At 70.8% G+C, this 110,672-nt stretch carries 96 protein-coding genes and 2 pseudogenes (1 of these 98 only partly in view); 60 read left to right on the top strand and 38 right to left on the bottom strand.

The window, feature by feature from the left end; translation table 11 throughout:
• From ACZ7L1_RS05960 to rfbD, 3 genes and pseudogenes are all read left to right on the top strand, one after another.
• A pseudogene (locus tag ACZ7L1_RS05960) lies at positions 1–1,468 on the top strand (collagen-like protein); the annotation flags it as partial.
• A 219-nt stretch (positions 1,469–1,687) separates the two neighbouring features.
• A complete protein-coding gene (gene rfbB, locus ACZ7L1_RS05955; RefSeq protein WP_471434561.1) occupies positions 1,688–2,662 on the top strand; it encodes a dTDP-glucose 4,6-dehydratase in 975 nt (324 codons plus the stop codon).
• Complete coding sequence (gene rfbD, locus ACZ7L1_RS05950; RefSeq protein ID WP_471434560.1) at positions 2,659–3,576, top strand: dTDP-4-dehydrorhamnose reductase; 918 nt, start codon at positions 2,659–2,661, stop codon at positions 3,574–3,576. The genes rfbB and rfbD overlap by 4 nt, the downstream gene beginning before the upstream one ends.
• Positions 3,577–3,647: 71 nt before the next feature.
• On the opposite strand, the gene ACZ7L1_RS05945 is transcribed toward rfbD, so the two are convergent.
• The 4 genes from ACZ7L1_RS05945 to ACZ7L1_RS05930 all read right to left on the bottom strand — a co-directional run bounded on the left by ACZ7L1_RS05945 (position 3,648) and on the right by ACZ7L1_RS05930 (position 7,568).
• Positions 3,648–4,922, bottom strand: coding sequence for a glycosyltransferase (locus ACZ7L1_RS05945; protein ID WP_471434558.1), 1,275 nt, complete (start codon positions 4,920–4,922; stop codon positions 3,648–3,650).
• A complete protein-coding gene (locus tag ACZ7L1_RS05940; RefSeq protein ID WP_471434557.1) occupies positions 4,919–5,539 on the bottom strand; it encodes a tetratricopeptide repeat protein in 621 nt (206 codons plus the stop codon). The genes ACZ7L1_RS05945 and ACZ7L1_RS05940 overlap by 4 nt, the downstream gene beginning before the upstream one ends.
• A gap of 288 nt (positions 5,540–5,827) precedes the next feature.
• Entirely contained in the window at positions 5,828–6,256 is a 429-nt protein-coding gene (locus tag ACZ7L1_RS05935; RefSeq protein ID WP_471434555.1) for an SCO4983 family protein, read from the bottom strand.
• 100 nt (positions 6,257–6,356) lie between these two features.
• Positions 6,357–7,568, bottom strand: a complete 1,212-nt coding sequence (locus ACZ7L1_RS05930; RefSeq protein WP_471434554.1) for a pyridoxal phosphate-dependent aminotransferase — start codon at positions 7,566–7,568, stop codon at positions 6,357–6,359.
• Between the two features lie 125 nt (positions 7,569–7,693).
• Between ACZ7L1_RS05930 and ACZ7L1_RS05925 the strand changes: the two genes are divergently transcribed.
• Together ACZ7L1_RS05925 and ACZ7L1_RS05920 are read left to right on the top strand one after the other, a co-directional pair.
• On the top strand, positions 7,694–8,446 hold the full coding sequence (locus ACZ7L1_RS05925) for a hypothetical protein (protein ID WP_471434552.1): 753 nt from the start codon (positions 7,694–7,696) through the stop codon (positions 8,444–8,446).
• Positions 8,447–8,591: 145 nt separating this feature from the next.
• Complete coding sequence (locus ACZ7L1_RS05920) at positions 8,592–9,494, top strand: S1 family peptidase (RefSeq protein ID WP_471434550.1); 903 nt, start codon at positions 8,592–8,594, stop codon at positions 9,492–9,494.
• A gap of 22 nt (positions 9,495–9,516) precedes the next feature.
• Here the strand turns inward: ACZ7L1_RS05920 and ACZ7L1_RS05915 are convergent, their stop codons facing one another.
• The gene (locus tag ACZ7L1_RS05915) at positions 9,517–11,151 is read right to left on the bottom strand and encodes an N-acyl-D-amino-acid deacylase family protein (RefSeq protein ID WP_471434873.1); all 1,635 of its coding nucleotides are present in this window, start codon (positions 11,149–11,151) and stop codon (positions 9,517–9,519) included.
• A 67-nt stretch (positions 11,152–11,218) separates the two neighbouring features.
• Entirely contained in the window at positions 11,219–12,484 is a 1,266-nt protein-coding gene (locus ACZ7L1_RS05910) for an amino acid deaminase (protein WP_471434549.1), read from the bottom strand.
• Between the two features lie 137 nt (positions 12,485–12,621).
• Here ACZ7L1_RS05910 and ACZ7L1_RS05905 point away from each other — a divergent pair, with 137 nt between their 5' ends.
• The 5 genes from ACZ7L1_RS05905 to ACZ7L1_RS05885 all read left to right on the top strand — a co-directional run bounded on the left by ACZ7L1_RS05905 (position 12,622) and on the right by ACZ7L1_RS05885 (position 16,094).
• A complete protein-coding gene (locus ACZ7L1_RS05905; RefSeq protein WP_471434547.1) occupies positions 12,622–13,695 on the top strand; it encodes a sugar kinase in 1,074 nt (357 codons plus the stop codon).
• The gene (locus ACZ7L1_RS05900) at positions 13,692–14,453 is read left to right on the top strand and encodes an IclR family transcriptional regulator (RefSeq protein ID WP_471434545.1); all 762 of its coding nucleotides are present in this window, start codon (positions 13,692–13,694) and stop codon (positions 14,451–14,453) included. The genes ACZ7L1_RS05905 and ACZ7L1_RS05900 overlap by 4 nt, the downstream gene beginning before the upstream one ends.
• Positions 14,450–14,860, top strand: coding sequence for a RidA family protein (locus ACZ7L1_RS05895; RefSeq protein ID WP_471434544.1), 411 nt, complete (start codon positions 14,450–14,452; stop codon positions 14,858–14,860). The genes ACZ7L1_RS05900 and ACZ7L1_RS05895 overlap by 4 nt, the downstream gene beginning before the upstream one ends.
• Before the next feature lie 173 nt (positions 14,861–15,033).
• Positions 15,034–15,597 carry a hypothetical protein gene (locus ACZ7L1_RS05890; protein ID WP_471434542.1) on the top strand — a complete coding sequence of 188 codons (564 nt, stop codon included), beginning with the start codon at positions 15,034–15,036 and terminating at the stop codon, positions 15,595–15,597.
• A gap of 110 nt (positions 15,598–15,707) precedes the next feature.
• Entirely contained in the window at positions 15,708–16,094 is a 387-nt protein-coding gene (locus ACZ7L1_RS05885) for a hypothetical protein (RefSeq protein WP_471434540.1), read from the top strand.
• Positions 16,095–16,152: 58 nt separating this feature from the next.
• Here the strand turns inward: ACZ7L1_RS05885 and ACZ7L1_RS05880 are convergent, their stop codons facing one another.
• Positions 16,153–17,022, bottom strand: coding sequence for a LysR family transcriptional regulator (locus tag ACZ7L1_RS05880; protein WP_471434538.1), 870 nt, complete (start codon positions 17,020–17,022; stop codon positions 16,153–16,155).
• 94 nt (positions 17,023–17,116) lie between these two features.
• Here ACZ7L1_RS05880 and ACZ7L1_RS05875 point away from each other — a divergent pair, with 94 nt between their 5' ends.
• Together ACZ7L1_RS05875 and argG are read left to right on the top strand one after the other, a co-directional pair.
• Positions 17,117–18,031: an EamA family transporter gene (locus ACZ7L1_RS05875; protein WP_471434872.1), complete on the top strand. Its 915-nt coding sequence runs from the start codon at positions 17,117–17,119 to the stop codon at positions 18,029–18,031.
• Positions 18,032–18,111: 80 nt separating this feature from the next.
• Positions 18,112–19,566: an argininosuccinate synthase gene (gene argG / locus ACZ7L1_RS05870; RefSeq protein WP_471434537.1), complete on the top strand. Its 1,455-nt coding sequence runs from the start codon at positions 18,112–18,114 to the stop codon at positions 19,564–19,566.
• 131 nt (positions 19,567–19,697) lie between these two features.
• Here argG and ACZ7L1_RS05865 read toward each other — a convergent pair whose 3' ends face one another.
• Positions 19,698–21,398 (bottom strand): chitinase, encoded by a 1,701-nt coding sequence (locus ACZ7L1_RS05865; RefSeq protein WP_471434536.1) that lies wholly within the window; start codon positions 21,396–21,398, stop codon positions 19,698–19,700.
• 340 nt (positions 21,399–21,738) lie between these two features.
• On the opposite strand from ACZ7L1_RS05865, the gene ACZ7L1_RS05860 reads away from it, so the two are divergent.
• From ACZ7L1_RS05860 to ACZ7L1_RS05785, 16 genes are all read left to right on the top strand, one after another.
• Entirely contained in the window at positions 21,739–22,602 is an 864-nt protein-coding gene (locus tag ACZ7L1_RS05860; protein WP_471434534.1) for a hypothetical protein, read from the top strand.
• A 113-nt stretch (positions 22,603–22,715) separates the two neighbouring features.
• Entirely contained in the window at positions 22,716–23,429 is a 714-nt protein-coding gene (gene cpaB, locus ACZ7L1_RS05855; protein WP_471434532.1) for a Flp pilus assembly protein CpaB, read from the top strand.
• Between the two features lie 75 nt (positions 23,430–23,504).
• Positions 23,505–25,115, top strand: a complete 1,611-nt coding sequence (locus ACZ7L1_RS05850) for an AAA family ATPase (protein ID WP_471434531.1) — start codon at positions 23,505–23,507, stop codon at positions 25,113–25,115.
• A 74-nt stretch (positions 25,116–25,189) separates the two neighbouring features.
• Complete coding sequence (locus ACZ7L1_RS05845; protein WP_471434529.1) at positions 25,190–25,525, top strand: TadE/TadG family type IV pilus assembly protein; 336 nt, start codon at positions 25,190–25,192, stop codon at positions 25,523–25,525.
• Between the two features lie 7 nt (positions 25,526–25,532).
• Positions 25,533–26,873: a CpaF family protein gene (locus ACZ7L1_RS05840; protein WP_471434527.1), complete on the top strand. Its 1,341-nt coding sequence runs from the start codon at positions 25,533–25,535 to the stop codon at positions 26,871–26,873.
• 57 nt (positions 26,874–26,930) lie between these two features.
• A complete protein-coding gene (locus ACZ7L1_RS05835; protein ID WP_471434525.1) occupies positions 26,931–27,878 on the top strand; it encodes a type II secretion system F family protein in 948 nt (315 codons plus the stop codon).
• Positions 27,879–27,891: 13 nt separating this feature from the next.
• On the top strand, positions 27,892–28,782 hold the full coding sequence (locus ACZ7L1_RS05830) for a DUF5936 domain-containing protein (protein ID WP_471434523.1): 891 nt from the start codon (positions 27,892–27,894) through the stop codon (positions 28,780–28,782).
• The gene (locus ACZ7L1_RS05825) at positions 28,779–30,083 is read left to right on the top strand and encodes a sensor histidine kinase (protein WP_471434521.1); all 1,305 of its coding nucleotides are present in this window, start codon (positions 28,779–28,781) and stop codon (positions 30,081–30,083) included. The genes ACZ7L1_RS05830 and ACZ7L1_RS05825 overlap by 4 nt, the downstream gene beginning before the upstream one ends.
• A complete protein-coding gene (locus ACZ7L1_RS05820; protein WP_471434519.1) occupies positions 30,076–30,831 on the top strand; it encodes a response regulator in 756 nt (251 codons plus the stop codon). Before ACZ7L1_RS05825 ends, ACZ7L1_RS05820 begins: the two co-directional genes overlap by 8 nt.
• Positions 30,832–30,942: 111 nt before the next feature.
• A complete protein-coding gene (locus tag ACZ7L1_RS05815; protein ID WP_471434871.1) occupies positions 30,943–31,155 on the top strand; it encodes a hypothetical protein in 213 nt (70 codons plus the stop codon).
• On the top strand, positions 31,152–31,763 hold the full coding sequence (locus ACZ7L1_RS05810; protein ID WP_471434869.1) for a pilus assembly protein TadG-related protein: 612 nt from the start codon (positions 31,152–31,154) through the stop codon (positions 31,761–31,763). The genes ACZ7L1_RS05815 and ACZ7L1_RS05810 overlap by 4 nt, the downstream gene beginning before the upstream one ends.
• 15 nt (positions 31,764–31,778) lie before the next feature.
• Positions 31,779–32,372 (top strand): hypothetical protein, encoded by a 594-nt coding sequence (locus ACZ7L1_RS05805; protein WP_471434517.1) that lies wholly within the window; start codon positions 31,779–31,781, stop codon positions 32,370–32,372.
• Positions 32,373–32,430: 58 nt separating this feature from the next.
• Positions 32,431–33,042 (top strand): OmpA family protein, encoded by a 612-nt coding sequence (locus ACZ7L1_RS05800; protein WP_471434515.1) that lies wholly within the window; start codon positions 32,431–32,433, stop codon positions 33,040–33,042.
• Between the two features lie 81 nt (positions 33,043–33,123).
• Entirely contained in the window at positions 33,124–33,699 is a 576-nt protein-coding gene (locus ACZ7L1_RS05795; protein WP_471434513.1) for a dihydrofolate reductase family protein, read from the top strand.
• A gap of 40 nt (positions 33,700–33,739) precedes the next feature.
• Positions 33,740–34,603, top strand: coding sequence for an LLM class flavin-dependent oxidoreductase (locus tag ACZ7L1_RS05790; RefSeq protein ID WP_471434511.1), 864 nt, complete (start codon positions 33,740–33,742; stop codon positions 34,601–34,603).
• Between the two features lie 109 nt (positions 34,604–34,712).
• Positions 34,713–35,483, top strand: coding sequence for a class I SAM-dependent methyltransferase (locus ACZ7L1_RS05785; RefSeq protein ID WP_471434509.1), 771 nt, complete (start codon positions 34,713–34,715; stop codon positions 35,481–35,483).
• A gap of 162 nt (positions 35,484–35,645) precedes the next feature.
• Here the strand turns inward: ACZ7L1_RS05785 and ACZ7L1_RS05780 are convergent, their stop codons facing one another.
• Positions 35,646–35,981: a DUF192 domain-containing protein gene (locus ACZ7L1_RS05780; protein WP_471434508.1), complete on the bottom strand. Its 336-nt coding sequence runs from the start codon at positions 35,979–35,981 to the stop codon at positions 35,646–35,648.
• A 686-nt stretch (positions 35,982–36,667) separates the two neighbouring features.
• Here ACZ7L1_RS05780 and ACZ7L1_RS05775 point away from each other — a divergent pair.
• The 4 genes from ACZ7L1_RS05775 (at position 36,668) to ACZ7L1_RS05760 (ending at position 41,785) form a co-directional block, all read left to right on the top strand.
• Positions 36,668–37,441, top strand: coding sequence for an isoprenyl transferase (locus ACZ7L1_RS05775; protein ID WP_471434506.1), 774 nt, complete (start codon positions 36,668–36,670; stop codon positions 37,439–37,441).
• 348 nt (positions 37,442–37,789) lie between these two features.
• Positions 37,790–39,115, top strand: a complete 1,326-nt coding sequence (locus ACZ7L1_RS05770) for a PhoH family protein (RefSeq protein WP_471434504.1) — start codon at positions 37,790–37,792, stop codon at positions 39,113–39,115.
• Between the two features lie 412 nt (positions 39,116–39,527).
• Entirely contained in the window at positions 39,528–40,220 is a 693-nt protein-coding gene (locus ACZ7L1_RS05765; protein ID WP_471434502.1) for an aggregation-promoting factor C-terminal-like domain-containing protein, read from the top strand.
• 173 nt (positions 40,221–40,393) lie between these two features.
• Positions 40,394–41,785 carry an AI-2E family transporter gene (locus ACZ7L1_RS05760; RefSeq protein ID WP_471434501.1) on the top strand — a complete coding sequence of 464 codons (1,392 nt, stop codon included), beginning with the start codon at positions 40,394–40,396 and terminating at the stop codon, positions 41,783–41,785.
• 21 nt (positions 41,786–41,806) lie between these two features.
• Here ACZ7L1_RS05760 and ACZ7L1_RS05755 read toward each other — a convergent pair whose 3' ends face one another.
• Both ACZ7L1_RS05755 and ACZ7L1_RS05750 read right to left on the bottom strand, forming a co-directional pair.
• Entirely contained in the window at positions 41,807–42,340 is a 534-nt protein-coding gene (locus tag ACZ7L1_RS05755) for an alkyl hydroperoxide reductase (protein ID WP_471434499.1), read from the bottom strand.
• A gap of 3 nt (positions 42,341–42,343) precedes the next feature.
• Positions 42,344–42,898 (bottom strand): peroxiredoxin, encoded by a 555-nt coding sequence (locus ACZ7L1_RS05750; RefSeq protein ID WP_103838369.1) that lies wholly within the window; start codon positions 42,896–42,898, stop codon positions 42,344–42,346.
• A gap of 152 nt (positions 42,899–43,050) precedes the next feature.
• On the opposite strand from ACZ7L1_RS05750, the gene ACZ7L1_RS05745 reads away from it, so the two are divergent.
• Entirely contained in the window at positions 43,051–44,013 is a 963-nt protein-coding gene (locus ACZ7L1_RS05745; RefSeq protein ID WP_471434497.1) for a LysR substrate-binding domain-containing protein, read from the top strand.
• 16 nt (positions 44,014–44,029) lie between these two features.
• On the opposite strand, the gene ACZ7L1_RS05740 is transcribed toward ACZ7L1_RS05745, so the two are convergent.
• The 5 genes from ACZ7L1_RS05740 to ACZ7L1_RS05720 all read right to left on the bottom strand — a co-directional run bounded on the left by ACZ7L1_RS05740 (position 44,030) and on the right by ACZ7L1_RS05720 (position 48,973).
• The gene (locus ACZ7L1_RS05740) at positions 44,030–46,363 is read right to left on the bottom strand and encodes an ABC transporter permease (RefSeq protein WP_471434495.1); all 2,334 of its coding nucleotides are present in this window, start codon (positions 46,361–46,363) and stop codon (positions 44,030–44,032) included.
• The gene (locus tag ACZ7L1_RS05735) at positions 46,360–47,049 is read right to left on the bottom strand and encodes an ABC transporter ATP-binding protein (protein ID WP_471434493.1); all 690 of its coding nucleotides are present in this window, start codon (positions 47,047–47,049) and stop codon (positions 46,360–46,362) included. The genes ACZ7L1_RS05740 and ACZ7L1_RS05735 overlap by 4 nt, the downstream gene beginning before the upstream one ends.
• Positions 47,046–47,570 (bottom strand): PadR family transcriptional regulator, encoded by a 525-nt coding sequence (locus ACZ7L1_RS05730; RefSeq protein WP_471434491.1) that lies wholly within the window; start codon positions 47,568–47,570, stop codon positions 47,046–47,048. The genes ACZ7L1_RS05735 and ACZ7L1_RS05730 overlap by 4 nt, the downstream gene beginning before the upstream one ends.
• 222 nt (positions 47,571–47,792) lie before the next feature.
• Positions 47,793–48,041: a type II toxin-antitoxin system antitoxin gene (locus ACZ7L1_RS05725; RefSeq protein ID WP_471434489.1), complete on the bottom strand. Its 249-nt coding sequence runs from the start codon at positions 48,039–48,041 to the stop codon at positions 47,793–47,795.
• Positions 48,038–48,973, bottom strand: a complete 936-nt coding sequence (locus tag ACZ7L1_RS05720) for an SPFH domain-containing protein (RefSeq protein ID WP_471434487.1) — start codon at positions 48,971–48,973, stop codon at positions 48,038–48,040. Before ACZ7L1_RS05720 ends, ACZ7L1_RS05725 begins: the two co-directional genes overlap by 4 nt.
• Before the next feature lie 238 nt (positions 48,974–49,211).
• Here ACZ7L1_RS05720 and ACZ7L1_RS05715 point away from each other — a divergent pair, with 238 nt between their 5' ends.
• A complete protein-coding gene (locus ACZ7L1_RS05715; protein WP_471434486.1) occupies positions 49,212–51,614 on the top strand; it encodes a transglycosylase domain-containing protein in 2,403 nt (800 codons plus the stop codon).
• A 115-nt stretch (positions 51,615–51,729) separates the two neighbouring features.
• Here ACZ7L1_RS05715 and ACZ7L1_RS05710 read toward each other — a convergent pair whose 3' ends face one another.
• The 4 genes from ACZ7L1_RS05710 to ACZ7L1_RS05695 all read right to left on the bottom strand — a co-directional run bounded on the left by ACZ7L1_RS05710 (position 51,730) and on the right by ACZ7L1_RS05695 (position 58,231).
• On the bottom strand, positions 51,730–53,838 hold the full coding sequence (locus ACZ7L1_RS05710) for a SpoIIE family protein phosphatase (protein ID WP_471434484.1): 2,109 nt from the start codon (positions 53,836–53,838) through the stop codon (positions 51,730–51,732).
• 274 nt (positions 53,839–54,112) lie between these two features.
• On the bottom strand, positions 54,113–54,814 hold the full coding sequence (gene fomD, locus ACZ7L1_RS05705; protein ID WP_471434482.1) for a cytidylyl-2-hydroxypropylphosphonate hydrolase: 702 nt from the start codon (positions 54,812–54,814) through the stop codon (positions 54,113–54,115).
• Positions 54,815–54,908: 94 nt separating this feature from the next.
• The gene (locus ACZ7L1_RS05700; protein WP_471434480.1) at positions 54,909–56,294 is read right to left on the bottom strand and encodes a class II fumarate hydratase; all 1,386 of its coding nucleotides are present in this window, start codon (positions 56,292–56,294) and stop codon (positions 54,909–54,911) included.
• Positions 56,295–56,560: 266 nt separating this feature from the next.
• Entirely contained in the window at positions 56,561–58,231 is a 1,671-nt protein-coding gene (locus ACZ7L1_RS05695) for a fumarate hydratase (RefSeq protein WP_471434478.1), read from the bottom strand.
• Positions 58,232–58,487: 256 nt separating this feature from the next.
• On the opposite strand from ACZ7L1_RS05695, the gene ACZ7L1_RS05690 reads away from it, so the two are divergent.
• Together ACZ7L1_RS05690 and ACZ7L1_RS05685 are read left to right on the top strand one after the other, a co-directional pair.
• Complete coding sequence (locus ACZ7L1_RS05690) at positions 58,488–59,192, top strand: DUF1707 SHOCT-like domain-containing protein (RefSeq protein ID WP_471434476.1); 705 nt, start codon at positions 58,488–58,490, stop codon at positions 59,190–59,192.
• 163 nt (positions 59,193–59,355) lie between these two features.
• Positions 59,356–59,727, top strand: coding sequence for a WhiB family transcriptional regulator (locus ACZ7L1_RS05685; RefSeq protein ID WP_103838382.1), 372 nt, complete (start codon positions 59,356–59,358; stop codon positions 59,725–59,727).
• A gap of 107 nt (positions 59,728–59,834) precedes the next feature.
• Here the strand turns inward: ACZ7L1_RS05685 and glpX are convergent, their stop codons facing one another.
• Positions 59,835–60,869 (bottom strand): class II fructose-bisphosphatase, encoded by a 1,035-nt coding sequence (glpX, locus tag ACZ7L1_RS05680; protein ID WP_103838383.1) that lies wholly within the window; start codon positions 60,867–60,869, stop codon positions 59,835–59,837.
• A 126-nt stretch (positions 60,870–60,995) separates the two neighbouring features.
• On the opposite strand from glpX, the gene ACZ7L1_RS05675 reads away from it, so the two are divergent.
• Positions 60,996–61,514 (top strand): DUF4245 domain-containing protein, encoded by a 519-nt coding sequence (locus ACZ7L1_RS05675; protein WP_388991234.1) that lies wholly within the window; start codon positions 60,996–60,998, stop codon positions 61,512–61,514.
• Positions 61,515–61,544: 30 nt separating this feature from the next.
• On the opposite strand, the gene ACZ7L1_RS05670 is transcribed toward ACZ7L1_RS05675, so the two are convergent.
• Both ACZ7L1_RS05670 and xseA read right to left on the bottom strand, forming a co-directional pair.
• Positions 61,545–61,787: an exodeoxyribonuclease VII small subunit gene (locus ACZ7L1_RS05670; RefSeq protein ID WP_471434473.1), complete on the bottom strand. Its 243-nt coding sequence runs from the start codon at positions 61,785–61,787 to the stop codon at positions 61,545–61,547.
• A 9-nt stretch (positions 61,788–61,796) separates the two neighbouring features.
• On the bottom strand, positions 61,797–63,032 hold the full coding sequence (gene xseA / locus ACZ7L1_RS05665; RefSeq protein ID WP_471434471.1) for an exodeoxyribonuclease VII large subunit: 1,236 nt from the start codon (positions 63,030–63,032) through the stop codon (positions 61,797–61,799).
• Positions 63,033–63,122: 90 nt separating this feature from the next.
• On the opposite strand from xseA, the gene ACZ7L1_RS05660 reads away from it, so the two are divergent.
• The gene (locus tag ACZ7L1_RS05660; protein ID WP_471434470.1) at positions 63,123–64,127 is read left to right on the top strand and encodes a 4-hydroxy-3-methylbut-2-enyl diphosphate reductase; all 1,005 of its coding nucleotides are present in this window, start codon (positions 63,123–63,125) and stop codon (positions 64,125–64,127) included.
• A gap of 85 nt (positions 64,128–64,212) precedes the next feature.
• Positions 64,213–64,959, top strand: a complete 747-nt coding sequence (gene ppgK / locus ACZ7L1_RS05655; RefSeq protein ID WP_471434468.1) for a polyphosphate--glucose phosphotransferase — start codon at positions 64,213–64,215, stop codon at positions 64,957–64,959.
• Between the two features lie 48 nt (positions 64,960–65,007).
• On the opposite strand, the gene ACZ7L1_RS05650 is transcribed toward ppgK, so the two are convergent.
• The gene (locus ACZ7L1_RS05650; protein ID WP_471434467.1) at positions 65,008–65,439 is read right to left on the bottom strand and encodes a DUF6542 domain-containing protein; all 432 of its coding nucleotides are present in this window, start codon (positions 65,437–65,439) and stop codon (positions 65,008–65,010) included.
• Between the two features lie 420 nt (positions 65,440–65,859).
• Here ACZ7L1_RS05650 and ychF point away from each other — a divergent pair, with 420 nt between their 5' ends.
• Positions 65,860–66,948 (top strand): redox-regulated ATPase YchF, encoded by a 1,089-nt coding sequence (gene ychF / locus ACZ7L1_RS05645; protein WP_471434466.1) that lies wholly within the window; start codon positions 65,860–65,862, stop codon positions 66,946–66,948.
• 196 nt (positions 66,949–67,144) lie between these two features.
• On the opposite strand, the gene ACZ7L1_RS05640 is transcribed toward ychF, so the two are convergent.
• From ACZ7L1_RS05640 to ACZ7L1_RS05625, 4 genes are all read right to left on the bottom strand, one after another.
• Entirely contained in the window at positions 67,145–69,427 is a 2,283-nt protein-coding gene (locus ACZ7L1_RS05640) for a M48 family metallopeptidase (RefSeq protein WP_471434465.1), read from the bottom strand.
• A complete protein-coding gene (locus ACZ7L1_RS05635) occupies positions 69,424–70,041 on the bottom strand; it encodes a hypothetical protein (RefSeq protein ID WP_471434463.1) in 618 nt (205 codons plus the stop codon). Before ACZ7L1_RS05635 ends, ACZ7L1_RS05640 begins: the two co-directional genes overlap by 4 nt.
• 211 nt (positions 70,042–70,252) lie before the next feature.
• Positions 70,253–71,035: a VOC family protein gene (locus ACZ7L1_RS05630; protein WP_471434461.1), complete on the bottom strand. Its 783-nt coding sequence runs from the start codon at positions 71,033–71,035 to the stop codon at positions 70,253–70,255.
• A gap of 189 nt (positions 71,036–71,224) precedes the next feature.
• Entirely contained in the window at positions 71,225–71,956 is a 732-nt protein-coding gene (locus ACZ7L1_RS05625) for a hypothetical protein (RefSeq protein WP_471434459.1), read from the bottom strand.
• A 271-nt stretch (positions 71,957–72,227) separates the two neighbouring features.
• Between ACZ7L1_RS05625 and ACZ7L1_RS05620 the strand changes: the two genes are divergently transcribed.
• Complete coding sequence (locus ACZ7L1_RS05620) at positions 72,228–74,615, top strand: peptidoglycan recognition protein family protein (RefSeq protein WP_471434867.1); 2,388 nt, start codon at positions 72,228–72,230, stop codon at positions 74,613–74,615.
• A gap of 133 nt (positions 74,616–74,748) precedes the next feature.
• Here ACZ7L1_RS05620 and ACZ7L1_RS05615 read toward each other — a convergent pair whose 3' ends face one another.
• Positions 74,749–76,092 carry a serine hydrolase domain-containing protein gene (locus ACZ7L1_RS05615; protein WP_471434457.1) on the bottom strand — a complete coding sequence of 448 codons (1,344 nt, stop codon included), beginning with the start codon at positions 76,090–76,092 and terminating at the stop codon, positions 74,749–74,751.
• 235 nt (positions 76,093–76,327) lie between these two features.
• Here ACZ7L1_RS05615 and ACZ7L1_RS05610 point away from each other — a divergent pair, with 235 nt between their 5' ends.
• Both ACZ7L1_RS05610 and ACZ7L1_RS05605 read left to right on the top strand, forming a co-directional pair.
• Positions 76,328–79,069 (top strand): SpoIIE family protein phosphatase, encoded by a 2,742-nt coding sequence (locus ACZ7L1_RS05610; RefSeq protein ID WP_471434455.1) that lies wholly within the window; start codon positions 76,328–76,330, stop codon positions 79,067–79,069.
• A 155-nt stretch (positions 79,070–79,224) separates the two neighbouring features.
• Positions 79,225–80,364, top strand: a complete 1,140-nt coding sequence (locus ACZ7L1_RS05605) for an ABC transporter substrate-binding protein (protein ID WP_471434453.1) — start codon at positions 79,225–79,227, stop codon at positions 80,362–80,364.
• Between the two features lie 10 nt (positions 80,365–80,374).
• Here ACZ7L1_RS05605 and ACZ7L1_RS05600 read toward each other — a convergent pair whose 3' ends face one another.
• Both ACZ7L1_RS05600 and ACZ7L1_RS05595 read right to left on the bottom strand, forming a co-directional pair.
• Positions 80,375–83,038: a SpoIIE family protein phosphatase gene (locus ACZ7L1_RS05600; RefSeq protein ID WP_471434452.1), complete on the bottom strand. Its 2,664-nt coding sequence runs from the start codon at positions 83,036–83,038 to the stop codon at positions 80,375–80,377.
• 89 nt (positions 83,039–83,127) lie between these two features.
• Positions 83,128–84,234 carry a pyridoxal-phosphate dependent enzyme gene (locus tag ACZ7L1_RS05595; protein WP_471434450.1) on the bottom strand — a complete coding sequence of 369 codons (1,107 nt, stop codon included), beginning with the start codon at positions 84,232–84,234 and terminating at the stop codon, positions 83,128–83,130.
• A gap of 224 nt (positions 84,235–84,458) precedes the next feature.
• On the opposite strand from ACZ7L1_RS05595, the gene ACZ7L1_RS05590 reads away from it, so the two are divergent.
• The 7 genes and pseudogenes from ACZ7L1_RS05590 (at position 84,459) to ACZ7L1_RS05560 (ending at position 91,004) form a co-directional block, all read left to right on the top strand.
• On the top strand, positions 84,459–85,211 hold the full coding sequence (locus tag ACZ7L1_RS05590) for a GntR family transcriptional regulator (RefSeq protein ID WP_471434448.1): 753 nt from the start codon (positions 84,459–84,461) through the stop codon (positions 85,209–85,211).
• Positions 85,212–85,656: 445 nt separating this feature from the next.
• Positions 85,657–85,839, top strand: coding sequence for an SPOR domain-containing protein (locus ACZ7L1_RS05585; RefSeq protein ID WP_471434446.1), 183 nt, complete (start codon positions 85,657–85,659; stop codon positions 85,837–85,839).
• A 91-nt stretch (positions 85,840–85,930) separates the two neighbouring features.
• Positions 85,931–86,028: pseudogene (locus ACZ7L1_RS05580) on the top strand (DNA mismatch repair protein MutT); the annotation flags it as partial.
• Positions 86,029–86,296: 268 nt separating this feature from the next.
• On the top strand, positions 86,297–86,821 hold the full coding sequence (locus ACZ7L1_RS05575) for a PadR family transcriptional regulator (protein ID WP_471434444.1): 525 nt from the start codon (positions 86,297–86,299) through the stop codon (positions 86,819–86,821).
• A gap of 70 nt (positions 86,822–86,891) precedes the next feature.
• Positions 86,892–87,293 carry an NUDIX hydrolase gene (locus tag ACZ7L1_RS05570; protein WP_471434442.1) on the top strand — a complete coding sequence of 134 codons (402 nt, stop codon included), beginning with the start codon at positions 86,892–86,894 and terminating at the stop codon, positions 87,291–87,293.
• A gap of 363 nt (positions 87,294–87,656) precedes the next feature.
• Complete coding sequence (locus tag ACZ7L1_RS05565; protein WP_471434440.1) at positions 87,657–88,088, top strand: ATP-binding protein; 432 nt, start codon at positions 87,657–87,659, stop codon at positions 88,086–88,088.
• Positions 88,089–88,364: 276 nt separating this feature from the next.
• The gene (locus tag ACZ7L1_RS05560) at positions 88,365–91,004 is read left to right on the top strand and encodes a SpoIIE family protein phosphatase (RefSeq protein ID WP_471434438.1); all 2,640 of its coding nucleotides are present in this window, start codon (positions 88,365–88,367) and stop codon (positions 91,002–91,004) included.
• On the opposite strand, the gene ACZ7L1_RS05555 is transcribed toward ACZ7L1_RS05560, so the two are convergent.
• Positions 90,967–92,493 (bottom strand): TPM domain-containing protein, encoded by a 1,527-nt coding sequence (locus ACZ7L1_RS05555; RefSeq protein WP_471434436.1) that lies wholly within the window; start codon positions 92,491–92,493, stop codon positions 90,967–90,969. The two genes, ACZ7L1_RS05560 and ACZ7L1_RS05555, sit on opposite strands and share 38 nt — an antisense overlap.
• 198 nt (positions 92,494–92,691) lie before the next feature.
• On the opposite strand from ACZ7L1_RS05555, the gene ACZ7L1_RS05550 reads away from it, so the two are divergent.
• From ACZ7L1_RS05550 to ACZ7L1_RS05540, 3 genes are read left to right on the top strand one after another with little or no spacing between them, the layout of a single operon-like run.
• Positions 92,692–92,991 carry a hypothetical protein gene (locus tag ACZ7L1_RS05550; protein ID WP_471434434.1) on the top strand — a complete coding sequence of 100 codons (300 nt, stop codon included), beginning with the start codon at positions 92,692–92,694 and terminating at the stop codon, positions 92,989–92,991.
• On the top strand, positions 92,988–93,977 hold the full coding sequence (locus ACZ7L1_RS05545; protein ID WP_471434433.1) for a phosphotransferase family protein: 990 nt from the start codon (positions 92,988–92,990) through the stop codon (positions 93,975–93,977). Before ACZ7L1_RS05550 ends, ACZ7L1_RS05545 begins: the two co-directional genes overlap by 4 nt.
• A gap of 5 nt (positions 93,978–93,982) precedes the next feature.
• Complete coding sequence (locus ACZ7L1_RS05540) at positions 93,983–94,138, top strand: hypothetical protein (protein WP_471434432.1); 156 nt, start codon at positions 93,983–93,985, stop codon at positions 94,136–94,138.
• Here ACZ7L1_RS05540 and ACZ7L1_RS05535 read toward each other — a convergent pair.
• Genes ACZ7L1_RS05535 through ACZ7L1_RS05520 form a run of 4 tightly spaced genes read right to left on the bottom strand, consistent with a single transcriptional unit; the run spans position 94,119 to position 98,022 of the window.
• Positions 94,119–94,889: a succinate dehydrogenase/fumarate reductase iron-sulfur subunit gene (locus ACZ7L1_RS05535; RefSeq protein WP_471434430.1), complete on the bottom strand. Its 771-nt coding sequence runs from the start codon at positions 94,887–94,889 to the stop codon at positions 94,119–94,121. The two genes, ACZ7L1_RS05540 and ACZ7L1_RS05535, sit on opposite strands and share 20 nt — an antisense overlap.
• On the bottom strand, positions 94,886–96,859 hold the full coding sequence (locus tag ACZ7L1_RS05530) for a fumarate reductase/succinate dehydrogenase flavoprotein subunit (protein WP_471434429.1): 1,974 nt from the start codon (positions 96,857–96,859) through the stop codon (positions 94,886–94,888). Before ACZ7L1_RS05530 ends, ACZ7L1_RS05535 begins: the two co-directional genes overlap by 4 nt.
• A gap of 18 nt (positions 96,860–96,877) precedes the next feature.
• The gene (locus ACZ7L1_RS05525) at positions 96,878–97,711 is read right to left on the bottom strand and encodes a hypothetical protein (RefSeq protein WP_471434427.1); all 834 of its coding nucleotides are present in this window, start codon (positions 97,709–97,711) and stop codon (positions 96,878–96,880) included.
• A 20-nt stretch (positions 97,712–97,731) separates the two neighbouring features.
• Positions 97,732–98,022 (bottom strand): hypothetical protein, encoded by a 291-nt coding sequence (locus tag ACZ7L1_RS05520; protein ID WP_471434425.1) that lies wholly within the window; start codon positions 98,020–98,022, stop codon positions 97,732–97,734.
• Between the two features lie 372 nt (positions 98,023–98,394).
• On the opposite strand from ACZ7L1_RS05520, the gene ACZ7L1_RS05515 reads away from it, so the two are divergent.
• The 7 genes from ACZ7L1_RS05515 (at position 98,395) to ACZ7L1_RS05485 (ending at position 109,129) form a co-directional block, all read left to right on the top strand.
• The gene (locus ACZ7L1_RS05515; RefSeq protein ID WP_471434423.1) at positions 98,395–100,506 is read left to right on the top strand and encodes an ABC transporter family substrate-binding protein; all 2,112 of its coding nucleotides are present in this window, start codon (positions 98,395–98,397) and stop codon (positions 100,504–100,506) included.
• Positions 100,507–100,753: 247 nt separating this feature from the next.
• Positions 100,754–102,670 (top strand): translational GTPase TypA, encoded by a 1,917-nt coding sequence (gene typA / locus ACZ7L1_RS05510; RefSeq protein WP_471434421.1) that lies wholly within the window; start codon positions 100,754–100,756, stop codon positions 102,668–102,670.
• Positions 102,671–103,287: 617 nt separating this feature from the next.
• Complete coding sequence (locus ACZ7L1_RS05505) at positions 103,288–104,907, top strand: peptide ABC transporter substrate-binding protein (RefSeq protein WP_471434419.1); 1,620 nt, start codon at positions 103,288–103,290, stop codon at positions 104,905–104,907.
• Between the two features lie 150 nt (positions 104,908–105,057).
• A complete protein-coding gene (locus tag ACZ7L1_RS05500; protein ID WP_388991129.1) occupies positions 105,058–105,984 on the top strand; it encodes an ABC transporter permease in 927 nt (308 codons plus the stop codon).
• Entirely contained in the window at positions 105,977–106,915 is a 939-nt protein-coding gene (locus tag ACZ7L1_RS05495; RefSeq protein WP_471434417.1) for an ABC transporter permease, read from the top strand. Before ACZ7L1_RS05500 ends, ACZ7L1_RS05495 begins: the two co-directional genes overlap by 8 nt.
• A gap of 11 nt (positions 106,916–106,926) precedes the next feature.
• Entirely contained in the window at positions 106,927–107,988 is a 1,062-nt protein-coding gene (locus ACZ7L1_RS05490; protein WP_471434415.1) for an ABC transporter ATP-binding protein, read from the top strand.
• Entirely contained in the window at positions 107,981–109,129 is a 1,149-nt protein-coding gene (locus tag ACZ7L1_RS05485; RefSeq protein WP_471434414.1) for an ABC transporter ATP-binding protein, read from the top strand. Before ACZ7L1_RS05490 ends, ACZ7L1_RS05485 begins: the two co-directional genes overlap by 8 nt.
• A gap of 87 nt (positions 109,130–109,216) precedes the next feature.
• Here ACZ7L1_RS05485 and ACZ7L1_RS05480 read toward each other — a convergent pair whose 3' ends face one another.
• Positions 109,217–110,215 (bottom strand): ABC transporter ATP-binding protein, encoded by a 999-nt coding sequence (locus ACZ7L1_RS05480; protein WP_471434412.1) that lies wholly within the window; start codon positions 110,213–110,215, stop codon positions 109,217–109,219.
• Positions 110,212–110,672 carry the final stretch of an ABC transporter ATP-binding protein gene (locus ACZ7L1_RS05475; RefSeq protein WP_471434410.1) on the bottom strand. The gene runs 541 nt beyond the window's last position, so only the last 461 of its 1,002 coding nucleotides appear in the window; its start codon lies off the right edge, out of view — the gene reads right to left on this strand; the stop codon is at positions 110,212–110,214. Before ACZ7L1_RS05475 ends, ACZ7L1_RS05480 begins: the two co-directional genes overlap by 4 nt.

Genomic DNA, 110,672 nt, shown 5'->3' with positions numbered 1-110,672 from the left:
GGGGTCGCAGGGCTTCCAGGGCAACCAGGGCACGCAGGGCACTGCTGGTGTTCAGGGTTCGCAGGGCTTCCAGGGAACCCAGGGCTCTCAGGGCGATGTGGGTGCTGCGGGTGCGCAGGGCTCCCAGGGTGACGTGGGTGCGCAGGGTTCGCAGGGCTTCCAGGGAACCCAGGGCTTCCAGGGCACCGCCGGTGCGCAGGGTTCGCAGGGGTTCCAGGGCGATGTGGGTGCCACCGGTCCGCAGGGCTTCCAGGGTGACGTGGGTGCCACGGGTGCGCAGGGCTCCCAGGGTGACGTGGGTGCGCAGGGTTCGCAGGGGTTCCAGGGCGATGTGGGTGCCACGGGTACGCAGGGGTCCCAGGGTGACGTGGGTGCGCAGGGTTCGCAGGGCTTCCAGGGAACCCAGGGCTTCCAGGGCACCGCCGGTGCGCAGGGTTCGCAGGGGTTCCAGGGCGATGTGGGTGCCACCGGTCCGCAGGGCTCTCAGGGTGACGTGGGTGCTACGGGTGCGCAGGGCTCCCAGGGTGACGTGGGTGCCACGGGTGCGCAGGGATCTCAGGGTGACGTGGGTGCGCAGGGTTCGCAGGGCTTCCAGGGAACCCAGGGCTTCCAGGGCACCGCCGGTGCGCAGGGCTCGCAGGGGTTCCAGGGCGATGTGGGTGCCACGGGTCCGCAGGGCTCCCAGGGTGACGTGGGTGCGCAGGGTTCGCAGGGCTCTCAGGGTGACGTGGGTGCGCAGGGTTCGCAGGGCTTCCAGGGAACCCAGGGCTTCCAGGGCTTCCAGGGCACCACCGGTGCGCAGGGTGTTCCCGGCCTGCAGGGTCCCCAGGGCTTCCAGGGAGACGTCGGTGCGCAGGGCGCCACCGGCACCACGGGCCCGCAGGGCGCGACCGGCGCCACCGGCCTGACCGGCGCCACTGGTCCGCAGGGTGATCAGGGCGCCACCGGAACCACGGGCGCGACCGGCCCGCAGGGGCCGCAGGGCGACACCGGCGCCACAGGGACTCAGGGCCTCACCGGTCCTTCGGGCCCCCAGGGCGCCACCGGTGCCACGGGTCTGACCGGCGCCACTGGCCCGCAGGGTGCTCAGGGCGTCGCCGGCCCGCAGGGCCTCCAGGGCACCGCCGGTGCTCAGGGCTCGCAGGGCACTCAGGGCACCCAGGGCGACGTGGGTGCCACGGGCGCCCAGGGCGCCCAGGGCTTCCAGGGTGCCCAGGGCTCGCAGGGCACTCAGGGCACCCAGGGCTCTCAGGGTGCCCAGGGTGCGGTCACCACCACCGTCGTGCCCGGGACTGCGGGACCGACGTCGACGGCCACCTGCCCCGCCGGCCAGTCGGCCCTGGGCGGCGGGTACCAGGCCGCTCCCGGCTCGGCCGCAAGCGAGAACGAGCCCATCGGCACCACGGGGTGGCAGGCGACCAGCAACGACGGCACTGCCCTCACGGCCTTCGTGATCTGCAGCCCGTGACCGTCCGCTCGGCCGCTACATGAGCGACGGTGCCCCGAGGCCTCGCCTCGGGGCACCGCCCGCGTTCGGTGCGCCGAGCCACGTTCCACGACATCGACCCGAACCGGTCCGGCCTGCCGGGAAGACACACTGGCCTTGAGTAGCGTGAGGGATGCGTTCCGGACGACCGGGCACCCTCGGACCACTGAGCGGTAAAGTCGGTAATAAAATCGGAGAAGTATGCGTATTCTTGTGACCGGCGGTGCCGGATTCATCGGTTCTGAATATGTCCGTCGGCGGCTCGAATCCGATCCGACAACGCGGATCACCGTTCTCGACAAACTCACGTATTCGGGGGTCGAGGCCAATCTGGCGCCGGTGGCGGAACACCCGGGTCACACCTTCGTCCAGGGCGACATCTGTGATCCGGACGTGGTCGACCAGGTGATGGCCGGCCAGGACGCGGTGGTCCATTTCGCCGCCGAGTCGCATGTGGACCGGTCGATCGAGGGCGCCGGACCGTTCGTCCGTACGAACGTGATGGGCACCCAGGTGCTCCTGGACGCCGCCCACCGGCACCGCGTCGGCCGCTTCGTCCATGTCTCCACCGACGAGGTGTACGGCTCGATCAGCGAAGGCTCCTGGACCGAGGATTGGCCGCTGGCGCCGAACTCGCCGTACTCCGCCTCGAAGGCCGGGTCCGATCTGCTGGCGCTCGCCCACCACCGCACCCACGGCCTGGACGTCGTGGTCACCCGGTGCTCCAACAACTACGGGCCGTACCAGTTCCCCGAGAAGGTGATCCCCCTCTTCATCACCAACCTGCTCGACGGCAGGACGGTCCCCCTGTACGGGGACGGCCGCAACATCCGTGACTGGCTGCACGTCTCCGACCACTGCCGGGGCATCGACCTGGTGCTGCACGGCGGCAGGGCCGGGGAGGTCTACCACATCGGCGGCGGCACCGAGGTGAGCAACCACAAGCTCACCGGGCTGCTCCTCGACGCGGTCGGCGCGGACTGGGACCGGGTCGAGCACGTGGCGGACCGCAAGGGCCACGACCTGCGCTACTCGCTGGACGACAGCAAGATCCGCGAACAGCTCGGCTACGCACCGCAGGTGGACTTCGCCGAGGGGCTGGCCGCCACGGTCGCCTGGTACCGTGCCCACCGCTCCTGGTGGGAGCCGCTCAAGGAGAGGGCCGAGCCGCGATGAGCACCGGCTGGCTGGTGACCGGCGCGCGCGGGCTCCTCGGCCAGGACGTGCTGACCGAGCTCGCCGCCGATCCGGACGCGGTGGTGACGGGGCTCGGACGTGACCGGCTCGACCTCACCGACCCGGCCGCCGTGCGCGCGGCCGTCACGGGTCACCGGGTGGTCGTCAACTGCGCGGCCTGGACGGACGTCGACGGCGCCGAGGCGTCCGAGGCGGCGGCGACGGCCGTGAACGGCACGGGTGTCCGCCACCTGGCAGCGGCGTGCGCGGACAGCGGCGCACTCCTGCTGCACATCTCCACCGACTACGTGTTCCCGGGCGACAGCCGTCGGCCCTACCCCGAGGACGCGCCGACCGGGCCCGTCAACGCGTACGGGCGCAGCAAACTGGCGGGGGAGCGGGCCGTGGCCGAACTGCTGCCGGACACCGGCTGGATCGTGCGGACCGCCTGGCTCTACGGCGCGCACGGGCGCAACTTCGTGGCCACCATGCTCGACCTCGCCGGCCGGCGCGAGACCCTGGACGTGGTGGCCGACCAGTACGGCCAGCCCACCTGGTCCCGCGCGCTGGCCCGGCAGCTCGCCGCCCTCGGTCGTGCGGCCCTGGCCGGGCGGGCACCGGCGGGCGTCTACCACGGCACGGCGGCCGGCCACACCACGTGGTACGGCCTGGCACGGGAGACCTTCCGTCTCGCCGGCCTCGACCCGGAGCGGATCCGCCCGGTCGGCTCGGACAAGTACCCGCGCCCGGCCGCGCGACCGACGTTCGGCGTCCTCGGGCACGGCAACTGGGCCCGCTGCGGCCTGCTGCCCCTCCCACGGTGGGACGACCAGCTCGCCGCGGCCCTCGCCACGCCCGCCTTCGCCGCTCTGGCCGGGGCGGCGCGCGCGAGCGGCGCGCGCCAGCCGGCCTGACGGACACGACGCACACACGAAGGCGCCCTGCGGAACCCGACGGTCCGCAGGGCGCCTGCCGCATGTGGGCGCTAGACGAGCAGCGGTCCTCCGCAGCGCTCCGCACCCTCCTTCATCGCGATGAGGTTGGCGACGACGTAGGAGATGTTGTTCTGCGAGTGCCACTCGGTGGGGAAGTAGGTCACCAGCCGCGACGACTGGAACCTCGCCTGGATCTCGGGCACGAACGCACGGTACTGGTTGTCCGTGTAGTACCAGAACGAGTTCTCGTTGTAGAAGGCGACATGGGTCGGGTCCTGGTACGCGCCGCGGCCGTCGGAGCTGGGCGTCATGCTCAGGAGCATGCCGCCGGGTGCCAGCAGCCGGTACAGCTCGTTGATCAGCGGCACCTTCGCGGGCACGTGCTCGAGGAAGTCCACCGCGCGCACCAGGCCGACGGAGTTGTCGGGCAGGTCCAGCTGCTCGGGCAGGGTCGCGACGATGTCGACGCCCTCTCCCGGGTACTGGTCCACGCCCATGTAGCCGGGCGGCTTGCGGTGGGCCGCGCCGAGGTCCAGCGCGAGCAGCCCGCGCCGGTGCGTCCAGGCGAGGGCGTTGGCCTCGATGTACTTGTCGTACAGGGCGACCGTCTCGCGCTGGATGTGCGCGTTGATCTGCGGGTCGCGCTGGGTGTTCGCGGGGTGCATCCGCTGCAGGTACAGGCAGCGGGGGATGTGGTGGAAGTCGCCCAGGTGGAACAGACGGCACATCAGGTCCTGGTCGTCCAGCACCGTACGCGTGGCGTCGTACCCGCCGGCCTTCTCGTAGCTCTCCTTGCGGAACGCCCGTACGTGGTTGGGCGCGTACCAGATGTAGGAGACGTTGTGCGGGGTCGGCGCCATGGAGAGGGCCTGGAGCAACTTGCGGCCGTCGACGCGCACCTCTTCGTACTTCCAGCCGTGCGCCTCGTTGAAGCGGGTGTCGTCCCGCTTGCCCGCCTCGGTGATCTGCGCGGTGTTGCTGTAGACGAGGACGGCCTCCGGGTACGCGTCGAACGCCTTGCCGAGTTCCGCCAGGCACGCCTTCGCCAGGAGGTCGTCGTGATCGAGTTCCACGAGGATCTCGCCGCGTGCCAGTTCGCAGGCCCTGCGCTTGGCCGCCCCGACCCCGCGGATGCTGTCCGCGATCTCCACCCGGACCCGGTCGTCGGGCTGCTCCGGGCGCCACCGGGCGCCGTTGTTGAGCAGGACGATCCACTCCCAGTCCGAGCAGGTCTGCGCCTGCAGGGTCTTGAGGCACTCATCGAGGAAACGGGGCTGGTGGCTGGGGGTGAAGACGGAGAACCTGGGTGTCGCTGTCGACGTCATCTGGTGGCACCTGCCTGGCTCGATGTCGGGGTTGGGCTTACGTCGTCCCGGAACGGTTCCGGTACCTCGGGGTGCAGTGACGGGTCCGTCTCGACGGCGCGGCGGAACTCCTCCTCGGCCTCGCCGTCGCGGTGCTTGTCCGCCAGGATCCGTCCGAGCTGGAGATGGGCCGTGGCGGCCCCGGGAGTGGCGGCGATGGCACGCTTCAGGAGGGTGACGGCCCGGTCGCTGTCGCTCGACTTCAGCAGGATCGCCTCGTTGTAGAGGGCCGACGCGTAGGACGGGTCGATCTTCAGCGCCTTGTCGTATGCCTTGCGGGCCTCGGCGGTCCTGCCCTCCTGCTGCGCGACGACCCCGAGGTCGTACCAGGCGACCTTGTTGTGCGGGTCAAGTTCCAGCACCCGCCGGTAGGTTCGGGCCGCCCCGGCGAAATCGTGGTACTGCAGCTGCAGATTGGCGGCCTGAAAAAGCGTGCTCGCCTCCTGGGCCCTGCGGCTCGCCGACGCGTTCTTGGATTCCGGGGGTGCGGCCCAACGGGAATGCATCACCCAGAAGGTCACTCCGGCGGCGATCGCTGCCGTCGCGGCGAGCCCTGCCCACAATCTCCTACGTTTCACGCGGCCGACGTTACGAGCCGACCTCGTTGACGTGGGCATTCGGCGGGTAATTGACGCCGTGGACCACTCGAATGTACGCAACGCAGAGGTACTCGGCGGGAGCGATTCCCCAATTCGGTGTTCTCATCCGTTAATTGGGTGGACCGCTCGTCAATTCACCGCCGCCGAAGAGATCGTTGAATGCTTCGGATGTGCGCGGCGGTGCGGGTGTGTGGCGCCCGGTCCGCGCGTCATGGTCGTCCACGCGGACCGGGGCCGTCGAGGGGAGCCGTCGTGCGGCTCGGAGGGTCAGCCCGCGGTGATCGGTTCTCGCGGGTCGGCCAGTGCGGCGCTGTGCGCGTCCATGCGTTCCGCCGACAGGATCGCCGCCGCCGTGTCCGCGCGGGACGCGGCCACCACCAGGGCGCGGCCCGCCAGTGTGTGGGCGCGGCGGTGCAGTGCCGTGATGCGTGGCTCCGACCCGCGGGCGGCGGTCGTCGCGCGCACGGGTGCCACGCCACCGCGCAGCCGCCTCACCTGCTCGGCGAGCCGCTCCGCGGCCGCATCCAGGTCGGCGGAGGGTGCCAGTGCCCGCAACTCGTCCGTCACCGTGAGCAGCGCCGCCAGATGGCCCGCGAGCTGGATGTCCAGCTCCTCCTCGCGTGAACGGTGTGGAAAGTCGGCGTCGGTGGCATCGGCCATCGTGTGGACCGACTTGGTGCGGATCGGTTCGTACATGAGATGGCCTCCCGTGCTCTGACAGGAAGCCATCTTAGCTTAGAAGGCGTCTAAAGTTGGCCGGATCGCAGAATTGGTCGGTGCTCGCGCGCCGCGAGCGTCACGGCTGGCCGTAGCCGTCCAGGAAGTTCCCGATGCGGGTGATCGCCGAGGTCAGGTCCGCCACCGTCGGCAGGGTCACCACCCGGAAGTGGTCCGGCTCGGTCCAGTTGAAGCCCGTTCCCTGGACGACCATGATCTTCTCGCGGCGCAGCAGGTCCAGGACCATCTGCCGGTCGTCCTTGATCTTGAAGACCTTCGGGTCGAGGCGGGGGAAGAGGTACAGCGCGCCCTTCGGCTTCACGCACGTCACGCCCGGGATCTGGGTCAGCAGGTCATACGCCGCGTCCCGCTGCTCCTTGAGCCGTCCGCCCGGCAGTACCAGGTCGTTGATCGTCTGCCGGCCGCTGAGCGCCGCCACCACGCCGTGCTGGCCCGGCATGTTCGCGCACAGGCGCATGTTCGCCAGGATCGTCAGGCCCTCGATGTACGACTCCGCGTGCGCCCGGGGGCCCGAGATCGACATCCAGCCCACCCGGTAGCCGGCCACCCGGTACGCCTTCGACATGCCGTTGAAGGTGAGGGTCAGCAGGTCCGGGGCCACCGCGGCGGTGGGGATGTGCCGCGCGCCGTCGTAGAGGATCTTGTCGTAGATCTCGTCGGAGCAGACGAGCAGGTTGTGGCGGCGGGCGATGTCCGTCAGGCCCCGGAGGACCGTCTCGTCGTACACCGCGCCCGTCGGGTTGTTCGGGTTGATGATGACGATCGCCTTGGTGCGGTCGGTGACCTTCCGCTCCACGTCGGCGAGGTCCGGCATCCAGTCGGACTGCTCGTCGCAGCGGTAGTGGACGGCCGTGCCGCCCGACAGGGAGACCGCCGCGGTCCACAGCGGGTAGTCGGGCGCCGGTACGAGTACCTCGTCGCCGTCGTCCAGCAGGCCCTGCATGGCCATCACGATCAGCTCGGAGACGCCGTTGCCGATGAAGACGTGCTCGACGTCCGTCTCGACGCCGAGGGTCTGGTTGTGCATCACGACCGCGCGGCGCGCGGCCAGCAGGCCCTTGGCGTCGCCGTAGCCGTGCGCCGTCGAGACGTTGCGGAGGATGTCCTCGAGGATCTCGGGCGGGCACTCGAAGCCGAAGGCGGCCGGATTGCCGGTGTTGAGCTTGAGGATGCGGTGACCCGCCGCCTCCAGCCGCATCGCCTCCTCGAGAACCGGACCCCGGATCTCGTAGCAGACGTTGGCGAGCTTCGTGGACTGGATCACCTGCATGCCCGCGAGCTTACGGCCGCGTAACGCCGCACGCGGCGTGTTTTCCACCACGTGAGACGAAAGGGATCGGCCGGTTGTCACCGCGACTGCACCACGAATCGCGTGCGCCTCTACAATGCGCCCACATGTCATGGCAGCATCACCCCGGTGACGGCGCGTACGGCCCGGATGGCGGGGCATACGGGTCGAACGCCGCGAACGGCGCGGCGGCCGGGTACCCCGCCGGTGGGTCACATCCGGACGGGGGCGCGGACCCGAATCAGCCGAACGTGTATCACCCGTATGTCGTAGCAGAGCCGGACTACGAGGGTTACGCCGATCCGGCGGCCGCCCATGGCTGGCAGGACGCCTACGACGAGACGCGCGAGCTGCCTGTGACCGCCGGTGGCCTCACTGATCCCGGACCCGTCGGGGGGACCCGCGCTTCGCGGCGCCGGGCCCTGACCCCGTCGCGCTCCCCTCTGCCTCGCCGTGCGGCCCTCGTCGTGGGCGCGCTCGGTGCCGTGGGCGTCGCCGTCGCACTCGCCGGCGGCTTCGGCTCCGGTTCCTCCGGCGCACCCGCGGACGCCGGGCAGTCGGCCCGGCCGAAGGCGGCACCGTCCGCGCCGCCCACGGAGGCGACCGCCGCCGCCTCCTCCGCCACCGCCGGGCCGTCCCGCACCGCCTCATCCGTGACCGCCGTCACCAAGGTGTCCGCCGCGCCCGGCGCCTCACGGGGCGCCGCCCCGGTGTCGACGGCCTCCGAAGCGCCCACAACCGCCGTGCCCACCGCCGGGGCGTCCTCCGCCTCTCCCACCGTCACCGCGAGCGCCACCACGCCGAGCAGCTTCGACGGCAAGCCCGGCCGTGGGCGGGGGGCGACCAAGGGGCCGAAGTAGGAGTAGCCGCCAGGGGGTCGCGGCCGAAAACCGCTCCTTGTCCCCGCACGCCCCTCCAATCACAATGCGCATGACAAATCAGGAGCGGCCGGAAGACCTCCTGCCGTCCACGTCAGCGCCACCTCATCGAGAGGGGACCCCCCACATGAGAAAGCCTCTCGCCGCCGCGCTCCTCGCTCTGGCCCTGGCCGGAGCCGGCGCGGCGCCGGCGGTCGCGGCACCCGTGCCCGCCGCCGCAGCGACGGTCACGGCCACCCCGGCGGCCACCGCCGCGGCCGCCGGAACGGCGACGAAGGACAGGACGGCCACGATCCAGGCCGTCGACTTCGCCGGCACCGTCTCGCTCAGCAACTGCTCCGGCTCCGTCATCCGCTTCCCGAACTCCGCGGACGGCGATCCCGCGCTCGTCCTGACCAACGGCCACTGCCTGGAGACCGGATTCCCCGAGCCCGGCGAGGTCATCGTCGACCAGGCCTCCAGCCGCTCCTTCGGCCTGCTCAACTCGTCCGGCAGCAGGATCGCGACGCTGCGCGCGAGCAAGGTCGCGTACTCGACGATGACCGACACGGACATCACGATCTACCAGCTCACCCGCACGTACGCGCAGATCAGGAGCTCCTACGGCATCAGCCCCCTCACCGTCGCCGACACCCACCCCGTCGCCGGAACCGCCATCAAGGTCGTCTCCGGCTACTGGAAGCGCATCTACAGCTGCAACGTCGACGCCTTCGTGTACCGGCTGAAGGAGGGCGACTGGACCTGGAAGGACTCGGTCCGTTACACCTCCGCCTGCGACACCATCGGCGGCACCTCCGGATCGCCCGTCATCGACAACGCCACCGGCAAGGTCGTCGCCGTCAACAACACCGGCAACGAGGACGGCGAGCGCTGCACGGAGAACAACCCCTGCGAGGTCGACGCGAGCGGCAACGTCACCGTCCGCCAGGGCATCAACTACGCCGAGGAGACCTACCAGATCCCGGCCTGCTTCGGCGCCGGCAACAAGCTGAACCTCGGCGCGAGCGGCTGCGTCCTGCCCAAGCCGTAGCAACCCGCCGCGGGGCGGGCGGTCACACGGGAGTCCTGCGGACCGACCGCCCCGCCAGTACGTCCGTTCGCCGGCCGTCCTCGATCACGAAACGGCCGTCGACGAGGACGTACGGGATGCCCGTCGGCAGCGTGCGCGGTCGCTCGAAGGTGGAACCCGCCGCGACCGTGGCCGGGTCGAAGAGCACCAGGTCGGCGCGGTAGCCCTCGCGCACCAGGCCCCGGTCCGGCAGGCGGAGGCGGGCCGCCGGGCGGCCGGTCAGATGCGCCACGCACTCCTCCAGGGTCAGCACCCCCAACTCCCGTACGTACCGGCCCAGATACTCCGGAAAGGTCCCGTACGCCCGTGGGTGCGGCCTGTCACCCTGGAGGATGCCGTCCGAGCCGCCGGTGTGGACGCGGTGCCGCATGATCGCCCGCACATTCTCCTCGTGGCCCACGTGCTGGAGGATCGTCGAGCCGAGGCGGTCCTCGGTCAGCAGGCGGCGGGCGAGGGTCCACGGGCTCTCGCCGCGCCGGTCCGCCGACTCCTGGACGGTCCTGCCGACGTACGACGCGAGCGCCGGGTCGGCCACGCCCGAGATCTCGATGGTGTCCCACTCGACGGGCACGCCGTGGCAGCCGTCGGCGCCGACGACCTCCAGGTCGTGCCGGATCCGCTCGGCCGTCCTGTCGTCGGCGAGCCGCTTGAGGATCTCCGCCGGGCCGCCCTCGCTCGCCCAGCTCGGCAGCAGCGCCGCCAGCGTCGTGGAGCCGGGGGTGTAGGGATAGGTGTCCAGCGTGATGTCGGCGCCTGTCGCCAGCGCCTCGTCGAGCAGGGACAGCAGCTCGGGCGCGCGGCCCTTGTTCACGCCGAAGTTCATGGTGGCGTGGGCCAGGTGCAGCGGGCAGCCGGCCTCCCGGGCCAGGCTCACCATCTCCTCGTACGCCGCCAGGGCGCCCGCTCCGTAACTGCGGTGGTGTGGGCAGTAGTAGCCGCCGTAGGAGGCCACCACCCGGCACAGCTCGGTGAGTTCGGCGTCCTTCGCGTACATGCCGGGCGTGTAGGTGAGCCCGGACGACATGCCGACCGCGCCCTGTTCCATGCCCTCCGCGACCAGCCGCCGCATCCGGTCCAGCTCCTCGGGCGTCGCCTCCCGGTCCTCCCAGCCGACGGCCAGCATCCGCACCGTGCCCTGCGGGATCAGATAGGCCGCGTTGACCGCGACGCCCTCGTCCAGGCGGTCCAGGTACTCGCCCACCGAACGCCAGGTGAAGTCGATGTCGTCGCCGTACCCGTTCCAGCCGGTGATGGTGCGGCGCACCTCTTCGAGCGTGCGGTCGTCGGCCGGGGCGTACGACAACCCGTCCTGCCCGATGACCTCCAGCGTCACGCCCTGCGCGGCCTTGGCGCTGTGGTCCGGGTCGCGCAGCAGGGCGAGGTCGCTGTGCGCGTGCATGTCGATGAAGCCGGGGGCCAGGGCCAGGCCCCCGGCGTCCAGCTCGCGCACGGCCCGGGGGCGTTGGCAGCCCGCCTGGGCGGCCTCCTGGACGATCGAGACGATCCTGCCGTCCTTGATCGCCACATCGGCGCGGTAGGAGGGGTCGCCGGTGCCGTCGACGACGTCGGCGTCCCGAATGACGAGATCGGCGAGGTCGGTGAAATCCACGGGGTCCATACCGTCCACGGGGCCTCCTGGAAGAACGTGCGATGTGGTCGAGCTGGGAGAACGGGATGTGGTCGACCTAGAAGAACGTGCGGACGTAGTCGACGACCGTGCCGTCCGCCTGCGCCACCGGGATCAGCTGCCACTTGTCGAACGACGTGCACGGGTGCGACAGGCCGAGTCCGACCCAGTCCCCGACCTCGACGTCCGCCTCGGGCGTGGTGCGCAGCCAGGCGTGCTGGTCGGACAGCGCGGTCACCGAGACGCCGGTGGCCGGCCGCTCCTCGCCGTCCCGGCGCACCACCTGCGCGAAGGGCAGGTCCAGGTCGTAGGCCGCGTCCCGCTTGCCCGCGTTGACGAAGGCCTGCTCGGGGGAGGGCCGCGACACCACCTGCGCCCACAGCCGGAACGCCGGCTCCAGCGCGCCCTCCTCCGGGATCCGGGTGAACGGGGTGATCCTGCGGTAGTGGCCGTCGTCGTGCGAGACGTAGGCGCCCGAGCGCAGCAACTTCAGGATCGTCGCGGAGAGTTCGGGAATCTCCGCGAAGACGTCCGCGACCGCGTCGAACCAGGCGCTGCCGCCCGCGCTCACCACGATCTCGTCGCATCCGGCGAAGCGCCCGGCCATGTCGAGTTCGACGGCCAGCGCGACCAGCCGGCGCAGCCACGCGCGCACCCGGTCCGGGTCCGGCTGCGGCACCTCGCCCTCGTAGCCGGCGACCCCCACCAGGCGCAGCGTCGTGGTGGCGGCCACCGCGTCCGCGACCGCCGCGCACTCCGCCTCCGTCCGTACGCCGGTGCGGGCGCCCTCACCGGCGGCCAGCTCCACGACCACGTCCACCGGGCGGGTGGTTCCGGTCAGCGCCGCGTCCATGAGTTCGACGCCGCGTACCGAGTCGACGTAACAGATGAACCGGAAGTCCGCGTCCGCGGCGAGTTGGTCGGCGACCCAGCGCAGGGCCGCGGGGTCGACCAGTTCGTTGGCGAGGAACACCCGCTGGATCCCGAACTCCCGTGCCACGCGCACCTGGTGGGCGACCGCGAGCGTGATGCCCCACGCGCCGTGCTCGATCTGGCGGTGGAAGAGCTGCGGCGCCATCGACGTCTTGCCGTGCGGGGCGAAGGCGAGGCCGTGACGGGCCGCGTACGTCTCCATGAGGGTGAGGTTGTGCTCAAGGCGCTCCGCGGAGAGGGTCAGCACGGGTGTCGTGAATCCGCCGGTGAACAGATTGCGGCGCTGGGCGGCCAGCTCGCCGACGGTCAGTCCCTCGGCGTCCGGAGGGAGGCCCTTGAAGCGGTGGTCGACGCGTTCATCGGCCAGGCGGGCCAGCGCCTCGGTGCCCATGGAGCCTCCTGATCTGGGCCGTTGCAGTACATGCAACGGCCATTGCGTGTGTCGCTTACGGCTGTCTAACATCTCGGCCGACGCGGGGTCAACGGACGCCGACCGAACCCGCACCCCACAAAGGAGCTACGACCATCGTGACCACCGACGGATCCGGCAAGGCCCCCGACGTCGTGGACGTCGTCACGCTCGGCGAGTCCATGGTCACGTTCCTGCCCACGGCGCCGGGACGGCTCGCCGACGTTCCGTCCTTCGAGCGAGCCATCGGCGGCGCCGAGTCCAACGTGGCATGCGTGCTCGCGGCCGCCGGGCACTCCGCGCGCTGGGTGAGCCGGGTCGGCGCGGACGGCTTCGGTGACCACCTCGTGGAGACGATCGGGGCGTACGGCGTCGACGTGTCGTTCGTACTGCGGGATGCGGCGCGGCCCACCGGCGTCTACTTCCGCACGGCCGGGGACCGGGCCGCCGACGCCCACGAGGTGGCGTACTACCGGGCCGGCTCGGCGGCCTCCGCGATGACGGCGGACACCGTCGACCTGGACGCCGTGCGCGCCGGCCGCGTGCTGCACCTGTCCGGCATCACGGCCGCGCTGTCCGGGCCCTGCCTGGACCTGCTGCGCGAGCTGACCGCGCCCCGCCCCGGCCGACCGCTGGTCTCCTTCGATGTCAACCACCGTCCCGGGCTGTGGCGCGAGGCGGCGGGAGCACGGGTACTGCTGGAACTGGCGCGGGGCGCGGACATCGTGTTCGTGGGGGACGACGAGGCACATGAGGCGTGGGGACTGCACGGCGCCCGAGCCGTCCGGGAGGCGCTGCCCGAACCGGAGATCGTCGTCGTCAAGCAGGGCCGGGGCGGGGCGACGGCGTTCGAGAAGGACACCGACGGCAGGTGCGAGGGCGCGACGGGCACCTCCACCTTCGCGCCCGCGCTGAACGTCGACGTCGTGGCCGCGGTCGGCGCCGGGGACGCCTTCGCCGCCGGATTCCTCTCCGCCACCCTGCGCGGGCTGCCCGTCCGTGACCGGCTCCGCCACGGCCACCTGATGGCCGCCGCCGCGCTCACCGTCCCGGGAGACCTCGCCACGCCCCCCGCCCGCGACCACGCCGACCGCCTGGCCGCCCTCGACGACACCGCCTGGGGGACACTTCGACTCGGCCCCGGCTGGACCGAAGCCGCACCACGGGCCGAGGAGGAGGTACCCACGCCATGAGCCAGACCGTCGACCGGGCGCTGAGCATCCTGCCGCTGCTCGCCGAGGGGCCCGCCGATCTCGGGCAGGTCGCCGACCGGCTCGGCGTGCACAAGTCCACCGCGCTCCGCCTGCTGCGCACCCTCGACGAGCACGGCCTGGTCTACCGCCAGTCCGACCAGCGCTACCGCCTCGGCGCCCGGCTCTTCGCCCTCGCCCAGGAGGCGATGGAGAACCTCGACATCCGCGAGATCGCCCACCCCCACCTCGTACGCCTCAACGAGGAGTGCGGTCACACCGTGCACCTCGCCGTCTACGAGGAGGACGAGGTGCTCTACATCGACAAGGTGGACAGCCGCTATCCGGTCCGCATGTACTCCCGGATCGGCAAGCCCGTCGCCATCACCGTCGCGGCCGTGGCCAAGCTCCTCCTCGCCGACCTGCCCGACGCCGAGCGCCGCGCCCTCGCGGAGAAGCTCGACTACCCCCACTACACGGCCCGTTCCACCCCCAACGCCGCGGCGTTCCTGCGCGAGTTGGAGCAGGTGCGCGAACAGGGCTGGGCCACCGACCTCGGCGGCCACGAGGAGTCCATCAACTGCGTCGCCGCCCCCATCCGCGGCGCCGACGGACGGGTGGTCGCCGCCATGTCGGTGTCCGCACCGAACGTCGTCGTCACCGCCGAGGAACTCCTCACCCTGCTCCCGCAGGTGCGCCGCACCGCGGACGCGATCAGCGGCGAGTACTCCGGCAGAACACCAGTAAGGGACCCCGAATGACGGACAAGATCGCCCTCACCCCGAAGACCCACACCACCCCGCCCGCGAAGTTCTCGCACGGTGTGAAGAAGGGGAACATCCTCCAGGTCGCCGGCCAGGTCGGTTTCCTGCCCGCCGAGGAGGGCAAGCCGCCCACGCCCGCGGGCCCCACCCTGCGCGAGCAGACCCTCCAGACCCTCGCCAACGTCAAGGCGATCCTTGAGGAGGGCGGCGCCACCTGGGACGACGTCATGATGATCCGCGTCTATCTGACGGACGTCGACCACTTTGTCGAGATGAACGAGATTTACAACGCGTACTTCGAGGAGCAGGGCCTCACCCAGCCGCCCGCCGCCCGGACCACCGTCTACGTGGGCCTCCCGGCCGACCTGCTGATCGAGATCGACGCGCTGGCCGTCCTCGGCTGACGCCCCGTCGGCTCCCACTCGCTCCCGCACTCCGTACGCCGTCACGGCACGGCACCCACCACCCCCTGGGATCATCAAGATGAGACCCAAGACGTAGGACATCGGGCTGGATTCGTATAACGATGCAGGGGCTGGCTGTGTCCGGCACAGGATCTTCGACCATACTGCCCGCTGTGGAGCAGCGCATTGGTTCGAGCAGCCAGCCCCTGGACGGCGCCGGGGTCGACCCGGCCTTCATCCCCGGGCTCACCTCACCCGTGTCCGTGGACCAGAAGGACCCCGTCGAACCGGAGGACTCCCTAAAGCCGGACGACTCCGTGGAGCCGGAGGACGTGGTTCCGGACAAGGAGGCCGCCGCCGGGGAACCGGAGCAGGAGTCCGCGGTCGAGGAGGCCCTCGCGGAGGAGCAAGAGGCCCCTGACGGCCCGGTGTTCGAGGCCGCGGACCGCCGCGCCCGGATCGTCGCCGACCGCAGCGGTGTACGGCTCCGCCTGGACGACCAGGAGTGCGAGTTCCGCTGGGACGAGATCGGCGCCGTGGAGACGGAGACCGCGCGCTTCGGGAAGCGGTTCACGGTGACCGTGCACACCCCGGAACGCCGCTGGTACCCCATCGAGATCGAGGCCGACTCCCGCGAACGTTTCAAGGAGTGGGAGACCCGGCTCGACGAGGTGCTGGACGCGTACTTCGAGGACGGCGAGGAGGAAAGCGCCGCCGTCGAGAGGGACGACGACTGACCGTGGGATACGGCCCCCCGGGATACGGACCCCCTGGACACAATCCCCAGGTATCCGGTCCCCTTGTGTCCGGTCCTCCTGCGGCCGGTGCTCCTGTAACCGGTCCTCCTGTGTACGGCCACCCGTCGCCCCCGACCGGACCACCGGGCTTCGGACCGCCGCCACCGGCCTACACCCCGTATCCGTCGTACGCTCCCTCGGCACCCCAGGTACCCCCCGGACCGGACTTCCTGGCCGCCGACCGTCACAACTCGGTGGTGGTGGACGCGTCGGGCGTCGCCTTCGAGATGCGCGGTCTGACGGCGGACTTCCCGTGGCCGGTGGTCCGCAGCGTCCACTACCGCCCCGGCGCCGACGAGAAGGCGCTCATGGTGGCTGTCGTGCACGTCGACGGCCGCGTGTTCGAGTGCGTGGTGAACGCGAAACGCCGCGAGAAGTTGCAGGAGTGGTTCGCCGAACTGGCGACGGTACTGGGGTACTACCGCCCGGTGGGCTGACTCCCCATGGGCTGGCTCCCGACGCGATGGCCCACAGCGGCCGGCCCGCTTGCCCTCCTCACGGCAGTTCGACGGTGTCGACGAACGCCAGCGCGGCAGGGCTGGGGTTGAAGTCGCTCCAGACCAGGTGCTCGATCCGCACCGGGCCCTCGGTGACCGGAACGGTGATCACGTCCGGCAGATCGCGGGTGAACGCCGTGGGCAGGAGGGCGACCGCGAGGCCCTGGCGGACGATGCGCGTCATCAGGTCCGCGGCGGTGACCTCGAAGGCGACCTCACGGCCGAGGCCGGCGGCGGTGAAGGCCCGGTCGCTCTGAGCGCGTCCGGGCGTGCCGGCGGGAAAGTCGACGAAGGTCTCCTCGGTCAACCGTGCCAGGCCGACCTCACCGGCCGTGGCGAGCGGGTGTGCGGTGCCGACGACGGCCACGAGACGGTCGCGGGCCAGTTCTCGCGCCCGCACGCCGAGCGGGCGGTCGGTCTCGGGCAACCCCAGGAAGGCGACGTCGAGTCCGCCTTCGCGCACCTCGGCCGTGAGTTCGTCGCTCGAGCCGACGCGCAGCGCGATCCGTACCCGCGGATGCTCGTCGCGGAACCGGTGCAGCGCGGCCGGCACATCGACCGCGGCGACGGTCGGGATCAGGCCGACGGCCAGACGGCCACGTACCTCTCCCACCGCTGCCGCGGCGTCCACGCCCGCCCGCTCGGCCGCCTCCAGGCACTGCCGGGCGGCGGGCAGAAAAGCCTCCCCTGCCGCGGTGAGCCGCACCCGGCGGCTGGTGCGCGCGAACAGCTTGAGGCCCAGTTCGCGCTCCAGGTTCGCGATCCTGTGGCTGAGCGCCGACTGGACGACGAAGCACCGCTCGGCGGCCCGCGTGAAGCTGCCGGTCTCGGCCACCGCGAGGACGTACCGCATCTGCTGCAGATCCACGCATCGATCTTCCGCACAGATGGATGCCATGACAAGCATGTGTTGGATTCATCGACGGGGGAGGGCCGACAGTGATGAGGTGACTACGACCAGCATGAACAGGGCCGTCTCTGCCTCCTCTGCCGCCCCTGCGGTCCCAGCCGGCCGGGCGGCCTCGACGCTCGCCACGGCGCTCGCGCCCGCGGTGTGGGGCACGACGTACAGCGTCACGGCCGGGTTGCTGCCCGAGGGGCATCCGCTGTTCGCCGGGCTCATGCGGGCACTGCCCGCAGGGCTGCTCGTCCTGGCCCTGACCCGCACCCTGCCGCGCGGCGTGTGGTGGGTGAGGGCGGGGGTGCTCGGTGCGCTCAACATCGGCGTGTTCTTCCCGCTGCTGTTCCTCGCCGCCGAGCGGCTCCCCGGTGGTGTCGCGGCCACCCTGGGCGCGGCCCAGCCGATCGTCGTCGCCCTCCTCGCCGTGCCCGTTCTGCGGGAGCGACCTTCCGTGTGGCGTCTGGCCTGGGGCGTCGTCGGCGTGGTCGGCGTCGGACTCGTCGTCATCGGGCCGAAGGCCGCGCTGGACCCGCTCGGCATCGCCGCCGGGCTGGCCGGCGCGGGGGCCATGGCGCTCGGTGTCACCCTCACCAAACGCTGGGGACGCCCCGCGGGGGTGGGGGCCATGACGTTCGCGGGCTGGCAGCTCACCGCGGGCGGGGTCGTGCTGCTTCCCGCCGCGCTGCTCACCGAGGGCGTCCCGGACCGGATCGGCGCTCCGGCGGTGGCCGGTTACCTGTGGCTCGGGCTCGTCGGCGGTGTGCTCGCCTACACCCTGTGGTTCCGCGGCATAGGCACCCTGCCCGTCACCGCGACCGCCCTGCTCGGGCTGCTCTCCCCGCTCGTCGCCGCCGCCCTCGGCGTACTCCTGCTCCGCGAGTCCTTCACCGGCCTCCAGCTGATCGGTTTCGTCCTGGCCCTGGCCGCGCTGCTCGCCGGGCAGATCACTCCGTCGCGGACGCGACCCGGCCGGTGACCGTCTCTGCGACACGGGAGGAGAGCCGCCCGGACCCCGGGCTTGCATAATCATGCGAGAGTGTGCATACACTTAGCCTCGTGTCCAAGGTGCTGACTTCCCTGCCTGTCGGTGAACGAGTCGGGATCGCCTTCTCCGGCGGTCTCGACACCTCTGTCGCGGTCGCGTGGATGCGCGAGAAGGGCGCCGTGCCCTGCGCCTACACCGCCGACCTCGGCCAGTACGACGAGCCCGACATCGCCTCCGTGCCCGGGCGTGCCACGGCCTACGGTGCCGAGGTCGCCCGGATCGTGGACTGCCGGGCCGCGCTTGTGGAGGAGGGGCTCGCGGCCCTGGCGTGCGGCGCCTTCCACATCCGCTCCGGCGGCCGCGTCTACTTCAACACCACCCCGCTCGGCCGGGCCGTCACGGGCACCCTGCTGGTGCGGGCGATGCTCGAGGACGACGTGCAGATCTGGGGCGACGGCTCCACCTTCAAGGGCAACGACATCGAGCGGTTCTACCGCTACGGTCTGCTCGCCAACCCCTCCCTGCGCATCTACAAGCCGTGGCTGGACGCCGACTTCGTCAGCGAGCTCGGCGGTCGCCAGGAGATGTCCGAGTGGCTGCTGGAGCGCGATCTGCCCTACCGGCACAGTGCCGAGAAGGCGTACTCGACCGATGCCAACATCTGGGGCGCCACCCACGAGGCGAAGTCCCTGGAGCACCTCGACACCGGCATCGAGATCGTGCAGCCGATCATGGGCGTGCGGTTCTGGGACCCGGAGGTCGAGGTGACCCCCGAGGACGTCACCATCGGCTTCGAGCGGGGCCGCCCGGTCACCGTCAACGGCAAGGAGTTCGCCTCCCCGGTGGACCTGGTCCTGGAGGCCAACGCGATCGGCGGCCGGCACGGCCTGGGCATGTGCGACCAGATCGAGAACCGCGTCATCGAGGCCAAGAGTCGCGGCATCTACGAGGCCCCGGGCATGGCGCTGCTGCACGCGGCGTACGAGCGCCTGGTCAACGCCATCCACAACGAGGACACGCTCGCCAGCTACCACACCGAGGGCCGCCGCCTCGGCCGGCTGCTGTACGAGGGCCGCTGGCTGGACCCGCAGGCGCTGATGCTGCGTGAGGCGCTGCAGCGCTGGGTGGGGACGGCGGTCACCGGAGAGGTGACGCTGCGGCTGCGGCGCGGTGAGGACTACTCCATCCTCGACACGACCGGACCGGCGTTCAGCTACCACCCCGACAAGCTCTCCATGGAGCGGACCGAGGACTCCGCCTTCGGCCCGGTCGACCGTATCGGCCAGCTCACCATGCGCAACCTCGACATCGCCGACTCCCGCGCCAAGCTGGAGCAGTACGCCCGGCTCGGCATGGTCGGCGGCAGCCCGGACCCGGCGCTGATCGGCGCCGCCCAGGCGGCCTCGACCGGCCTGATCGGTGCGATGCCCGAGGGAGGCGCGGAGACGATCGCCTCCCGTGGCGAGGGCACCGCCGACGAGGCCGAACTGCTCGACCACGCCGCGATCGAGTCGGGTACCGACTGAGAGCCCCGAAAAAAATGGGCGCCAGGCCCCATTGTGTTCGGGCCTCTGAGACCCGGACGAGCCCCGTCCTTGAGCGCACGGCCCGCCACCTCCACCGGAGGGGTGGGCCGTCCGGCACGGTCGGCCCCTGCCTACGGCAGCGCGTGCACGTGCGGGCCCACCGAGTTCGACCACGCGTTCTGGGACGCCGCGTCCCAGTTCGTCGACCACGTCATCGCGCCCCGGAGGTCCGGGTACGTCTTCGACGGCCTGAACGTGCCGCAGTTCGTTCCCTTCGCCAGGCAGTCCAGGGCGTTGTTCACCACGGAAGGCGACACGTAGCCGCTGCCCGCCGCGCTCGTCGAGGCGGGGACGCCGAGGCCCACCTGGGACGGGGACAGGCCGCCCTCAAGCTGGATGCAGGCCAGGGCCGTCAGGAAGTCCACCGAGCCCTGCGAGTACACCTTGCCGTCGCAGCCCAGCATGGAACCGCTGTTGTAGTACTGGGTGTTGACGACCGCCAGGATGTCCTTCACGTTCAGCGCCGTCTGGAAGTACGCGTTCGACGTCGACTGCATGTCGATCGTCTGCGGGGCCATCGTGATCACAAGCGATGATCCCGCCTTCGACGACAGTTGCCTGAGCGCCTGCGACATGTAGGTCGCGTTCAGGCCGTTCTCCAGGTCGATGTCCACCCCGTCGAAGCCGTACGTCTGCATCAGTGCGTACACCGAGTTCGCGAAGTTCGTCGCCGACGTCGCGTCGTTGACCGACACCGTGCCGTTCTGGCCGCCGACCGAGACGACCACCTTCTTGCCCGCTGCCTTCTTCGCGGCGATGTCCGCCTTGAACTGGTCTACCGTGTAGCCGCCCAGGCCGGCCGAGTCGAGGGTGAAGCTCACGGCTCCCGGTGTGCTCGTCGCGTCCGCGAACGCCACCGCGATGATGTCGTACTGCGACGGCACGTTCGAGATCCGCTGCACCGTCGCGCCGTTGTCGAAGTTCTGCCAGTAGCCCGTCACCGCGTGCTTCGGAAGCCCGGTGCCGCCCCCGCCGCCGGACGACGCCGTCGTGGCCGTCACCGCCGTCGACTTGGCCGACTCGCCCGCCGCGTTCGTCGCCGTCACCTGGAAGGAGTACGACGTCGAGGGGGACAGGCCGGTCACCGTCGCGGACGTACCGTTCGCCGACGTCACCTTCGTGCCGCTGCGGTACACGTTGTAGCCCGTCGCGCCCGTCACCGCGTTCCAGGACAGGGACACCGAAGAGGACGTCGTGCCGGAGACCGCCAGGCCCGTGGGGGGCGAGGGGACCGTGGGGGAGGGGTCGCCGCCCCCGCCGCCGTCCGGCCCGTACACCGACACGTCGTCCGCGTAGTACGCCGCCTGTCCGTACCAGCCGTGCAGGTACACCGTCACCGACGTCGTCGAGGCACCCGTGGTGAACGTCGTGGACAGCTGCTTCCAGCCCGTCGAGTCCGGCGTCCACGTAGACACGTCCGTCGTGCCCGTCCCCGTGGCGCCCAGGTAGGTGTACCCGCCCTGCACCCATGCGCTCAGCGTGTACGTCGAGTTCGGCTTCACCGCGACCGTCTGGGCGCACTGCGCGTGGTCCTGGCCCGCGGGCGTCGCCTTCAGGGCGGCCGTGCCGCCGTGCACCGGGGAGGACACCGTGGTGCCGCTGCCCGCCGAGCAGGTCCAGTCGGCGAGGCCCGACTCGAAACCGGCGTTCTTCGCGTTGTTCACGTCCGCCGCGGCCGCGTGGGCGGCGCCCAGCAGGGAGAGGGCGAGCGCGGCGACGGCGGCCCCGGCGAGGGTCCGTCTGCGGCGGGGCAGGACTGGTACGCGGTCCACTTCGGCCTCCGATGTGGGGAGAGGAAAGGGAGGAAAGCGCGGGAGGGCATTGCGGAACGGTGGCCACCGCCTGATGCTCCAAGAATTTGGTCCAGACCAATCCCGCTGTCAAGGGTCCTTGCGTCCTCAACGGTCCTGCGGGCGTCCGGAGTTGGGGCATATGCCCCTACTCTGTGTGGATCATGTCCCCACCTTCGGTGAGATGATCTTCCCGATTCTGTGTTGAGCGGGGCATGCCGTGGATATGGTGCTGTTGCAGGACGACGCAAAAGGACGTCACAGGGGCCATCTGGGGCGGTGGTTGACCACCCCGCCGCAGTGAACGGGGTGGTGAGCAGCCGTGCCGACCGCGATAGCCGTCACCAGTCCCGACCTGGTGCTCCCACCGCTCGACCGGCAGACGCCGCCCGCCGCCGTCCAGCCCCAGCCCACGCTCGAGGCGTCCCTGACCGGCATGCAGGCGCTGATCGAGCAGCACGGGTACGTCATCGCCCTGCACCCCGCCTCCGGCGACGACCCGGCCGTGCAGCGGCTGCGCACCGTCCGCTCCGTCCTGGAGAGCGACCGCGTCGCGCTGCTCGGCATCGACCTGCCCCCGCTCGGACTCGCGTTGCTCGCCCAGCAGTTGCGCCAGCTGTCGGTCTGCGACTTCAGCCCCGGCGTCCTGGCGTCCTCCGCGCGCCTGCTGGCCCACTACGTCTACGCCGGCGCCCTCCTCGGCTCGGTCGCCAAGCTGGACCGCGTCCCCGTCCCGCTCACGTCCCACGCCAAGTCGTGGGTGCCGGGCGCCCAGTTCGCCGTACTCGCCGGCCCACGCCCCCGGCTCGTTCGGGTCGGGCAGGAGGACTTACCCGGCCCCGAGTTCGGCACCCGGATGCTCGTCGCCGCCGGGCAGCCGCCCTCCGACTGGGTCACCGCCTCCCTCGCCCCCGCCTGGCGGGTCCAGGGCGTCGGGACCGTGCCCCTGCCCCAGGACTCGGCCCGCTGGTGGGGCACCAACCGACTCGTCGAGTTCGCGGCCGGCCTGCACGACGTGTCCGTGCTCTACCAGCTCGTGTCGTCCGTACGGCGCGAGACCTGTCACTGGTGCGGACTGGAACTCATCGGCGACCGCTGCGGGTTCTGCGCCGCGCCCCTCCCGCCACCCCCCGAACAGCTACCGGCCACGGCCGTCCGCGCCGCCCTGCCGCGCGGCGGCACGTAGCCCCGTACGCGTTGGTCCGCAGTACGTCTCGCACAACGTTCGACCGCTCGACCGCTCGACCGCCCGACCGCTCGACCCGCCGTTCCTCCGCTCCGATCGAGGTTGTCCGCGTCATGAACTCACGCCAGCGCCGCGGCGTCATCCTGCTGGTCCTCTCGGCCCTCGCCGCCGTCGGCGCCTTCGCCGGGGTGCTGTCGGTGATCCGCGACGTGAACTCCAAGGTCGGCCCCGAGGTCACGGCGTACCGCCTCAAGAACGGCATCGACCCCTACAAGGCACTCACGCCCGACCAGTTCCAGAAGATCTCCATGCCGAAGCGGTGGCTGCCCGTCACCGCCGTCACCGATCTGGCCCGGATCCGCGGGAAGATCGCCGTGACCCGGCTGGAGAAGGGCTCCCTGCTCCAGAGCGACATGATCGTGGACCGGCCCGAACTCCAGCCGGGGCAGCAGGAGATCGCCATCATGATCGACGCCTCCACCGGCGTCGCGGGCAAGATCGATCCCGGGTCGCGGGTCAACATCTACGCCACCTTCAAGGCCGAAAACGACAAGGCCAAGGACGAGTCCAAGGTCATCGTGACCAACGCCCGCGTCCTCGACGTCGGCAAGCTCACCGCCCTCGACCCGGGCCAGTCCGGCGACGATCGGCGGCGCACCGCCACCGAGGCCGTCCCCATCACCTTCGCGCTCGGCACGGCGGACGCCCAACGGGTCGCGTACGCCGAGTCGTTCGCCACGCACGTCCGGCTCGCCCTGGTCGCGGGCGGCTCCCAGACCACCATCGCGCCGGGCGACCGTACGTACACCCTCGACCAGGACAAGTAGGAGGCCGCGCATGAGGTCCGTACCGGCCCCCAGCGGGCCTGTCCCCAGGCTGTCCGACGGTGCGGGGTGTCGCCGATGACCGTCCGCGTCCTCCCCGCCGTCGGCGACCTCGACGCCGCCCGCTCGCTCACCACCCTGCTCGGCCAGCTCCCCGACGCCGAGCCCGCCCCGCCCGTCCACGACTCCACGGCCCTGCTCGACAGCCTGGCGCGACTGGCCGCGGACTCCCTCGACGAGCTGCCCGAGGTCGTCCTCGTGCACGAGCGGATCGGGCCGGTGCCCGCGCTCGACCTGATCCGCGACCTGGTGATGCGGTTCCCGGCGGTCGGGGTCGTCCTCGTCACCGCAGACACCAGCACCGGCGTGCTCACCGCCGCGATGGACTCCGGCGCCCGCGGCATCGTCACCCTGCCGCTCGGCTACGACGCCCTCGCCGAACGCGTCCAGGCCGCCGCCGCCTGGTCCGCCGGTATGCGGCGCCACCTGAGCAGCGGCGCCCCCGAGTCGTACGCCGGACCCGGAGGGACCGTGGTCGCGGTGACCGGCGCGAAGGGCGGCGTCGGCGCCACGCTCACGGCCGTGCACCTCGCGCTCGCCGCCCGGGCGTCGGGCCGTACGGTCGCGCTGGTCGATCTCGATCTCCAGTCCGGGGACATCGCCTCCTACCTCGACGTGCAGTTCCGGCGCTCGGTCGCCGACCTCGCCGGGATCGCGGACATCAACCCGCGCGTCCTCCAGGACGCCCTCTACACCCACGACAGCGGCATCGGACTGCTCCTCGCCCCCGCCGAGGGCGAACGCGGGGAGGAGGTCACCGACCGGGTGACCCGCCAGGTCCTCGGCGCGCTGCGCTCCCGCCACGACGTGGTGATCGTCGACTGCGGCTCGCAGATGACCGCCGCCACCGCCGCGGCCGTCGAGATCGCCGACCAGGCCGTGCTGCTGGTCACCCCGGACGTCGTCGCGGTCCGCGCGGCCAAGCGGATGGTCCGCCTGTGGGACCGGCTCCAGATCCGCAAGGCCGAGGAGACGCTGACCGTCGTCAACCGTCACTCGCGCGGTACGGAGATCCAGCCCGGCCTCGTCGAACGCATCACCGGCACCAAGGTGGCCCGCGCCGCGGTCCCGGCCGCCTTCAAGGAACTCCAGTCGGTCGTGGACGCCGGACGCCTCCAGGACCTCGACGCCCGCTCCACCGTGAAGCAGGCGCTGTGGGCGCTGGCGGGGGAGCTGGAGCTGGTGCAGGCGCAGGAGGGCGGCGGGCGGCGGCGCCGGACGCCGTCGGACCGGGGCGCGCTGAGCCTGTGGCGCAAGGGCGGTGACCGGGGGTCGGTGACCCTGGAGTTCGCCGGGATGTTCCCGCTGGTGCTGGTCGTGCTCGCGCTGCTGTGGGAGTGCGTGCTCTACGGCTACACGTACTCGCTGGCGGGCAACGCGGCGGACGAGGCGGCTCGGGCCGCCACGGCGGCGTACGCCGTGGGGGGCGATGTGGCGGGTGCGTGCCAGTCGGCGGGTGCCCAGCATCTGCCGGACGCCTGGCAGGGGGCGGACATCACCTGCACCCCGGCAGGGCCGGTGATGAAGGCGACGGTCCATGCCGACGTCCCGCTGTTCTTCCCGGGCGTCAACCCGGGCTGGCAGGTCGACGGCTCGGCGGGGGCGGCGCTGGAAGGGAACAGCCCATGAGGCTTCTTCTCCGCCGCCGAGGGTCGCCCCGGACGGGACGGCGAGTCCGCCGCTGGGACGACCGAGGCGTCTCCATGCTCGAGTTCGCCGGCTTCCTGCCCATCCTCCTCGTCATCGGCATGGCCGCCATCCAGCTCGGCCTCATCGGCTACGGCATCAACCAGGCCGGGTCGGGGGCCCGAGCTGCCGCCCGGGCCGCCTCGCAGAACAGGGACGGGGCAGCGGCCGGTTCCGCGGCCGTCAGCGGCTGGCTCAGCCCCGAGGTCGACGCTCCCAAGGGCGCCGACACCACCACCGCCACCGTCACCGTCCGCGTCCCGGCAGTCATCCCCCTCTTCAGCGGCTGGACCGTCACCCGCCGCGCCACCATGCCCAACGACCCGGACCCCTTCATCCCGGAGAGGAGCTGACGACGGCATGAGCCTGCGCTCCCGTATCGCCGCCCCCGACGACGGGGGAGCCGCCCGCGAGGACGGACACCTCGTCGCGCTCTACCGTGCCAAGCTCCTGGAGGAGATCGACCTCGCCGAGATGTCGGGCCTCGCCACCGCCGAACGCCGGGTCCGGCTCGAACGCGTCCTCGGCCACATCATCAGCCGTGAAGGCCCCGTCCTCTCCTCCGCCGAGCGCTCCCAGCTGATCCGACGGGTCGTCGACGAAGCCCTCGGCCTCGGTGTCCTCGAACCGCTCCTCGCCGACGCGTCCATCACCGAGATCATGGTCAACGGCCCCGACTCGATCTTCGTGGAGCGGGCGGGCCGCGTCGAACAGCTCCCGCTCCGCTTCGCCTCCGCCGAGCAGCTGATGCAGACGATCGAACGCATCGTCTCCACCGTCAACCGCCGCGTCGACGAGTCGAACCCCATGGTCGACGCCCGCCTGCCCACCGGTGAGCGCGTCAACGTCATCCTCCCGCCGCTCGCCCTGACCGGCCCCACTCTCACCATCCGCCGCTTCCCGCGCGCCTACACGCTGCCCGAACTCATCGGCCTCGGCTCCCTGGACGAGCAGATGCTGATGCTGCTCGCCGCGTTCGTCCGCGCCCGCTTCAACCTGATCGTCAGCGGCGGCACGGGCTCCGGGAAGACGACCCTGCTCAACGCGCTCTCCGGGCTCATCCCCTCCCAGGAGCGCATCATCACCATCGAGGACTCCGCCGAACTCCAGCTCCAGCAGGAGCACGTGATCCGGCTGGAGTCCCGCCCGCCGAACGTCGAGGGCAAGGGCCAGATCACCATCCGCGACCTGGTCCGCAACAGCCTGCGGATGCGGCCCGACCGCATCATCGTCGGCGAGGTCCGCGGCGGCGAGACGCTCGACATGCTCCAGGCGATGTCGACGGGCCACGACGGCTCGCTCGCCACGGTGCACGCCAACTCGGCGGAGGACGCGCTGATGCGGTTGCAGACCCTCGGCTCGATGTCGGAGGTCATGATTCCCTTCGAGGCGCTGAAGGACCAGATCAACTCGGCCGTCGACGTGGTCGTGCAGCTCGCCCGGTATCCCGACGGCTCCCGCAAGGTCGTGGAGATCGCACTCGTCGTGTCGCACGGCCGCGAACAGTTCCGTGTCGCCACCGTGTCCCGTTTCGTGCCCCAGCCCCTCGGCCCCGACCGGATCGTCCGCGGCCGCTTCGAGCACCTCCCGCTGCCCCGGACGGTCGCGGAGAAGCTGTACGGCGCGGGCGAACCGCTTCCGCCGGCCTTCGGGGTCGCGGACGCCCTCGACGTACTGAACACGAGGCAGGCCATCGGATGATCCCCGTCCCCCTCTGGAGCCGGTCATGAACGACCCCGCCCATCTCAGGAGCCGGTCATGAACGACCCCGCCCTCCTCGCCCTCGGCGCCACCGTCCTCACCGGCACGCTCGCCGTCGCGGGCGTGCACTCGTACGCCTCCGGCCGTGCCCAGCGCCGGGCGCTCGTCGACCGGCTCTCCGGCGCCGCGGGCGGCCCGATCCGCACGGCGGCCGGCCGCGTACGGCGCTTTGCGGCCGTGGACCACAGGCTGCGCCGCACCCGCCTGGGACGCGCCATCCACATGCGCCTCTCGGCGACGGGCCTCGATCTGACGGCGGGGGAGTTCTTCATCTACGTCGCTGCGGTCGTCGTGGCGCTGTGGCTGATCGCGGCGTCCACCCTGGCGCCCTTCTTCGGCCCGATCGCCGGCCTGGTCGGCATCTGGAGCGCAGCCATCTTCCTCAACTGGCAGCGGCAGAAACGCATCGAGGCGTTCATCAACCAGCTCCCTGACGTGGCCCGCCTGCTGGCCAACGCCACCGCCGCCGGACTCGCCCTGCGCACCGCGCTCGCCATGGCGGCGGAGGAGCTGGAGGCCCCGGCGGGCGAGGAACTGGCCCGGGTCGCCGACCAGCTGTCGCTGGGCCGCTCGGTCGACGACACCCTGGACGAGCTGGCCGAACGCCTCCCGTCGCGCGAGCTGATCGTCCTCGTCACCACCCTCGTCCTGGCCAACAAGGCGGGCGGCTCGGTGGTCAACTCGCTGCGCAACCTCACCCAGACCCTGGAGGACCGCAAGGAGACCCGGCGCGAGGTCCGCACGATGCTCTCCGAGGTCAACGCGACGGCCTTCACGGTCCCGATGCTCGGCCTGGGCTCGCTGATCCTGGTCAACTCCTCGAACGAGGGCGCCCTGGAACGCGTCACCGGCTCCCCGCTCGGCCAGGGCCTGGTCCTGCTCTCCCTCGGTCTCTACACGATCGGCTTCTTCGTCATCCGCCGCCTCGGCAAGATCGAAGTGTGAGGGGGAGACCACGATGCTTCCGCTGCTCCTCGCCTTACTGATGGCGGTCTCCGTCGCCGGCGTCCTCCTCGGCGTCCGGATGATCCGCGCGGACGCGAAACTCCCGAGCGATCTCGCACTCGCCCTGGAGGTCGGCGCGACCCGGGTCTCCAGGGCGGGCTCGGTGGTGGACCGCCTCGGCATCCGCTTCGCCCCACTCGTGCTGCGCCTGATGGGTCCGCGCCGCGTGGAGGCCAAACGCCGCCGCATCGACATGGCGGGCAACCCCGGCGGCCTGACCCTGAACCGGTACGCCGCACGCCGGGCGGTCTACGGCATCTTCGGCCTGGTGCTGGGCCTGATGTTCCTGACGAACGGGCAACTGCTCTTCGCGGCCGCCACCTTCGCCTTCGGCCTCTTCGCCGCCGACGCCCTGATCTGGCAGGCCATCCGGGAACGCAAGGACGTCATCGACCGCACCCTGCCGGACTTCCTGGACGTCCTCGCGGTCGTCGTCTCGGCGGGCCTCGGTTTCCGTCAGGCGCTCGACCGGGTCGCGGAGAAGTACGAGGGCCCCTGGGCCGATGAACTGCGGATCACCCTGCGCCAGATGGACATGGGCGTCAGCCGCCGCCAGGCCTTCGACGAACTGCGCAGGCGCAACTCCTCCGAACAGGTCGCCCAGTTCGTCTCGGCGCTGCAACAGGGCGAGGAGCTGGGCTCGCCCATCGCCGAAACCCTGATCCAGCTGGCCACGGACATGCGCCGCACGGACGCCCAGAACGCCCGCCGCCGCGCCGCCAAGACGATCCCCAAGGCCACGCTCGTCACCCTGGTGTTCATGCTCCCGGCGACGATGATCCTGATCGCCACGGGGATGTTCCTGGGGTCGGGGACGGACTTCGGATCGATTCTGGGCCGATGACGATGAGCCGCACGAGTCACCCCGCCCCCGGGTACCTGGAGGACGACGCCCCCGCTCCCGCGAGCGTCCGCCTCCAGCTCGGCGCGCTCCAGGCGCTGTGCCGCCAGACCGTGGCCGTACGCCTCGCCCTGGTCCTGATCGGCACACCCTTCGCCCTGGCCAACACACCCGAAGACGGCCCCCGCTACGCCGCCGTCGCGGCAGCCGTCCTCGGCGTCACGGCCTCCTACGCCGTGCTCCGCGACTGGGACCGCGTGGGCCCGCGCCTTCTCGCGCACCCCACGCTCATGGCGCTGGACCTGCTCTTCGTCGCCACACTGCTCCTGACCGCCTCCCCGGCCTCCCCCCTCGCGTACGCCACGGTCTGCACGCCCTTGCTGTCCGGCCTGCTGTACGGCTGGCGCGGCGCGGGCGTCCTCACGGGTCTGCAACTCGCGGTGGTGTTCTCGGTCTTTCGGGCTTGGGAACACCATCCCGGCGCGGCTGCCAGCACGCTCCTCATCGCCGGTTTCTGCGTCGCCGCCGGCATCATCGGCGTGACTCTGCGCAACCTGATGTTCCGTTTCGGCGCGGCCAGCGAGGCGCTGTCCCAAGCCGATGCCCGCCTGGCCGCAGCGGAGGCGGTGGAGTCCGAACGGGCCCGCCTGGCCAGGGAGATGCACGACTCGGTGGCGAAGACGCTGCACGGCCTGGCCTTGGCGGCACAGGCGCTGGCCGCCTCGGCGGACCAGGGCGACCCGGATACGCTCAAGCGCCAGGCCACGCTGGTCGCCGGGGCGGCGCGCAGAGCGGCGGCGGAGTCCCGCGACCTGCTCTGCGACCTGCGACGCCGTACGGGCGTCACGTCGGCTCACCTGGACCTGGCGGCCGAACTCACCGGGGTGACCGAGGATTTCGCGCGCCGCACCGGCACGACGGTGGCCCTGGGAAAACCGGACGTCCCCCTGCTCCTGCCGTACACGACCGCCCAGCACGTCCTGGCGATCGTCTCGGAGGCGCTGGAGAACACCCACCGCCACGCCCGAGCGAGCCGGATACGGATCGAACTCGAGGCGCCCGACAACGCCGTGCTGGACCTACGGGTGGCAGACGACGGTGTCGGCCTGCCCCCGTCGGCCAGGCCCGAGAGCCTGGCGAAAACCGGCCACTTCGGCCTGCTCGGCATGACGGAACGCGCCGCCTCCCTCGGCGGCCATCTCAGCCTGGGCCGCTCATCGCTGGGCGGCGCCGGGATCCACCTGCACATCCCCCTCCCCGCGACCGCTTCCCCCACCCCGCAAGAGGAGGCCGCACATGCCTGACCTGCCCGACCAGGCACAACCCGGCCCGCGCCTGCGCGTCCTCGTGGCCGACGACAACCCGGTCGTCCGGGCGGGCCTGACCGCCCTGCTGACCGTCCACCCCGACATGGAGGTGGTCGCGGAGGCGGCGGACGGCACCCAGGCCCTCACGTACGCCACCCGCCACCGCCCCGACGTCATCCTCCTCGACCACCGCATGCCGGGCACGGACGGCCTGACGGCACTGCCGCGACTGGCCGCCCAGGCCCCCGTGATGATGCTGACGTACAGCCGAGAACCCGAGGTGGTGGCGGAGGCCCTGCGCCGCGGGGCCTCGGGCTACCTGGTCCACGGGGAGTTCACCGCTGCGGAACTGATCGCGGCCGTACGGGGCCTGACGGAGGGGCGGCGGACGATGTCCCCGTGCGCTGTCCGGTCTTCGCTCGGCGTTTCCTACGAAGAGAAGGAAGTCTCTTCGCAGCTGCAACCGGTTATGACACAGTCGTCGGGGGTTCCGCCCGCCCGGGCGGGGGGTCTGCGGCGCCGTGCCGCGGGGTGGCCGGCCTTCGGGCTGAGTTCGAGGGAGGTGGAGGTCATGGACCTCATAGCGGCCGGTATGAACAACCGGCAGATCGCCGCCGCCTGCTTCATCAGCGAGAAGACGGTCAAGAACCACATCAACCGCATCTTCGCGAAGCTGCAGAGTTCATCACGGAGCGAAGCGATCGCTCGCTGGCTGGGGACGGCTCGGGAGGGGTGGAGCCGATGAGGGCACCGGCGCGCGGAAGTTGGGCCCCTGGGCCCACGAAGAGTGAGGGTGCTCTCACCTACGGTGTTTCGGTTGGTGGTTGCCGCATCGGGTGGGAGGGCCGGGGCCGTGATGAGCAGGATCAGGCGCGGGGTGGGCACGTGGGGGCGGACCGTGGGGGCCCGGATGCGGGGGGCTGGACGGGATGCGGGGGCGGGGTTCGTGGAGTATGCGGGTCTGATGATCATCGTCGCCGCCATCTTCACCATGGTCCACGGCTTGGGTCTGGACAACATCATCTCGCAGGCGATTTTGCGCGCCGTGAACAACGTCACCGGCGGCTGAGTCTCACCCAGCGACTGAACGACCGTGGACAGACACTCCCTATCTACATCTGGCTGACCGGGATCCTGCTGTTTGCCGCGTTCGCCTTCTTCGCCTTCGCCCAAGCAGCGTCCGCCCGCAATGGAGCTCAGTCCGCAGCGGACGCCGCCGCTTTGGCTGCGGCACAGGATGCCCGCGACCAACTGATGGACCGTCTCGATGCCGTCATCGGGAAGGATGACGACTGGCTGACCTGGTTGGGCGGCAGACTGCCCGCTGACGACGGAGCCCCCACCGCCGCCGCGCAGCGATTGGCTGCCGAGAACGACTCGACCGTCGAGGGCGGAATCCAGCCGGTAACCAGAGGTGGCTATCCCGGATTCCAGGTGGCTGTGCAGACGAACTACACGGTGGGTGACTCGGTCATTCCCGGCACGGAGGGCATCCATGCGAGGGCCCATGCCATTGCAGTCATCCAGCCGCGCTGCGACTTCGACTTGAACGCTGATCCCAAGAAACCCGTGCAACTGAACTGTGACGGCCAGACCGTGGACATCGACCCTAAAGATTTCAAACCGGTCGACCTTCCTGACGCGTCCGTGCTGTTCTCTGTGCATCTGGCTGAGTGAAAGGAAGCCGCACCCATGGACTTTCGGCACACCCTGAAGGGTCGCAGGGCGCTGAGCGCGGTTGCGGTCGCGACTGGGCTGCTCCTCACGGTGGCCGGTTGTGGCGGGGGAGGTGACGATACGTCGGAAAAGGGAACGGCGGCTGCGTCCGCTCCTGCCCGGAGCAGCAGTAAGGGGGATCAGAAGCAATCGCAGGCACCTCAGTCGGAGGCGGCGCTCGCCGAGGTGAAGGGGGAGAACGGCCTGACCTTGACGGTTACCTCCGCCAAGCGCGACAACGGGGGTTTCGTAACAGTTGAGGGAACCGTCACGAACAACACTGGCAACCCGTGGGTCGGGGGCAACTGGCGCGGAGACGAGCAGGAGCTGGCCAGGAATGGCGGGTCAATCGCAGGTGCCAGCCTGATCGATCAGAAGGGCAAGAAGAAGTACCTCATCTTGCGTGACACTTCCGGTCGCTGTCTCTGCACGCAATTCAGTGGTGGGGTCAAGAACGGTGAGACCGTGCAGTGGTTCGCTCAGTTCCCCGCACCGCCCCAAGGCACGGACAAGGTCGACTTCCAGGTCGGCTCCATGCCCCCCGCTTCCATCGAGATCTCCGAGGGGTGACCGGCTCATGCGCTGCCCCCTCCGACCGGCCACTGCGCTGACGTGTCTGACGGCCCTCATGCTGGCATGTGGTCCCACAGCCGTCGCCGACGACAACCCCAGCGCACCCCCCGGCACCGTAACCACCGCCCCACCCCCCTCCATCGACCCCGCCAGCCCGGGCCTGAAGCTCGCCGACGGGGCCGCTCTCGCGCCCGCCAAGGTGCTGGACATCAAGTCGGTCGTCGAGGACCTCGGTGGTGAGGAGCGGCGTGAGGACACCAACGAGAACGTCACCTTCGCGCTCCAGGCGGAAGTGCTGTTCCCCAAGGACAGCTCCAAGCTCAACCCGGAGGCGCGCTCCCGTATCGACGCGATCGCGGACGAGATCAAGAAGCAGAACGGGACCACCGTCCGCGTCTTCGGCTTCACCGACAACCTCGGTTCGTACGCCCACGGCCTGACCTTGTCCAAAGAGCGCGCGGAGGCGGTCCACGACCAACTGGCCGCCCGCCTCGGCGGCAACGTCACCTTCGAGGTGCGCGGCTACAGCGAGGACTACCCGATCGCGGACAACTCCACGGAGGAGGGGCGCCGCAAGAACCGCCGGGTGGAGGTGTCCTTCCCGAGGGGAGGGTCCGACGGCGCCGGCGCATCCGGCGACGGCGGCGCGGCGATTTCCGGCGGCTGACACTCCGCGAGGAAGCGATCGGGAGGCGCCTGCGCTGAGTACCGTGGGCGCCGGTGCGGTCGGACGTCGATGAGGTGGGCCATGAGGAAGATCGTCCTGATGATGTCGGTGTCCCTCGACGGCTATATGGAGGGCCCGAACCGCGAGATCGACTGGCACGTCGTCGACGACGAACTCCACCAGCACTTCAACGACGTCCTCAAGGAGATGGGCGCCTTCCTCCAAGGGCGGGTCACCTACGAGCTCATGGCCGGATACTGGCCCGACGCCGACCGGGACCCCGACGCCTCCGCGCCCGTCGTCGAGTTCGCACGCATCTGGCGGAACATGCCGAAGGTGGTGTTCTCCCGCACCCTCCAGCACGCCGACCGGCACACCACCATCGTCCGGGACGTGGTCGTGGACGACATCCTCGCGCTCAAGGCACAGGACGGCGGCGACTTCACGCTCGGCGGCGCAGAACTGGCCGCGGAGTTCCTGCGGCACGACCTCGTCGACGAGTTCCGCGTGTACGTCCACCCGGTCCTCCTCGGTCGTGGCAGACGCCTGTTCCCGGAGGGCGACGCGCTCACCACCCTCCGGCTGATCGACTCCCGCAGGTTCGGCAACGGCGTCGTACTTCTGCACTACGGGCGCCCGGAGACGGGCGGCCGGTAAAGGTGTTGCCCGGTCGGCAGCCGCTGGGTAGGAAGGCCGCATGACTGGACTCGGTGCTGTGTTCCGGCCCCAACTGCCCCCGGAGCGACTGCGTACGATCGCGCGGCTCGCGGAGGAGGCGGGCCTCGAGGAGCTGTGGCTGTGGGAGGACTGCTTCCTGGAAGGGGGAGTCTCCACGGCGTCCGCCGCGCTCGCCTGGACCGAACGGCTGCGCGTGGGCGTCGGACTGCTGCCCGTCCCGCTCAGGAACGTCGCCCTCACCGCGATGGAGGCCGCCACGCTCGAGCGCATGTTCCCCGGACGGGCCGTCCTCTGCGTCGGGCACGGCGTCCAGAGCTGGATGGGGCAGGTCGGTGCCCGCGCCGAGTCGCCCGTGACGCTGCTGCGGGAGTACCTGGACGCGCTGCGGGCCCTGCTGCGCGGCGAGCGGGTCACCACGGACGGGCGGTACGTGAAGCTGGACGACGTCGCCCTGGACTGGCCGCCGGCGCAGGCCGTCCGCATCCTCGCCGGGGTCACCGGTCCGCGCTCGTTGCGCCTGTCCGGTGAGGCGGCGGACGGCACGCTCCTCACCGCCGCCACGGCACCGGAGGGCGTACGGGCGGCCCGTGGGATCGTCGACGAGGGACGCGCGGTGGCCGGTCGCACCGACCCGCACCCCGTCGTGGTCTACCTCCGCGCCACCACCGGTCCGGACGCTGCCGCCCGGCTGCGCGCCGAGATCGAGCGGGAGGGAGGGGTGGAACACGGCGTGGCAGGGGACGCGGGCACGGTCGCCAAGGCCGTGCAGCAGCTCGCGGAGGCCGGCGCGGACACGGTGGTCCTGCAGCCGACCGGCGACGAACCGGACCCCGAGGGGTTCGTGCGGTTCGTGGCCGAGGAGGTACGGCCGCTCGTGCCGTAGGCCGGCCGCTGCGCCGGACTCGCGCGCTGGTCCGGTCACCCATGAGCCGGTCACCCGTGCCTCCGTAATTCGGTCGCGTCCGCTTCCGTGGCGCTGGGAAGATCGCGGCATGTCCGCCCACCGTTCGTTCGAAGAGCTCGTCCGCGAGGCCGTCGAGGCTCCCGTCGACGGCTGGGACTTCTCCTGGTTCGAGGGACGGGCCACCGAGGAGCGGCCGCCGTGGGGGTATGCCCGGTCGATGGTGCGGCGGCTCGCCCGCGCGTCCGCCGCGCTCGACGTCCAGACCGGGGGAGGGGAGGTCCTGGCCTCCGCGCCGACGCTGCCGCCGGTCACCGTCGCCACCGAGGGGTGGCCGGCGAACGTCGCCAGGGCCACCGCTCTGCTGCATCCGCGCGGTGCGGTCGTCGTCGCCTCGGCGGAGGATGCGCCGCTTCCGTTCGCCGAAGCCGCGTTCGACCTGGTCACCAGTCGGCACCCGGTGCGCACCCACTGGGGCGAGATCGCGCGTGTGCTGCGCCCCGGCGGCACGTACTTCTCGCAGCAGGTCGGCCCGGCGAGCGCCTTCGAGGTCGTCGAGCACTTCCTCGGGCCACAGCCGGAGGAGGTGCGCGGCGGACGCGATCCGCTGCGGGCGTGCGCCGAGGCCGAAGCGGCCGGACTGGACGTCGTGGATCTGCGGGAGGCCCGGTTGCGCATGGAGTTCCACGACATCGGGGCCGTCGTGCACTTCCTGCGCAAGGTGGTCTGGATGGTGCCGGACTTCACCGTGGAGCGGTACGAGGGCAGGTTGCGGTCCCTGCACGAGCGGATCGTGGCGGAGGGCCCGTTCGTCGCGCACAGCACGCGGTTCCTGATCGAGGCGCGCAAGCCGGGGGCGTAGGTTTTCCGCATCGTTATGGAGGCCGACTCCCGTCGCCTCCGATGGCTCGAGTAAGTTCAGACCAAGGTAATTCGCGTGAGTGAAGCTGCGCGGGCGGTACCGCGCAGTGGAGGGGGCTGCGCGGTGCCGTGCACTGCGTGCCGGTGCGGCGCTCCTACGGCGTCACGCATCCTGTACGTCGACCCGTACGCCGGGTCTGATCCCCCAGCGCTCCATCGCCCCGGCCTCCGCCTCCAGGACGTGGCGCGCACGCGGGCGGGGGAGGCCGATGCGGCCCGGCGGCATCGTCCGGACCGCCATGACCCGCAATGTCCGGTCCAGATACGCCACATCGATCGGAAACCGCATCCCCAGGGTGTGCACCGTGTTCGCCGGACTCAGCAGCAGCGCGCCGTCGATCCCGTCGCGTCCGAGGAGCCCGCGTCGCCGGGCCTGCGCGGACCGTGCGACCTCCAGTGGCACCGGGTGGAGCGTCTCCGGTGTGGTGAGCGTGGGCATGACTGCGAAGTTAGCGGCGGCGTCAAGTGAGGACTTCTGGTGCGGGTCACTCGGGCGGAGTACGGCGGGGCATGTCGCCGGGTGACCCACACGAGGGCGCACACCCCTTGGATCCCTTGGGTTTCGGCCGTATTACACCGGGAATCCGCCGGGTTTCGGCCATGATCAGGCCCTGAATGAGGGGTTCCGGGGCCATCGGGGCGTCGCCGGGTGGTTTCGGAGAGTAGTTGTTGCACGCCGATGCACGCAGGATCCCTTACGAAGGGTTATGGTGGAAACCCCCCCTCGGGCCGGTCCGTCTCCCCCCCACGGACCGGCCCGTTTTCTTTTCCGCCCCCGGACGGCTTCTGCGCCGGGCACCGCCGAAGGGTCCCGGCCCCGCAGCCCCCACCCGCCCCGTCCCTGGGGGCTCAACCCCCGGAGTCCTGCCGAGGGCTTCGCCAAGGAGGGGAACCCCCGGACGAGCTGACCAGAGCCGGTCTGTATCCTCCGCGCGCGTGCAGCCAATCAGCTCAAATCCCCCCACTCCCACCCCCATTCACACCCACAAACCCAAACCAACCCGCTGACACCCGTTGGCCGCCCCCGCCCTCTCCGGCGGTAGGCTTCGGCTTCGGGGACCGCCATCTGACGGGGATCGCGCACGACCGCGCCTGTCTGATCCGCACGGAGGGGCTGACAATCACGTGAACCTGCGCGACAAGCTGCGCGGCCTGCTCGTCAGGCTGTACGCACGCCGGGTGGAAGGCCACCTGGACCACGCTCAGGTGCCCAAGCACATCGGCGTCATCATGGACGGCAACCGACGTTGGGCGAAGGCCGCGGGATCGACCACCGCGCAGGGGCACCAGGCCGGAGCCGACAAGATCGAGGAGTTCCTCGGCTGGTGCGCCGAGACGGACGTCGAGGTCGTCACCCTCTGGCTGCTGTCCACGGACAACTTCGACCGGCCGAAGGAGGAGCTGGTCCCGCTCCTGAAGATCATCGAGGACGTCGTCCGCTCCCTCGCCGCCGACGGCCGCTGGCGTGTGCACCACGTCGGTGCGCTCGACCTGCTGCCCGGGCAGATGCAGACCGTCCTCAAGGAGGCCGAGGAGGCCACCGCCCACGTCGACGGCATACTCGTCAACGTCGCCATCGGCTACGGCGGCCGTCAGGAGATCGCCGACGCCGTACGCTCCATGCTCCTCGACGCCCATGAGAAGGGCACCTCGATGGAGGACCTCGCCGAGTCCGTCGACGTCGACCTGATCGGCCGGCACCTCTATACGAGTGACCAGCCCGACCCCGATCTGGTGATTCGTACGAGCGGCGAACAGCGCCTGTCGGGATTCATGCTGTGGCAGACGGCCCATTCCGAGTACTACTTCTGCGAGGTTTTCTGGCCGGCCTTCCGGAAGGTCGACTTCCTGCGCGCACTGCGTGACTACGCGGCGCGGCACCGCCGCTACGGCGGCTAGGACACCCGGGCGCCGGCCATCGGCACCCACCCGCGCCGCCCCTGGCGTCACCCGCTCGGGGGACGGGATGTAACAAGGAGTTCACCGGGGCGCCGTCATATGCCGTGGCATGGCGGCGCATTTTCGAGGGCATAAGCCAGACAGGTCGACACCCGAACCACGGGTGTCGTATCTCAGCGGACGGCACGGGGCCGTCCGCCCGGGAGGCCCTTTGCACCAGCCCGACCGTGCGGTCACAGCACGGACGCAGACGCGGGGGGCCGGTCCTCGGCCCGTGCATCGCGGCCGACGACCGGTCCAGCTCCACCTCGTCGCTCCCCGACCTCATCCGAGGGGGTACGTCCTTCCGTGGTGACCAGCACAAAGCGCCCCAAGCCAGACCGGCGCACCTACGTTCTCGACACCAGCGTCCTGCTGGCCGACCCCAATGCCATGACCCGCTTCGAGGAGCACGAGGTCGTGCTTCCGATCGTGGTGGTCACGGAGCTGGAGGCCAAGCGGCACCATCCCGAACTCGGCTACTTCGCCCGGCAGGCCCTGCGCCACCTGGACGACTACCGGGTACGGCACGGCCGGCTCGACGCCCCCATCCCGATCGGGGACCTCGGCGGAACCGTCCGGGTGGAGCTCAACCACTCGGACGCCAGTGTTCTGCCCAGCGGCTACCGCCTCGGGGACAACGACACGCGCATCCTCGCGGTCGCCCGCAACCTGCAGGCGGAGGGGTTCGACGTCACCGTCGTGTCGAAGGACCTTCCGCTTCGGATCAAGGCGTCCTCCATCGGCCTCCTCGCCGAGGAGTACCGCGCGGAACTGGCCATCACGGACTCCTCCGGCTGGACCGGGATGTCCGAACTGACCCTGTCCGCCGAACAGGTGGACATCCTCTTCGAGGACGGCCACCTGCACGTCCCCGAGGTGGCCGACCTGCCCGTGCACACCGGTCTGACCATCCAGTCGGAGCGGGGCAAGGCGCTCGGCCGGGTCACGGCGGAGGGTGACGTCCGCCTGGTGCGCGGGGACCGGGAGGCGTTCGGCATCAAGGGACGCAGCGCCGAGCAGCGGATCGCGCTCGACCTGCTGCTCGACCCGGACGTCGGGATCGTGTCGATGGGCGGCCGGGCCGGCACCGGCAAGTCGGCGCTCGCGCTGTGCGCGGGACTGGAGGCCGTGCTGGAGCGGCGGCAGCACCAGAAGGTGATGGTCTTCCGCCCGCTGTACGCGGTGGGCGGGCAGGAGCTCGGCTATCTGCCGGGCTCCGAGGCCGAGAAGATGAGCCCCTGGGCGCAGGCGGTGTTCGACACCCTCTCCGCGGTCACCACTCGCGAGGTCATCGAAGAGATCACCGCGCGCGGGATGCTGGAGGTCCTCCCGCTCACGCACATCCGCGGCCGCTCGCTGCACGACGCGTTCGTGATCGTGGACGAGGCGCAGTCACTCGAACGGAACGTGCTGCTGACCGTTCTGTCCCGAATCGGCGCCAATTCGCGGGTCGTTCTGACCCATGATGTGGCGCAAAGGGACAATCTGCGAGTCGGGCGATATGACGGAGTCGTCGCCGTCGTGGAGAAACTGAAGGGGCATCCGCTCTTCGCGCATGTCACACTCACCCGGTCCGAGAGGTCCCAGATCGCTGCCCTTGTGACCGAAATGCTCGAGGACGGGCAGATCTGACCCAAGTGTTCAACATGGGATAGCAACCCATGAGTTGGCGCCGTCCGGCAAAGGCGTAGAGCCTAGCCGGGCGGCGCTGTCGTGTGCGGGAGATCCCGAGAATTCCGTGGTCCAAACGGGATGTGAGCTTTCACACGCATCTCGGAATTGCAACGCGGCGCCGGATTACGGCAGAGTCTCGTTCCTGTCAGGCCCCGCATACGACACAGTTGTACCCCCAGCGGTACTACGCCACAGGAACACCAACTGCATAGAGCCGTCGTATGCCGCCCGAGCACCACACGGCGCTCCCTCAGCGGGAGTCGCCCACCGGGTCCGTGCCTCCCGTGACCCCGCAGGTGGGAGGCCAGTGTCAGGGGCACGATCGCGTCCGCCAGGGTCACCGAAGCGGGCGATGCTGGAAGGAAACCGTGTGAGCCCGATCTCGGTCCGGGGATTCGCAGTGGCCTCGGCCACGGCGGTCACCGCTGTCGGAAGCGTCGTGGGAGTCGCCTCGGGCAGCACTGCCCAGACGAACGACGCCGAGGCGACCGCAGCCGACTCGACGCTCCTCGCCGACATACCCGCCGGTCAGCAGGCCCAGGTCCAGACCGCGTCGCTGACGCAGCAGGCGGACGCCCAGGCCATCGCCGCGGACACGTTCGCCAAGAAGGACGCCGAGGAAGCGGCCCGCAAGCAGGCGGCCGCGGACGCGATCGCCAAGCAGAAGGCAGCGCAGCAGGCCGAAGAGGCAGCCAAGGCGCGCAAGGAGGCAGAGGCCGCCAGCCGCAGCGCGAGCCGTGACGCCTCCAGCTTCGCGGTCCAGGGCTCGTACACCGTCGCGCAGATTCAGGCAATGGCCCGTCAGATGGTGGCGGCCGACCAGTTCCAGTGCTTCAGCAACATCGTGAACCACGAGTCCAGCTGGAACTACCAGGCGGTCAACGCCTCCTCCGGCGCCTACGGCCTCTTCCAGGCGCTGCCGGCCGGCAAGTACGCCTCCGCCGGTGCGGACTGGCGGACCAACCCGGCCACGCAGATCAAGTGGGGCCTCAACTACATGGACAGCCGCTACGGCAGCCCCTGCCAGGCCTGGTCCTTCTGGCAGGCCAACAGCTGGTACTGAGCCGCCGGTCCCGCCCGCGCGCGACGCTCAACCCTGCACAGCCTCTCACCGTCTATGGGTGAGGGGCTGCGGCCGTCTCAGGGACCGCCGCCCCCACCATGTACGGTCGGAACCGACGACTCCAGGGGGGAGTGGTGGGGAGCACCCGGGGAAGCGGGGGAAGAGGACGGATCATGTCGCGAGTGCCAGGGTGGCTGGGTCGGCTCGGGGCCGGGCTGACCGAGATCAGCGAGCGCCTGGATGAGCGCCGCGCCGAGGTGGAGAAGGAGCACACCGAGCCCGGACGGTCACGCCCCGCCCAGGACGGGGCCCCGCCGCCCGTCGCACCGCCACCGCCGGTGGCCGGCGGACCCCGCCCCGACCCCGCCCAGGCCGTGCCCTGGGGCGTACGGGTGGCGGCCGAGGCCGGCTGGCGGCTCCTGGTGCTCGCCGGCACGGTGTGGGTGCTGATGCGGGTCATCAGCACCGTGCAGCTGGTGGTGTTCGCCTTCGTCATCGCGCTGTTGATGACCGCACTGCTCCAGCCGACGGTCGCCCGGCTGAAACGTCGCGGTGTGCCGCGCGGTCCGGCCACCGCGCTCACCGTGATCCTGGGCTTCGTCCTTTTGGGCCTGCTCGGCTGGTTCGTGACCTGGCAGGTCGTGGAGAACATCGACGCGCTGTCCACCCAGATCCAGAACGGCATCGACGACCTGCGCAACTGGCTGCTGAAGAGCCCCTTCCACGTCACCGACAAGCAGATCAACCAGATCGCCAAGAACCTCCGCGAGGCGATCGGCGCCAACACGGACCAGATAACGTCCGCAGGCCTGGAGGGCGTTCAGGTCATCGTCGAGGCCCTGACCGGCATCCTGCTGGTGTTCTTCTCGACGCTCTTCCTGCTCTACGACGGCGAGCGGATCTGGCAGTGGTTCCTGAAGCTGGTGCCCGCCGCCGCCCGCCCGGGTGTGGCCGGCGCCGGCCCGCGCGCCTGGCGCACCCTCACGGCCTACGTCCGGGGCACGGTCCTGGTCGCCCTCATCGACGCCATCTTCATCGGCATCGGCATCTACTTCCTCAACGTGCCGATGGCCGTCCCCCTGGCCGTCTTCATCTTCCTGTTCTCCTTCGTCCCCCTGGTGGGCGCCGTCGCCTCCGGCGCGCTGGCGGTGATCGTGGCGCTGGTGACGCACGGCGTCTTCACCGCGGTGATGACCCTCGTGGTCGTCCTCGCGGTCCAGCAGATCGAGGGCCACATCCTCCAGCCGTTCATCCTCGGCCGCGCGGTCCGCGTCCACCCCCTCGCCGTGGTCCTGACGGTCGCGGCCGGCGGCATGGTGGCCGGCATCGGCGGCGCAGTGGTGGCGGTACCGCTGGTGGCGGTGACGAACACGGTGGTGGGCTACCTGCGCTCCTACGCCGCCGAACAGGCCTTCGGTGACACCGGTCGGCAGCAACCGGCCCGTTTGGAGGTGCCCCCTCTCAGGGAGATCGAGGAAGAAGCCGTTCCGGCCGGAGAGGGGTCTGAGGGCGCAGCCCCCAGGGACGGCTACGAAAACGCCGAGGGCCCCGCCCACCAAGGGTGAGCGAGGCCCTCGACGGCCGAATCACTCGGAGAGAACCGCCTCCGCGTCCAGCGTCACACCGACCGCCTGGACAACAGACGCGATCTTGAAGGCCTCCTGGACGACCTCACGCTCGACGCCCGCCTTCCGCAGCACCTGCTCGTGCGAGTCCAGACACATCCCGCAGCCGTTGATCGCGGACACCGCGAACGACCACAGCTCGAAGTCGACCTTGTCGACCCCGGGGTTGCCGATGACGTTCATCCGCAGCCCCGCGCGCAGGCTGCCGTACTCGTGGTCCGACAGCAGGTGTCGCGTGCGGTAGAAGACGTTGTTCATCGCCATGACGGCCGCCGCGGACTTCGCCGCGGTGTACGCCTCCGGCGAGAGGTTCGCCTTCGCCTCCGGCTCCAGCTCGCGCAGCACGATCGCCGAGCGCGACGCGATCGCCGTCGCCAGCACCGTGCCCCACAGCTGCTGCGTCGGCAGCTCGGAGTTGCCGATGACCGAGCCCAGGTTGAGCTTCAGGTCCTTGGCGTAGTCCGGCAGGGCGGACTTCAGGGAGTCGAGGGACATACGTCACTCACCGGCCAGCAGCTTGACCGGGTCGAGGGTCTCCTCGCCCTTGTTCCAGTTGCACGGGCACAGCTCGTCGGTCTGCAGGGCGTCCAGAACCCGCAGGACCTCCTTGGGGTTACGGCCCACGGAGCCCGCCGTCACCATGGTGAACTGGATCTCGTTGTTCGGGTCGACGACGAAGACGGCACGCTGCGCGAAGCCGTCCTCACCCTCGATGCCCAGCGCGCGCATCAGCTCGTGCTTGGAGTCGGCCATCATCGGGAACGGCAGCTCGCGCAGGTCGGGGTGGTCCTTGCGCCAGGCGTGGTGCACGAACTCGGAGTCGCCGGAGAACCCGAGGATCTGGGCGTCACGGTCGGCGAACTCGTCGTTCAGCTTGCCGAAGGCCGCGATCTCGGTCGGGCACACGAAGGTGAAGTCCTTGGGCCATGCGAAGACGATCTTCCACTTGCCCTCGTAGGTCTTGTGGTTGATCTGCTCGAACTCCTTGCCCTTCTCCAGCGAGACGCAGGCGGTCAGTTCGAACTCGGGGAACTTGTCACCGACAGTGAGCACACGCTCTCCTTGCAGCACAGAAGCACCTCGAGCGCAAGGTGCTTCTCATGGGTTGGACTGTTCCGATGCTGGCACAGGGTGCATTGATTAGGGAAATAGCTACACTCGGTCGGGTTGATCGGTGTCGGCTATCAGTGACCGGGAGTAAGAGCATGGCCGTGGGTGGGACCAGGACCAACGGACGTCGCCAGCCCACGCTCGCCCAGCTGCGCGCCTTCGCCGCCGTCGCCGAGCATCTCCACTTCCGGGACGCCGCCGCCGCGATCGGCATGAGCCAGCCCGCCCTGTCGGGCGCCGTCTCCGCCCTTGAGGAGGTGCTCGGTGTCACCCTGCTGGAGCGCACCACCCGCAAGGTGCTCCTGTCACCCGCCGGTGAGCGCCTCGCCGTACGGGCCAAGGCGGTGCTGGAGGAGGTCGGCGCGCTGATGGAGGAGGCCGAGGCCGTCCGCGCCCCCTTCACCGGGGCGCTGCGGCTCGGCGTGATCCCGACGGTGGCACCGTACCTCCTGCCCACCGTCCTCAATCTCGTCCACGACCGCTATCCGCACCTGGACCTCCAGGTCCACGAGGAGCAGACCGCGAACCTGCTCGACGGGCTGACCACCGGCCGCCTCGACCTGCTGCTGCTCGCCGTCCCCCTCGGCGTGTCCGGCGTCGTGGAACTCCCGCTCTTCGACGAGGACTTCGTCCTGGTCACCCCGCTCGACCACTGGCTCGGCGGCCGGGACGGGATACCCCGCGAGGCGCTGCGCGAGCTGAACCTGCTGCTCCTGGACGACGGCCACTGCCTGCGCGACCAGGCCCTCGACATCTGCCGGGAGGCCGGCCGCGAGGACGTGCCCGTGACGACGACCGCGGCCGGGCTGTCCACCCTCGTCCAGCTCGTCGCGGGCGGCCTCGGCGTCACGCTGCTGCCCCGCACCGCGGTCGAGGTGGAGACCACCCGCAACGGCCGGCTCCTCACCGGCTGCTTCGCCGACCCGGCCCCCACCCGGCGCGTCGCCTTCGCCATGCGCGCGGGCGCCGCGCGTGGTCCGGAGTACGAGGAGCTGGCCGCGTCCCTGCGCGAGGCGCTGCGGCCGCTCCCCGTACGGGTGCTGGGGCCCGGCGACTGACCGGGCCCTGCACCGGCTACTCCGTGCGCAGCCCGTCCGGCCGCATCAGCCGCAGCAGCGGCGGCAGGCTGAGCGCGGTCACCAGCAGCACGACCCCCGCGCCGATGCCGGTCATCGTCAGCACGCTCGCCCAGTCGACGCTCACCGTGGCGCCGGACATCTTCAGCAGCACGGCGCCCAGTGCCAGACCGACCACCGAGGCCAGCAGCAGACCGAGCGCGATGGGGATCGCCGTCTGCCACAGCACCGACAGGCTCAGCGTGCGGCGCCGGGTGCCGAAGGCGACCAGCGACGACAGCAGCTTCTTGCGTTCGCGCAACTGCTCCAGCTGGGACACCAGCAGGCTCGCGCCGATCAGCATCAACACGCAGGTGGCACCGACGAACAGCCCCCTGCGGATGGAGGTGAAGCGCACGGACTCCTCGGTGGCCGACCAGTTCATGGGGACCGAGAGCGGAGTGATCCGGGCGGCGGTGTTGCGTACGAACTCACGTGCGTCCGGCACAGCGCGGTCGAGCACGAGGTACATCTGTGTCCACCGACCCCGGTCCAGCTTCTTGGGCAGGGCACCCCGGGTGAACAGCAGGCCACCGCGCTCGACCCCGGACGGATCCTTGCGCGTCTGGACCTGCTTCAGGCCCTGCGGCACCGTCCAGGCGACCTCCAGACCCCTCCTGTTGCCGCTGTAGCTCGGGTCGAGGTACACGGTGCGGCCCGGCTTGACGATCTTCGGGGTGTCGGAGTCGTACGGTGCGCCGCGGAGCAGGAAGACATCGCCGTCGCGGCACGAGGAGAGCTGCGCCACCTCACGCAGGTCCGCACAGTCGCCCACCGTCACTCCGGAGTTGATCTGCGGGTCCGTGCGTCGTTCGCCGAGCTCCACCTGGGAAAGGGTGATGGTCCGGCTGACGCCCTTGGTCCGGCTGAACTCCTCGGTGGCCTTCGCCACCGGGACGTAGGCCGGCACCGCCACCTGCATCTGGGCCCGCGTCACGTCCTGCCGGGACTCCTTCGTGTAGTCGCCCTCGACACCGGAGAACAGCATCTGCAGGGCGATCGCTCCGGCCACCGCCACCGCGATGCCGTTGACCATGCGGGCGGCGGTTCCGCTGCTCAGCTGGAGCCTGCGAACCGCCAGTTGCCAGGCAACGCCGCCGGAGTTCAGCCGGGCGACGACCGTCTCGACGACCCACGGCAGCAGCGCGGTCACGCCGATGAGCAGGAGCAGGACACCGCCGACGACCAGGTACTCGTTGAAGTTCCCGTTGGTGTGACCCTTGCCGACCATCGGGTAGAGCATCGCGAGCCCGCCCAGCGGCAGAAGGATGCGCCACCACAGCCGGCGCCGCGCGGGCCTGGCGGTACGCACCACGCCGAGCGGCTCGATGACCACGCCCCGCAGCGCGAACAGGGTGACCAGCACCGCCGCGGCCGGGACCGCGACCGCCACGAGCAGGGCCAGCACGGGGGAGGGGTTCATGTAGCTGGGAAAGACGCTGACTCCGAACACCTCGACCGAGGCGGCGAGCTGACGTCCTACCAGGAAGAAGGCAGTGCCGAAGAGCAGCCCGAGGAGCGACCCCGCGAGTGCCTCGCCGGCGGCGATCCGACGGGTCATCCCGCTGTCCGAACCGACGAGTCGCAGGGCCGCCAGCCTGCGGTCGCGCCGCTCGCCGCCGAACCGCACGGCCGCGGCGATGAAGACGCCGACGGGCATGAGCAGGACGACGAAGACGACCAGGGTCAGCAGGAGCAGGACGGGATCCGTCTTCTCGGACGGGGGCTCGGGCGTGCCGAACGCGTTGATGCGGGCCACGTTCGGCGGGTCGATCCTCCCCGCGAGCTCCTTGGCGCCTGCGTAGTAGGCCAGTTCCTGCGAGCCGATGAGCCCGCTCTCCCCGATGGTGCCGGTGATCCGGTAGGGCAGCCGCTGCCGCAGCAGGACGCCCTTGCCGGAGGCCAGCAGTTTCTTCAGCGCGGGGGAGACGACCATCTCGCCCGGCTTGGGGAAGCTGTCCAGGCCGGGCGGCAGCGGCGCCCTGGGACCCTCCGGTTCCATCAGGCGCCCGCGGACGTCCTTGCCGCGGAAGGTGTCCTCGATGTCCGCGATCACCAGCGTGTTGTCGGCCTTCGGCATCTGTTCCTGGCTGTAGGTGTGGTCGGCGCGGGCGTCGTCCCGCGCATGCCGCACCTTGATCGCGCCGGGGAGAGCGGTGGTGAGGAGCAGCAGTGCCACGCCGAGACCGACGCCGAAGCCGGTCAGCAGGAGCCGGACCCATCCCTCGCGCCCGCTGCTGAACGCGAACCTGGCGCCCATGACCAGGTCTCTTGACCACTGACGCCCATTCATACGAGGCGCTCCATGTCCCGTGACTTGCCGTCGCGTACGACGATCTCGCGGTCGGAGTAGGCCGCCACCCGTGCCTCGTGCGTGACCAGGACGACGGCGGCGTTGGTGGAGCGGGCCGCCTCGGTGAGCAGTTCCATCACGCGCTCGCCGTTGAGCGAGTCGAGGGCACCGGTGGGTTCGTCGGCGAAGAGCACGCGCGGGCCCGTGACCAGGGCGCGGGCCACGGCCACGCGCTGGCCCTGGCCGCCGGATATCTCACCGGGACGCTTGCCCGCGAGGTCGTCGACCTCGAGCCGGGACATCCAGGACAGCGCGGCCTGCTCGGCCTGTTTGCGGGAGGTGCCGTTCAGCCGCAGCGGCAGCGCCACGTTCTCCACACAGGTCAGTTCGGGGACGAGCTGACCGAACTGGAAGACGAACCCGAACTCGCTGCGGCGCAGCAGGCTGCGCTGGGCATCGCTCATACCGGCCATCTCGCGGCCGTTGTAGACGATGGAGCCGGCGTCGGGCGGCACGATCCCGGCCAGGCAGTGCAGCAGGGTCGACTTGCCCGACCCGGAGGGGCCCATGACGGCGACGATCTCGCCGGGGTGGATGGAGAACTCCGCGCCGTCCAGGGCGAGGGTGGGCCCGTACGCCTTGCGCAGGCCCTCGGCGGCGAGCAGGGAACCAGCGGGAGCGGTCACCGGGCCACCGCCTCGGCGAGCTTGGCCAGGCGTGCGGCGGTCAGCTCGAGCCAGCGCAGGTCGGCCTCCAGGTGGAACAGGGCGTGGTCGCAGATCAGCTGGTCGGCCAGGTCGCCCTTGCGTTTGCGGTCGGTCAGGATCCTCATCATCCGCAGGTGCTCGGCGCGTTGGGTGTCGAGGATGCCGGCCGCGTCGCGGTGCGTGAGCAGGGCGATGACGACCTTGGTGTACAGGGTCGACTGCAGATACGGCTCGGGCTTCTCCGGCGTCGCCAGCCACCGCCGGACGTCGGTGACGCCGGCGTCGGTGATCGCGTACCGCTTGCGCTCCGGCCCGCCGCCGGGCTCGATCCCGTCGACCTCGACGAGCCCGTTCTTCAGCAGCCGGGACATCGTCGAGTAGACCTGGCCGTAGTGCAGCGGCCGGTCATGACCGAACTTCTCGTCGAAGGCCCGCTTCAGGTCGTAACCGTGGCGGGGCCCGGACTCCAGGAGTCCGAGGAGGGTGTGACCGATGGACATGCAGAGCACTGTACACACGGCGTATACACCTTGCGTATACATGGCGCGTATAGGCCGTGGCAGCGCGTCAGTCCCTGCAGGTGAAGGTCGATTGTCACGGTTCTGCTACACGCTCGCCGTGATCCAGCCCGTCCAGGGGGCCCCTGCTCGAAGAGCCCGGGGAGTTTCAGGACGAGGCCGCAGGCCGATACGGGTCCGGGGGGCGGAGCCCCCGGACGGCGCCTACGCCTCCGGTTCGTGCGAAGCCGGCGGTCGCCCCCGGCGGGGTATCGGCTTGGCCTCGCGCGGCAGGCGCCCCGCCTCCGCCAGAGCCCGCCGCAACAGGAACTCGATCTGAGCGTTCGCCGAGCGCAGTTCGTCCGAGGCCCACCGGGCGAGCGCCTCGTACACCGACGGGTCGAGCCGCAACAGCACCTGCTTGCGCTGCTGCGGCCGACGCTGGGGGTCCGCGCCCCCGGAGGGAGCCGTCACTGGTAGAGGGACCCCGTGTTCAGGACCGGCTGCGGCGCCCGGTCCCCGCACAGCACCACCATCAGGTTCGACACCATCGCCGCCTTCCGCTCCTCGTCCAGCTCCACGATGTCCCGCTCCGCGATCCGGGCGAGCGCCGCCTCGACCATCCCCACTGCACCGTCGACGATCTGCCGCCGCGCCGCGACCACCGCCCCGGCCTGCTGCCGCTGGAGCATCGCGGACGCGATCTCCGGAGCGTACGCGAGGTGCGTGAACCGCGACTCGATGATCCGCACGCCGGCGGCCTCGACGCGCGCGTGCAGCTCGGCGGCCAGCTTCTCGGTGATCTCCTCGGCGTTCCCGCGCAGCGAGAGCCCGTCCTCCTCGTGGGCGTCGTACGGGTACTCGATCGCGATGTGCCGCACGGCCGCCTCGGTCTGCGTGGCGACGAACTCAAGGAAGTCGTCGACCTCGAAGGTGGCCTGGGCCGTGTCCTCCACCTTCCAGACCACCACCGCGGCCAGCTCGATCGGGTTGCCGTAGGCGTCGTTGACCTTCAGGACGGCGGTCTCGTGGTTGCGGACCCTGGTCGAGATCTTCGTGCGCGAGGTGAAGGGGTTCACCCAGCGCAGCCCGTCCTGCCGGATGGTGCCGCGGTAGCGCCCGAAGAGCTGCACCACCCGTGCCTCGCCCGGCGCCACCGTGTTCAGACCGCACATCGCGAGGAACGCCGCGAGGCCGATCAGCACACCGGCGACGATGAGCGCGGCCTTGACGCCGGACGCGGTGACCGTCGCGCCGCCGGCGATCAGGCCGGCGCCCAGGGTCAACCCCACCAGTCCGAGCAGCAGCGCCAGTCCACCGCCGATGCTGTGCGCCGGGAACTCCCGCACGCGCGGGCTGGGCATCTCCGGTATGTCCGTGGAGGCGGACGCGGCTTGTGTCGACATGGGTGGTCTCCCCCGGTTTCATCGTTAGCTTCGATCTATCTAAGTGTTATCACATTACCCCTCTGGACAACCTTCCACTTCTCCTGATCGTCGGTTCCGATGGGACGGGTGCTGGATCTCACGTCCGTAAAAGACGTGATCGACAACCCTTTGTCATACCGCGCGGTGTTAGTTTTCTGAGCTGACCTGAACCACGCACCTGTGTGACGCACGAGAGTGAAGCGGAGCGGATCGACCCATGGGACGAGCGGAAGAGAGACGAGCGCGGCAGCGCGGTGGCCGCCGCGCGGCGCCCAAGAGCTCGCCCAGGACGACCCGGTCCGCGTCGGTCGGCACGGTCGGCCCGGTCGGCACGGTCGGCCCGGGCGGGGCGCCGGCCGGCGGCCGGGCCGCCGCGCGGGCCGCCAGGAGCCGCGGAAAGGGCGGCGGGGGCGGTAAGAGCGGCATACGCCGGTTCTTCACCTGGAAGACGGTCCTGGGCTCGCTCTTCGGCTTCGTGCTGCTGGTCATGGGCGCGTTCGTGGCGCTGTACGTGATGACTCCCATCCCGGCGGCGAACGCCGACGCCATGCTGCAGAGCAACGTCTACAAGTACGGCGACGGCTCGATCCTCACCCGCAGCGGCAAGCTCAACCGGGAGACGGTCGACCTCGCCGAGGTCCCCAAGCCCGTCCAGCACACCTTCGTCGCCGCCGAGAACAAGACCTTCTACCAGGACGCGGGCGTCGACCTGAGGGGCACGGCCCGCGGCATCCTGAACACGCTCTCCGGCAAGGGCGCCCAGGGCGGTTCGACGATCACCCAGCAGTACGTCAAGAACTACTACCTGACCCAGAACCAGACCGTCACGCGCAAGCTGAAGGAACTGGTCATCTCCCTGAAGCTGGACCGCAAGAAGTCCAAGGACTACATCCTCGCGGGCTACATCAACACCAGCTACTACGGGCGGGGCGCCTACGGCATCCAGGCCGCGGCGCAGGCCTACTACCACAAGGACGCCAAGAACCTCACGGTCGAGCAGGGCGCGTACCTGGCCGCCCTGCTCCAGGCGCCGAACCAGTACGACTGGGCGATCGCCACCGACACCGGCAAGACGCTGGTGCAGCAGCGCTGGAACTACGTCCTGAACAACATGGTCCAGATGCACTGGCTGGACGCGGGCAAGCGCCAGGCCATGAAGTTCCCGGTGCCCCTCGCGCCCAAGGGCGCGCCCGGCATGGAGGGGCAGACCGGCTACCTGGTCGACGCGGCCAACGCGGCGCTGGAGAGGCAGCTCGTCGCCCAGGGCACCGCCTCCACCCTCAGCGACGCCGAGGCGCTCATCACCAAGGGCGGCTGGACGATCAAGCTCAACGTCGACAAGAAGAAGCAGACCGAGCTGGAGCGGGCCGTCAAGCAGCAACTGACCAGCAAGCTCGACCAGAAGAAGCGTGCTGTCGACGGCGCCGTCCAGGCCGGTGCCGTCTCCGTCGACCCGAAGACGGGCAAGGTCCTCGCCCTCTACGGCGGCGTCGACTACTTCAAGCACTACACCAACAACGCGACGCGCCGGGACTACCAGCCCGCTTCCACGTTCAAGCCGGTCATCCTCGCCGCCGCCCTGGACGAGGGCGCCAAGACCCAGGACGGCCGACAGATCGACGCGAACACGATCTACGACGGCACCAGCGGGCGCCAGGTCGTGGACAACGGCACCAAGGTCGGCTTCGCCCCGCCGAACGAGGACGACCAGGACTACGGACCCATCACCGTGCAGACGGCGATGAACGACTCCGTCAACTCCGTCTTCGCGCAGATGGGTGTCGACGTGGGCATGACCGAGGTGATGAAGGTCGCCGGCAAGCTCGGCATGGACACCAAGGGAATGCAGGCGGTTCCCGCGCAGACGCTGGGCTCCATGGGCGCGAGCCCGATGGAGATGGCCGGCATCTACGCCACCCTCGACAACCACGGCAAGAAGGTCACCCCGACGATCATCAAGTCGGCCGAGCGCGACAACACCCCGGTCACCTTCCCGAACCCGATAGGCGACCAGGTCATCACTCCCCAGGCCGCAGACACGGTGACCTCGGTGCTCACCGGCGTGGTCGACGACGGTACGGCGAAGACGTCGGTGGCGGCCAACCCGGCGCGCGACGGCCAGCAGGTCGCCGGCAAGACGGGTACGTCCGACAACAACAAGTCGGCCTGGTTCACCGGCTTCACGCCGAACCTGGTGACCTCCGTCGGCCTGTTCGGCGAGGACCCCAAGACCCATGCCCAGGTTCCCATGACGGGCGCCACGGGCCATGTCCCGGGCAGCCCCAGCGGCCGTATCAACGGCGGTAGCTATCCGGCCCTGATCTGGGCGGCGTACACCTTCGAGGCGATGGGCCAGGTCACCAAGTTCGAACTGGACACCACCCAGGGCGCGGCGGTCCAGCCGAGCGTGACGCCGACACTCTCGCCGTCGCCGACCACCACGCCGTCGCCGTCGCCGACCTCGCAGAAGCCGACGAGCAAGCCTCCGACGAGCTCGGCCCCGCCGTCGAGTTCGCCCACGACGAGCAAGCCTCCGACGAGCTCGGCCCCGCCGTCGCCGACCGACTCGCCGTCGGCGCCGACGCCGCCGGAGAATCCGCTCGACCCCGGTCGGCAGTAGGCCCTGTCGTACGCGAAGGGCGCCCGGTGGACCGGCCACCGGGCGCCCTTCGCGCTGCCGTACCTCAGAGCCTGTGTCGCCGCCGTACCTGAGACCCTGTGCCGGACACGGGCTCTCAGCCCCGGTTCAGCTCGAACCAGACCACCTTGCCGGTGCTCAGCCGGGTCGCACCCCAGCGCCGGGCCAGCCGGTTCACCAGGTAGAGGCCCCGGCCGCCCTCGTCCGTGGCCCGTGCCTGCCGCAGACGCGGCAGCTGCGGCACGTCGTCGCCCACCTCGCAGCGCAGCACGTCGGTGCGCAGCAGCCGAAGGGTGATGGGACGGGTCGCATACCGCACGGCGTTGGTGACGACCTCGCTGACCAGCAGCTCCACCGAGTCCGTCAGCTCCTGGAGTCCCCAGCGGTCGAGCGCACGGCGCGCCAGCCGCCTGGCCCGGCTCGGCGCCGCGTCCTCGGGCTCCAGCACCCAGTACGCGACGTCGCTCGGGGCGATCCCGTCGAAGCGGGCGGCGAGCAGCGCGATGTCGTCGTCGCGGTCGCCGGGCCCGAGCATGTCGAGCACCTCGTCGCACAACGCCTCCAGCGGCGGCGGGTGGTCGGCACCGGTGATCCGGGCGGTCGCGGCGAGCTTCTCCCGCAGCTGCTCTATTCCGGTCCACACGTCCCGCAGACGCGACTCGACCAGCCCGTCGGTGTACAGCAGCAGGGTGGCCCCGGCGGGGGCGTCCAGCTCCACCGCCTCGAAGTCCACCCCGCCCACGCCGATGGGCGCGCCCGCGGGCACCCGCAGCACCTCGGCGCGGCCGCCCAGGTGCAGCAGCACCGGCGGCGGATGGCCCGCGTTGGCGATGGTGATCCGGTGCGAGACCGGGTCGTAGACCGCGTACAGGCAGGTCGCCATGCGGTCGGTGCCGAGCCGCTGCGCCTGCTCGTCGAGGTGGTGCAGCACCTCCTGCGGCGGCAGGTCGAGCCCGGCCAGTGTCTGAGCCGTCGTCCGCAACTGCCCCATGATCGCCGCGGACGTCATGGAGTGGCCCATCACATCGCCCACGACGAGCGCGACCCGGCTGCCCGGCAACGGAATCGCGTCGTACCAGTCGCCGCCCACCCGCGCGGTCTCCGCGGCCGGCAGGTAGCGGGACGCCAGCCGTACGCCCGTCGGGTTCGGCAGCGTCTCCGGCAGCATGGTGCGCTGCAACTCGTCGGCGATGTACGCCTCACGGCCGTACAGCACCGCCTTGTCGATGCCGAGCGCGCTGTGCGTGGCGAGCTGCGCGGCGACCAGCAGATCGTCGGCCTCGAACGCCGGACGCTCCGCGCGGCGCAGGAACAGCACGGCGCCGATCACCCGGCGCCGTCCGCGCAGCGGCGCGAGGATGGCGCGCTGACCCGGGGGCACCGCCAGGTCGTCGCCGAGCAGCTCGGGCAGCGCGGCCCGGGCGGCGGGCGCGTCCGCGAACACCGGGCGCACGCCGCGCAGCACCTCGGCGAGCGCACCGCCGGCCCGCACCTCGCACAGCTCGTTGCTCAGCTCCACGACCCCGGAGTCCTCCGGCACCGGAACCGGCAGGATGCCGTCCTCCAGGTCCCGCTCCTGCGGTATCCGGTCGGTGCGCCGCAGCCGCAGCACCAGGGGCCCCGTGGGGCGCTCGTCACCCACCGGCAGCGGGTCCCGCAGATACACGAGGATCGCGTCCGAGAACGTCGGCACGGTGGCCCGGCACAGGCCCATCACGATCTCGTCCAGGTCGATGCCGCGGGCGATCCGCCGGGTCGCGGCGCCCACGAAGCGCAGCCGGTCGCCGTCGCGCCGCATCGGCATGGGCCCGCTCGGCCGGCCCTGCCCGGTGCGCCGCTCCTTGCCGCCGGGCACGGCGGCGGGACGGTCCTGCTCCCCGCTCGGCTGGACCGGGATCACCTCCGGGGCCGGCCGCGGCCGGTGCGTGTCGGGCTCGTCCGCGGCCGGCTGGGAGTGCTCGGTGCCCCCCGCCGCGGGCAGCGGAGTGGACGCGCCGCCCGGGGAGCCAGGCGATCCGTGCTGGGCGCAGGGCGGCGGCGCGGCGGGCGTGTCGCCCGCCCGGGTCTGTGCGGGTAAAGCCGTGGCCGGCGGGGCGGTCAGCGGCTCCGGGGTACGCAGGAGCGCCCCGCGGGGCTCCGCGGGGCCGACGCCCGGCTGGGGGCGTTCGTGGGAGGTCGGGTGCTCCGTCACGCGTGTCGAATCCATCCGTCCGGGGCTGCGCGCCGTGCGTGCAGTTCGTCCCACCGTGAAGCCGATACCCGCAATACGTGCCCCAGGAACGGATTTCCCGCCAGGTCACACGCGGTTCCTGGTGCACCGGTCGGACGAGCCGTCCCGGTCTGGCCCTCGTACCCCTCGCTCACGTCCTGCCGCCCCTCGGTGACGTTCGGTCAAGCCCAGCGCTTACTGCGGGAGTTGCTGTGGTGCGCCCTTGCGGAGGACGATCCTACGGTTGTACCGCGGGGGCGCAACAAGGGTCTCATGACGTCAAGTACGCGGGAGTGCGGTCCCAGTCGTCCGGCAGCCGCGGCACCGACCAGGTCGGATCGGGACGCCAGTGCTGCCAGCCGTCCGAGAACGGCGTGCCCCAGGCGCGGATCACCTCCACCGCGGACCGTCCCGCCTCCCGCACCCGCTCGGCGAGCTGAGGGCCGATCAGTCCGTCCTGCTGGGCCTGCGCGAACTCGTCCTCGTCGCGCCAGCCCCAACTGCGGTCCGGGTAGACGCAGATGTCCAGGAAATGGTCCTCGGAGTCGACGCCGCCGGCCCAGCGCACCAGCGGCTCCTCCAGGTTGACGTACCAGTTCTTGAAGCGCCAGCCCGGGTCCCAGAACAGCCACACCGACCAGGGCTGACCGGGCCGGGCCAGCTTCAGCACGCCGGTGCCGAACCAGCGGTCGAGCTGCACGGTACGCGGCTTGGTGTAGCGGGTTCGGAGCGGTTCGGCGTGCAGCGGGGTGCCGTCGGCGAGGACGGGCCGCACGCACGTCGTCCCCGGGGCCATCCACACGGCGAGCAGATCGGAGTCGTCGCGTACGACGGTCACGGGTCGGGCGATGTGAAAGCGCTCACCCGCGTTCTCCCGGTACCGCCACAGGATCTGGTCACCGGGCGCCCAACGCCCCGTCACGCCGTCGGCTTCGCCCGCTTCCACTCGTCTCACCGCTCCACCCTCTGCCATGCACAGATATTAGGTGCCCCAGGCATACGACGCTGTGGTGCCCGTCATCGGTTCGCGTCAGGGCGGGTGATGTGCGTCGGTATGGGGCGAGGCGTTACGGGTGTGTCATCCGCAGGACATCCAGCGCCTCGTCGAGCTGGTCGAGGGTGAGGTCGCCGCGGTCCACATAGCCCGACTCCAGAACGACTTGACGGATCGTCTTGCGCTCGGCGAGCGACTTCTTCGCGACCTTCGCGGCCTCTTCGTAGCCGATGTACCGGTTGAGCGGCGTGACGACGGAGGGTGACGACTCGGCGTACTCGCGGGCGCGTTCGCGGTGGGCGACGATGCCGTCGATCGTGCGGTCGGCGAGGAGCCGCGCGACATTGGCGAGGAGCCGGACGGACTCCAGCACGTTCTTGGCGATGACCGGCATCATCACGTTGAGCTCGAAGTTGCCGGAGGCGCCCGCGGTGGCCACGGTGGCGTCGTTCCCGATGACCTGGGCGGCGACCATGAGAACGGCCTCGGGGATCACGGGGTTGACCTTGCCGGGCATGATCGAGGAGCCGGGCTGCAGGTCGGGGAGGCTGATCTCGGCGAGGCCGGTGCGCGGCCCGGAGGCCATCCACCGCAGATCATTGGCGATCTTCGAGAAGCCCACGGCGATGGTGCGCAGCTGCCCGCTGGTCTCGACGATCCCGTCCCGGGCGCCCTGGGCCTCGAAGTGGTTGCGGGCCTCGGTGAGCGGCAGCCCGGTGGTGCGGGCGATCTCGGCGATGACGGCGGCGGAGAAGCCGGGCGGGGTGTTGATGCCGGTGCCGACGGCGGTGCCGCCGAGGGGGAGCTCGGCGAGGCGGGGGAGGGAGGCGGTGAGCCGTTCGATGCCGTACCGCACCTGTGCGGCGTACCCGCCGAACTCCTGACCGAGCGTCACGGGCGTGGCGTCCATGAGGTGCGTCCGGCCGGACTTCACCACGTCGGCGAACTCCTCGGCCTTGCGTTCGAGGGAGGTGGCGAGGTGGTCGAGGGCGGGGATCAGGTCCCGGCTGACGGCGGCGGTGGCGGCGATGTGGAGGGAGGAGGGGAAGACGTCGTTGGACGACTGCGATGCGTTGACGTGGTCGTTCGGGTGCACGTCCCGGCCGAGGCGCTCGGTCGCGAGGGTGGCGATGACCTCGTTGGTGTTCATGTTGGAGGAGGTGCCGGAGCCCGTCTGGAAGACGTCGACGGGGAAGTGCTCGTCCCACCGGCCCTCGGCCACCTCGGCGGCGGCCTCCTGAATGGCGTCGGCGACGTCCTTGTCGAGCACGCCGAGCTCCGCGTTGACCTTGGCGGCGGCGGCCTTGATACGGGCGAGCGCCTCGATGTGCGCGCGCTCGATCCGCTGCCCGGAGACGGGGAAGTTCTCCACGGCACGTTGGGTCTGGGCGCGCCACTTGGCGTGGAGGGGGACCTGGACCTCGCCCATGGAGTCGCGCTCGATGCGGTATTCGCTCATGTCGGGTACAGCGCGGGGCAGGGCGGGGTTGTTCCGGGGGTGGGCCGGATGGGGGTGCGGGCCGGTGGGCGGTTGCGGTCACCGGGTCCGCCCCGCGCCCCTGCCGTTCCCGTCTCTGGGGCGGAGCCCGCAGCGGGGTGCGGGGGACGCAGTCCCCGCTGGGGTCCAGGGGCGATGCCCCTGGTGGGGGTCAAGGAACGGAGCCCCTGGAGACGGGAAGGGTAGGGGCGGCCGGGGCGGATCCCACCCCCGCCGCGCCCGGAGGGTTACGCCAGCCCCGGCCCCCGCACCGGAATCGACGTGAACGTCGGCGGCTCCGCGGGCGCCTGGAAGAAGTCGTTGCCCTTGTCGTCCACGACGATGAACGCCGGGAAGTCCTCGACCTCGATCTTCCAGACGGCCTCCATGCCCAGCTCCTCGTACTCGAGGACCTCGACCTTCTTGATGCAGTCCTGGGCGAGGCGGGCCGCCGGGCCGCCGATGGAACCCAGGTAGAAGCCGCCGTGCGCGGCACACGCGTCCGTGACCTGCTTGCTCCGGTTGCCCTTGGCCAGCATCACCTTCGAGCCGCCCGCCGCCTGGAACTGCTCGACGTAGGAGTCCATGCGGCCGGCCGTCGTCGGGCCGAAGGAGCCCGAGGCGTAGCCCTCGGGGGTCTTCGCCGGGCCGGCGTAGTACACCGGGTGGTCCTTCAGGTACTGCGGCATCTCCTCGCCCGCGTCCAGGCGTTCCTTGATCTTCGCGTGGGCGATGTCCCGGGCGACGACCAGCGGGCCCGTCAGGGACAGCCGGGTCTTGACCGGGTACTTCGTCAGCTCGGCGAGGATCGCCTCCATCGGCTGGTTCAGGTCGATCTTGACCACGTCGGACGACTCGTCCAGGTGCTCGTCCGTCGTCTCCGGCAGGAAGCGCGCCGGGTCCGTCTCCAGCTGCTCCAGGAAGACGCCCTCGGCCGTGATCTTCGCGACCGCCTGACGGTCGGCGGAGCAGGAGACGGCGATCGCGACCGGGCAGGACGCACCGTGCCGCGGCAGACGCACCACGCGCACGTCGTGGCAGAAGTACTTGCCGCCGAACTGCGCGCCGATGCCGATCTTCTGCGTCAGTTCGAAGACCTTCTCCTCCAGCTCCTTGTCCCTGAAGCCGTGCCCCAGTTCGGAGCCCTCGGCCGGCAGCTCGTCCAGGTAGTGCGCGGAGGCGTACTTCGCGGTCTTCAGGGCGTACTCCGCGCTCGTACCGCCGACGACGATCGCCAGGTGGTACGGCGGGCACGCGGCCGTGCCCAGCGAGCGGATCTTCTCCTCCAGGAACTTCATCATGGAGGCCTCGTTCAGGACGGCCTTCGTCTCCTGGTACAGGAAGGACTTGTTGGCGCTGCCGCCGCCCTTCGCCATGAACAGGAACTTGTAGGCGCCGCCGTCCGTCGCGTACAGCTCGATCTGCGCAGGGAGGTTCGAACCGGTGTTCTTCTCCTCCCACATCGTGAGCGGAGCCATCTGCGAGTAGCGCAGGTTCAGCCTGGTGTAGGCGTCGTAGATGCCGCGGGAGAGGGCCTTCTCGTCCTCGCCCTCCGTCAGCACGTTCTGGCCGCGCTTGCCCATCACGATCGCGGTGCCCGTGTCCTGGCACATCGGCAGGACGCCCGCCGCCGCGATGTTCGCGTTCTTCAGCAGGTCCAGGGCCACGAACTTGTCGTTGGCGCTGGCCTCCGGGTCGTCGATGATGCGGCGCAGCTGCGCCAGGTGGGCCGGGCGCAGGTAGTGCTGGATGTCGTGGATGGCCTCCTCGGCCAGCTTGCGCAGTGCCTCGGGCTCCACCTTGAGGAACGTACGCCCGTCGGGTCCCTCGACGGTGGAGACGCCCTCGGACGTCACCAGCCGGTACGGGGTGGTGTCCTCTCCCGTGGGGAGCAGATCGGTGTACGCGAACTCAGGCATCTCGCCCATTCCTCACTAGACAGACAGCGGCTGGCCTCCGTTGGCAGCGTCCACCAGCGTAGAACCTGGGTCTGACCGTGGACCTGTGAGGTAGGGCTCAGTCCCGGGTTCCGCGCCGACGGCCCGGTTCGACGGGCCCGGGTTCGGTCCCGACGGCCCGGTTCGACGGTTCGGTTCGCTGGATTCCCCCGGCTGGTTTTCCACAGGCCCGTTCGGGGGGTAGTCGCGATCTATCGCGTTTCGCTACGCTGCTGCCGTGGACCTTCACAAGAGCCCCGCCCCGACCGACGACCGGCCCGTGCCCCCGGCCGAGTTGCGCTGCTCCGACGCCGACCGCGACCGCATCACCGACATCCTGCGGGACGCCCTCGCCGAGGGGCGTCTGACCGCCGAGGAGCACGCCGAGCGCGTCGAGGGTGTGCTGCACGCCAAGACGGTCGGTGAGCTCGACCGGTTCGTTCGCGACCTGCCCGCCGCCCACCCGCGCCGCACCGCCCCGGCGTACGCCGCGCCGCCGGACCGGCCCGCTCCGGGTGCGATACCGAGGGAGCCCGACGAGAACGTGGTGGCGGTCTTCAGCAGCGCCATCCGCCGGGGCCGCTGGCGCCCCCGCCGTCGCACGCACGCGTACGCGATCTTCGGCAGTGTCGAGATCGATCTCAGCGAGGCGCTCTTCGAGTACCAGCAGGTCGTGATCAAGGCGGTCTCGGTCTTTGGCGACGTGCAGATACGCGTCCCGGAGAACGTGTCGCTGCGCAGCACCGGCGGTGGGGTACTCGGCAACTTCGAGGTGAGCCCGCTGGATTCGGGCGATCCGGACGCGCCTGTCATCCATGTCGACGGACTCGCCGTGTTCGGGAACGTCGAGGCGAAGCCCAAGCGCGGCAAGTCGGTCGCCGACATTCTCGACCGCGTGTCGCACAAGGTGGACAAGTCTTTGCGCAAACACCTGGGCCATTGACGCTTGTGAATTCGGCCGGGCGCGGCATGTGCCGGTCACATTCCGGCGGCATGAACAACCCCTGGAGTTCCTGCGGTTGGGAACTCAGTGCATAGGCGTGCGCACAGCGGGTAGGCCTTGCTGCATCGTCTCTCGCTCGCGAAGCCGTCGTCAGGAGTAGACCGTGCTGCAACCGCCGCATTCGTCCTTGCAGGTCGCTGACGTTCCGCACCAGCGGGTGCCAGTGCGTGACAGGGATCAGGACGCCCCGTGGCACACGGAGGCGGTGTGCCGGCGCGACGAGGCCGGCCTGTTCTTCGCCCCCTCCAAGGAACCCACCGCGGCCCGGCTGTCCCGCGAGGAGGCGGCCAAACGGGTCTGTGCGCGCTGTCCCGTCATGGTCGAATGCCGGGAACACGCCCTGCTGCAGCCCGAGCCGTACGGAGTGTGGGGCGGGCTCACGGCCGCCGAACGCCGTGTTGTGCTGGCCCGGCGCCGCCGCCGCGAACTGGAACTGAAGAAGGCCGCACGGGGGACGATAGCGGCGGCCGGCTGAACGGCCCCGCATTCGGGCGCATACGAAGGACCAGGCCGCAGAAGGGACCAGGCGCATACGGAAAGGGGCGCCCTCTCCGCACAGAGGGCGCCCCCTATCCGCAGGGCCTACTTCGCCCGGTCGAAGTCGATCGCGCTGTACGCGCGCAGCTTGCTCAGCCGGTGAACGGAGTCGATCCGCCGGACCGTGCCGGACTTCGAGCGCATGACGATCGAGTCGGTGGTGGCGGTCTCCGACCGGTAGCGCACACCGCGCAGCAGCTCGCCGTCCGTGATGCCGGTGGCGACGAAGAAGACGTTCTCACCGGAGACCAGGTCGTCCGTCGTCAGCACCCGGTCGAGATCGTGGCCCGCGTCGAGGGCGCGCTGCCGCTCCTCGTCGTCCTTCGGCCACAGCTTGCCCTGGATGGTGCCGCCCAGGCACTTCACCGCGCAGGCGGAGATGATGCCCTCGGGCGTACCGCCGATGCCGAGCAGCAGGTCGATGCCGGTGCCCTCGCGCAGCGCCAGGATCGAACCGGCCACGTCGCCGTCCGAGATGAGCTTGATGCGCGCGCCGGTCTCCCGTACCTCCCTGATCAGACCGTCGTGGCGCGGCCGGTCGAGGATGACGACGGTGACGTCCTCGGGCGTGGAGTGCTTGGCCTTCGCGACCCGGCGGATGTTCACCGAGACGGGGGCGTTGATGTCGACGAAGTCGGCCGCCTCGGGGCCGGTGACCAGCTTGTCCATGTAGAAGACGGCGGACGGGTCGAACATCGTCCCGCGGTCGGCGGCGGCCAGCACCGCGATCGCGTTCGGCATGCCCTTCGCGGTGAGGGTGGTGCCGTCGATCGGGTCCACGGCGATGTCGCACTCCGGGCCGGTCCCGTCGCCGACCCGCTCCCCGTTGAAGAGCATCGGGGCCTCGTCCTTCTCTCCTTCGCCGATGACGACGACGCCGTTCATCGACACGGTCGAGACGAGGGTGCGCATGGCGCGCACCGCGGCGCCGTCCGCGCCGTTCTTGTCCCCGCGGCCGACCCAGCGGCCCGCGGCCATCGCGGCGGCCTCGGTGACCCGGACGAGTTCGAGTGCGAGGTTGCGGTCCGGGGCCTCGGAGGGAACTTCGAGCTCGGACGGCAGATGATGATTCTCGGTCATCGGAGCGCACCTTTCTGATACGACGACGGCCGGATGAGGGTGATGCCCCGACTCTATCGTCGGACAGACAAAATGAGCAGGGCACCCCACGGATGAGCAGACCCAGGCACCTGCGACGATAGGGGCGTGGCAGGTATGAAAGGCAAGCAGACGGTCCGGGACATGATCCTCTCCCTGGGCCTCATCGGGCTGATGGCGGGCGTCATCTATCTCTTTATCCCCCACGACGACCACGCTCCCGACATCAAGCGGGTCGACTACCGCGTCGAGCTGCTCACCGCGCGCCGCGCCGCGAGCTACCCGGTCGCGGCACCCGAAGGCCTGCCCGACACCTGGAAGGCCACCTCGGTACGCTTCCAGGACGAACCCTTCGACGCCTGGCACCTCGGCTTCCAGGACCCCGAGGGGCAGTACGTGGCGATCGAGCAGTCCACTGAGAGGGCGTCCACGTTCGTCGACGACGCCAGCCAGGGTGCTCAGGAGACCAAGGACACCCAGCGCATCGGCGGGCAGACCTGGCAGCGCTACACCGGCGGCCGCTACGACGCGCTCGTACTCAAGGGCAAGGGCGCCACGACCGTGGTGACGGGCACCGCGTCGTTCGCGCAGCTGACGAAGATGGCCGAGGCGCTGAAGACCGGCTGACGACGCGGGACGCCGGGCGGCGCCGCCCGGTCACCCGGCCCCTTCCGCGCCCTCGCCCTCGGCGCCGTCCTCCTCCTCGGCCAGCGCAGCGTCGAGCCGCCTGCGGGCGCCCTCCAGCCACGTCCGGCACACCTTGGCCAGCTCCTCCCCCCGCTCCCACAGCGCCAGGGATTCCTCGAGCGTGGTGCCCCCGGCCTCCAGGCGCCGCACCACCTCGATCAACTCGTCCCGCGCCTGCTCGTAGCCGAGTGCCTCGTCCGTCCTGCTGGTCATGCGCCCACCCTAAGATCCCTGATGGCCGACGGAACCCTCGCCGTCGGCCCGTACCGTGAACTCGCCCTCGGCGACCCGCGCCCGCAGCACCTCGCCCGCCGCCACCTCGTCCGGTGCGCGAACCACGTGCCCGTCGGCCTTCTGCAGCACCGCGTATCCCCGCCGCAGCGTCGCGGCCGGGGACAGCGCCACCACGCGCGCGTGCGTGTGCATCAGCTCCGACTCGGCGCGGTCGAGCAGATGCCCGAGGGTGCGCCGGGCGCGGTCGACCAGCGCGGTGACCTGGTCGGCCCGTTCGTCGACCATACGGTGCGGGTCCTGCATGCAGGGCCGCGCGAGCGCGTGCGCCAGCCCGCGCTCCTCACGTTCGACGAACGCCTGCGCGCACCGCCGTGCCCGGTCCCGCAGCTGCCGTACCCGCTCCAGCTCCTCCCCGACGTCCGGGACGACCTTCTTGGCCGCGTCGGTCGGGGTGGAGGCCCGCAGGTCGGCGACGTGGTCGAGCAGCGGGTTGTCCGGTTCGTGACCGATGGCGGACACCACGGGCGTGCGGCAGCCGGCCACCGCCCGGACGAGCTGCTCGTCCGAGAACGGCAGCAGATCCTCCACGCTCCCGCCGCCGCGCGCGACGATGATCACGTCCACTTCGTCCAGCGTGTCCAGTTCCTTCACCGCCTGCACCACCTGCGGTACGGCGTGCACGCCCTGCACGGCGACGTTGCGCACCTCGAAGCGGACGGCGGGCCAGCGGTGCCGCGCGTTCTCCAGCACGTCGCGCTCGGCCGCCGAGGCACGGCCGCACACCAGCCCGATCAGCTGCGGCAGGAACGGCAGCGGCTTCTTGCGCTCGGGCGCGAACAGGCCCTCGGCGGCGAGCGCCTTTTTGAGCTGTTCCAACCGCGCGAGCAGTTCCCCGACGCCCACGGGCCGTATCTCGGCCGCCCGTAGCGACAGCTGTCCCCTCGGGGCGTACCACTCGGGCTTGGCGAGGACGACGACACGGGCGCCCTCGCTCACCACGTCGGCCACGGAGTCGAACACCTGGCGGTAGCAGGTGACCCCGACGGAGATGTCGTACGACGGGTCGCGCAGCGTCAGGAAGACGACCCCGGCGCCGGGCCGCCGCGACAACTGCGTGATCTGCCCCTCGACCCACACGGCCCCGAGCCGGTCGATCCACCCCCCGATGAGCCGCGACACCTCACCGACGGGCAGGGGGTTCTCCGCGGACGTGTTGACAGCCATGCGCCCGAGCGTAGTGGCCGGGACCGACAACGCCGGTCGGCACAACCTCTCCCCAAGGAGGCGATCTACGACTCCGGGCCCGGCCTTACGATGGATCGCATGACTGCTTCGTCTGGCCGCCGTGTTCTGCTCGCCGCCCCCCGGGGTTACTGCGCGGGTGTCGACCGTGCAGTGATCGCCGTCGAGAAGGCCCTCGAGCAGTACGGGGCGCCGATCTACGTCCGCCACGAGATCGTCCACAACAAGTACGTCGTGCAGACCCTGGAGAAGAAGGGCGCGATCTTCGTGGAGCGGACGGAGGAGGTGCCCCCGGGGAACATCGTCATGTTCTCCGCGCACGGCGTGGCACCCACCGTCCACGAGGAGGCCAGGCAGGGCCGGCTCGCCACCATCGACGCCACCTGCCCGCTGGTCACCAAGGTCCACAAGGAAGCGATCCGGTACGCCAAGGAGGACTTCGACATCCTCCTGATCGGCCACGAGGGCCACGAAGAGGTCATCGGCACGTCCGGCGAGGCCCCCGACCACATCCAGCTCGTCGACGGCCCCGAGGACGTCGCGAAGGTCGAGGTGCGCGACCCGTCGAAGGTCGTCTGGCTGTCCCAGACGACCCTGTCGGTCGACGAGACCATGGAGACGGTCGACGCGCTCCAGGAGAAGTTCCCGCAGCTGGTCTCCCCGCCCAGCGACGACATCTGCTACGCCACCCAGAACCGCCAGCTCGCGGTGAAGCAGATGGGCGCCGAGGCGGACCTGGTCATCGTGGTCGGCTCCCGCAACTCCTCCAACTCCAAGCGGCTGGTCGAGGTCGCCAAGCTCGCGGGCGCGCGCGAGGCGTACCTGGTGGACTTCGCCGACGAGATCGACGAGTCCTGGCTCGAGGGCGTGTCGACGATCGGCGTGACGTCGGGTGCCTCCGTGCCCGAGGTGCTGGTGGAGCAGGTGCTCGAGTGGCTCGCGCAGCGCGGCTTCGAGGACGTCGAGATCATCAAGGCGGCCGAGGAGTCCATCACCTTCTCGCTGCCCAAGGAACTCCGCCGTGACCTGCGCGAGGAGGCCGCGACGCTGGTGGCCGAGCGCACCGGCGAGAAGTAGCGCACCCGGCGGCAGCGACGGCGCGGAAGCCTTCGCGCAGGGAGCCGTGGCGTGGCTGTCTGCGCCACGACGTACCGTGGTGCCCATGCAGATCTTCGGTGTGGACATCGGCGGATCCGGGATCAAGGGTGCTCCCGTTGACCTGGAGCGGGGCGACCTGGCTCAGGAGCGCTTCAAGGTGCTCACCCCTCACCCGGCGACGCCCGACGGGGTGGCGGACGGGGTGAAGGAGGTCGTCGACCACTTCGGGTGGAGCGGCCCGGTGGGTCTCACCTTCCCCGGTGTTGTCACGGACGGCGCCATGATCCGTACGGCGGCGAACGTCGACAAGAGCTGGGTCGACACGGACGCGCGCGTCCTGTTCGGCGAGCGCCTGGGCGGCCTTCCGGTGACCGTGGTGAACGACGCGGACGCGGCGGGCGTGGCCGAGATGCAGTTCGGCGCGGGCGGTGGACGCAGGGGCACGGTCATCGTGCTGACGTTCGGTACGGGCATCGGCAGCGCCATGTTCACCGACGGCGTCCTTGTGCCGAACACGGAGCTCGGCCACCTGGAGCTGAACGGACGCGACGCCGAGAGGCGCGCCTCCAGCAAGGCCAAGGACGACGACGACTTGACATGGGAGCACTGGGCCCGCCGGGTACAGAAGTACCTCGCGCACGTGGAGATGCTGTTCTCGCCGGAGCTGTTCATCATCGGCGGCGGTGTCAGCCGTAAGTCCGAGAAGTTCCTGCCGCTCATCGAGGGCATCGAGGCGGAGATCGTCCCGGCCCAGCTCCAGAACAACGCGGGGATCGTGGGAGCGGCGATGAGGGCGGCGAAGCAGGGATAGCGGCAGGCACCGGTGCGGGGCGCTCGGTGGTGTGAGCGTCCCGCGCCGTCAACCGCTCCGACGGCGCGCCGCCACCCTGCGGCGCAGCATCCGTACCTTGCGTACGGTCGTGATGACGCCCGCGATCAGCGTGCCGCCGTACAGCCAGCCGGCCTGCGTGGCGAGCGCGGTGACCAGCCCGACCAGACGCCCGGCGACCCCGCTTTCGCTGTCGGCCACGACCAGCAGCCCGGCGGCGAACGCAATGGGCACGACCACCGGCGCGGTCACCAGGTCCCCGCGCCGCACCCACAGCGCGGTCAGCGCGGCCACCGGCAGGAACAGCACGCCGTAGACCGTGAGGGACGCCCCGAACAGCAGCCGGTCGAGACAGCCCGACACCAGCATCACGGCACCGCAGAACAGTCCGCCGCCGAGCCCGGTGAGCCGGGGGCCGGGCAGCCGCCGTGCCGCCTGATCGAGCGCGGGAGAGTTCCGCACCCGAGCCGCCGGGCGCCGCTGCGCGCCACTGTTGCCCTGGGGTGCCGGCCGTGCCCAGTCGGCCCCGTCGCCCACCTCGGGCCGGCCGGGGCCGCCGGGCCGGGGAGGCCGTGCGGCCGAGCCGGACCGTACGGGCGCGGCGGCGCTGCGCCGGCCCTGCGGGGGAAGGGGGGCACCGCGTCGCGGTCCGTGTTGCGGGGGTCGCGTCCTGTGTTGCTCCACTGGACCAACTTAGGTCGGTTTATGTGCGGAATGGCGTATGACACACGCCGTTGGCGAGAGCTTGTCCAAGCGTTCGATACGTACCCGGAGCGCGGCCGGGTACGCCGTAGACTGGTGGATCGGCCCGCACACTCTCCTGACGGACCCGGGCCCGCAGCCCAGTCCAGTCCTCCAATCTCACGTACGGGAAGTCGCAACGTGTCGCTCACGATCGGAATCGTCGGTCTGCCCAACGTCGGCAAGTCGACCCTGTTCAACGCCCTGACCAAGAACGACGTGCTCGCGGCCAACTACCCGTTCGCCACGATCGAGCCGAACGTGGGTGTCGTCGGTGTCCCCGACGCCCGTCTCGCCAAGCTGGCCGAGATCTTCAAGTCGGAGCGGATCCTCCCGGCGACCGTGGACTTCGTCGACATCGCGGGCATCGTGCGCGGCGCGAGCGAGGGCGAGGGTCTGGGCAACAAGTTCCTCGCGAACATCCGCGAGTCGGACGCGATCTGCCAGGTCATCCGCGCCTTCAAGGACGAGAACGTCGTGCACGTGGACGGCAAGGTCTCGCCGAAGGACGACATCGAGACGATCAACACCGAGCTGATCCTCGCGGACCTGCAGACGATCGAGAAGGTCCTGCCGCGCCTGCAGAAGGAATCGCGGATCAAGAAGGACGTCGCCCCGAAGGTGAAGGCCGTCGAGGAGGCCAAGGAGATCCTTGAGAAGGGCGACACGCTCTTCGCGCACGGGATCGTCCAGGGCAGCGAGCGCGCCGAGCTCCTGCACGACCTGCACCTGCTCACCACCAAGCCGTTCCTGTACGTCTTCAACGTCGACGAGGACGAGCTGATGGACGACGCCTTCAAGGACGAGCAGCGCGCGCTGGTCGCCCCCGCCGAGGCGATCTTCCTCAACGCCAAGCTGGAGGCGGACCTCGCCGAGCTGGACGAGGACGAGGCCCTGGAACTCCTCGAGTCGGTCGGCCAGCACGAGCCGGGCCTCGCCACCCTGGCCCGCGTCGGCTTCGACACCCTGGGCCTGCAGACCTACCTCACGGCGGGCCCGAAGGAGTCCCGCGCCTGGACGATCAAGAAGGGTGCCACGGCCCCCGAGGCGGCCGGCGTCATCCACACCGACTTCCAGAAGGGCTTCATCAAGGCGGAGGTCATCTCCTTCGAGGACCTGGTGGGGGCCGGCTCGGTTGCGGAGGCCCGCGCCAAGGGCAAGGCGCGCATGGAGGGCAAGGACTACGTGATGCAGGACGGGGACGTGGTGGAGTTCCGGTTCAACGTGTAGGGGCAATTCCACGACGTTGCCGCTGTCAGACATGCAGGTCAGAAGGGCCCGCCTCGTTGGAGTCGGGCCCAGGGCACTTCTTCTCCCTTCGCATCCTTCAATACGGCCGACGGCGAAAGGGCTTGCTCACGTGACGAGCATCGCCTTCCGTGTGGCGCCCTGATGCGAGGGGTGGGGGGCGATTCCGGCGGTGGATCTACCCGTATTCGGCACGGGGTGGGCCTGCCTTCCGGGCTCCGTCGCGCAGGGCGGCCCAGGTGGGGAGGAGGAGCAGGGCGAGGGCGGCGGTCCAGGCCACGATCGTCGCCGTGATCGAGGCCATCGCGGGTGAGGGAACCAGTTCGCAGGCCGGGTGGCCGGTGCCCCAGCGCACGCAGGCGAAGTGGTCGCGTGCGGTGAACGCGGCCAGGGGGAGCAGCAGGCCCGCGCCGAGGACGGCGAGAACCCCGTGCAGCGAGCGCAGTTCGTGGTCTGTGTTGCGCCAGGCGACGAAGAAGCCGACGGCGAGCTGCAGCAGCATCGCGACAGGCACGAAGTAGAGGGGGAACACCGCGCCGATCAACTGGATCGGCCACGGGAAGACCAGGGCACTGACGACATGCACCACCCACAGTCCGAGCCCTGCGGCGGCGCCGATCACAACACCTTCCACCAACGCCCGCACGGGACGCAGAGGTGGCGGTACGAGGAGCGCCGCGGAGGCCTTGGGAGACGGGGGCCACAGCAGGAACCGTTCGGGTCCCGCGGCGGGCGCGTCACCACGCGCGCGCCCGAAGAGCCGTAGCCCGAGCGTGGCGGCGAGCGGGAGCCCGACGGTGACCCCGACCAGGGCGAGGACTCCCAGCGGGGGTGTGCTCACGACGGCCATGGAGAACACGAAACCGAGGTAGTCCAACGGCGTCGGCAGCAGGTTCAGCGGGCGTGGCAGGGGCAGCAGCCCGAAGCCGGGCATCCCCGCGGCATAGGCGTGCCCGAGCCAGAAGCTCAGCAGCACCACACCGGTCGCGCAGCCGACGACGATCGGCGCGAGCGGGCGCCGGGCGGCGAGCACGACCGGTGCCCACACCCGTGCGGCCACCACGTTCCACCGTACGAACCCGTAGCCGACGGCTCCGAGGAGCAGCCACCACGCCAGCTGCACCGGGAGCGAGTCGGCGACGCCGAGGGCGAGGGCCGTGCTGTGCCACTGGTCCCCGAACGTGCCGACGACGAGGCCGCAGCCCACGGCGAGCCCCATGCGGTGGGCGTTCGCCCACCTGGCGTGATGCAGATGCGCGGCCAGTGTCACACGCCAGATGCCCGCCGCCACGCCACCGCCCAGCAGGACGGCGGGGATGATCGCGCTCAGTGCGCTGCCGCGGTCGGCCAGACTGGTTGCCGCCTCGGTCCCCTGCGCCACCTGCCAGTAGACGAGCGAGCAGCACAGGGCCAGCCCGAAGGCCTCCCAAGGGGACACGCCGAACAGCAGCCTGGTGTCGCTCAGGGCGGCCAGCCGCTTCGCGGCGGAGGGATGCGTACGCCGGAACAGCGGCCGACGGAGCGTGGCCGGCTCGATGCCGTGCTGTGCGGCGAGCAGGCGTCGCAACGAGTGGGCGCCGCGCGTCCACACGGCGACCCGGGCGTCCGCGTACAGCTCGCGGCTGCGCAGTACGGCACTGCTGGTGTGGGCGACGGTGACCGCCAGGGCGCACTGGGCGAAGGTGAACAGCAGTTGGTAGATCACACCTCCGGGCAACAGCACCCAGCTGACCAGCAGGGCGAAGGGTGCCGTGACGGCCACCGGGATCGCGAACGCGACGACGAACAGCCGGTAGCAGATGAGGGTGAGGAAGGCGATGTCGACATCGCGGTTGCGCAGGTGCGCGAGTTCGTGCAGGACGATCGCGCGGAAGGCCTCGGGATCGCGGCCGTGCAGTCGCAGCAGTCCCTCGCCGAGCATCACATAGCGTCGGCCGAGGCGCCCGAAGGCGAGTCCGGTGGGGCGCGGGTCCCCCCAGTCGACGACGAAACGCACCCGGCACCGCAGTTCGGCGAGCGCCACCAGTTCCGTGAGCGTGCGCTGGACGTCCGGGTGCGCGTCGCCCCGCAAGGGCCGTAGCCGACGTCGGCGGAGCCGGTAGGCGGGGAGCAACCAGTACGTGATGCCGACGGCCAGCCACAGGGCGGCCAGGGCAGCCAGCTCCACGGCGCTCCCGCCGCCCACGTCCGGCGGCGCGCAGCGGCGGGCGAACTCCGCCGGATCGGCGGCCGTCTCGGCGAAGTTCGCGGACGCGCATTCGAGGGACCTGGTGATGGAGCCGACGTCGCCGCCGAGCCCGAAGTACCTCGCCGTGCCGACCGCTCCGCCGATGGTCGTCGCCATCGCCACCGATGTGCTCAGAATGAGCAACGCGAACCGCAGGGACGTTCCGGACGGTAACCGGAACGGGTGCACCGCCACCGGGTTGCCGAACTCCGCCCTGATCGGTCCCTCCCTCACCAGGGGCCGTCCTCCCCGTCCCGACTGCCCCGGGTCGGCGCGTCGCCCCCCGGAGTCCCACCGCCCCGCCCGCCGACGACCGCACCCAGGATGGCGTCGGCGAGGAGCTGTGCCTGGTCCGGCGGCAGGCCCAGTGCCACTCCCCGGTCGTAGGCGACGCGCAGCAGCAGCTCGAAGTCCGCGGGTCGGGCCTCCCCGCCGCCCGGTGGCACGGGCCGTACGGTGCCCGGCGCGGCGAACGGGTTGTCCGCGCCACCGGCCGGATCGGGGGCCGACCCACCGTCCGGGGCGCCGCCCGCACCGCCGTCCGCCCGCGCTCTGCGCCTTCGCCACCAGCCTCGTCTGCGCTCCTCGCGCATGACGTCGGTGGCGATGTTCCCGGCGACGGTCGCCGCGACCGGCAACGCGAACGCCGTCAGCGTGGAGACGACGATGGCCTCGATGCCGATGCCCAGCGGCTCGGGCCGTGCTTTCCGGGTCGCTCGGGCCGGGTCCTCGAAGTAGGCGTCGGCCGTCTCGTCGAAGAACGCCAGCTCCTCGGGAGCCAACCGACGCACGGCCTCCCGGGCCAGCTCCCGCGTCCGTGCCGTCTCGTCATGCCCAGAAGCACCCACCGGCGGGCCCCCGTCCCCCTGATCGCCAGTCCCGTCAGCTCGAGTATCCCGCTCAACTCATGTCGCAGACAAGGCGTTCGGAGTCGTGGCAGCTTCCGCTGGGTCCGGCAGACCTCGGTGGCGCAGAAGGCATGACGGCCGAGGCCGCCGACGGCTCGGCAACCGCCGCCCGGGGGAACGGCCCGGCCCCGTCACCGTGCCCGCCGCTGGTTCAGCCCTGGCGCGGGTTCGGCTTCAGCACGGCGAACACCGCCCGGCCCGGGTCCGCCAGCCAGGCGATGCGTCCGACGTCCGGCACGTCCGTGGCCGGCATGAGCACCGTCCCGCCGTTGCCCTGCACCGCCGCGACGGTGGCATCGGCGTCGGCCACGGCGAAGTACGGCACCCAGCGCGTTTCCTCCCGCTCGTCCTGAAGCGGAGCCACGCCGCCGAAGGACCCTTCCTGCTGGTCGCCGTCCTTGATGCTGAGCACCCGGTACGTCATGCCGGGCGCCTCCATCGCCTGCGAACGCCACCCGAACAGCGCGCGGTAGAAGCGGATCGCGGCTTCCGGGTCGTCCACGTGCAGTTCCACCCACACCAGCGTGTCGTCCCGCGACGTCATCTCCAGGCCCTTGGTCCGCCCGGGCTGCCACACGGCGAACCGCGCCCCCTGCGGATCGGTGAACTGGGCCATCCAGCCCTCGCCCATGACGTCCATGGGTTCGGCACGCACACCGCCCCCGCCGGCGACCACCTCGCGGGCGGTGGCCTGGACGTCGTCGCTCTGGAAGTACGTCGTCCAGGCCGACCCGGCCCCCTCCTCGGTCAGCGGCCCGACGGCACCGACGGTCTTCCCGTCCTTCTGGAAGAACCCGTAGCCGCCCGCCTGCGGCCCGGCGGAGACGAACTGCCATCCGAAGACGGCGCCGTAGAAGGCGACAGCCGCGTCCGTGTCCGGGCTGCCGAGGTCGATCCAGTTGGGCGACCCGGTGCGGAAGTCGGTGCCGAGCATGCGTTTCCTCCTGCGTGTGGGGGTGCGGAGACCCCGGCCACTATGCCGACCCCGTGGACAGGGCTCGACGCACCGACCCAGCGGGCCCGTGGGGTTCACCCGGGGGTGGGAAGGAAAGCCCCGGTCGATGCTCCCGGTTGAGCCATGTGACAGCTCGGTCGAGCGGCGCTCGCCGCTTCCTCGGCTTCCTCAGCCTGCGCGGTCCGCCTGTCCGGCCTTCCTGTCGGTGGACTTGTCGGCGGACTTGCCGTTCGGCTCACCGCCGGGCGTGCCCGCGTCGCCGGTCCGCACCTGCGACAACTGGTCGGCGCAGTAGGCAGCGACGTTGTCCTCTCCACCGGCGGCTGCGAGCAACCGCTGCCAGGCCGCCGAGTTCAGCGCCTTGCCCCGGCCCTTCACCGATGCGTACGCACGGCAGTGGGCCTGGATGTCCTTGGCTGTGGGCGGACGGTCCTGCGGGTCCGAGATGGCAGGCGTGGTGGGCTCGGCCGCCTCCGGGGCCGTTCTGGAGGGCTGCGAAGCCGTCGGCGACGGACGCCGCTGCCCAGGGGCCTCGTCCTGCGGACTCCCGGCGCAGTCGGCCGAGCCGATCGCCGCGATCGCGACGCCGCCCAGGGTGAAGGTGGCGAGGCAGAGGGCGACGGTGGCTTTCACCCAGCGCCCGGCAGGGCTGCGCCGCGCACGCCAGTCGTCCCGCCTCCGGGGCCGCGCCTCCTTGTGCACTCCTGCGTCGCGCGCCGCGCGGAATGCGGCGACAGCGCGCCGCTCGGCAGTCGTGTCAAGGGCGTCGGCGCGCAAGGCGTGACCGAGCGCCGCTTCCAGGTCCGTGAGACCGGCCGCGCTGCTTCCGTGGGCCACCGGGCCGTCCGCGCCGACGCGTCGGCGGGCGAATGCTCCGCCGTCGCTGTGTCGGTCGCCCATGCCTGTGTCCGTCCTTGCGTGATCGTTGCCGGTTTGTTGTACGCGTCTGACGCCGTCGCTGCTCATTTCGACTGCCTCAGCGTATGGACCCCTTTTGCTGTCACAGCTTCAGACGCCGAGTCGGCGGTCCGGCCGTTTCAGTCCGCGGTGCGCGGCGGTGCGAACCTGTGACGGCCTCCGCAGGCCGACGATCGCAGTGATCCACGTCACTCCTGCCTGTTTCCCTGTGATGTTCGCCGACCCGGCCGCGCTGGGTGGATGGGTCACCCCTGTGACGGGTGTGCCCTCCGTGACTTTGTTCTGTGGCCTTTGTCGGCCCTCGAGGGGTGGATACGTCGTGAGTCGTACGTCGCATGCGTACAGACCGCTGAGTCTCAAGCGTCGGGCGTGGCTGACGCTCGGTGCCGTGGTCCTGGGGGGCGGGGGCGTGGTGACCTATGCCGTCGCCAGCCCCTCCGACCATGGGGCGGCGGGCCGCGCCAAGCGGCCGGTGAAGGTCTACGACCTCACGCTGAAAGGCGCCGAAGCCGGCAGGCGGGAGCTGCCGCGCACGGACACCGAGCAGTTCTCGATGGTCGGCGTCTCGTGGACGGGCGGAGCCAAGCGGCTCGACGGCACGGCGCAGGTGCGCACCCGCAGCCTGGAGACCGGTGAGTGGAGCGCCTGGCGCGACCTCGAAGTGAACATCGACCCGCTGGAGAAGCCCGGTCCCCGCGTGCGCGGCGCCTCCGAGCCCCTCTGGGTCGGCTCCTCCGACGGCGTCCAGGTCCAGGTCGTCCGCAAGAACGGCACCACCGGCCCGCTGCCCAAGGGACTCGAGGTGAACCTGGTCGACCCGGGCGTGGTGACCGAGGCCGAGACCAGGTCCACCACCAGTGGTGAGCCGGCCGCCTTCGTCGCCGAGACGAGTCCCGGTGCCACGCCCACCGACTCGACCACGCCCACCGACTCGACCACACCGACCGACTCGGCCACGCCCACGGACTCCGCCGCACCCGGCGACGGCACCACGCCCACGGACGGTCAGACCACCACGTCCCCCGCGCCGACCGACACCACGCCCACGGCCACCCCCACCGACTCGGTGTCCGCCTCACCCACGACGAGCGCGTCGGCCACCACACCGTCCGCACCGCCGTCCACCGTGCCCGAACCGCCGATCACCTCGCGCGCCGGTTGGGGGGCCGACGAGTCGCTCAGCCCCGACCCGTCGGAGTACAACACGGACGTCAAGGCGGTCTTCGTCCACCACACCGACGGGGCCAACGACTACTCCTGCGCCGACTCCGCGTCGATCGTGCGGGGGATCTACGCGTACCACACGCAGGTCAACCACTGGAACGACATCGGCTACAACTTCCTCGTCGACAAGTGCGGCACGATCTTCGAGGGCCGCAAGGGCGGCGTCGACCTGCCGGTGCTGGGTGCCCACACCTACGGCTGGAACCGGGAGTCCGCGGGCATCGCGGTGCTCGGTGACTACACCTCCACCAGCGCGACCAACGCCGCGCTGACCTCGATCGCCCGCGTCGCGGCCTGGAAGCTCGGCCAGTACGGCGCCGACCCCTCCGGGACCGTCCAGCTCACCGCGGGCGCGACCCAGACGAACTACTTCGGCACCGGCTTCACCGCGGGCAGCAAGTACACGTTCCAGCGGATCTCCGGCCACCGTGACGGCTACAACACCCAGTGCCCCGGCCAATCCCTCTACAACCAACTGCCGACCGTCCGCGCCTGGGCGTCCGGCCCGGTGCAGGGACTGAAGGTCTCCTCGGTGGACGGCGCGGGCCTTTCGGGCTCGACGTTCTACACCAAGGGCGCCGTCACGGTGCGCTGGACGGCCACCACGCCGTCCTCGCTCATCTCGAGCTTCAAACTGCTCGTCGACGGCAAGACCGTCGCCACCGCCCCCGGCTCCGCCACCTCCGTCGGTGCCACCCTTCCCCTGGGCAGCCACACCGTCGCGGTACAGGCCGTGCACCAGTCCGGCAAGACCGCCACCAGCGCTTCGGTGAACGTTGTGGCGGAGACGACGGCGCCGACCTTCACCACCACCCCGACACTCTCCCTGCGCACCGGCACCGTCAACACCGGCGCTGTCCCGGTCACCCTCGGCTGGAAGGCCACCGACAACACCGCGCTCAGCTCCGTGAAGCTGGTGTCCCCGACGGCGGCCACCTTCGGTCCGACCACCACCAGCTCCAGCCGCACCGCCACGTCCGGCACGGCCACCACCTGGTCGATGCGCGCCTATGACTACGCCGGCAACTACCGCACGGTCTCCCCGGCGTACACGCCGGTGATCCTCCAGGAGAGCTCCGCCACCAAGTCCGGCAGCTGGACCACTCGCTCCTCCACCAGCTACCTGGGCGGCAAGTCCTACGCCAGCGGTTCCAAGGGGGCAAGCCTGACCTGGACCTTCACCGGCCGCTCCGCAGCCTGGGTGGTCTCCCGCGCCTCCAGCTCCGGCCAGGCCTACGTCTACGTCGACGGCACCAAGGTCGCCACGGTGGATCTGAAGTCCTCCACCACCCTCTACCGGCAGGCGATCTGGACCAGGACCTGGTCCAGCAGTGCCAAGCACACCGTGAAGATCGTGGTGGTCGGCACCAGCGGCCGTCCCACGGTCACCACCGACGGCCTCGTCTACATCAAGTGACCCCGACGCCGCCGGCATGGCGGCGCACCCGACCGGCGCGTGCGGTCCCGCACGCGCCGGTCGGCGTGTGCGGGACCGCAGCATGGTTCGGGAGCGGCCCCCTTCTTCTGCGGTTGTCAGCGCCTTGCGGTTGTCAGCGCCTCGCGGCCGGCAGTGACCGCCACTCGGAGGCCTGCGCCGGGGCGAGATCCACCCCGGCCGACCGCAGGGCCGGGGAACCGGTGGTGGGAGCGCACACAGCCTTGGCCACGAACGCGTTGATGGCGTCGTCGATCGGGCTCGGGGTCACCGTGCCGTCCGGTCCGAGCTTGTCGTACTTCGACAGGTTGTAGGCGAGGGCCATCTGCCGGCGGCCGTCCGGGCTGGAGACCGCCCATGTCTCGGCGCCGAACACCGCGCCGCTGTGGCCCCAGAACGTGCCGCAACCCCAGTCGAACCGTATGAGGCCCAGCCCGTAGTGCCCCAGCACGTTGCCCTGGGCGTCGGTCATCGGGACCGTAGTCTCCATCTGGGCCAGTTCGGCGGCGGGGAGCAGCCGGCCGGTGAGCAGCTCCCGGTAGAAACGGTCGAGGTCCGCCATGGTGGAGACGACGGCGCCGGCGGTTCCGGCCCAGGACATGTCGTAGACGCTGTAGTCGCGCGGTGGATCGATCAGTCCGTGGAAGGACTCGTACAGCTTCGGGTGCGGGCCCGTGATGCGCGGGCCGACGGGGAAGTACGTGTGCCGCAGACCGGCCCGGCGGATGACGTTGCGCGTGATGTACCGCTCGGGGTTCTCGCCGGTGAGCTTGCCGAGCAGCAGCCCCGCGATGATGTAGTTCGTGTTGGAGTACGACCACTTCTCGCCGGGAGCGCCGGTCGGCGGAGCCTGCACTCCCATCCGGACCAGCTCCCGGGGGTCGACGTGCCGGAAGCGGTTCTCGTCCAGGCTGCTCGTGGACAGCGTCTGCAACGACGGGAAGGCGTAGAGGACGTAGTCCCCGATACCGCTGGTGTGGTTGAGCAGCATCCGCACCGTGATCCGGTCACCGCGCTGTCCGGGGACGAGTCCGGGGAGGTACCGGGAGACGGGCGCGTCCAGGTCGAGGCGGCCCGCGGCGACCTGCTGGAGCAGGGCGACAGCGGTCATCGACTTGGAGATGCTGCCGATCCGCTGCTCCATGTCCGGCGTCACCGGACGGCCGGTGTCCCGGTCGGCGACACCGGCGGCACCGCGCCACGTGGTGTCGCCGTCCCGCACGGCCGCGTAGGCGCCGTACATGCCGGCGGTGTGGATGGCCCGGAGCGCGTCCGCCAGGGCCGCCCGGCCCGCGGCCGGCCGGTGGGCAGCGGCGGCGGGGGTGGCCGGACGGGTGGCCGCCTGTGCCTGGGGGAGCGCGGCAGCCGAGGTGACAAGGGCCGCGGCACAGGTGAGGGCGACGGCCCAGCCCCGTCTCGTCGGGGCAGGGAGTCGCTCGTGCCGGCGTGCTAAGTGCATGGTGTGTCCACAGCCTCTCTGCGTGCGGGAACCGGGAAAGATCCTCACGCCGATCTTCGCCGGGGCGGTGGTGAACGGCATCGTGCACGCGGAGGAACAGGGGTACTACCGGCGGACGAGCGGATTTCGGTCAGGCGGTCCCGACCGGGCGACGGGAAGGCGGGGGCGGGGCGCAGCACGGCACCCCGGGCCGGTGAGTGTGCGCGTTCCCTCCCGTAGACGATAGAAAGGGGGTATGACTGGACAATCCGGTCGAGACTCTGCGCGCCGCCCACGCCGCCCGCACCGCTCGCTGAGCGTGCGCAGTCTCGCCGGGCAGGTCTTTCTCCTGCAGTTCGCCGTCGTGGTGCTGCTCGTCGCCGCCACGCTGGTGGCTCTCGTGGTGCAGGCCCGGCGCGACAACATGGCGGACGCCCGGAACCGCACCCTCGCCGCCGCTCAGACGTTCGCCAACTCGCCGGGGATCGTGGCCGCGCTGGACAGCCCGGATCCGAGCGCGGTGCTCCAGCCGCATGCCGAGGCGGCACGGAAGGCCGCGGGTGTCGACGCCATCATCGTGTACCGGCTGGACGGGGTCACCCTCACCCACAGCGATCCGCACCAGATCGGCAAGCATGTCATCGGCCCCTACGCGCAGGCCGCGGCCGGCAAGCCGTTCACCAGGACCTTCCAAGGGTCCCTGGGGCTCTCGGTGATCTCGGCGGTCCCGGTCAGGGCCCCCGACGGCTCGGTCGTCGCCATCGTCTCCGTTCCCGTCACGGTCGAGAAGGTGCAGCACCGGGTGGACCGTCAGCTGCCGGTGCTCTTCGGCGGCGCCGCCGGGGGGCTGGTCATCGCCGTGGGCGGGTCCGCCCTGGTGAGCCGCCGGCTGCGGCGGCAGACCCATGGCCTGGGCCCGACCGAGATGACCCGGATGTACGAGCACCACGACGCGGTCCTGCACGCCGTACGGGAGGGCGTACTGATCATCTCCGCCGAGGGCACGCTGCTGTTGGCCAACGACGAGGCACGGCGGCTGCTGGACCTGCCGGCGGACGCCGAGGGACGCCATGTCACCGATCTGGGCCTCGAGGAGGACCTGCCCGGGCTGCTGGCCTCCGACCGCCCGGCCACCGACGAGGTGTACCTCGCGGCCGACCGCCTCCTGGCGGTCAACAAGCGGCCCACCGCGCCCCACGGACCGGCCGGCAGCGCGGTGACGCTCCGGGACACCACGGAGCTGCTCGCACTGTCCGGCCGGGCGGAGGTGGCGCGCGAACGCCTGAAACTGCTCTACGACGCCGGGGGCCGGATCGGCACCACCCTGGACGTGAAGCGCACCGCCGAGGAACTGGCGGAGGTCGCGGTGCCCCGGTTCGCCGACGTGGTCACCGTCGAACTGCTGGACCCGGTCCTGTCCGGCGGGGAGCCCTCCGCGGCGAACCCCGACGTGCGCCGGGTCGCGGTCGTGGGCCTGCACGACGACCGTCTCCTCTACCCCGTCGGCGCGCTGTTCCGGTTCATCCCCGCCCACCCCGTCGCCCGGGCGATGGAAGGCGGACGGGCGGTCCTGGTCAGGGACCTGAGCGTGGACGACAGCTGGGTGGCCCAGGACGCCGTACGGTCCCGGCGCATCCTCGACCACGGCATCCACTCCCTGCTGGCGGTCCCGCTGCAGGCCCGCGGAGTGGTGCTGGGAGCCGTCGACTTCTGGCGGGGGCGCGCCTCACCGGCGTTCGACGAGGAGGACGTGTCCTTCGCCGAGGAGCTGGTCGCCCGGGCCGCGGTGAGCATCGACAACGCCCGCCGCTTCACCCGTGAGCACACCATGGCCGTCACCCTGCAGCACAGCCTGCTGCCCCGCGGGCTCCCCGAGCAGTCCGCCCTCGACGTGGCCTACCGCTACCTGCCCGCGCAGGCGGGAGTGGGCGGCGACTGGTTCGACGTCATCCCGCTGTCCGGTGCCCGGGTGGCCCTGGTGGTCGGCGACGTCGTGGGCCACGGCCTGCACGCCGCGGCCACCATGGGCAGGCTGCGGACCGCCGTGCAAAACTTCTCCGGCCTGGACATGCCTGCGGACGAGCTTCTCGGCCGGCTGGACGAACTGGTGGCCCAGATCGACGCCGAGGAGGTCACCGCGGGGGAGGACGGGCAGGGGATCGCCGGGGCGAGCTGCCAGTACGCCGTCTACGACCCCGTCTCCGGGCAGCTGGCCATCGCCACCATGGGCCACCCGGGACCGGCGCTCGTCCATCCCGACGGGAGCGTGGACTTCCCACCGGTGCCCATCTCGCCGCCCCTCGGCCTGTGCGCCGGTCTGCCCGTCGAGAGCGCCGAGCTGACCGTGCCAGAGGGGTCGCGGCTGGTGCTCTTCACCGACGGCCTGGTCGAGGACCGCGAACGCGACCTGGACGCCGGTCTCGAGGCGCTGAGCGCTGCCCTGACCGGACCGGACCGCACCCCGGAGGCCACCTGCGCGAGGGTGATGGACGCGCTGCTGCCCGAGCGGCCCACGGACGACATCGCGCTGCTGGTGGCCCGCACCCGCTGTCTCGGCCCCGACCGGGTCGCCGAGTGGCAGGTTCCCAGCGACCCGGCGGCGGTGGGCCCGGTGCGCACCGACTGCGCCCGCCGACTGACGGAGTGGGGCCTGGAGGAGAACGTCTTCACCGCCGAGCTCATCCTCAGCGAGCTGATCACCAACGCCATCCGCTACGGCGGCGAACCCGTCTCCGTCCGGCTGCTGCGTGACCGCGCCCTGATCTTCGAGGTGGCGGACGGCAGCAGCACCTCACCGCGGCTGCGCCGGGCGAAGGCCACCGACGAGGGGGGCCGCGGACTGTTCCTGGTCGCCCAGTTCGCCGAGCGCTGGGGCACCCGCTACACGGGCACCGGCAAGGTCATCTGGGCCGAACAGTCCCTCCACGGCGGCGCCACGCCGGGCGCCGAAGGGCTCGGCGAGATCCTGCTCGGCCAATGGGAGGACACGGCCCTGTGAGGACGCCGCACACACCGCCTCACCTGCACGATCGCCCGGCGTGGGTACGCTGGCCTGGATGACCGAAGGGCCGACGCGGTACCCGTACCGCGGCTGAGGGTCCGAGAGTTCCGAAAACTCCACGATCGCGCCGCCCGCACCCGTCTGGAGCCGTCGTGACCGCACCCCGTGGCCGAGCTGCAGCCGTCCTCGGCTGCCTCGCCCTCACGACACTGAGCCTGCACGCCTGCGGCGGCCCGCCGACCACCCGGCTGGAGAAGCCGGCGGCGGCGACCTCCGCGCAGAACGTGGGCGGCATGCGGGCCCTGGCCGCCGCGGCGAAGAAGGAGGGCAGGCTCACGGCGATCGCGCTTCCGCGCGACTGGGCCGACTACGGCGGCCTGATCGACGGCTTCCAGAAGAAGTACGGGATCAAGGTGACCGTCCAGGACGCGCTGGGGCACAGCCAGGACGAGATCAACGCCCTCAGAAGCAGCGGAACCCGGTCGACCGCCCCCGACGTGATCGACGTCGGCGACACCTTCGCGCGGACCGCGGCGCGGCAGAACCTGCTCGCGCCGTACAAAGTCGCGGCGTTCGACGCGATCCCCGGCAACCAGAAGGACCCTGGGGGCCGCTGGGCCAACAACTACGGCGGCTACATCTCGATCGGCTGTGACGCCCGGCGCGTCAAGCCCTGCCCCCAGACCTACGCCGATCTGCTGAAGCCCGCCTACAAGGGGATGGTCGCCCTCGCGGGCGATCCGACCCGGTCGGAGACCGCCTTCGCCAGCGTCTACGCGGCCGCGCTGGCGAACAACGGGTCGTTCGACGACATCCGGCCCGGCATCGACTTCTTCGCCAAGCTCAAGAAGAGGGGCAACTTCAACCCCCTGCCCGCCACCTCGGCGACGGTCCGGGACGGCCGGACACCCATCACCGTCAACTGGGACTACGTCAACCTCCTTGCCGCCGACGAGTTCCGCGGCAAGGGCGTGGACTGGCAGGTCTCCATCCCGTTCGACGGCAGCTTCGCCCAGTACTACGCGCTGGCGGTCAACCGACACGCCCCGCACCCGGCGGCCGCCCGCCTGTGGCAGGAGTACCTGTTCAGCACGGAGGGCCAGAACCTCCGGCTGCTCGGCTATGCCCGCCCGGTCCTCATGGACGTCATGCGCAAGGACGGCACCCTGGACAAGACCGCCGCCGCCCGGCTGCCGACCGTGGAGGGAACACCGCAGTTCCCGACGGACGCGCAACTGGAGAAGGCGAGGCGGACCGTCGACCAGGGCTGGACGGCGGCCGTCTCCGGCTGACCGGCGCGCCCTACGAGGAGTCGGTGGGCGGCAGCGGCTGCTCGGTCCAGATGGTCTTGCCCGTGGGCGTGTAGCGAGTCCCCCACTGCTGGGTCATCTGGGCGATGATGTACAGGCCCCGGCCCCCCTCGTCGTCGCTCGCGGCGTGGCGCAGGTTCGGCGCGGTGTGCCCGGGGTCGGACACCTCGCAGATCAGGGTGCCGGCGGTGAAGCCGCTGATCGGCTCCGCGCGGATCAGACGCACCTGGATCGGGCCCCCGACGTACCGGATCGCGTTGGTGACCAGCTCGGTCACGATGAGCTCCGTGGCGAACACGAGGTCCTCGAGACCCCAGTCGCCGAGCTGCTTGCCGACGGTGTTGCGGACGGAGGCGACCGCCGCCGGATCCGGCGCCAGCTCCCACTGCGCGAGCCGGTTGCGGTCCAGCAGGCAGGTGCGGACCAGCAGCAGCGTCGCGTCCTCGTCCACCGGTCCGGGCAGCAGCGTGGCCACCGCCCGGTCGCACAGTTCCTCCAATGACTCGCGATGATCGGCGAGGGCCCGGGCGAGCAGGCCGCGCCCGACCTCGGGGCCGTCCGCCGCCTGGAAGAGGCCGTCCGTGAAGAAGGCGAGAAGGCTGCCCGGCGCGAGCCGCAGTTCGGTGGACTGGTAGGGCGGTCCGGTGCCTCCGAGGGGCGGGCCGGGCGGGAGTTCCGGGTAGTCGGCGACGCCTGTGTCCGGCGCGACGACCGCCAGCGGCGACCGGCCCGCCCGCGCCAGGCTGCACTGCCCCGACACCGGGTCGTACACCGCGTACAGGCAGGTCACCCCGCGGGCCTCGTCGGCGTGCCGGCCGTGGCCCGCGGGGTGACCGGGCGCGCGCTCGTGCGCGGTCTGCTCGACCAGGTCGGCCAGCCGGGCGAGCAGTTCGTCCGGGGCCAGGTCCAGCCGGGCCAGCACGCGTACGCCCGTACGCAGGCGCCCCATGGTGGCGGCGGCCCGCAGCCCGTGGCCGACCACGTCCCCGACGACCAGACCGACCCGGGTGCCCGACAGCGGGATGACGTCGAACCAGTCGCCGCCCACCCCGGACCCGTTGTCGGCGGGCAGATAGCGGCTCGAAGCCTGCACGGCGGTCTGCTGCGGCAGGCGGTGCGGGAGCAGGCTCCGCTGGAGCTTGAGGGCCGTGGTGTGCTCACGGGTGATCACCAGCATCAGCACGAAGCCCACGAGCAGAGCGCCCAGGCCCACCACGGTGACCCCGCCCGTCGGGCCGATCACCGGCAGGTCGACGACCGTCGCGCCGTAGCGGGGGTCCGCGTAGACGCCGAAGGCGGCGTAGAGGAACAGCGCGAGCATCATGAGCCCGCCGAGCCCCGGCAGCACGCCCTTGCACAGCAGGTCACCGGCGCTGCGGGTGAGGACCCTTCGGTGGTACCACAGGCAGGCGAAGCCGGTCAGCCCGTAGTAGAACGCGATCGCGAGGCCGACCGATTCGACGGAGTCGGCCAGGAAGTTCCGACTGAACGAGGACAGCACGACTAGAACGGCGATGGAGAGCGCCCCCATGCCGACGGTCGACCAGGTCGGGGTGAGGAACCTGCGGTGGACCCGGGCGAACCGGGCGGGGACCGCCTTGTGGACCGCCATGGAGAACACGGTCCGCGCCAGCGGCAGGATGGTCGTCTGGGTGGAGGCCAGCGCCGACGTCAGCACCATCAGGATCAGCAGCCGGGAGAACACCAGCCCCGGGCCGTGGCTGCCGAAGACGGCGTTGCCCAGCCCGGAGAGCACATCGCCCGCGTTGCCGGGGTTGCCCAGCCCGATGCCCGAGCTGCCGACCCCGGCGAACGCCTGCGCGGACGTCGACACCAGTGCGTAGGTCACCAGGAGCAGCACGGTGGAGACCACCGCGGCGCGCCCGGGGACGCGTGTGCTGTCGACGGTTTCCTCGTTGACCGAGACGGCCGTGTCCCAGCCCCAGTAGATGAACACCGCCGTGAGGAGGCCCGAGGTCAGCGCCTTCGCCGAGGACACCTGGAAGGGGTCGAACCAGGAGGCGGAGACGTGGATCGCCGTCGGGGGAGCGCTGGTGTAGACCCTGACCAGCGCGGTCACCGCGAACAGGACCAGTACCCCCACTTCGAGGCACAGCAGCCAGCGCTGGAGGGCGGCGGAGATCTCGATGCCGATGTAGCAGACGGCGGTCAGTGCGACGATCCAGACGATGCCCGCCACGGTGGTCCACAGCCGGCTCGCCGCCAGGGCGTCCAGGCCCACCAACCGGAAGCCGTAGATCCCGGCGATCTCGGCGAGGTTGGCCAGGACGAGGATGTCCGCGACGATCAGGCCCCAGCCGCCCATCCAGCCGGTGCGCGGCCCGAAGGCACGGGTCGCCCAGGTGAAGGCGGTCCCGCAGTCGGCGTTGGACGCGTTCAGCTCCCGGTAGGCGTACGCGATCAGCAGCATCGGGATGAACGCCAGCATGGTGACGATCGGGGCCTGCAGTCCCACACCCGCCACGATGAGGCCCAGCGTGGCCGCCAGGCTGTACGCCGGGGCGGTGGAGGCCAGGCCGATGACGACCGAGGAGAACATGCCGAGGGCGCCGCTCTTGAGCCCTTTCCGGCCGGGCCCCGTGCCGGGGGCGGGGCGGTCGGCGGGACGAGTCGAAAGTGCGGCCCTGTCACTCACCTTGCCCATTATGTGGAGAATCGGCAGGGAGCGCTTCTTCGTCACCGCGCCGGGCGACCCGGCCGGGGAGGCGTCCCGACCGGTGGTCTTCAGGGGCCGGCCAGCCCCGTCTTCAGGCCCGCCCCGCACAGCGGCACCACCGCACTGCGGGATCCGAGGCCCCCCTCCCGTACGGCCGCCCAGCAGGCCACGCCCGTCGACTCCACATACAGGCCCCGGGACGCCAGGTCGAGTTGCGCGTGGCGGATCTGGTCCTCGGTCACCGTCAGGAACGTGCCGCCCGAGTCGCGTACCGCGCGCAGGATCTGGCGGGCCCGGGGTGGTCGCGGGATCGCGATCCCCTCGGCCGACGTCCGCCCCGCGGGAGTGACGCCCACCAGGTCCTCGGCGCCCTCCTCCCACGCGCGTGCCAGCGGGGCGACCGCCGCCGCCTGCACCGCGTACAGCGCCGGCCGGCGGTCGAGCAGCCCCGCCCCGTACAGCTCCGCGATCGCGAGGGAGGCGCCCAGCAGCAGCGTGCCGTTGCCGACGGGGAGCACGAGCACGTCCGGGAGCCGCCCGCCGAGGTCCTCCCACAGCTCGTGGACGTACGTCTTCGTGCCGTGCAGGAAGTAGGGGTTGAAGACGTGCGACGCGTAGAACACCCCCGGCTCGTCCGCCGCGTCGCGCGCCACCCGCGCGGCCGCCTCGCGCCCGCCCTCGACCAGGACCACCCGCGCCCGGTGCGCCTCCATCTGCTCCAGCTTCTTGGCCGAGGTGCCCTCGGGGACGTACACCGTGCACGGCAGCGCGGCCCGGGCGCAGTACGCGGCGATCGCCGTGCCCGCGTTGCCGCTGCTGTCGGCGATCACCTGCCGGGGCTTCAGGCGCAGCGCGAGTTCGGCCAGCACCACCGCGCCGCGGTCCTTGAAGGACAGCGTCGGCATCAGGAAGTCCAGCTTCGCCGAGATGCCGTCCGTCAGCTCCACGAGCGGTGTACGGCCCTCGCCGAGACTGATCGAGGGCCCCGCGAGCGGTAGCGTCTCCGCGTACCGCCACAGCGAGTTCACCCGGCCGCCGAGGGACTTCAGCGGGGCGGGCGTGGGCGCGAAGTCCAGGTCGAGCGGGCCGCAGCAGACGGGGCAGCACCAGGCGAGCGACTCCGCTGCCACCCGGGTGCCGTCCGCCGGGCAGTAACAGTCCGGCAAAGGTGTCATGCGAGAAGGCTAGTTCCCGGCGTTCCTGACTCTCTGTCATGGGGACTGTCCGGCGTCTGTGTTCGGGGCAGGTGTGGCGGCGTCCATAGCGGGGAGAAAGTGCCTGGGTAAAGCCCTCGGCAGGGAGAAGTCATCACATCGGGTGATTCTTTGGCCTGCGCTTGCGTGGCGGAACCGACGGTTGCCAGGCTGTTGCTGTCTGTACAACCTGACGGGAGCGGCCAGTGACTTTCGGTGAGCAGCCGGCGTATCTGCGTGTCGCGGGTGACCTCCGTAAGAAGATCGTCGACGGTCTGCTGCCACCGCACACCCGACTGCCGTCCCAGGCCCGCATCCGCGAGGAGTACGGCGTCTCGGACACGGTCGCCCTGGAGGCGCGCAAGGTGCTGATGGCCGAGGGGCTGGTGGAGGGCCGCTCCGGGTCGGGCACCTACGTCCGGGAGCGGCCGGATCCGCAGCGCATCGCCCGCTCCGGGTTCCGGCCGGAGAGCGGCGCGACCCCGTTCCGCCAGGAGCAAGCGGACGCCTCCGCGCGCGGCACCTGGGAGTCGCACAGCGAGCAGACCGCGGCCGACGGCGCGATCGCCGAGCGGCTCGCCATCCAGCCGGGTGACCGGGTGATGTGCACGAAGTACGTGTTCCGGGACGCGGGCGAGGCGATGATGCTGTCCACGTCCTGGGAGCCGCTCGCGCTGACGGGGCGCACCCCCGTGATGCTGCCCGAGGAGGGCCCGCTCGGCGGCATGGGGGTCGTGGAGCGGATGGCGGCCATCGACGTGATCGTGGACAACGTCACGGAGGAGGTCGGCGCCCGCCCCGGTCTCGCGGAGGAGCTCCTGGCCCTTGGTGGCGTCCCCGGCCATGTGGTCCTGGTCATCCAGCGGACGTTCTACGCCTCGGGCCGCCCGGTGGAGACGGCGGACGTGGTGGTACCGGCGGACAGGTACCGGGTGGCGTACCACCTGCCGGTGAAGTAGCCCCAAGCCGGTGCGGTGGCCGAAAGGGGGCGGCGACCCGACTCCGAGAGCACCACGACGTCGGCCTCCACGAACCCCACGGCGTGCGCCGCCGACCAGCCTCACCCCGGCCGTCGCGCCCGCCCTTCCTCAAGTCGCCCTCTCGGGCCCTCGGTTGTCCGCGGCTGTCCCGCCGCTGCAATCCGGTCGTTTCCCGCCGCCTGACCCCCCGGCGCTCCGCGCTGCTCTGTGTGCACCAGGGGCGTGTTAGGGGGCGCGTGTGACGGCGCGCGCCCCCTCTGTCATGGCTGGTTGCGTACCTCTTTGTGAAAAGTCGGATTCGCTGCGTGAAGGTAAGGCGTAGGCTCGGGCATATGCGCAGTGCGGTTTCCTTGGTGGGCGGGGCGCGGCGGAAGCCGGGGACGGGACTCGGGCGGGCTGGGGCGGGAAGGAGCGGTGGGTCGCGATGAACGACAGCACGGTCACTCTCCCCTGGCTCGTCATACGGCAGGACGACAACGGCAACCGCTACCGCGTGGGCAGGTACGCCACCCGCGCCGAGGCGCAGAAGATCGTGGACAGTCTCGGCGACCGCGGCCACAAACAGCTCTACTGGGTCGAGCGCATCGGGCAGAACGGGAGCACGTGAGCCGCACCCGTCGCGCGGTGGGCGACCCATCCCGCCTCGCTGGCCCGTCCCTCCCGGGTGACCCGTCGGGCGGCTCCCGTGGGCTCCGGCGATCGTGGTGGTCGGCGCCGCCGTGCTGGACGGCGACCGCCCCCTGGCCGCCCGCCGCAGCGCCCCCGCGGAACTCCCGGCCGCTGGGAGCTGTCCGGCGTTCATTGGGCACGTCGGTTGTCGGTGTTGTGCTGTCGGACTCTGTGACCGAGGCTTTCGCCCGACTTTCGTTGCTGTCTGCGGCCGCGGACGGTGCCGTGCGCCGGTACATCTGAACGACGGCCGTGCACGCGACGGTGTTGCGCTGCATCCATGACGAGAGCCCCCTCTTTTCGCTGTACCTCTAATCGAGATACAGCGAAAAGAGATAACATGGTGACGCTGAGCGAACAAGTGCGCGGATGGGTGCAAGTGAGGGGATCGGTGCATGCTGGAACTGTCGATCTTGGGATTCCTCTATGAGGGCCCCCTGCACGGCTACGAGCTGAAGGCGCGTATCCAAGCGCTCAACGGTCACATCCGTCCGGTGAGCGATGGCGCGCTCTATCCGGCCATCACGCGGCTGGTGAAGGCCGGCTTGGTCGAGCAGCGCACCGAGCCCGGCAGTGGTGCCGCACACCGCCGGGTTCTGTCACTCACCGATGCGGGTCGCACCGAGCTGCTGGCTCGCCTGAGGAACCCCAAAGACGTGGAAATCACCGATGGCCAGCGCTTCTTCACGTTGCTCGCGTTCTTGCGTCATCTTCCGGACCCTGCCGGGCAGGCCGCCGTCCTCCGCCGCCGTCAGGTGTTCCTCGAGACCCCGTCGAGTTTTTTCTACCGCGATGGCGAGCCGGTGCGAGCCGAGGAGGCGCCGGACCTGTTCCGGCAGGGCGTGCTGCGCATCGCCCGTGCGACCGGAGCCGAAGAGCGGAAGTGGCTGGACGAGGCGATCGGCAGCTTGGAGAGCTGAGCGGGATTCAGCGGCTGTGGTGCCGCTAGTGTCCTGCCTGACCGGGGTTCCAGACGGCGAAGGCGGAGTGATGTCAGTCCTGATCGACACGGTGGCCTGGGTGCGGGTCGAGGACGGCAGGATTCTCTGCGCGCGGCCCCAGGGGAAGGGCGTCTTCTACGTTCCCGGCGGCAAGCGTGAAGGTGGGGAGAGCGACCTGGAGACGCTGGTGCGCGAGATCAAGGAGGAGCTGTCGGTCGTGCTGGATCCAAAGACGGTCGCCCATGCGGGGACGTACGAGGCGGGAGCTCCCGGCCTGCCGGACGGCACCGTGGTGCGGATGGCCTGTTACACCGCCGAGTACCAGGGACAGCTGATGCCGAGCAGTGAGATCGAAGAGATGGCCTGGTTTTCGTACGCCGACCGCGACCTTGTGCCGCCTGTCGATCAGATGCTCTTCGACGACCTGAAGGCTGGTGGCGTGCTCGTCTGAGTCGCCTGAACAGTTCAACTGCGCCCCGGGACGCGCCCCCTCGGGGCGGACCACGGCAGTTCGACGACCGTGCCCGGACGTGTGAACTCGGGCTCCTGTGCATGGATACGGTAAAACCTGTGCTCGCCGTGTGAGGGGCTCCTGTGGCCGCGCAGGCCGGAATGCCGCGGTCCTCACCTGCGGAAAAGCCACAAGTCGCGCCCGGAGCGGGGGCGTCCCGGCCTCGCTGTGGCTGATGGCGATGGGGCTGGTGTTGCTCCAGGGGCTGGCGCCCCATACGCCGTTCGTGCCACAGTGCGCCCCAGTGCGCGGTAAGGCGCCATTGATATCGGGTATGTGCCCATTAACCCCACGAAACCGGACATGGGTGGGCTTCTGGCCTGGGAAGTGATCGGCGTGCTCGACACCCAAGGCGAAAGCGCCGAGTGGACGTTCCCCGCTGACCCCGGTGCGGTCCGCACCGCTCGCGCGGTGGTCCGTGGCAAGCTGGGCACCTGGGGTCTCGACGAGCTCGGCGATGTCGCCGCGCTGCTGGTCAGCGAGCTGGTCACCAACTCGATGCGGCATGCCACCGGCCCCATCGGTGTCCGCCTCGTCCGGGCCGCCGACCCCGTGCCCACCCTGCTCGTCGAGGTCTCCGACCCGCTCCCCGACATGCCCCGCGAACGCAAGGCTCGCTCCGACGAGGAGGACGGCCGCGGTCTGCAGCTGGTCGCCCACTCCTCGCGCCGCTGGGGCACCCGGCCGGCGGACACCGGGAAGACGGTCTGGTTCGAGCTCGTCGCTCCCCGCTGAGCGCGCTCAACCGGTGCACGGCAGCGCACCACCCGCGCGGTCGGCGGGGCGCGCACCGACCGATCGGATCGAGCCAGGAGCGCGTGCGGCGTTCTTTGGTTCGAGCGGGCATCACCTGGTTAGAAGACTGGGAGTATGGCCCGGCCGGTCCAAAAACCATCGGGATCGTGCTGTGATCGTGAACACCGTGTTGTGCGGCACCGTAGTGCTGGATACTGCGGGCAGCCGCCCCCGGTGACCGGTGCCGGACGCGGTGAGCTGGAGGGGACGGTTCGCGTGAGCGAGATACCAGCGAAGGCCACGGAGTCCGAGGACCCGTCGGACGGCGCGAGGGGCGGGGCCGCGGTCGGCGCCGCCGCGGCCGTCGAACCCCGCGATCCGGCGGGCGGACCCCTGTGGCAGAGCAGTCCGCCCGGCTCCATCTACGACTACATCAAGGTCGCCTCGTTCTCCCTCGGCCCCGACGGGCTCGTCGACCAGTGGAGCCTGCGCGCCGAGCGTCTCTTCGGCATCCCCGCCGAGCGGGCCGTGGGCATGGACCCCATCGAGTCGTTCGTCGCCCCGGACTTGCGCGAGCGCGGCCAGCGCAAGATGGCCGAGATCCTGGACGGCCGAGAGTGGACCGGCGTCATCCCCTACCGGCTGCCCGACGCGGAGCGGACCGAGGGGCTCGCCGAGGTCTATGTGATGCCCACCACGACCGACGACGGCGAACAGGGCGCCGTGTGCATCATCGTCGACGCCCGCACCCTCCGCAGCATCGAGACCGACCTCGCCGCCTCGCAGGCGATATTCGGCCAATCTCCTTTCGGTTTCCTGCTGATCGACGCCGACCTGCGGGTGCGCCGTGCCAACGAGCGGTTCGCCTCCACGTTCGGCGGCACGCCCGCCGACCACCGCGGCCGCACCGTCCACGACTACCTGGAGTCCCCGGAGGCCGAGCGCGTCACCGCCACGCTGCGGCGCGTCCTGGAGACCGGCCAGTCCATCACGGACATGCACATCACGGGGTTCGTCCCCGGCTCCGACGAGCGCAAGCACTGGTCCGTCAACCTCTACCGGGTGCACAGCGGCAGCGGCCGGCCCATCGGGATCGCCTGGCTCGGAACCGACATCACCGCGCGCCGAGCCGCCGCCCGCGAGGCCGCCGCCGCCCGCCGCAACCTCGCCCTGCTGAACGAGGCCGGCGCCCGCATCGGCAACTCCCTCGACCTGGAGACCACCGCCCGCGAACTCCTCGACGTCGTCGTGCCCGGTTTCTGCGACCTCGCCACCGTCGACCTCTACCAGGGGCTCCTGGCGGGCGACGAGACACCGCCGGGCCTGCCCGACGGCAGCGCCGAGCTGCGCCGCGTCGCGTTCGCCAGTGCCGTCTCGGACGCGCCCCTGGCCGGCGGGCCCGCGCCCGTCGAGGTCGGCGCGGTGCACCACTTCTCCTTCAACTCGGCCTTCGCCGACGCCCTGCGCACCGCGCGCCCCCGGCACATCTCCGCCGAGGACGGCGGCCTGATCCAGTCCACCCTCGCGGTCCCGATGGTCGCGCACGACACCGTGGTCGGCCTCGCCCAGTTCTCCCGCACGAAGGGCAGCGAGCCGTTCGGGGAACGCGACCGCGCGCTCGCCGTGGAGCTCGCCGCCCGCGCCGCGGTCTGCATCGACAACGCGCGCCTGTACCGCCGCGAGCACGAACGGGCGCTGATCCTGCAGCGCTCCCTGCTGCCACCGGGTGACCCGGAGGCCTCCGGCCTGGACATCGCCTGCCGGTATCTGCCGGGCAACGCGGCCACCGGACGGCCGAGCGAGGTCGGCGGCGACTGGTTCGACGTCATCGAACTCCCGGGCCACCGCACCGCGTTGGTGGTCGGCGACGTCATGGGCCGGGGCCTGCGCGCCGCCGTCGCCATGGGTGAACTGCGCACCGCCGTACGCACGTTGGCCCAACTCGACCTCGAACCGGCCGAGGTCCTCGCGCAACTGGACGAGATCGCGCGCGGCCTCGGCGCCCCCGGGGGTACCGCCCAGGCGTTCAGCTCTGGGGGAGGGGTGCAGCAGGCCACCCGTGCCGCACGCCGGCCCCGCGAGGCCGACCTGTCCGAGGTCTACCTGGCGACCTGCGTGTACGCGGTCTACGACTCGGTGACGCGCCGCTGCACCTTCGCCAACGCGGGCCATCTCCCGCCGGTGCTCGTCGAGCCGGGCGAGCCCGCGCTGATGCTGGACGTGCCGCCCGGGATACCGCTCGGCGTGGGCGGCGAGCCGTTCGAGGAGGTCGAGGTCGAACTCCCGGAGGGCGCGCTGCTGGCGCTCTACACGGACGGCCTGGTGGAGTCCCGCGACCACCCGCTGGACGAGGGACTGCAAGCGTTCGTCGGCGCCCTCACCGACCCGTCCCGGCCACTGGAGGACGTCTGCGACCAGGTCCTCAACACCCTGGACACCCATCACGGCGAGGACGACATCGCGTTGCTGATGGCACGTGTACAGGGACTGCCGGCCGAATCCGTCGGCGACTGGACGCTGCCCCGCGAGCCGCGCAGCGTGGGCCGGGCCCGGGAGTACGCGCGCGGACAGCTGCTCAGCTGGGACCTCGAGCCCCTGGTCGACACCACCGAACTCCTCGTCAGCGAGCTGGTCACCAACGCGTTGCGCTACGGCGAGGGCGAGATCAGGCTCCGGCTGCTGCTGGACCGGTCGCTGGTGTGCGAGGTGTGGGACTCGGGCCTGGTCCAGCCGCGCCGCCGCCGCGCCCGGGACACCGACGAGGGCGGCCGTGGGCTGCAACTGGTCGGGATGCTCTCCGCGGCCTGGGGTTCGCGCCGTACGCCGCGCGGCAAGACGGTGTGGTTCGAACTTCCGCTGCCGGGCGGTGAGGGCGGCGTCACGGACCCGGCGGAGGCGTTGCTGAGCCTGTTCTAGGCGCCAAGTCCGCGTCTCCGGGCCGGGGCCGGCTCTCGGCCGGCGCGGTTCGGAACAGCTCGCCGTCGTCCCTGCGCCCCCGGGTGGCCGGCCCGCCGAAGCTCGCCGGTCCGCCATGGCCGCCCGGCCGGTGCCGCGCCTCGAGCAGGATGCCGCCGAGCACGGCGCCGCCCGTCCACAGACCCTCGCCGTACGGCGTCCCGTAGGCCCGTACGTCCCGCTGCGCGAGCCGGCGGGCCTCCCGGGCGAGTGCGTAGGCCTCACGGGCGTCGGCGAGCGCGTCGGCCGGGGCGGGGACGGACGGCACGGCGGTGTTCACCGCGCCGCGCAGCCGCCGCTCGGCCTCCGCGAGCCGCGTCCGCGCCTCCCAGCCGACGGCGCCGCGGTGCGTGGTCACCTGGTCGGCGGCCGCCCCGACGGTACTGCGGGCGACGAGCACGGCCCGCTCGAGCCGCCCCGCCGCCCCGGAACCTCGCGCCACCCGGTGCAGGGCCCGGTCCAGCCCCGCGGCCACCTGCTCGACGCGTCGCAGCGCGTCGACGGGGTCGCAGCGCCCCTCCCCGTTCATCTCCTCCCGCACCCGCGCCACCACCGACTGCCCGTGGGCGATCGCCCGGGCGGTGTCCGTGCCCAGGAGCCCGCGAGCCTCCTCGAGGTCGGCCTCCATGTCGGTCAGGGCCGTGGGCAGACGGCCCGCCGCCGCCATCAGGTCCGCGGCGAGCCGGACCACACCGTCCACGAGGACCGACGCCTGGTCGGTCGCGGCCTCGACGGCGCGCAGCAGGGCCACCGCGTCGTCCGTCGCACCGTCCCGCATGGCCTGCCGTGCCCGTTTCAGGGCGGTGGTGGCGAAGAGCAGCCGGTCCTTCGCCTGTTCGTCGTGGCCGGCCACCGGCAGACAGGCCGACAGGGCGTATCGCGTGCGTGTCTCGGCGAGGGTGCGGTCCGCGTCCGGGGTCCGGGCCGTCACCTCCCGCAGCCGTGCCTCGGCACGCTCCAGTGCCTCGCCCGCGGTCCTCTCCAACGCGCGGATCCGGTCGAACTCGGGCGCCTGAGCGTCCAGCCGCCGCCCGGCCGCCTCGCACCGCTCGACGATCTCCTCCAGCAGGCCCCGCGCCTGCCCCTCCCCGTCGTCGAACCGCTGCCGCAACCGGAACGCCTGTGCCAGCTCCGCCTCGGCGAACTGCACCGCCTCGGTGCACTCCCGTACCGCCGCATCCCCGAACGCCTCTGCCGCGCGGCTGAGTTCCTCCCGGCTGGTGCGCACACAGTCGTCCGTCCCGACGAGCAACCGACGGGCCCGCCGGTCGAGTTCGTCCAGCGGCACGACGGCGGGCAGCACCCCGCCGGGTGTCGTGCGGGTCGCCGCGCGCAGCCTGCGCCGCAGCGACGCGTACGCCGCCACGGCGACGGCGGCGAGCGCGGCGACCAGTGGCAGCACGAGATCCCCGGTGGAGGTGTGGTGCGGTACCAGCACCACGGCGAACACGACAGGCACCCTCCGCACGGCTCGGAACACGGCGGCCGGTCGCGGCCGGCGTCGACGGTGGGGCGGCGTCACATTTCGGAGCGTATGGCTGAATACGCGGCGCCGCGACCGGGGTGCGGCGCCTGATGTACGGGGGGCGGATCTGGTCCTACGCGGCGGTCGGTGCCATGATCAGGCCAAGGAACCGCGGGGGGCTGGATGCTGCACATCACCTCACTGATCGCCGTGTACGTGGTCGTGGTGCTCTACGCCGTCGCGGGCGTCCTCGTCCTCACGACCGGCCGGGTCGCTCCGTGGGCGCGGGGGGAGATGCTGCGGCCCCATCTGTGGGGCTTCGGAGCGCTGCTCTTCGCCTCCGGCATGGGGCTGTGCCGATACGCCTCCACCGTGCGCGACCTCACCGTCCTCGACATCCTCTTCTCCATCGGCCTGCCCCTGATGATCTGCGGCGGAGTGCTGCAGTTCCTGGGCCGGCGCGTCGGCCGCGGGTCCGCATGACGCCCGCACGGACCCCCCTCACCCGCGACGACCTGGCGTCCCTGGCCCGCGCGGCCCTGGGCCCCACCCGCCGCCTGGACACCGTCACCCGGCTGCGCGGCGGCTCGAAGAAGGGCGTCTACCGGCTCGCCCTCGATGACGGCTCCACCGCGATCGCCTACGTCTGGTCGCCCGGCGAGGACTACTGGGACGCCCCGCCCGCCGACCCCCGCGACCCCTTCTCGCACGCCTCGGGCCTCGACCTGTTCACGGCGTCCCACCACCGCCTCACGGCCCTCGGCATCCCCACACCGCGCCTGCTGTTCGCCGACCCCACCCACACGCACCTGCCGGCGGACGCCGCGATCGTCGAGGACCTCCCCGGCGGCACCCTGGAAGAGCTGCTGCGCCGCGACCCCCACGCGGCGACCGGCCCGCTGAAGGACCTCGCCGCCGCCCTGACCGCGATGCGCGCCCACACCGCCCCCCGCTTCGGCAAGGTCGCCCTCGTCGACGACGGCGGATCCGCGCACGGCACCTCGTGCGAAGCCGTCGTACGGGACCGCGCCCTGCGGGATATCGAGGAGGCCGCGGCCCGTGAGCCTCGGGTCGCGGCCGCACGCGACCGGCTCGACCACCGCCTGCACGAGCTCTTCGCGGTGGTGCGCCCCCGTGCCCGCCACACCGTCGTCCACGGCGAAATGGGCCCCGACCACGTCCTGCTGGACGCGGACGGCCGTCCGGCACTGATCGACATCGAAGGACTGATGTACTTCGACGCCGAGTGGGAGCACGCCTTCCTCCAACTCCGCTTCGGCCGCCACTACGAGGCCCTGCGCACCGGCGAGCCCGACGAGGACCGGCTGCGCCTGTACCGCCTCGCCCTGCACCTCTCCCTGGTGGCGGGTCCCCTCAGGCTCCTCGACGGCGACTACCCGGAACCGGGGCCGATGCGGGGCGTCGCGGAACACAACCTCGAGCGCGCACTGGAGTTCGTACGACGATGACCGGCGTGCACTGGGCATTGGTGGGGGTGTCCGCCCTGGCGGTGGTGGGGCGCGGCGACGGGGGTCGCTTCGTGCTGTGGGTGGCCGGGACGGCGGCGCAGACGCTGGCCCGGCGCCCCGGCCGCACCCCGCAAGCCGGCGCTACGAAGAACGCCTCCTGATCTTCGAGCCCAGCCACACCAGGGGGTCGTACTTGCGGTCGACCGCCCGTTCCTTCAGCGGGATCAGGGCGTTGTCCGTGATCCTGATGCCCTCGGGGCAGACCTCCGTGCAGCACTTGGTGATGTTGCAGTAGCCGAGGCCGTGTTCGTCCTGGGCCGCGCGCTTGCGGTCCAGTCCCCGCTCGGCCGCCGCGTCCAGCGGGTGCATGTCCAGTTCCGCGACCCGCATGAGGTAGCGCGGGCCGGCGAACGCCTGCTTGTTCTCCTCGTGGTCGCGCACCACATGGCAGGTGTTCTGGCACAGGAAGCACTCGATGCACTTGCGGAACTCCTGCGAGCGGTCCACGTCCTCCTGCATCATGCGGTACTCGCCCGGGCCGAGCCCCGCGGGCGGGACGAAGGCCGGGACCTCGCGCGCCTTGACGTAGTTGAAGCCGACATCCGTCACCAGGTCGCGGATCACCGGGAACGTGCGCAGGGGAGTGACGGTGATCGTCTCCTCCCGGTCGAACACCGACATCCGCGTCATGCACATCAGCCGCGGCCGCCCGTTGATCTCCGCCGAGCACGAACCGCACTTGCCGGCCTTGCAGTTCCAGCGCACCGCGAGGTCCGGGGCCTGGGTGGCCTGCAGACGGTGGATGATGTCCAGCACCACCTCGCCGTCGTTGACCTCGACCTTGAAGTCCTCCAGGCCGCCGCCGCTCACATCGCCCCGCCACACCTTGAAGCGGGCTTCGTAGCTGCTCATTCGTACAGCTCCTCTTCGGCGAGGTACTTCACCAGCTCCTCCTTCTCGAAGAGGGCGAGCAGGTCGGGGCGGATGGGTTCGGTGGTCTCCCGGGTGAGCGCGATCTGGCCCCGGACCGGGTCCGTCGCCGCCAGGCCCCCGGTCGGATCGGTGAGCCGGCACAGCAGGTTGACCCGCCGCCACGCCCGGTCCATCGACGGGAAGTCCTCGCGGGTGTGACCGCCGCGCGACTCCGTGCGCTCCAGCGCGGCCCGCGCCACGCATTCGCTGACCAGCAGCATGTTCCGCAGGTCCAGTGCCAGATGCCAGCCCGGGTTGTACTGGCGGTGCCCCTCGACGCCCGCCCGGCGCGCCCGCACCCGCAGTTCCGCCAGCTTCTTCAGCGCCTGCTGCATCTCCGGCTCGCGGCGGATGATGCCGACCAGGTCGTTCATGGTCTGCTGGAGTTCCTGGTGCAGGGCATAGGGATTCTCCGGCGGGCGGCCCTCCTCCACGATGTCCTCGCCGGGCGCCGGACCCTCCGCCGAGAACGGGCGCAGCGCCTCGGCCGCCGCCGTGTCGACCTGGACGTCGTCCACGAGGGGCCGCTCGGCCAGTCCCATGGCGTACTGCGCCGCGTGCAGGCCGGCCCGGCGCCCGAACACCAGCAGGTCGGAGAGCGAGTTGCCGCCCAGCCGGTTGGAGCCGTGCATCCCGCCGGCCACCTCACCGGCCGCGTACAGGCCCGTGACCCCGCGGGCCGCCGCCGTGTCGGAGTCGACCGCCACGCCGCCCATCACGTAGTGGCAGGTCGGCCCGACCTCCATCGCCTCGGCGGTGATGTCGACGTCCGCCAGCTCCTTGAACTGGTGGTACATCGACGGCAGCCGGCGCCGGACGACCTCGGCGGGCATGCGCGTCGACACATCCAGGAAGACACCGCCGTGCGGGGAGCCACGGCCCGCCTTCACCTCGGCGTTGATGGCGCGCGCCACCTCGTCCCGGGGCAGCAGCTCGGGCGGGCGGCGGTTGTGGTCCGGGTCGTCGTACCAGCGGTCGGCCTCCCCCTCCGTCTCCGCGTACTTCTCCTTGAAGACGTCGGGGATGTAGTCGAACATGAACCGCTTGCCGTCGGAGTTCATGAGCACCCCGCCGTCGCCGCGCACCGACTCGGTGACGAGGATGCCCTTCACCGACGGCGGCCAGACCATGCCCGTCGGGTGGAACTGCACGAACTCCATGTTCAGCAGCGGCGCCCCGGCGAGCAGCGCCAGCGCGTGCCCGTCGCCGGTGTACTCCCACGAGTTCGACGTCACCTTGAAGGACTTGCCGATGCCGCCTGTCGCGATCACGACGGCGGGCGCCTCCAGCACGAAGAAACGGCCCGACTCACGCTCGTAGGCGAAGACACCCGACACCCGGTCCCCCGCGGCGGAGCCGCTGTCAGGCACAGTCTTGAGGATCCGGGTGACCGTGCACTCCTGGAACACCTTCAGCCGGGACTCGTAGTCGCCTGTCTCCTCCTTGTCCTCCTGTTGCAGCGCGACCACCTTCTGCTGGAGCGTGCGGATCAGCTCGAGCCCCGTACGGTCGCCGACGTGCGCCAGGCGCGGGTACTCGTGGCCGCCGAAGTTGCGCTGGGAGATCTTCCCGTCCTGCGTACGGTCGAAGAGGGCACCCCAGGTCTCCAGCTCCCAGACCCGGTCGGGCGCCTCACGCGCGTGCAGCTCGGCCATCCGCCACTGGTTGAGGAACTTCCCGCCGCGCATGGTGTCGCGGAAGTGCACCTGCCAGTTGTCGTGCGGGTTGGCGTTGCCCATCGCCGCCGCGATGCCGCCCTCCGCCATCACCGTGTGCGCCTTGCCGAACAGTGACTTGCAGATCACGGCCGTGCGGGCGCCGCGCTCGCGGGCCTCGATGGCGGCGCGCAGCCCGGCGCCGCCGGCCCCGACCACGACCACGTCCCACTCCTGCCGGTCGACCACGGACATCACAAGGCCTCACTGTCGTCAGAAGAAGCGCGGATCGGCGAAGGCGCCGGACGCCACCAGGTACACGTAGAAGTCGGCGAGGGCCACGCTGACCAGGGACGCCCACGCCAGCAGCATGTGCCGGGCGTTGAGCCGGCTGATGAACACCCAGGCCCTGTAACGGACCGGGTGCTTGGAGAAGTGCTTGAGCTTTCCGCCGACGATGTGACGGCAGGAGTGGCAGGAGAGCGTGTACGCCCAGATCAGTGCGATGTTCACCAGGAAGACCAGGGTGCCGAGCCCCATGTGGCCCCAGCGGTAGTGCTGGTCGCGGAAGGCGAGCACGGTGTCGTAGGTGAGGACGCCCGCCACCAGGAGCGCCGCGTAGAAGAAGTACCGGTGGACGTTCTGCAGGATCAGCGGGAAGCGGGTCTCGCCGGTGTACTTCTTGTGCGGCTCCGCCACCGCGCAGGCCGGGGGCGACGCCCAGAAGCCGCGGTAGTAGGCCTTGCGGTAGTAGTAGCAGGTCAGGCGGAAGCCCAGCGGGAAGATCAGGATGATGATCGCCGGGGAGATCGCCCACCAGCTGCCGAAGAGGTCCGCGTTGGGCCCCGCGTGCATGGTCCGGCACCGCTCCGCCAGGCACGGCGAGTAGAACGGCGAGACGTACGGCGCGGCGTAGTAGTGCGCGTCGGCGAAGGCGCGCCAGGTCGAGTACACGACGAAGGCCAGCAGCCCGGCGGCGGTGCCGGCCGGGGCCAGCCACCAGCGGTCGGTGCGCAGGTGGCGCCCCGGGATCGCGGCGCGCCTGCCGGTTCGCTCGCCGCCGGGCGCGGGGGCGTGGGTGTCGGGGGATTCGGTGCCAGTGGCCAACTTGGGACGCACCTTCTTCGTCAGGGGGCGTGCCGGTCGCGGGCGCCGAGACCCTCGTCGTCCGAGTCCGTCCACAGGGTGGTGTCGTACGGGGTGTCGGGGATGGCGACGAGATCGGGCCGTCGCAGGACGCCTGCCGCACTGGCCGCCTCGCGCAGCAGTGCCACGCTCTCGCGCAGGTGGTCGGCGTCGGTGCGGACACGGCGGATGTCGAGCCCGCCGCTGCCCATCTGCCGCTCCAGCCGCCCCACCGACCGGCACAGGTCGTCCAGACAGCGCTGGACCGATGTCAATTCGTCGTGCAGGGACATGACGTGACCTCGCTTCCACGGGTCCCTCGGACCGGGCCGGCAACGCTCATGCGCCTGCGAGTGTTGCGCGTCACACCGATCGTAGGGAAGGGACATGCAGCGATTGGCCGACGCACGGGGGTGTGTGCGGGGGCGTTTTCGAATTTCCCGCCACTCCGCGGCGAACGCGGCCGGGGTCCGGACAGGCGGTCGGCTGCGCCACATGGGTGAGCTTGCCCCGTCGCGTCGTCGTGTCGCCGCATCCCGTCGGCCCCTTTCCTCTTCAGTGGGCGCATACATCTGATCAGCTCCAAATACCCCCAATACTCCCAAACCGGATCATAACGCCCTAACCCCGCTCATCCGCGGAGCGGCCCCTCGGAGGTAGACGTGATGTCCCACGACGGCGTCGGACCGCGCGCGGTACTGCGCTCGGTCGCGTTCCTCACCGCGGGAGCCTTCGCGGCCTCGACGCTCGCCGCCTGCAGCGCCGACGACGAGCAGAAGAGCAAGCCGGTCGCCGCGCAGGACGTCGCTCCCGCCGCCCGCGCCCTCCTCTCCGACGGAGGCACCCTGCGCTGGGCCGTCGACTCCGTGCCCGAGACCCTGAACACCTTCCAGGCGGACGCCGACGCCGCGACCACCCGGATCGCGGGCGCCGTCCTGCCCTCGCTGTTCCGGCTGGACACGCAGGGCCGCCCGCAGCGCGATCCGGATTTCCTGGAGTCCGCCAAGGTGGTGTCGACCGAGCCCAAGCAGGTCGTCGTCTACCGCCTCAACCAGCAGGCCGTCTGGAGCGACGGCCGGGAGATCGGCGCAGACGACTTCGCCGCCCAGTGGCGGGCCCTCGCCGGCAAGGACAACGCCTACTGGACCGCCCGCAACGCCGGCTACGACCGCATCGAGAAGGTGGAGCGCGGCGCGAACAACCTCGAGGTCAAGGTCACCTTCGCCAAGCCGTACGCCGACTGGCGGTCACTGTTCTCGCCGCTGTACCCGAAGGACGTCACGGGCACCCCGGACAGCTTCAACGACGCGGCCAGAAGCGGCCTGAAGGTCACCGCCGGGCCCTTCTCCCTCGCCAAGGTGGACCGCAAGGGCGGGGAGGTCACCCTCGCCCGCAATCCGCGCTGGTGGGGACGGCCCGCCAAGCTCTCCCAGATCGTGCTCGTGGCCGTGCCGCTCGACCAGCGGGCCGCCGCGCTCGCCGACGGCAGGGTCGACATGGCGGAGGTGAACCCGGAGGACGCCGAGCGGATCACCCTCGCCGCCCGCGACAAGGGCAGCAAACCGCTTCAGGGCCCCTCCGCGACCCCCAGCGGCGCCACGGGCGCACCCGGCGCCGAGCAGCAGCAGGCCCTGCGCGGCTTTGTGATCCGCAAGTCCCTGGACCCCGCCTACACCCAGCTCGCCCTCAACGGCTCCCGGGGCCCCCTCACCGACGAGCGGGTGCGCCGGGCGATCGCCCGCGCCCTGGACCGCACCGAGCTGGCCGGGCTGGTCCTCAAGCCGCTCGGGCTGCCCGCCGTGCCGGTCGGCAGCCACCTCGCGCTCGCCGGGCAGGACGCCTACCAGGACAACAGCGGCTCCCTCGGCAAACAGGACACCGCCCAGGCGCAGGCGCTGCTGGCCGAGGCGGGCTGGGTACCCGGCGGCCCGGTCAAGGAAGAGCCGAAAAAGAAGAAGAGCGCGGCCGGGCCCCAGGGCAACAAGGCGGAGCACGGGGACGGCACGGGCAACGACGGCGCCTACATCGTCGGCCAGGACGACAAGCCGCCCGCCCAGCACGACCCCCGCGACCACGCGAACAAGCCGGCCGACGACCAGGCGGGCAGACACCTCGACGGCGAGCTCCAGCAGGAGCACGACCGGCGTCCGGGCGGGGCGCCGGGGGCGTACGCGCCCAAGGGCACGGCCGCTGCGGGCGGCGCCGCCTCCGGGGGGCTCGCCAAGGACGGCAAGGCGCTGCAGCTGCGGTTCGTGCTGCCCTCCGGACCGGGCTCGAAGACCCTGCGGACCGTTGGCGACCGCATCGCCCGCATGCTTCAGAAGATCGGGATCCGCACGGCGATCACCGAGGTCCCCGACGACAGCTACTTCAAGGACCACGTCGCGTCCGGGGACTACGACCTGGCGCTGTACTCCTGGCCCGCGACCGCCTTCCCCGCGACCGACGCCCGGCCGATCTTCGCCAAGCCGGTACCGGCGGCGGACGGCTCGCTGAGCGTCGAACAGAACTACACGCGGGTCGGCACCGACCAGGTGGACCAGCTCTTCGACCAGGCGATCGCCACGCTGGACGAGGACGAGGAACGGGACCTGGTCCGCAAGGCCGACGCCCGCATCTGGGCCACGGCGGCCTCGATCCCGCTCTACCAGCGCCCCCAGCTCACAGCCACCCGCACCAACCTGGCGAACGCGGGCTCGTTCGGCTTCGAGACCCCGGTCTACGAGGACATGGGCTACCTGAAGAAGGGCGCGAAACCGTCCCCCCAGGCTTCCTAGTGCTGTGGCAGTCGTGCCACTGACACGGCTGTGGGCAGTCGTTCCGCAGGACGGAACCGGTGGGCACAGCCCACAGCCGCCGGGTGCCGCGTGACCAGGGCCGTACTGCACCAAAACCCCTCCGACGCCCTCAAGCCGCAGCACCCCCGTACCATGGGGTGAGGCCGTGGCACGTTCAGCCCGGCAGGGCGCGCGTACCGAGGACGTACGCGCAGCCGTCCTCACCACTCCGGGAGTACGCCGCAATATGGCTGTGACTGCAACGCGTCACGACATCCGCAACGTCGCCATCGTCGCCCACGTCGACCACGGCAAGACGACCATCGTCGACGGCATGCTGAAGCAGGCCGGCGCCTTCGCCGCCCACCAGCTCGAGCAGGTCGACGACCGGGTCATGGACTCCAACGACCTGGAGCGTGAGAAGGGCATCACGATCCTCGCCAAGAACACGGCGGTGAAGTACCACCCGAAGGACGGCGGAGACCCGATCACGATCAACATCATCGACACCCCCGGCCACGCCGACTTCGGCGGCGAGGTCGAGCGCGGTCTGTCGATGGTGGACGGCGTCGTGCTGCTCGTCGACGCCTCCGAGGGCCCGCTGCCGCAGACCCGTTTCGTGCTGCGCAAGGCGCTCCAGGCCCGGCTGCCCGTCATCCTGTGCATCAACAAGACGGACCGCCCCGACGCCCGTATCGACGAGGTCGTCAACGAGACCTACGACCTCTTCCTGGACCTGGACGCCGACGAGGACCAGATCGAGTTCCCGATCGTCTACGCCTGCGGCCGTGACGGCATCGCCTCGCTGACCAAGCCGGAGGACGGCACGGTCCCGGCGGACTCCACCAGCCTGGAGCCCTTCTTCTCCACGATCCTGGAGCACATCCCGGCCCCGACCTACGACGAGGACGCCCCGCTCCAGGCCCACGTCACCAACCTGGACGCCGACAACTTCCTCGGCCGTATCGCGCTGCTCCGCGTCGAGCAGGGCGAGCTGCGCAAGGGCCAGACCGTCGCCTGGATCAAGCGCGACGGGACCGTCGGCAACGTCCGCATCAGCGAGCTGATGATGACCGAGGCCCTCACCCGCAAGCCCGCCGAGAAGGCCGGCCCGGGTGACATCTGCGCCGTCGCCGGCATCCCCGACATCATGATCGGTGAGACCCTGGCGGACCCGGAGAACCCCATCGCGCTGCCGCTGATCACGGTCGACGAGCCCGCGATCTCCATGGTCATCGGTACGAACACCTCGCCGCTGGTCGGCAGGGGCGGCACCGGCAAGGGCGCCAACGCCAAGGCCACGGTCAAGGACCGCAAGGTCACCGCGCGCCAGGTCAAGGATCGCCTCGACCGCGAGCTGGTCGGTAACGTCAGCCTCCGGGTGCTGGACACCGAGCGCCCGGACGCCTGGGAGGTCCAGGGCCGCGGTGAGCTGGCGCTGGCCATCCTGGTCGAGCAGATGCGCCGTGAGGGCTACGAGCTGACCGTGGGCAAGCCGCAGGTCGTCACCAAGGAGATCGACGGCAAGGTCCACGAGCCGTTCGAGCGCATGACGATCGACGTGCCCGAGGAGCACATGGGCGCGGTCACGCAGCTCATGGGTGTCCGCAAGGGCCGTATGGACAACATGTCCAACCACGGCTCGGGCTGGGTCCGCATGGAGTTCGTGGTCCCCTCCCGCGGTCTGATCGGCTTCCGCACCGAGTTCCTGACCAGCACCCGCGGCACGGGCATCGGCCACTCCATCCACGAGGGCTTCGAGCCCTGGGCCGGGCCGCTCCAGACCCGTAACAACGGCTCGCTGGTGGCCGACCGCTCCGGCAGCGTCACCGCGTTCGCGATGACGAACCTCCAGGAGCGCGGCACGCTGTTCGTGGAGCCCGGCACCGAGGTGTACGAGGGCATGATCGTCGGCGAGAACTCCCGCTCCGACGACATGGACGTCAACATCACCAAGGAGAAGAAGCTCACCAACATCCGGTCCGCCACGGCCGACATCGCCGAGTCGATCGTGCCGCCGCGCAAGCTGTCGCTCGAGCAGTCCCTGGAGTTCTGCCGCGACGACGAGTGCGTCGAGGTGACGCCGGAGGCGGTCCGCATCCGCAAGGTCGTCCTGGACCAGCGCGAGCGGGCCCGCGCCGCGAGCCGCGCCAAGCACAGCTGATTTCAGGCCAGCCACGACAGGGCCGGGCGCTCCGCTGTACGGGGTGCTCGGCCCTGCCGCGCACAACAGCGGGATAGGGAAAACCCTTCACTTCTCCAGGGAGCCGCACAGTCGGACCTGGGCGCACTACCCTGCTCCCGACGTGCATTCCGGCCATGCCAGGCGGATCGCCGGCGAACAGGCTTAGCGGGGGCGGCCGTTCACCCGAACGGGTCGGCGCGTGCACGGTGCGCATCGGTGTGCGCGCACGCCAGTGGTGCCCCCGCACACCTTCACCGTAACCGCAACCGGATTTTTTCCCCCGAGTGTCCGGAATGCGGACACCGTACCCCGGTAGATGTGTAACAAGTCCGTTTCGCAGGGATCTTTCGGCAAACCGTTTGTCCGGATTTTGGAAGATGTACGGGCCAGGTGTGATGGAACCGAGACCTTAGGGGTGTGGTTCGTCCCTGGTCGATGGCAGATAGTTAGGCGCGTAGAGCTCGGATCAAAGGGTCACGCCGCTGGTGGCGCCGACTCACGAGCGCGGGGCACCTGACCATTTCAGGCACCGGTGACGGTGATGCGTCTTGTGCCCCTCCATGCGGTGAACCAATGGACTCATGAGGAGGAGCCCCATGCGTGGTGCCAAGAGCGCCAAGTGGGTTGCGATAGCCGCGGTTGTGGCGCTGGGTGCGACGGCCTGTGGTGGTGGCGGGGACAGCGGCTCGGGCGGCGGCAAGAGCAACGGCATCTTGTCGATGGAGATCGGTGAGCCGCAGAACAGCCTGGTCCCCACCAACACGTACGAGACCGAGGGCGGCCAGGTCATCAACGCTCTCTTCACGGGTCTGACCAAGCTTGACGGCAGCAACAAGGTCGTCAACGCCATGGCGCAGTCGATCGACACCAAGGACAACAAGGTCTGGACGATCAAGCTGAAGCCGGGCTACACCTTCCACAACGGTGAGAAGGTCACCGCCCAGTCCTTCATCGACGCCTGGAACTACGGCGCCAACCAGACCAACGCCCAGCAGACCAACCCGCTGTTCAGCCACATCCAGGGCTACAGCGACCTGAACCCGGGCGAGGGCAAGAAGCCCAAGACCGACAAGATGTCGGGTCTGAAGGCCATCGACGACAACACCCTCCAGGTCACCCTGGACGGTCCGTTCTCGGCGTTCACCTCGCAGCTGTCCTTCACCGCGTTCGTCCCGCTGCCCAAGGCCTTCTTCAAGGACCCGAAGGGCTTCGGCGAGGCCCCGATCGGCAACGGCCCCTTCATGATGAAGGGGAAGGTCAAGCACAACCAGGAAATCGACACCGTCAAGTACGACAAGTACCCGGACGCCTCGAAGATCGAGGTCAAGGGTGTCGACTTCAAGATCTACTCGAACCTGGACACGGCCTACAAGGACCTGGTCGCGGGCAACCTCGACATCGACATCAACGTTCCGACCTCGGGTCTGCCGACCTACAAGAAGGACCTGCCGGGCCGCACCATCGACGAGGCCGACTCGGCCGTCGGCTACATCGGCTTCCCGATCAAGTACAACAAGGCGTTCCAGAACGCGGACCTGCGCAAGTCCATCTCCATGGCGATCGACCGGAAGACGATCGCCGAGAAGGTCTTCGTCGGTGCCCGTACGCCCGCGGACGACTACATCAGCCCCATCATCGACGGCTACCGCAAGGGCGCCTGCGGTGAGGCCTGCACCTACAACCCGGGCAAGGCCAAGGAGCTCTACAAGCAGGCCGGCGGGCTGCCCGGCAACACGCTGGAGATCGGCTACAACGCGGACGGCGGCCACAAGGAGTGGGTCGAGGCGGTCGCCAACCAGCTCCAGCAGAACCTGGGCATCAAGGTGACGGCCAAGCCGTTCGAGCAGTTCCAGGCCATCCTCAACGACCTGGACGCCAAGAAGTACCAGGGCGCGTTCCGCATGGCCTGGAGCATGGACTACCCGGACATGGAGGACTACCTCCGTCCGGTCTTCTCGAAGGACGCCATCGCCAACGGCTCCAACTACTCCGGCTACGTCAACGAGGACTTCGAGAAGCTCCTCGTCAAGGGCGACCAGGCCCCGACGCACGAGGAAGCCGTCAAGATCTACCAGCAGGCCGACGACGTCCTCCTGAAGGACCTGCCGTACATCCCGGTGTACTTCTACACGCTGAACGCAGGCTTCAGCGAGAACATCAAGTCGATGACGGTCGCCGGCCACCAGGTCCTCTGGGACACGGTCAAGCTCGGCTGAGCCGTATCTGAGCAGGTCCGACACGCGGCCAGAGGGTGAGCAGGGGGAGAGGCTCGAAGCCTTCCCCTGCTCACCCCTTCTGCCGTCTCCCGTCCGACAGTGCCGCCGCCCCGGCCACGGGCGGATCGAGCACCCCCCTCTGGAGCACCCATGGGCCGATACGTCGTGCGCCGCCTCCTGCAGGTGATCCCTGTGGTGATAGGCGTCACGTTCATCATCTTCTGCCTGGTCTTCGCGCTGCCCGGCGACCCGATCCAGGCACTGGCCGGCGACAAGCGCGCCGACCCCAACATCGCGGCGATCATCCGCGCGCACTACCACCTGAACGAGCCGCTGTACCAGCAGTACTGGCACTACATCAGTGGCGTCTTCACCGGTGACCTCGGTGAGACCTACAACGGCCGTGCCATCTCGGACATCGTCGCCGAGCGGTTCCCGGTCACGCTCAAGCTGGGCCTGACTGCCTTCGCCATCGAGGCCGTCATCGGCATCCTGGCGGGCATCATGTCGGCGCTGAAGAAGGGCAAGTTCCTCGACAACGTGGTGCTGGTCGCCACCCTCCTGCTGATCTCCATCCCGGTCTTCGTGCTGGGCAGCGTCCTTCAGCTGGAGCTCGGCGTGAACCTCAAGGCCACGCCGGTCGCCGGCATCGACAAGGGCTGGCCGCAGAGCTACATCCTCCCGGCCATCGTGCTCGCCTCGACCTCGATGGCCTATATCGCGCGACTGGTACGGACGAGCCTGACGGAGTCGCTCCGGGCGGACTACGTCCGCACGGCGATCGCCAAGGGTCTGCCGCGGCGCCGGGTCATCGGCCTGCACGCGATGCGCAACTCCCTGATCCCGGTCGTCACCTTCCTGGGCTTCGACCTCGGCGCTCTGATGGGCGGCGCCATCATCACCGAGCGGGTGTTCAACATGCCCGGTATCGGTGGCCAGCTGGCCCAGTCCGTCTATCTGCGCGAGCGGCCGATCGTCGTCGGGCTGGTGACCCTGCTGGTGCTGATCTACCTGGCCGCCAACCTCCTCGTAGACCTGATGTACGCCGTGCTCGACCCGAGGATCCGCTATGAGTGAGAAGACGATAGAGAGGCCCACCACCGACGAGGCCTCCCTCGCCAAGGAGATCGAGGCCGAGGAGAAGGCGGCGGCCCGTCAGGCCAGCCTGCTCAAGGACGGCTGGGCGGACCTGCGCAAGCGGCCCATGTTCCTCGGGACCGCCTTCATCATCGTCTGCCTGCTCGCCCTGGCGATCGTGCCCAGCCTGTTCACGGCACGCTCCCCGTTCTCGGACGGCTTCTGCCAGCTGCAGAACTCCATGAACGGGCCGTCGTCCGGGCACTGGTTCGGCTTCGACGTGCAGGGCTGCGACATCTACACGCGGACCGTGTACGGCACCCGGAACTCGATCGTCGTCGGTGTGGTGACCACCGTCGCCACCACCCTGCTCGGCGGCCTGCTGGGCATGCTGGCCGGTCTGGTCGGCGGCTGGATCGACGCGGTGCTGTCCCGGATCACCGAGGTCTTCTCGGCCCTGCCGCTCATCGTCGGCGGTCTGCTGATCATGTCGATCTGGGGCGGCGGCGACGTGTGGACGGTGTCGTTCATCATGGCGATCCTCGGCTGGCCGCAGGTCTTCCGGATCATGCGCGGCGAGGTCATCTCGAACAAGTACAACGACTACGTGATGGCCGCCCGTGCGCTCGGCGCGGGCTCGAGTCGGATCGCGTTCCGGCACATCCTGCCGAACACGCTGGCCCCCGTCATCGTCATCACCACCATGAACCTCGGTGTCTACATCGCCGCCGAGGCCGCCCTGTCCTACCTGGGCATCGGCATCCAGTACCCCAACATCTCGTGGGGTCTGATGATCAGTGACGCCCAGGACCGGTTCCTGACCTCGCCGCACGCGCTGCTGTTCCCGGCCGGCGCCCTGAGCATCACCGTGCTGGCGTTCATCATGCTCGGCGACGTCGTCCGCGACGCCTTCGACCCGAAGATGCGCTGAGGGAGGCGTACGTGACCACCATCCAACCGACGGACGCCGTCCCGGCTCCGCGACCCGACGACGCCCAGAAGACCGGCCCGCTGCTCGAAGTGCGTGACCTGCACGTCGAGTTCCAGACCCGCGAGGGTGTGGTGCGGGCCGTCAACGGCGTCAACTACTCGGTGAACTCCGGGGAGACGCTCGCCGTGCTCGGCGAGTCCGGCTCCGGCAAGTCCGTGACCGCGCAGGCGATCATGGGCATCCTCGACATGCCGCCGGCCCGCATCCCGCAGGGAGAGATCCGCTTCTACGGCGAGGACATGCTGAAGATGTCCGCCGAGGAGCGGCGCAAGCTGCGCGGCGCGCGGATCGCGATGATCTTCCAGGACGCGCTCTCATCGCTCAACCCCGTGCTCAGCGTGGGTTTCCAGCTCGGTGAGATGTTCCGCGTCCACCAGGGGCTGTCCCGCAAGGAGGCCAAGGCCAAGGCGATCGAGCTGATGGACCGGGTGAAGATCCCGGCGGCCGCGGCGCGCGTGAACGACTACCCGCACCAGTTCTCGGGCGGTATGCGCCAGCGCATCATGATCGCCATGGCGCTCGCCCTGGAGCCGGACCTGATCATCGCCGACGAGCCGACCACGGCCCTCGACGTGACCGTCCAGGCCCAGGTGATGGACCTGCTCGCGGAGCTGCAGCGCGAGTACCAGATGGGTCTGATCCTCATCACCCACGACCTGGGTGTCGTGGCGGACGTCGCCGACAAGATCGCGGTGATGTACGCGGGCCGCATCGTGGAGACGGCGCCGGTGCACGAGCTGTACAAGCGCCCGGCCCACCCCTACACCCGGGGGCTGCTCGACTCGATCCCGCGCCTGGACCAGAAGGGCCAGGACCTCTACGCGATCAAGGGTCTGCCGCCCAACCTGCTGAAGGTGCCCGGCGGTTGCGCCTTCAACCCGCGGTGCGAGAAGGCGCAGGACATCTGCCGCACGGAGCGTCCGCCACTGGTCCCGGTGACCGAGCCGGACGGAACGGAACTGCCCGGCCGCGCCAGCGCGTGCCACTTCTGGAAGGAGACGATCCATGGCTGAGCCGACCAAGACCGGCGAGCCGCAGGACGCGACACCGAACGTCTCCGCCGTGGACGTCGCCGACGTGCACTCCGAGGAGGAGGCGGTCGCCGCCCTCGACGCGCCGGTCCACCGGGGCGAGCCGATTCTGCAGGTGCGCAACCTGGTCAAGCACTTCCCGCTGACCCAGGGCGTCGTCATCAAGCGTCAGATCGGCGCGGTGAAGGCCGTCGACGGCGTCTCCTTCGACCTCTACCAGGGCGAGACCCTGGGCATCGTCGGCGAGTCCGGGTGCGGCAAGTCGACGGTGGCCAAGCTCGTGATGAACCTGGAGCGGGCGACCGCCGGTGAGATCTTCTACAAGGGCCAGGACATCACCAAGCTGTCCGGCAAGGCCCTCAAGGCGGTCCGCCGCAACATCCAGATGATCTTCCAGGACCCGTACACGTCGCTCAACCCGCGTATGACGGTGGGCGACATCATCGGCGAGCCCTTCGACATCCACCCCGAGGTGGCCCCCAAGGGCGACCGGCGCCGCAGGGTGCAGGAGCTCCTCGACGTCGTGGGTCTCAACCCGGAGTACATCAACCGCTACCCGCACCAGTTCTCGGGCGGTCAGCGCCAGCGCATCGGCATCGCCCGCGGCCTGGCCCTGAACCCCGAGGTCATCATCTGCGACGAGCCGGTCTCCGCCCTGGACGTGTCGGTCCAGGCGCAGGTCATCAACCTGATGGAGCGACTGCAGGACGAGTTCAACCTCTCCTACATGTTCATCGCGCACGACCTGTCGATCGTCCGGCACATCTCGGACCGCGTGGGCGTGATGTACCTCGGCAAGATCGTCGAGATCGGCGACGACGAGCAGATCTACGATCACCCGACGCACCCCTACACCCAGGCGCTGCTGTCGGCGGTCCCCGTGCCGGACCCGGAGGCCCGTGAGCACCGCGAGCGGATCATCCTCACCGGCGACGTGCCCTCCCCGGCCAACCCGCCCTCGGGCTGCAGCTTCCGCACCCGTTGCTGGAAGGCCACGGACAGGTGCGCCGAGGAGGTGCCGCTGCTGGCGATCCCCGAGCGCTTCAAGGACGCGGACTCCCCCACGGCCCACGAGTCGGCGTGTCACTTCGCCGAGGAGAAGGACGTCGTGCACGCGGCCTGACGTCTGTCCGGCATCTGTTCGGTTCCCGGTACCTCGTAAGGTGCCGGGAACCGGCGTTTTTCCGCAGGTGACGGGCCGCCCAAGCCATCAAGGGGCGACGACGGTCCGAGCCCAGTGGCACGCCACCTGCCCGCCGTCGCCCCCGCCCAGCACCTCCAGGTCCCGGGTCCGGCACGCGTCCGCGACGCCCGCCCGTTCCGCCTCTCCGCCGGCCAGGATCTGGCAGCGGGGGTGGAAGCGGCAGCCCGTGGGGATGCGCGAGGGGTCCGGGGGTTCGCCGGACAGGACGACGGGGGCACCCGGGGCTTCCGGGAGGACCGAGAGCAGCGCCTGGGTGTAGGGGTGCCGTGGGGCGGTCAGGACCTGTTCGACGTCGCCCGTCTCCACGATCCGGCCCAGGTACATGACCGCCACCCGGTCCGCGATGTTCCAGGCCAGGCCCAGATCGTGCGTCACCACAAGCGCGGACAGGCCCAGTTCGGTGCGCAGGCGCAGCAGCAGGGCCAGGATCTCGCCGCGCACCGAGGCGTCGAGGGAGGCCACCGGCTCGTCGGCGACGATCAGTTCCGGGTCCAGGACGAGCGCGCCCGCGATCACCACGCGCTGGCGCTGGCCTCCCGACAGCTCGTGCGGATAGCGCAGGAAGAAGCGCTCCGGTGGGCGGAGCCCCGCCCGGGAGAGGGCGCGCGACACCGCCGTCTGCTCGTCTGCGCCGTACCCGTGGATGCGCAGCCCCTCCGCGACCGCCTCGTGCACCGTGTGCCGGGGGTTGAGCGATCCGCTCGGGTCCTGGAGCACCAGCTGGACGCGTCTGCGATACGCCTTCAGGGCCCGGGCGGAGTAGTCGAGCGGCCGTCCGGCGAAGCGGACGCGTCCCGACGTCGGCGGTACCAGGCCGAGCAGTGCCCGGGCCAGGGTCGTCTTGCCGCAGCCCGACTCGCCGACCAGCGCCACGATCTCCCCGGGGCGGATGTCGAGGTCCACACCGTCCACCGCCCGGGACGGCAGACCGCCGTGGCGCCCGGGGAAGGCCACGCACAGTCCCTCCGCGCTCAGCAGCGGTGATGCAGTCGGTGAGGTCGTCATGGGCTGCTCCTCGCGTCCTCCGTCGCCGCCGTCGGACCGGGGGCGGGGTGTGGCGACACATGCACGCAGGCCGCCCGGCGGCCCGGGCCGGCGTCCCGCAACTCCTGGTCCTGGGTGGCGCAGCCGTCCAGGACCACCGGACAGCGCGGGTGGAAGGCGCAGCCGGACGGCAGGGCGGACGGGTCGGGCGGATCGCCCGCCAGGCCGCGTGGGGCATAGCGGGAGGCCGGGTCGCCGATGCGGGGGAACGCCGCGGACAGGGCGCGGGCGTACGGATGCCGGGCGTCGTCGTAGAGCTGCCGGGCCGGGCCCTCCTCGACCACCCGGCCCGCGTACATCACCGCCAGCCGGTCGCAGGTCTCGGCGAGGACGGCCAGATCGTGGCTGATCATGATCAGGCCCAGGTCCTGTTCGGCGACGAGCCGGCCGATCAGCCGCAGGATCTGCGCCTGGATCA

The organism is Streptomyces sp. NPDC107546 (genome assembly GCF_055639175.1).
The sequence above is the reverse complement of the archived record's forward strand: the minus strand, read 5'-3'. Positions and strand labels throughout refer to the sequence as shown.

What these genes read in the sequence shown, in the direction of transcription:
- rfbB (WP_471434561.1), top strand. Translation starts at nt 1,688, where the DNA reads ATGCGTATTCTTGTGACCGGCGGTGCCGGATTCATCGGTTCTGAATAT.
- rfbD (WP_471434560.1), top strand. Translation starts at nt 2,659, where the DNA reads ATGAGCACCGGCTGGCTGGTGACCGGCGCGCGCGGGCTCCTCGGCCAG.
- ACZ7L1_RS05945 (WP_471434558.1), bottom strand. Translation starts at nt 4,922, where the DNA reads ATGACGTCGACAGCGACACCCAGGTTCTCCGTCTTCACCCCCAGCCAC.
- ACZ7L1_RS05935 (WP_471434555.1), bottom strand. Translation starts at nt 6,256, where the DNA reads ATGTACGAACCGATCCGCACCAAGTCGGTCCACACGATGGCCGATGCC.
- ACZ7L1_RS05930 (WP_471434554.1), bottom strand. Translation starts at nt 7,568, where the DNA reads ATGCAGGTGATCCAGTCCACGAAGCTCGCCAACGTCTGCTACGAGATC.
- ACZ7L1_RS05925 (WP_471434552.1), top strand. Translation starts at nt 7,694, where the DNA reads ATGTCATGGCAGCATCACCCCGGTGACGGCGCGTACGGCCCGGATGGC.
- ACZ7L1_RS05920 (WP_471434550.1), top strand. Translation starts at nt 8,592, where the DNA reads ATGAGAAAGCCTCTCGCCGCCGCGCTCCTCGCTCTGGCCCTGGCCGGA.
- ACZ7L1_RS05915 (WP_471434873.1), bottom strand. Translation starts at nt 11,151, where the DNA reads ATGGACCCCGTGGATTTCACCGACCTCGCCGATCTCGTCATTCGGGAC.
- ACZ7L1_RS05910 (WP_471434549.1), bottom strand. Translation starts at nt 12,484, where the DNA reads ATGGGCACCGAGGCGCTGGCCCGCCTGGCCGATGAACGCGTCGACCAC.
- ACZ7L1_RS05900 (WP_471434545.1), top strand. Translation starts at nt 13,692, where the DNA reads ATGAGCCAGACCGTCGACCGGGCGCTGAGCATCCTGCCGCTGCTCGCC.
- ACZ7L1_RS05895 (WP_471434544.1), top strand. Translation starts at nt 14,450, where the DNA reads ATGACGGACAAGATCGCCCTCACCCCGAAGACCCACACCACCCCGCCC.
- ACZ7L1_RS05875 (WP_471434872.1), top strand. Translation starts at nt 17,117, where the DNA reads ATGAACAGGGCCGTCTCTGCCTCCTCTGCCGCCCCTGCGGTCCCAGCC.
- cpaB (WP_471434532.1), top strand. Translation starts at nt 22,716, where the DNA reads ATGAACTCACGCCAGCGCCGCGGCGTCATCCTGCTGGTCCTCTCGGCC.
- ACZ7L1_RS05850 (WP_471434531.1), top strand. Translation starts at nt 23,505, where the DNA reads ATGACCGTCCGCGTCCTCCCCGCCGTCGGCGACCTCGACGCCGCCCGC.
- ACZ7L1_RS05845 (WP_471434529.1), top strand. Translation starts at nt 25,190, where the DNA reads ATGCTCGAGTTCGCCGGCTTCCTGCCCATCCTCCTCGTCATCGGCATG.
- ACZ7L1_RS05840 (WP_471434527.1), top strand. Translation starts at nt 25,533, where the DNA reads ATGAGCCTGCGCTCCCGTATCGCCGCCCCCGACGACGGGGGAGCCGCC.
- ACZ7L1_RS05835 (WP_471434525.1), top strand. Translation starts at nt 26,931, where the DNA reads ATGAACGACCCCGCCCTCCTCGCCCTCGGCGCCACCGTCCTCACCGGC.
- ACZ7L1_RS05830 (WP_471434523.1), top strand. Translation starts at nt 27,892, where the DNA reads ATGCTTCCGCTGCTCCTCGCCTTACTGATGGCGGTCTCCGTCGCCGGC.
- ACZ7L1_RS05825 (WP_471434521.1), top strand. Translation starts at nt 28,779, where the DNA reads ATGACGATGAGCCGCACGAGTCACCCCGCCCCCGGGTACCTGGAGGAC.
- ACZ7L1_RS05820 (WP_471434519.1), top strand. Translation starts at nt 30,076, where the DNA reads ATGCCTGACCTGCCCGACCAGGCACAACCCGGCCCGCGCCTGCGCGTC.
- ACZ7L1_RS05815 (WP_471434871.1), top strand. Translation starts at nt 30,943, where the DNA reads ATGAGCAGGATCAGGCGCGGGGTGGGCACGTGGGGGCGGACCGTGGGG.
- ACZ7L1_RS05805 (WP_471434517.1), top strand. Translation starts at nt 31,779, where the DNA reads ATGGACTTTCGGCACACCCTGAAGGGTCGCAGGGCGCTGAGCGCGGTT.
- ACZ7L1_RS05800 (WP_471434515.1), top strand. Translation starts at nt 32,431, where the DNA reads ATGCTGGCATGTGGTCCCACAGCCGTCGCCGACGACAACCCCAGCGCA.
- ACZ7L1_RS05795 (WP_471434513.1), top strand. Translation starts at nt 33,124, where the DNA reads ATGAGGAAGATCGTCCTGATGATGTCGGTGTCCCTCGACGGCTATATG.
- ACZ7L1_RS05790 (WP_471434511.1), top strand. Translation starts at nt 33,740, where the DNA reads ATGACTGGACTCGGTGCTGTGTTCCGGCCCCAACTGCCCCCGGAGCGA.
- ACZ7L1_RS05785 (WP_471434509.1), top strand. Translation starts at nt 34,713, where the DNA reads ATGTCCGCCCACCGTTCGTTCGAAGAGCTCGTCCGCGAGGCCGTCGAG.
- ACZ7L1_RS05780 (WP_471434508.1), bottom strand. Translation starts at nt 35,981, where the DNA reads ATGCCCACGCTCACCACACCGGAGACGCTCCACCCGGTGCCACTGGAG.
- ACZ7L1_RS05760 (WP_471434501.1), top strand. Translation starts at nt 40,394, where the DNA reads ATGTCGCGAGTGCCAGGGTGGCTGGGTCGGCTCGGGGCCGGGCTGACC.
- ACZ7L1_RS05755 (WP_471434499.1), bottom strand. Translation starts at nt 42,340, where the DNA reads ATGTCCCTCGACTCCCTGAAGTCCGCCCTGCCGGACTACGCCAAGGAC.
- ACZ7L1_RS05745 (WP_471434497.1), top strand. Translation starts at nt 43,051, where the DNA reads ATGGCCGTGGGTGGGACCAGGACCAACGGACGTCGCCAGCCCACGCTC.
- ACZ7L1_RS05740 (WP_471434495.1), bottom strand. Translation starts at nt 46,363, where the DNA reads ATGAATGGGCGTCAGTGGTCAAGAGACCTGGTCATGGGCGCCAGGTTC.
- ACZ7L1_RS05730 (WP_471434491.1), bottom strand. Translation starts at nt 47,570, where the DNA reads ATGTCCATCGGTCACACCCTCCTCGGACTCCTGGAGTCCGGGCCCCGC.
- ACZ7L1_RS05720 (WP_471434487.1), bottom strand. Translation starts at nt 48,973, where the DNA reads ATGTCGACACAAGCCGCGTCCGCCTCCACGGACATACCGGAGATGCCC.
- ACZ7L1_RS05715 (WP_471434486.1), top strand. Translation starts at nt 49,212, where the DNA reads ATGGGACGAGCGGAAGAGAGACGAGCGCGGCAGCGCGGTGGCCGCCGC.
- ACZ7L1_RS05710 (WP_471434484.1), bottom strand. Translation starts at nt 53,838, where the DNA reads ATGGATTCGACACGCGTGACGGAGCACCCGACCTCCCACGAACGCCCC.
- fomD (WP_471434482.1), bottom strand. Translation starts at nt 54,814, where the DNA reads ATGGCAGAGGGTGGAGCGGTGAGACGAGTGGAAGCGGGCGAAGCCGAC.
- ACZ7L1_RS05700 (WP_471434480.1), bottom strand. Translation starts at nt 56,294, where the DNA reads ATGAGCGAATACCGCATCGAGCGCGACTCCATGGGCGAGGTCCAGGTC.
- ACZ7L1_RS05695 (WP_471434478.1), bottom strand. Translation starts at nt 58,231, where the DNA reads ATGCCTGAGTTCGCGTACACCGATCTGCTCCCCACGGGAGAGGACACC.
- glpX (WP_103838383.1), bottom strand. Translation starts at nt 60,869, where the DNA reads ATGACCGAGAATCATCATCTGCCGTCCGAGCTCGAAGTTCCCTCCGAG.
- ACZ7L1_RS05670 (WP_471434473.1), bottom strand. Translation starts at nt 61,787, where the DNA reads ATGACCAGCAGGACGGACGAGGCACTCGGCTACGAGCAGGCGCGGGAC.
- xseA (WP_471434471.1), bottom strand. Translation starts at nt 63,032, where the DNA reads ATGGCTGTCAACACGTCCGCGGAGAACCCCCTGCCCGTCGGTGAGGTG.
- ACZ7L1_RS05660 (WP_471434470.1), top strand. Translation starts at nt 63,123, where the DNA reads ATGGATCGCATGACTGCTTCGTCTGGCCGCCGTGTTCTGCTCGCCGCC.
- ppgK (WP_471434468.1), top strand. Translation starts at nt 64,213, where the DNA reads ATGCAGATCTTCGGTGTGGACATCGGCGGATCCGGGATCAAGGGTGCT.
- ACZ7L1_RS05630 (WP_471434461.1), bottom strand. Translation starts at nt 71,035, where the DNA reads ATGCTCGGCACCGACTTCCGCACCGGGTCGCCCAACTGGATCGACCTC.
- ACZ7L1_RS05625 (WP_471434459.1), bottom strand. Translation starts at nt 71,956, where the DNA reads ATGGGCGACCGACACAGCGACGGCGGAGCATTCGCCCGCCGACGCGTC.
- ACZ7L1_RS05615 (WP_471434457.1), bottom strand. Translation starts at nt 76,092, where the DNA reads ATGCACTTAGCACGCCGGCACGAGCGACTCCCTGCCCCGACGAGACGG.
- ACZ7L1_RS05610 (WP_471434455.1), top strand. Translation starts at nt 76,328, where the DNA reads ATGACTGGACAATCCGGTCGAGACTCTGCGCGCCGCCCACGCCGCCCG.
- ACZ7L1_RS05595 (WP_471434450.1), bottom strand. Translation starts at nt 84,234, where the DNA reads ATGACACCTTTGCCGGACTGTTACTGCCCGGCGGACGGCACCCGGGTG.
- ACZ7L1_RS05585 (WP_471434446.1), top strand. Translation starts at nt 85,657, where the DNA reads ATGAACGACAGCACGGTCACTCTCCCCTGGCTCGTCATACGGCAGGAC.
- ACZ7L1_RS05575 (WP_471434444.1), top strand. Translation starts at nt 86,297, where the DNA reads ATGCTGGAACTGTCGATCTTGGGATTCCTCTATGAGGGCCCCCTGCAC.
- ACZ7L1_RS05570 (WP_471434442.1), top strand. Translation starts at nt 86,892, where the DNA reads ATGTCAGTCCTGATCGACACGGTGGCCTGGGTGCGGGTCGAGGACGGC.
- ACZ7L1_RS05565 (WP_471434440.1), top strand. Translation starts at nt 87,657, where the DNA reads ATGGGTGGGCTTCTGGCCTGGGAAGTGATCGGCGTGCTCGACACCCAA.
- ACZ7L1_RS05550 (WP_471434434.1), top strand. Translation starts at nt 92,692, where the DNA reads ATGCTGCACATCACCTCACTGATCGCCGTGTACGTGGTCGTGGTGCTC.
- ACZ7L1_RS05545 (WP_471434433.1), top strand. Translation starts at nt 92,988, where the DNA reads ATGACGCCCGCACGGACCCCCCTCACCCGCGACGACCTGGCGTCCCTG.
- ACZ7L1_RS05535 (WP_471434430.1), bottom strand. Translation starts at nt 94,889, where the DNA reads ATGAGCAGCTACGAAGCCCGCTTCAAGGTGTGGCGGGGCGATGTGAGC.
- ACZ7L1_RS05530 (WP_471434429.1), bottom strand. Translation starts at nt 96,859, where the DNA reads ATGTCCGTGGTCGACCGGCAGGAGTGGGACGTGGTCGTGGTCGGGGCC.
- ACZ7L1_RS05520 (WP_471434425.1), bottom strand. Translation starts at nt 98,022, where the DNA reads ATGTCCCTGCACGACGAATTGACATCGGTCCAGCGCTGTCTGGACGAC.
- ACZ7L1_RS05515 (WP_471434423.1), top strand. Translation starts at nt 98,395, where the DNA reads ATGTCCCACGACGGCGTCGGACCGCGCGCGGTACTGCGCTCGGTCGCG.
- typA (WP_471434421.1), top strand. Translation starts at nt 100,754, where the DNA reads ATGGCTGTGACTGCAACGCGTCACGACATCCGCAACGTCGCCATCGTC.
- ACZ7L1_RS05505 (WP_471434419.1), top strand. Translation starts at nt 103,288, where the DNA reads ATGCGTGGTGCCAAGAGCGCCAAGTGGGTTGCGATAGCCGCGGTTGTG.
- ACZ7L1_RS05500 (WP_388991129.1), top strand. Translation starts at nt 105,058, where the DNA reads ATGGGCCGATACGTCGTGCGCCGCCTCCTGCAGGTGATCCCTGTGGTG.
- ACZ7L1_RS05495 (WP_471434417.1), top strand. Translation starts at nt 105,977, where the DNA reads ATGAGTGAGAAGACGATAGAGAGGCCCACCACCGACGAGGCCTCCCTC.
- ACZ7L1_RS05485 (WP_471434414.1), top strand. Translation starts at nt 107,981, where the DNA reads ATGGCTGAGCCGACCAAGACCGGCGAGCCGCAGGACGCGACACCGAAC.
- ACZ7L1_RS05480 (WP_471434412.1), bottom strand. Translation starts at nt 110,215, where the DNA reads ATGACGACCTCACCGACTGCATCACCGCTGCTGAGCGCGGAGGGACTG.